This is a genomic window from Saliphagus sp. GCM10025317 (genome assembly GCF_042663665.1).
Lineage (GTDB): Archaea > Halobacteriota > Halobacteria > Halobacteriales > Natrialbaceae > Natronosalvus.
In genome coordinates, this window is the sequence record NZ_JBHTAQ010000005.1 from 390,819 (window position 1) to 505,072 (window position 114,254).

At 66.0% G+C, this 114,254-nt stretch carries 100 protein-coding genes, 1 tRNA gene and 2 pseudogenes (2 of these 103 cut by a window edge); 53 read left to right on the plus strand and 50 right to left on the minus strand.

The genetic code is table 11. The features are described 5' to 3' along the window. On the minus strand, positions 1-3,209 hold the 5' portion of the coding sequence (gene ileS, locus ACFQS4_RS04120) for an isoleucine--tRNA ligase (RefSeq protein ID WP_497902423.1). The gene continues 1 nt to the left of window position 1, outside the view; 3,209 of the gene's 3,210 nt are visible here — the first part of the coding sequence; its start codon is at positions 3,207-3,209; its stop codon straddles the left edge of the window (only 2 of its three bases are visible, at positions 1-2). Positions 3,210-3,277: 68 nt separating this feature from the next. On the opposite strand from ileS, the gene ACFQS4_RS04125 reads away from it, so the two are divergent. Then, positions 3,278-3,811, plus strand: a complete 534-nt coding sequence (locus ACFQS4_RS04125) for a hypothetical protein (protein ID WP_497902424.1) — start codon at positions 3,278-3,280, stop codon at positions 3,809-3,811. Between the two features lie 105 nt (positions 3,812-3,916). Here ACFQS4_RS04125 and ACFQS4_RS04130 read toward each other — a convergent pair whose 3' ends face one another. After that, positions 3,917-4,711, minus strand: coding sequence for a YqcI/YcgG family protein (locus tag ACFQS4_RS04130; RefSeq protein WP_497902425.1), 795 nt, complete (start codon positions 4,709-4,711; stop codon positions 3,917-3,919). Positions 4,712-4,907: 196 nt separating this feature from the next. On the opposite strand from ACFQS4_RS04130, the gene ACFQS4_RS04135 reads away from it, so the two are divergent. Next, on the plus strand, positions 4,908-5,060 hold the full coding sequence (locus tag ACFQS4_RS04135; RefSeq protein WP_497902426.1) for a hypothetical protein: 153 nt from the start codon (positions 4,908-4,910) through the stop codon (positions 5,058-5,060). A 102-nt stretch (positions 5,061-5,162) separates the two neighbouring features. On the opposite strand, the gene ACFQS4_RS04140 is transcribed toward ACFQS4_RS04135, so the two are convergent. Beyond that, positions 5,163-5,309 carry a hypothetical protein gene (locus ACFQS4_RS04140; RefSeq protein WP_253432202.1) on the minus strand — a complete coding sequence of 49 codons (147 nt, stop codon included), beginning with the start codon at positions 5,307-5,309 and terminating at the stop codon, positions 5,163-5,165. Positions 5,310-5,553: 244 nt separating this feature from the next. Between ACFQS4_RS04140 and ACFQS4_RS04145 the strand changes: the two genes are divergently transcribed. Continuing rightward, positions 5,554-6,249, plus strand: coding sequence for a DUF1405 domain-containing protein (locus ACFQS4_RS04145; RefSeq protein WP_497902427.1), 696 nt, complete (start codon positions 5,554-5,556; stop codon positions 6,247-6,249). Positions 6,250-6,268: 19 nt separating this feature from the next. Here ACFQS4_RS04145 and ACFQS4_RS04150 read toward each other — a convergent pair whose 3' ends face one another. From ACFQS4_RS04150 to ACFQS4_RS04160, 3 genes are all read right to left on the minus strand, one after another. Next, positions 6,269-6,565 (minus strand): DUF7344 domain-containing protein, encoded by a 297-nt coding sequence (locus ACFQS4_RS04150; RefSeq protein ID WP_497903146.1) that lies wholly within the window; start codon positions 6,563-6,565, stop codon positions 6,269-6,271. 70 nt (positions 6,566-6,635) lie between these two features. Continuing rightward, positions 6,636-9,437, minus strand: coding sequence for a valine--tRNA ligase (locus ACFQS4_RS04155; RefSeq protein WP_497902428.1), 2,802 nt, complete (start codon positions 9,435-9,437; stop codon positions 6,636-6,638). Between the two features lie 176 nt (positions 9,438-9,613). Continuing rightward, entirely contained in the window at positions 9,614-9,892 is a 279-nt protein-coding gene (locus ACFQS4_RS04160) for a DUF8102 family protein (protein ID WP_497902429.1), read from the minus strand. Between the two features lie 27 nt (positions 9,893-9,919). On the opposite strand from ACFQS4_RS04160, the pseudogene ACFQS4_RS04165 reads away from it, so the two are divergent. The 3 genes and pseudogenes from ACFQS4_RS04165 to ACFQS4_RS04175 all read left to right on the plus strand — a co-directional run. Then, positions 9,920-10,297, plus strand: a pseudogene (locus ACFQS4_RS04165) (MMPL family transporter); the annotation flags it as partial. Between the two features lie 26 nt (positions 10,298-10,323). Beyond that, positions 10,324-11,013, plus strand: coding sequence for a hypothetical protein (locus ACFQS4_RS04170; RefSeq protein WP_497902430.1), 690 nt, complete (start codon positions 10,324-10,326; stop codon positions 11,011-11,013). Positions 11,014-11,099: 86 nt separating this feature from the next. Beyond that, the gene (locus tag ACFQS4_RS04175; RefSeq protein WP_497902431.1) at positions 11,100-11,822 is read left to right on the plus strand and encodes a Yip1 family protein; all 723 of its coding nucleotides are present in this window, start codon (positions 11,100-11,102) and stop codon (positions 11,820-11,822) included. A 16-nt stretch (positions 11,823-11,838) separates the two neighbouring features. Here ACFQS4_RS04175 and ACFQS4_RS04180 read toward each other — a convergent pair whose 3' ends face one another. Both ACFQS4_RS04180 and ACFQS4_RS04185 read right to left on the minus strand, forming a co-directional pair. Beyond that, a complete protein-coding gene (locus ACFQS4_RS04180) occupies positions 11,839-12,771 on the minus strand; it encodes an HFX_2341 family transcriptional regulator (protein ID WP_497902432.1) in 933 nt (310 codons plus the stop codon). A 142-nt stretch (positions 12,772-12,913) separates the two neighbouring features. After that, positions 12,914-13,084, minus strand: a complete 171-nt coding sequence (locus tag ACFQS4_RS04185; protein WP_497902433.1) for a hypothetical protein — start codon at positions 13,082-13,084, stop codon at positions 12,914-12,916. Between the two features lie 119 nt (positions 13,085-13,203). Here ACFQS4_RS04185 and ACFQS4_RS04190 point away from each other — a divergent pair, with 119 nt between their 5' ends. Next, positions 13,204-14,004 carry an Ig-like domain-containing protein gene (locus tag ACFQS4_RS04190; protein WP_497902434.1) on the plus strand — a complete coding sequence of 267 codons (801 nt, stop codon included), beginning with the start codon at positions 13,204-13,206 and terminating at the stop codon, positions 14,002-14,004. 263 nt (positions 14,005-14,267) lie between these two features. Here the strand turns inward: ACFQS4_RS04190 and ACFQS4_RS04195 are convergent, their stop codons facing one another. Next, on the minus strand, positions 14,268-14,747 hold the full coding sequence (locus ACFQS4_RS04195) for a DUF5812 family protein (RefSeq protein WP_497902435.1): 480 nt from the start codon (positions 14,745-14,747) through the stop codon (positions 14,268-14,270). A gap of 92 nt (positions 14,748-14,839) precedes the next feature. Continuing rightward, positions 14,840-15,391: a DUF8056 family protein gene (locus ACFQS4_RS04200; protein ID WP_497902436.1), complete on the minus strand. Its 552-nt coding sequence runs from the start codon at positions 15,389-15,391 to the stop codon at positions 14,840-14,842. 124 nt (positions 15,392-15,515) lie between these two features. Here ACFQS4_RS04200 and ACFQS4_RS04205 point away from each other — a divergent pair, with 124 nt between their 5' ends. Both ACFQS4_RS04205 and ACFQS4_RS04210 read left to right on the plus strand, forming a co-directional pair. Next, positions 15,516-16,820, plus strand: coding sequence for a phosphoglucose isomerase-related protein (locus ACFQS4_RS04205; RefSeq protein WP_497902437.1), 1,305 nt, complete (start codon positions 15,516-15,518; stop codon positions 16,818-16,820). Between the two features lie 196 nt (positions 16,821-17,016). Further along, the gene (locus ACFQS4_RS04210) at positions 17,017-18,129 is read left to right on the plus strand and encodes a CPBP family intramembrane glutamic endopeptidase (RefSeq protein WP_497902438.1); all 1,113 of its coding nucleotides are present in this window, start codon (positions 17,017-17,019) and stop codon (positions 18,127-18,129) included. Positions 18,130-18,178: 49 nt separating this feature from the next. On the opposite strand, the gene ACFQS4_RS04215 is transcribed toward ACFQS4_RS04210, so the two are convergent. Beyond that, a complete protein-coding gene (locus ACFQS4_RS04215; RefSeq protein ID WP_497902439.1) occupies positions 18,179-19,228 on the minus strand; it encodes an ArsR/SmtB family transcription factor in 1,050 nt (349 codons plus the stop codon). Positions 19,229-19,402: 174 nt separating this feature from the next. On the opposite strand from ACFQS4_RS04215, the gene ACFQS4_RS04220 reads away from it, so the two are divergent. From ACFQS4_RS04220 to ACFQS4_RS04240, 5 genes are all read left to right on the plus strand, one after another. Then, a complete protein-coding gene (locus ACFQS4_RS04220; protein ID WP_497902440.1) occupies positions 19,403-19,663 on the plus strand; it encodes a DUF3311 domain-containing protein in 261 nt (86 codons plus the stop codon). Continuing rightward, complete coding sequence (locus ACFQS4_RS04225; protein ID WP_497902441.1) at positions 19,660-21,144, plus strand: sodium:solute symporter family protein; 1,485 nt, start codon at positions 19,660-19,662, stop codon at positions 21,142-21,144. Before ACFQS4_RS04220 ends, ACFQS4_RS04225 begins: the two co-directional genes overlap by 4 nt. Before the next feature lie 47 nt (positions 21,145-21,191). Further along, positions 21,192-21,848, plus strand: a complete 657-nt coding sequence (locus tag ACFQS4_RS04230) for a DUF6517 family protein (protein WP_497902442.1) — start codon at positions 21,192-21,194, stop codon at positions 21,846-21,848. Positions 21,849-21,926: 78 nt separating this feature from the next. Continuing rightward, complete coding sequence (pdxS, locus tag ACFQS4_RS04235; protein WP_497902443.1) at positions 21,927-22,835, plus strand: pyridoxal 5'-phosphate synthase lyase subunit PdxS; 909 nt, start codon at positions 21,927-21,929, stop codon at positions 22,833-22,835. 114 nt (positions 22,836-22,949) lie between these two features. Then, positions 22,950-23,750 carry a hypothetical protein gene (locus ACFQS4_RS04240; protein ID WP_497902444.1) on the plus strand — a complete coding sequence of 267 codons (801 nt, stop codon included), beginning with the start codon at positions 22,950-22,952 and terminating at the stop codon, positions 23,748-23,750. A 27-nt stretch (positions 23,751-23,777) separates the two neighbouring features. Here the strand turns inward: ACFQS4_RS04240 and ACFQS4_RS04245 are convergent, their stop codons facing one another. The 9 genes from ACFQS4_RS04245 to ahaH form a co-directional block, all read right to left on the minus strand. Further along, positions 23,778-23,978 (minus strand): hypothetical protein, encoded by a 201-nt coding sequence (locus ACFQS4_RS04245; RefSeq protein ID WP_497902445.1) that lies wholly within the window; start codon positions 23,976-23,978, stop codon positions 23,778-23,780. A gap of 170 nt (positions 23,979-24,148) precedes the next feature. Then, complete coding sequence (locus ACFQS4_RS04250; protein WP_254159239.1) at positions 24,149-25,564, minus strand: ATP synthase subunit B; 1,416 nt, start codon at positions 25,562-25,564, stop codon at positions 24,149-24,151. Between the two features lie 6 nt (positions 25,565-25,570). Continuing rightward, on the minus strand, positions 25,571-27,328 hold the full coding sequence (locus ACFQS4_RS04255) for an ATP synthase subunit A (RefSeq protein ID WP_497902446.1): 1,758 nt from the start codon (positions 27,326-27,328) through the stop codon (positions 25,571-25,573). A 3-nt stretch (positions 27,329-27,331) separates the two neighbouring features. Further along, positions 27,332-27,676: a V-type ATP synthase subunit F gene (locus ACFQS4_RS04260; RefSeq protein WP_497902447.1), complete on the minus strand. Its 345-nt coding sequence runs from the start codon at positions 27,674-27,676 to the stop codon at positions 27,332-27,334. Beyond that, positions 27,673-28,749, minus strand: a complete 1,077-nt coding sequence (locus ACFQS4_RS04265; RefSeq protein WP_497902448.1) for a V-type ATP synthase subunit C — start codon at positions 28,747-28,749, stop codon at positions 27,673-27,675. The genes ACFQS4_RS04260 and ACFQS4_RS04265 overlap by 4 nt, the downstream gene beginning before the upstream one ends. A 70-nt stretch (positions 28,750-28,819) precedes the next feature. Continuing rightward, positions 28,820-29,401 (minus strand): V-type ATP synthase subunit E, encoded by a 582-nt coding sequence (locus tag ACFQS4_RS04270; protein WP_497902449.1) that lies wholly within the window; start codon positions 29,399-29,401, stop codon positions 28,820-28,822. Between the two features lie 22 nt (positions 29,402-29,423). Next, positions 29,424-29,663, minus strand: coding sequence for an ATP synthase subunit C-like protein (locus tag ACFQS4_RS04275; protein WP_253432253.1), 240 nt, complete (start codon positions 29,661-29,663; stop codon positions 29,424-29,426). Positions 29,664-29,669: 6 nt separating this feature from the next. After that, on the minus strand, positions 29,670-31,937 hold the full coding sequence (locus ACFQS4_RS04280) for a V-type ATP synthase subunit I (RefSeq protein WP_497902450.1): 2,268 nt from the start codon (positions 31,935-31,937) through the stop codon (positions 29,670-29,672). After that, positions 31,924-32,256, minus strand: a complete 333-nt coding sequence (ahaH, locus tag ACFQS4_RS04285; protein WP_497902451.1) for an ATP synthase archaeal subunit H — start codon at positions 32,254-32,256, stop codon at positions 31,924-31,926. The genes ACFQS4_RS04280 and ahaH overlap by 14 nt, the downstream gene beginning before the upstream one ends. A gap of 217 nt (positions 32,257-32,473) precedes the next feature. On the opposite strand from ahaH, the gene ACFQS4_RS04290 reads away from it, so the two are divergent. Continuing rightward, positions 32,474-33,100, plus strand: a complete 627-nt coding sequence (locus ACFQS4_RS04290) for a methyltransferase domain-containing protein (protein WP_497902452.1) — start codon at positions 32,474-32,476, stop codon at positions 33,098-33,100. 51 nt (positions 33,101-33,151) lie between these two features. Here ACFQS4_RS04290 and ACFQS4_RS04295 read toward each other — a convergent pair whose 3' ends face one another. Beyond that, positions 33,152-35,017 (minus strand): S9 family peptidase, encoded by a 1,866-nt coding sequence (locus ACFQS4_RS04295; protein WP_497902453.1) that lies wholly within the window; start codon positions 35,015-35,017, stop codon positions 33,152-33,154. Positions 35,018-35,138: 121 nt separating this feature from the next. Between ACFQS4_RS04295 and ACFQS4_RS04300 the strand changes: the two genes are divergently transcribed. After that, complete coding sequence (locus ACFQS4_RS04300; RefSeq protein ID WP_497902454.1) at positions 35,139-35,738, plus strand: alpha/beta hydrolase; 600 nt, start codon at positions 35,139-35,141, stop codon at positions 35,736-35,738. 106 nt (positions 35,739-35,844) lie between these two features. On the opposite strand, the gene upp is transcribed toward ACFQS4_RS04300, so the two are convergent. From upp to pyrH, 6 genes are all read right to left on the minus strand, one after another. Further along, entirely contained in the window at positions 35,845-36,522 is a 678-nt protein-coding gene (gene upp / locus ACFQS4_RS04305; RefSeq protein WP_497902455.1) for a uracil phosphoribosyltransferase, read from the minus strand. A 304-nt stretch (positions 36,523-36,826) separates the two neighbouring features. After that, the gene (locus ACFQS4_RS04310; protein WP_497902456.1) at positions 36,827-38,497 is read right to left on the minus strand and encodes a Coenzyme F420 hydrogenase/dehydrogenase, beta subunit C-terminal domain; all 1,671 of its coding nucleotides are present in this window, start codon (positions 38,495-38,497) and stop codon (positions 36,827-36,829) included. Then, positions 38,490-40,232 carry a nitrite/sulfite reductase gene (locus tag ACFQS4_RS04315; protein ID WP_497902457.1) on the minus strand — a complete coding sequence of 581 codons (1,743 nt, stop codon included), beginning with the start codon at positions 40,230-40,232 and terminating at the stop codon, positions 38,490-38,492. The genes ACFQS4_RS04310 and ACFQS4_RS04315 overlap by 8 nt, the downstream gene beginning before the upstream one ends. A 452-nt stretch (positions 40,233-40,684) precedes the next feature. Next, complete coding sequence (locus tag ACFQS4_RS04320; protein ID WP_497902458.1) at positions 40,685-42,514, minus strand: site-2 protease family protein; 1,830 nt, start codon at positions 42,512-42,514, stop codon at positions 40,685-40,687. A gap of 139 nt (positions 42,515-42,653) precedes the next feature. After that, complete coding sequence (gene lysS, locus ACFQS4_RS04325) at positions 42,654-44,399, minus strand: lysine--tRNA ligase (protein ID WP_497902459.1); 1,746 nt, start codon at positions 44,397-44,399, stop codon at positions 42,654-42,656. Next, positions 44,389-45,120 (minus strand): UMP kinase, encoded by a 732-nt coding sequence (gene pyrH / locus ACFQS4_RS04330; RefSeq protein WP_497902460.1) that lies wholly within the window; start codon positions 45,118-45,120, stop codon positions 44,389-44,391. Before pyrH ends, lysS begins: the two co-directional genes overlap by 11 nt. A 107-nt stretch (positions 45,121-45,227) precedes the next feature. Here pyrH and ACFQS4_RS04335 point away from each other — a divergent pair, with 107 nt between their 5' ends. From ACFQS4_RS04335 to ACFQS4_RS04345, 3 genes are all read left to right on the plus strand, one after another. Next, positions 45,228-46,061, plus strand: a complete 834-nt coding sequence (locus ACFQS4_RS04335) for a molybdopterin synthase (RefSeq protein ID WP_497902461.1) — start codon at positions 45,228-45,230, stop codon at positions 46,059-46,061. Positions 46,062-46,297: 236 nt separating this feature from the next. Beyond that, on the plus strand, positions 46,298-46,537 hold the full coding sequence (locus ACFQS4_RS04340; RefSeq protein ID WP_253432306.1) for a DUF7123 family protein: 240 nt from the start codon (positions 46,298-46,300) through the stop codon (positions 46,535-46,537). A gap of 406 nt (positions 46,538-46,943) precedes the next feature. Then, positions 46,944-48,068, plus strand: a complete 1,125-nt coding sequence (locus ACFQS4_RS04345) for a site-2 protease family protein (protein ID WP_497902462.1) — start codon at positions 46,944-46,946, stop codon at positions 48,066-48,068. 94 nt (positions 48,069-48,162) lie between these two features. Here ACFQS4_RS04345 and thiL read toward each other — a convergent pair whose 3' ends face one another. Next, on the minus strand, positions 48,163-49,140 hold the full coding sequence (gene thiL / locus ACFQS4_RS04350) for a thiamine-phosphate kinase (protein ID WP_497902463.1): 978 nt from the start codon (positions 49,138-49,140) through the stop codon (positions 48,163-48,165). A gap of 150 nt (positions 49,141-49,290) precedes the next feature. Between thiL and ACFQS4_RS04355 the strand changes: the two genes are divergently transcribed. The 3 genes from ACFQS4_RS04355 (at position 49,291) to ACFQS4_RS04365 (ending at position 50,914) form a co-directional block, all read left to right on the plus strand. Then, positions 49,291-49,746: a 30S ribosomal protein S19e gene (locus ACFQS4_RS04355; RefSeq protein WP_312911332.1), complete on the plus strand. Its 456-nt coding sequence runs from the start codon at positions 49,291-49,293 to the stop codon at positions 49,744-49,746. 168 nt (positions 49,747-49,914) lie between these two features. Beyond that, positions 49,915-50,286: a DNA-binding protein gene (locus tag ACFQS4_RS04360; RefSeq protein WP_497902464.1), complete on the plus strand. Its 372-nt coding sequence runs from the start codon at positions 49,915-49,917 to the stop codon at positions 50,284-50,286. Between the two features lies 1 nt (position 50,287). Further along, the gene (locus ACFQS4_RS04365) at positions 50,288-50,914 is read left to right on the plus strand and encodes a DUF7411 family protein (RefSeq protein WP_497902465.1); all 627 of its coding nucleotides are present in this window, start codon (positions 50,288-50,290) and stop codon (positions 50,912-50,914) included. Between the two features lie 66 nt (positions 50,915-50,980). Here the strand turns inward: ACFQS4_RS04365 and ACFQS4_RS04370 are convergent, their stop codons facing one another. Genes ACFQS4_RS04370 through ACFQS4_RS04385 form a run of 4 tightly spaced genes read right to left on the minus strand, consistent with a single transcriptional unit; the run spans position 50,981 to position 53,778 of the window. Further along, entirely contained in the window at positions 50,981-51,796 is an 816-nt protein-coding gene (locus tag ACFQS4_RS04370) for a CPBP family intramembrane glutamic endopeptidase (protein ID WP_497902466.1), read from the minus strand. Positions 51,797-51,841: 45 nt separating this feature from the next. After that, complete coding sequence (locus ACFQS4_RS04375) at positions 51,842-52,729, minus strand: OapC/ArvC family zinc-ribbon domain-containing protein (protein ID WP_497902467.1); 888 nt, start codon at positions 52,727-52,729, stop codon at positions 51,842-51,844. 9 nt (positions 52,730-52,738) lie between these two features. Beyond that, complete coding sequence (locus ACFQS4_RS04380; protein ID WP_312911337.1) at positions 52,739-53,137, minus strand: DUF2073 domain-containing protein; 399 nt, start codon at positions 53,135-53,137, stop codon at positions 52,739-52,741. A gap of 2 nt (positions 53,138-53,139) precedes the next feature. Continuing rightward, positions 53,140-53,778 carry an Era-like GTP-binding protein gene (locus tag ACFQS4_RS04385; RefSeq protein ID WP_253432329.1) on the minus strand — a complete coding sequence of 213 codons (639 nt, stop codon included), beginning with the start codon at positions 53,776-53,778 and terminating at the stop codon, positions 53,140-53,142. Between the two features lie 312 nt (positions 53,779-54,090). Here ACFQS4_RS04385 and ACFQS4_RS04390 point away from each other — a divergent pair, with 312 nt between their 5' ends. Both ACFQS4_RS04390 and ACFQS4_RS04395 read left to right on the plus strand, forming a co-directional pair. Further along, positions 54,091-54,825: an AzlC family ABC transporter permease gene (locus tag ACFQS4_RS04390; RefSeq protein ID WP_497902468.1), complete on the plus strand. Its 735-nt coding sequence runs from the start codon at positions 54,091-54,093 to the stop codon at positions 54,823-54,825. After that, positions 54,818-55,135: an AzlD family protein gene (locus ACFQS4_RS04395; RefSeq protein ID WP_497902469.1), complete on the plus strand. Its 318-nt coding sequence runs from the start codon at positions 54,818-54,820 to the stop codon at positions 55,133-55,135. Before ACFQS4_RS04390 ends, ACFQS4_RS04395 begins: the two co-directional genes overlap by 8 nt. 111 nt (positions 55,136-55,246) lie before the next feature. Here ACFQS4_RS04395 and ACFQS4_RS04400 read toward each other — a convergent pair whose 3' ends face one another. The 4 genes from ACFQS4_RS04400 to hisG form a co-directional block, all read right to left on the minus strand. Then, positions 55,247-56,443 carry a sensor histidine kinase gene (locus ACFQS4_RS04400; protein WP_497902470.1) on the minus strand — a complete coding sequence of 399 codons (1,197 nt, stop codon included), beginning with the start codon at positions 56,441-56,443 and terminating at the stop codon, positions 55,247-55,249. A gap of 286 nt (positions 56,444-56,729) precedes the next feature. Further along, positions 56,730-56,802 (minus strand) — tRNA-Arg (locus ACFQS4_RS04405). Between the two features lie 45 nt (positions 56,803-56,847). Continuing rightward, entirely contained in the window at positions 56,848-58,503 is a 1,656-nt protein-coding gene (locus tag ACFQS4_RS04410; RefSeq protein WP_497902471.1) for an MATE family efflux transporter, read from the minus strand. A 108-nt stretch (positions 58,504-58,611) separates the two neighbouring features. Beyond that, the gene (gene hisG, locus ACFQS4_RS04415) at positions 58,612-59,466 is read right to left on the minus strand and encodes an ATP phosphoribosyltransferase (protein ID WP_497902472.1); all 855 of its coding nucleotides are present in this window, start codon (positions 59,464-59,466) and stop codon (positions 58,612-58,614) included. Positions 59,467-59,936: 470 nt separating this feature from the next. Between hisG and ACFQS4_RS04420 the strand changes: the two genes are divergently transcribed. The 9 genes from ACFQS4_RS04420 (at position 59,937) to ACFQS4_RS04460 (ending at position 72,100) form a co-directional block, all read left to right on the plus strand. Continuing rightward, positions 59,937-61,370 (plus strand): DUF8593 domain-containing protein, encoded by a 1,434-nt coding sequence (locus tag ACFQS4_RS04420; RefSeq protein ID WP_497902473.1) that lies wholly within the window; start codon positions 59,937-59,939, stop codon positions 61,368-61,370. A 188-nt stretch (positions 61,371-61,558) separates the two neighbouring features. Continuing rightward, positions 61,559-64,213 (plus strand): heavy metal translocating P-type ATPase, encoded by a 2,655-nt coding sequence (locus tag ACFQS4_RS04425; RefSeq protein WP_497902474.1) that lies wholly within the window; start codon positions 61,559-61,561, stop codon positions 64,211-64,213. A gap of 140 nt (positions 64,214-64,353) precedes the next feature. Then, positions 64,354-65,835 (plus strand): aldehyde dehydrogenase family protein, encoded by a 1,482-nt coding sequence (locus tag ACFQS4_RS04430; RefSeq protein ID WP_497902475.1) that lies wholly within the window; start codon positions 64,354-64,356, stop codon positions 65,833-65,835. Between the two features lie 188 nt (positions 65,836-66,023). Beyond that, entirely contained in the window at positions 66,024-67,598 is a 1,575-nt protein-coding gene (locus ACFQS4_RS04435; RefSeq protein ID WP_497902476.1) for an ABC transporter substrate-binding protein, read from the plus strand. Positions 67,599-67,736: 138 nt separating this feature from the next. Then, positions 67,737-68,486 (plus strand): SDR family NAD(P)-dependent oxidoreductase, encoded by a 750-nt coding sequence (locus ACFQS4_RS04440; RefSeq protein ID WP_497902477.1) that lies wholly within the window; start codon positions 67,737-67,739, stop codon positions 68,484-68,486. Between the two features lie 2 nt (positions 68,487-68,488). Beyond that, positions 68,489-69,754 (plus strand): ArgE/DapE family deacylase, encoded by a 1,266-nt coding sequence (locus ACFQS4_RS04445; RefSeq protein WP_497902478.1) that lies wholly within the window; start codon positions 68,489-68,491, stop codon positions 69,752-69,754. Next, entirely contained in the window at positions 69,747-70,718 is a 972-nt protein-coding gene (locus tag ACFQS4_RS04450; RefSeq protein ID WP_497902479.1) for a hypothetical protein, read from the plus strand. Before ACFQS4_RS04445 ends, ACFQS4_RS04450 begins: the two co-directional genes overlap by 8 nt. Beyond that, positions 70,715-71,500 (plus strand): hypothetical protein, encoded by a 786-nt coding sequence (locus tag ACFQS4_RS04455; protein WP_497902480.1) that lies wholly within the window; start codon positions 70,715-70,717, stop codon positions 71,498-71,500. Before ACFQS4_RS04450 ends, ACFQS4_RS04455 begins: the two co-directional genes overlap by 4 nt. Positions 71,501-71,578: 78 nt before the next feature. Beyond that, positions 71,579-72,100: an Lrp/AsnC family transcriptional regulator gene (locus ACFQS4_RS04460; protein ID WP_497902481.1), complete on the plus strand. Its 522-nt coding sequence runs from the start codon at positions 71,579-71,581 to the stop codon at positions 72,098-72,100. Positions 72,101-72,186: 86 nt separating this feature from the next. On the opposite strand, the gene ACFQS4_RS04465 is transcribed toward ACFQS4_RS04460, so the two are convergent. Next, positions 72,187-73,656: a CoA-acylating methylmalonate-semialdehyde dehydrogenase gene (locus tag ACFQS4_RS04465; RefSeq protein ID WP_497902482.1), complete on the minus strand. Its 1,470-nt coding sequence runs from the start codon at positions 73,654-73,656 to the stop codon at positions 72,187-72,189. Between the two features lie 176 nt (positions 73,657-73,832). Here ACFQS4_RS04465 and ACFQS4_RS04470 point away from each other — a divergent pair, with 176 nt between their 5' ends. The 4 genes from ACFQS4_RS04470 to ACFQS4_RS04485 all read left to right on the plus strand — a co-directional run bounded on the left by ACFQS4_RS04470 (position 73,833) and on the right by ACFQS4_RS04485 (position 79,435). Further along, entirely contained in the window at positions 73,833-75,167 is a 1,335-nt protein-coding gene (locus ACFQS4_RS04470; protein ID WP_497902483.1) for an aminotransferase family protein, read from the plus strand. Between the two features lie 211 nt (positions 75,168-75,378). After that, positions 75,379-76,329: an ABC transporter permease gene (locus ACFQS4_RS04475; RefSeq protein ID WP_497902484.1), complete on the plus strand. Its 951-nt coding sequence runs from the start codon at positions 75,379-75,381 to the stop codon at positions 76,327-76,329. Next, on the plus strand, positions 76,326-77,231 hold the full coding sequence (locus ACFQS4_RS04480; protein WP_497902485.1) for an ABC transporter permease: 906 nt from the start codon (positions 76,326-76,328) through the stop codon (positions 77,229-77,231). The genes ACFQS4_RS04475 and ACFQS4_RS04480 overlap by 4 nt, the downstream gene beginning before the upstream one ends. A gap of 2 nt (positions 77,232-77,233) precedes the next feature. Then, positions 77,234-79,435: a dipeptide ABC transporter ATP-binding protein gene (locus tag ACFQS4_RS04485; protein WP_497902486.1), complete on the plus strand. Its 2,202-nt coding sequence runs from the start codon at positions 77,234-77,236 to the stop codon at positions 79,433-79,435. A 233-nt stretch (positions 79,436-79,668) separates the two neighbouring features. On the opposite strand, the gene glmS is transcribed toward ACFQS4_RS04485, so the two are convergent. The 3 genes from glmS to ACFQS4_RS04500 form a co-directional block, all read right to left on the minus strand. Next, a complete protein-coding gene (glmS, locus tag ACFQS4_RS04490; RefSeq protein WP_497902487.1) occupies positions 79,669-81,474 on the minus strand; it encodes a glutamine--fructose-6-phosphate transaminase (isomerizing) in 1,806 nt (601 codons plus the stop codon). After that, complete coding sequence (locus ACFQS4_RS04495; RefSeq protein ID WP_497902488.1) at positions 81,474-82,658, minus strand: sugar phosphate nucleotidyltransferase; 1,185 nt, start codon at positions 82,656-82,658, stop codon at positions 81,474-81,476. Before ACFQS4_RS04495 ends, glmS begins: the two co-directional genes overlap by 1 nt. 240 nt (positions 82,659-82,898) lie before the next feature. Beyond that, complete coding sequence (locus tag ACFQS4_RS04500) at positions 82,899-83,153, minus strand: DUF5789 family protein (protein WP_254159307.1); 255 nt, start codon at positions 83,151-83,153, stop codon at positions 82,899-82,901. Positions 83,154-83,405: 252 nt separating this feature from the next. Here ACFQS4_RS04500 and ACFQS4_RS04505 point away from each other — a divergent pair, with 252 nt between their 5' ends. The 3 genes from ACFQS4_RS04505 (at position 83,406) to ACFQS4_RS04515 (ending at position 88,534) form a co-directional block, all read left to right on the plus strand. Then, a complete protein-coding gene (locus tag ACFQS4_RS04505; protein ID WP_497902489.1) occupies positions 83,406-84,401 on the plus strand; it encodes a radical SAM protein in 996 nt (331 codons plus the stop codon). A 384-nt stretch (positions 84,402-84,785) separates the two neighbouring features. Further along, positions 84,786-86,042 carry an ABC transporter substrate-binding protein gene (locus tag ACFQS4_RS04510; protein ID WP_497902490.1) on the plus strand — a complete coding sequence of 419 codons (1,257 nt, stop codon included), beginning with the start codon at positions 84,786-84,788 and terminating at the stop codon, positions 86,040-86,042. Next, the gene (locus ACFQS4_RS04515) at positions 86,039-88,534 is read left to right on the plus strand and encodes a methyl-accepting chemotaxis protein (RefSeq protein WP_497902491.1); all 2,496 of its coding nucleotides are present in this window, start codon (positions 86,039-86,041) and stop codon (positions 88,532-88,534) included. Before ACFQS4_RS04510 ends, ACFQS4_RS04515 begins: the two co-directional genes overlap by 4 nt. A gap of 50 nt (positions 88,535-88,584) precedes the next feature. Here ACFQS4_RS04515 and ilvA read toward each other — a convergent pair whose 3' ends face one another. After that, positions 88,585-89,796: a threonine ammonia-lyase gene (gene ilvA / locus ACFQS4_RS04520; RefSeq protein ID WP_497902492.1), complete on the minus strand. Its 1,212-nt coding sequence runs from the start codon at positions 89,794-89,796 to the stop codon at positions 88,585-88,587. 394 nt (positions 89,797-90,190) lie between these two features. Here ilvA and ACFQS4_RS04525 point away from each other — a divergent pair, with 394 nt between their 5' ends. Next, entirely contained in the window at positions 90,191-91,591 is a 1,401-nt protein-coding gene (locus ACFQS4_RS04525) for an MATE family efflux transporter (protein WP_497902493.1), read from the plus strand. 67 nt (positions 91,592-91,658) lie between these two features. Here ACFQS4_RS04525 and ACFQS4_RS04530 read toward each other — a convergent pair whose 3' ends face one another. From ACFQS4_RS04530 to ACFQS4_RS04540, 3 genes are all read right to left on the minus strand, one after another. Beyond that, positions 91,659-92,603: a formyltetrahydrofolate deformylase gene (locus ACFQS4_RS04530; RefSeq protein ID WP_497902494.1), complete on the minus strand. Its 945-nt coding sequence runs from the start codon at positions 92,601-92,603 to the stop codon at positions 91,659-91,661. Between the two features lie 205 nt (positions 92,604-92,808). Next, entirely contained in the window at positions 92,809-93,771 is a 963-nt protein-coding gene (locus ACFQS4_RS04535) for an electron transfer flavoprotein subunit alpha/FixB family protein (RefSeq protein ID WP_497902495.1), read from the minus strand. Beyond that, positions 93,768-94,559 (minus strand): electron transfer flavoprotein subunit beta/FixA family protein, encoded by a 792-nt coding sequence (locus ACFQS4_RS04540; protein WP_497902496.1) that lies wholly within the window; start codon positions 94,557-94,559, stop codon positions 93,768-93,770. The genes ACFQS4_RS04535 and ACFQS4_RS04540 overlap by 4 nt, the downstream gene beginning before the upstream one ends. Before the next feature lie 214 nt (positions 94,560-94,773). Between ACFQS4_RS04540 and ACFQS4_RS04545 the strand changes: the two genes are divergently transcribed. The 5 genes from ACFQS4_RS04545 (at position 94,774) to ACFQS4_RS04565 (ending at position 100,928) form a co-directional block, all read left to right on the plus strand. Next, positions 94,774-95,253 carry a TRAM domain-containing protein gene (locus tag ACFQS4_RS04545; RefSeq protein ID WP_497902497.1) on the plus strand — a complete coding sequence of 160 codons (480 nt, stop codon included), beginning with the start codon at positions 94,774-94,776 and terminating at the stop codon, positions 95,251-95,253. Positions 95,254-95,372: 119 nt separating this feature from the next. Beyond that, positions 95,373-97,181, plus strand: a complete 1,809-nt coding sequence (locus tag ACFQS4_RS04550; RefSeq protein ID WP_497902498.1) for a DUF4129 domain-containing protein — start codon at positions 95,373-95,375, stop codon at positions 97,179-97,181. Next, positions 97,178-97,873 carry a DUF7269 family protein gene (locus ACFQS4_RS04555; RefSeq protein ID WP_497902499.1) on the plus strand — a complete coding sequence of 232 codons (696 nt, stop codon included), beginning with the start codon at positions 97,178-97,180 and terminating at the stop codon, positions 97,871-97,873. Before ACFQS4_RS04550 ends, ACFQS4_RS04555 begins: the two co-directional genes overlap by 4 nt. Continuing rightward, positions 97,870-99,144, plus strand: a complete 1,275-nt coding sequence (locus ACFQS4_RS04560; protein ID WP_497902500.1) for a DUF58 domain-containing protein — start codon at positions 97,870-97,872, stop codon at positions 99,142-99,144. Before ACFQS4_RS04555 ends, ACFQS4_RS04560 begins: the two co-directional genes overlap by 4 nt. Further along, entirely contained in the window at positions 99,141-100,928 is a 1,788-nt protein-coding gene (locus ACFQS4_RS04565; protein WP_497902501.1) for a DUF7519 family protein, read from the plus strand. The genes ACFQS4_RS04560 and ACFQS4_RS04565 overlap by 4 nt, the downstream gene beginning before the upstream one ends. Here the strand turns inward: ACFQS4_RS04565 and ACFQS4_RS04570 are convergent. Beyond that, positions 100,929-101,560, minus strand: a pseudogene (locus ACFQS4_RS04570) (maltose acetyltransferase domain-containing protein). A 94-nt stretch (positions 101,561-101,654) separates the two neighbouring features. Next, positions 101,655-102,734 (minus strand): glutamine-hydrolyzing carbamoyl-phosphate synthase small subunit, encoded by a 1,080-nt coding sequence (gene carA / locus ACFQS4_RS04575; RefSeq protein WP_497902502.1) that lies wholly within the window; start codon positions 102,732-102,734, stop codon positions 101,655-101,657. Between the two features lie 102 nt (positions 102,735-102,836). On the opposite strand from carA, the gene ACFQS4_RS04580 reads away from it, so the two are divergent. Further along, positions 102,837-103,250 carry an Lrp/AsnC family transcriptional regulator gene (locus ACFQS4_RS04580; RefSeq protein WP_254159320.1) on the plus strand — a complete coding sequence of 138 codons (414 nt, stop codon included), beginning with the start codon at positions 102,837-102,839 and terminating at the stop codon, positions 103,248-103,250. Positions 103,251-103,289: 39 nt separating this feature from the next. Here the strand turns inward: ACFQS4_RS04580 and ACFQS4_RS04585 are convergent, their stop codons facing one another. Continuing rightward, positions 103,290-103,991, minus strand: a complete 702-nt coding sequence (locus ACFQS4_RS04585; RefSeq protein ID WP_497902503.1) for a PHP domain-containing protein — start codon at positions 103,989-103,991, stop codon at positions 103,290-103,292. Positions 103,992-104,044: 53 nt separating this feature from the next. Here ACFQS4_RS04585 and ACFQS4_RS04590 point away from each other — a divergent pair, with 53 nt between their 5' ends. The 5 genes from ACFQS4_RS04590 to purQ all read left to right on the plus strand — a co-directional run bounded on the left by ACFQS4_RS04590 (position 104,045) and on the right by purQ (position 107,389). After that, a complete protein-coding gene (locus tag ACFQS4_RS04590; RefSeq protein WP_497902504.1) occupies positions 104,045-105,028 on the plus strand; it encodes a diacylglycerol/lipid kinase family protein in 984 nt (327 codons plus the stop codon). A 134-nt stretch (positions 105,029-105,162) separates the two neighbouring features. Next, positions 105,163-105,729: an NUDIX hydrolase gene (locus tag ACFQS4_RS04595; protein WP_497902505.1), complete on the plus strand. Its 567-nt coding sequence runs from the start codon at positions 105,163-105,165 to the stop codon at positions 105,727-105,729. 91 nt (positions 105,730-105,820) lie between these two features. Continuing rightward, positions 105,821-106,117, plus strand: coding sequence for a DUF7853 family protein (locus ACFQS4_RS04600; RefSeq protein WP_497902506.1), 297 nt, complete (start codon positions 105,821-105,823; stop codon positions 106,115-106,117). Positions 106,118-106,370: 253 nt separating this feature from the next. After that, positions 106,371-106,622: a phosphoribosylformylglycinamidine synthase subunit PurS gene (purS, locus tag ACFQS4_RS04605; protein ID WP_253432447.1), complete on the plus strand. Its 252-nt coding sequence runs from the start codon at positions 106,371-106,373 to the stop codon at positions 106,620-106,622. A 77-nt stretch (positions 106,623-106,699) separates the two neighbouring features. After that, complete coding sequence (gene purQ / locus ACFQS4_RS04610; protein ID WP_497902507.1) at positions 106,700-107,389, plus strand: phosphoribosylformylglycinamidine synthase I; 690 nt, start codon at positions 106,700-106,702, stop codon at positions 107,387-107,389. A 108-nt stretch (positions 107,390-107,497) separates the two neighbouring features. Here purQ and ACFQS4_RS04615 read toward each other — a convergent pair whose 3' ends face one another. Further along, the gene (locus ACFQS4_RS04615) at positions 107,498-108,622 is read right to left on the minus strand and encodes an MBL fold metallo-hydrolase (protein ID WP_497902508.1); all 1,125 of its coding nucleotides are present in this window, start codon (positions 108,620-108,622) and stop codon (positions 107,498-107,500) included. Positions 108,623-108,852: 230 nt separating this feature from the next. Between ACFQS4_RS04615 and ACFQS4_RS04620 the strand changes: the two genes are divergently transcribed. Beyond that, complete coding sequence (locus tag ACFQS4_RS04620) at positions 108,853-112,185, plus strand: PAS domain S-box protein (RefSeq protein WP_497902509.1); 3,333 nt, start codon at positions 108,853-108,855, stop codon at positions 112,183-112,185. Between the two features lie 252 nt (positions 112,186-112,437). On the opposite strand, the gene ACFQS4_RS04625 is transcribed toward ACFQS4_RS04620, so the two are convergent. Together ACFQS4_RS04625 and ACFQS4_RS04630 are read right to left on the minus strand one after the other, a co-directional pair. Further along, positions 112,438-113,631 carry an archaeosine biosynthesis radical SAM protein RaSEA gene (locus ACFQS4_RS04625; protein ID WP_497902510.1) on the minus strand — a complete coding sequence of 398 codons (1,194 nt, stop codon included), beginning with the start codon at positions 113,629-113,631 and terminating at the stop codon, positions 112,438-112,440. 120 nt (positions 113,632-113,751) lie between these two features. Further along, positions 113,752-114,254, minus strand: partial view of a hypothetical protein gene (locus ACFQS4_RS04630; RefSeq protein ID WP_497902511.1) — the 3' portion only. Its footprint extends 130 nt past the window's final position; only the last 503 of its 633 coding nucleotides appear in the window; its start codon lies beyond the right edge, outside the window; the stop codon is at positions 113,752-113,754.

A 114,254-nucleotide genomic window follows, 5' to 3' on the forward strand; every position in this document is an offset into this window, starting at 1 on the left:
CAGTCCGACGCTTCCGCCGCCGCAATCGGCTCGAGCGCCAACTCCATCGTCACACCCTCGACGTCCCACGTCTTCCGGTAGGCGTCGGAGCTGTCCGCGTCGACGGCTCGAAGCGCCTCGGCGCGGACCTCCTCGCGGATCAGGTCCTCGCGCTGGCGGACGAGGTCGGACACGCGGTCGTCCTCAATCTGGATCTCGAGCGCGATGCGTTCCTCGACATCCAGGTCGAGTTCCTTGCGCATCTCCTGGACGCGGCGGATGACCTCACGGGCGTAGCCCTCGCTCTCGATGTCGTCGGTGAGCGAGGCGTCGACGTAGACGACGCCCCTGTCGTCGCCGTCGAGCCCGAACGCGGTGCCGGCGACGTCGTCGGGCGTCTGGGTGACGAACGAAACCATCTCGTCGGTGAGTTCCTCACCCTCCAGCGCGTCGGAGACGGCCGCCTCGAGCGCCTCGAGGCTCGGTTCCTCGATCCGGGCCGCGTTGAGGGCGTTCATGACCTCGCCGGCGCGGCCGCCGAAGGCGGGACCGAGTTCGCTCATGTCCGCCTCGGCGCTGTAGGCGAGTTCGCCCCACTGCTGGCCGGGGCCGACGAGTTCGACTGCGCGGGCGTTGAGTCGATCGGCCACGAGGGACTCGTGGCGCTCGACGGCCTCGACGGCGCGTTCGTCGTCTGCGGCGACGACCACGCGCGGGACGGGCCAGCGGAGCTTTCGTCCGGCCTGCTGGCGGGCGTTCGCCCCCGCCTCCTCGATGGCGCGGACGTAGGCCACGTCAGTCTCGAGTTCGGGATCGGCCCAGTACTCCTCGACTGCGGGCCAGTCCTCCATGTGGACCGTCGGGTGGCCGTCGTCGCCGGTGAGGGTCCCGTAGATCTCCTCGGAGACGAACGGCGCGTAGGGTGCGAGAAGTACCACGACCTCGCGGAGGACGCGGTAGATCGTCGCGTACGCGGCCACCTTCGAGGGGCTGTCCGATTCGTCCCACATGCGCTCGCGGACCGCCTGGACGTAGAACCGGGAGACGTCCTCGACGAGGAACTCGAGCAGCGTCTCGAGTGCCCGGTCCTGGCGGAACTGCTCAAGGTGCTCGGTCATCTCGGCCTTCGTGGACTGGAGGCGGGCGAGGACCCACTCGTCGACCAGCTCGAGGTCCGAATCGACCTCGTCCAGCCCCGTCTCGCTCGGATCGAACCCGTCCAGTCGCATGTACGGCAGCGGGAACCGGAACACGTTCCAGAGCGTCCGGAGGTGGTTTTCCATCGTCCGCATGCCGTCCCACGAGAAGCGCATGTCCTCGCCCTGCGGGTTCGCCGAGAGCAGGAACATCCGCATGGCGTCGGATCCGTGGCGCTCGATCGCCTCGTGAGGCTCCACGACGTTGCCGACCGACTTGGACATCTTCCGGCCGTCCTCGTCCAGCGCGTGGCCGTGCATCAGCACCTTGTCGTAGGGTACTTCGCCCATCGCGGCGGTTCCCATCCCCAGCTGGGACCAGAACCAGCCGCGGGTCTGGTCGTGGGCCTCGAGGATGAAGTCGGCGGGCCAGAGTTCGTCGAATTGCTCCTGCTCGCCGGGGAAGTTGAGGGTTCCCCACGACGCCACCGAGGAGTCGAGCCAAACGTCGAAGACGTCGGGCACGCGGGTGTAGGTCGTCCCGTCCTCGGTAATCGTGAGGTCATCGACGACGTCCTTGTGGAGGTCTACCGTTTCGGAATCGACGTCCTGGTCGACGCGCTCGGCGAGTTCCTCGCGGGTGCTGACGACGATCATGTCTTCGCCGTCGTCCCGTCCCTCGGGCGTCCAGATCGGGATCGGGATGCCCCAGTAGCGCTGGCGGGAGACGTTCCAGTCGGGGGCGTCCTCGACGAAGTCACGGAACCGGTTGTCGCGGGCCCAGTCCGGGAACCACTCGCTGTCCTCGATGTTCTCGAGGAGTTCGTCCTTGACGTCCGTGATCGTGATGAACCACTGGTCAGTGACGATCTGGATGATGCCGGTGTCACAGCGCCAGCAGTGGCCGTAGCTGTGGGTGACCGTCTCCGAGGCGAGGAGAGCGCCGTTTGCCTCGAGGTCGGCGGTAATCTCCTCGTCGGCCTCTTTGACGAACTGCCCTTCGTACTTCCCGCCTTCTTCGGTGTAGACGCCGTCGCTGCCGACGGGACAGAAGATCGGGAACCCGAGTTCCCGTCCTCGGGTAAAGTCCTCCTCACCGTGGCCGGGCGCGGAGTGGACGAGGCCCGTGCGGTCGGCCTCGACGTAGTCCGCGGCGTACACCTGGTGGGCGCCCTCGTGGCTCGCGTGGTCGGGCACCTCCTCCGCGAGGGGGTGCTCGTACTCCCAGCCGATCATCTCCTCGCCGGTGAGTTCCTCGAGGACCTCGTAGTCCTCGTAGCGTCCCTTCTTCAGGACGCCCTCGAGGCAGGCCTCGGCGACGTAGAGCACTTCTTCTTTCCCATCCTTTTCGGCGCGAACGCCCACGTACTCGAGGTCCGGATCGACCGCCGTGAAGGCGTTCGCGGGGATGGTCCACGGGGTGGTCGTCCAGATGACGATCGATCCCTCGCGATCGACGAGGTCGAATTTCACGTAGATCGAGGGATCCTCGACGTCCTCGTACTCGACCTCGTTGTTCGCGAGGCCGGTTTCACATCGGGGACACTGGCTGATGCTCCGCTGCCCCTGCTCGACCAGCCCACGCTCGGCGGCCTTCGAGAAGCCCCACCAGGCGGCCTCCATGTACTCCGGGTTCACCGTCTTGTACGGGTCGTCCCAGTCCATCCAGACGCCGAAGGACTTGAAGTCCGACTGCAGGCCCTCGAGTTGCTCGTCGGCGTACTCCTTGCACGCCTGGATGAAGTTCTCCTCGCCGAACTCTTCGATGTCCTTTTTGTTCTCGAACCCGAGTTCCTCCTCGACTTTCGTCTCGATGGGCAGGCCGTGCATGTCGTAGCCCGGCCGGTCGGTGACGTCGTACCCCTGCATCCGCTTGAAGCGAATGTAGAGGTCCTTGAGACTCTTGTTCCAGGTCGTGCCCATGTGGGCCGCCCCGGAGGTGTACGGCGGGCCGTCGACGAAGAAGAACGACTCGCCGTCGGCGCGATGCTGCTTCGTTCGCTCGTAGGCGTCGACCTCCTCCCAGTAGTCGAACACGCGCTCCTCGAGTGCGTGGGGATCGTACTGGTCGTCCACCTCCTCGAACCGGCTCATACCCGTGGTGAATCACTCCGGGAGTAAAGAGGAATCGGTTGGGCAGACGGATCTGCCGGATCGGAACCGTGAGGGACGCTCGGGCGAGCAGCGGACAGTACACCTTTGCTGTCGGAGAACGTACACGTAACCGATGCACGCACGCCAACGTACGTTCGTTCGCGACGGTCGTCTTCGGCGGTCTGTACGCCCTCGCCCTCTCGACGTCGTTTCAGCCCCTGCAGATCCCAGGCTACCTCGTCTTGGTGGGGTTCGGCGTCCTCGAGGAGATAGTCGCCGTCGAGTTCGCGGACACCACTCCCTCGATCCTGTTCGCCGCCTACGTTCTCGTGCTCGGACTCGCGGGGGCGGCGGTCGCGTCTCTCGCTCGCGGGCGGGTTCCCGATTCCGGCCTCGCGTGGGTGCGCCCCGGCGTCGCCGGCACTCTCGGCGTCGTGGGCGCACTCTCTACGCTCCTCGCCGTTTCGATTCTCCTGACGACGTCACAACGCGAACCCGTCGTCGTCACCGCCCTCGCCGGCCTGCTTCTACTGGGGCTGGCGGGCCTGATCGCCGGCGTCTTCGAGGTTTCCCTGTTCTCGAATCGAACGGCCGATCGCTGACCACGGACGGTCGAGTATCCGCTTGCTCGTCGGAGGCACCGTCGGGCTGAGTGTGCCAGTTCCGCGTTTCCCTGCCGCCTCGAACGCCGCTGTCTCGAGTCCCAGTCAATCGCCGATGACGACCGATCCCTTCGGGTGCTCGCGGCTCACCTGCATGGGGCAAGCGTCGGGGAACTGCGACTCGTCAGAGGAGAGCATGTACTGCACCCACTCGCGGTCGCCCTCGACGCCCCAGTCTCCGAGATCGGCGTGGGGGCAGACGCCGTCGTAGTCCTCGAGGCGGCCCTGGATGACCTCCCGGGCGCGCTGGCCGGCAGCCGTGTCGGCGGTGATCCCCTCGAACAGCGCGCGGGGCTGGAAGGTAATCTCGAGGCCGACCGGACAGTAGCGACTCTGCCGGACGTCGTAGAACGGCGCGCGGCAGGTCGGAAACATGGGCTCGCCGCCGAAGCAGAACTCCCAGGCGCTGGTGTCGGGATCGGTCGGGATGTCCTCGGGCCAGGGCTCGGGATCGTGGGCGTGGAGCACTTGCAAAATGTGCCAGAGAGCTTCGTGGTACTCCCGCTCTCGCAACTCGCATTCGGGCGGCCTGAAGAACGTCACCAGCGAGGCCAGTTCACTGTGACTTTCGTACACCTCGAGGTACTCGAGGATGGCTTCGCCCAGCGCGAAGAGGGCGTCCCTGTCGGTCATCGACTCGACGGTGGTGTACAGCGGCCATCCCTTCTGGACGGATTCGACGCCGAAGTAACAGGGGAAGGGGCTGCCGTCGTGGCTCCCGAGGAGTCCGTCGGTGAAGTTCTCGTAGTGCGCCACGACCCAGTCGGGGACTGCGCCCGATTCGACGCGCGCCTCGAGCGTCGCCTGGTCCAGGAGGGATCCCGCGCCGGGCTCGTTCATACCGGTTTCTGGGGCGCGGTGGTGCTATTCGTTTCGGATCTGATCACGACGACGGACCCGACTACCCCGGCTGGTCCGGCGATCCCAGTGGCTGCCGACCGACGGATTGAGGTCTCTGGCCCCTCGAGAGAACGACAATGGCTGTCGACAGTCTGGTGACCGATCGACTTGAGTTACCCCGTCGGGAGAGAGCCGTATGAACACCGATCGGCTGGGACCGGTCTACCTCTTCGGCATCGTGCTCAACGCGGGGGCACTCGTCTACGCGATCACGATCGGCGAGTACCTCTTCGCGAGCACGTTCGTCTTCGTAATCGTCTACCTCTCGTTCCGGTATCGAATGCTCTGATCGCTCGAGGGTTGAATCTCGAGGGCCGAATCGACAAGGAAAGCCGGTGGCAGGGCCCTCGGTTCATCGCCCTCGAGGTCGTCGTGCCGGATGCGAGTCGACTCAGAACAGCCCGGTCAGCACGTCCCGGAAGAGGATCAGGACGATGCCGGCGGCGACGACGGCGACGATCCACAGGAGCATGACGAACATGATCTCGCGGGTGAACGTTCGATCCTCGCCGGCCATTGACGATCCATCGGATTTCATTGGTTGATATTCAGACGGCGGGCACATAAAGGACTCGCACGCGCTTCCGTCGTCTCAGCCGCCCCACCGTACCATCGCTCCACCGTCTCCGTGACCGCCTCTCCGTCCTACCGTGCCGTCCGTTCGACGGAGCGATGCCCCCGTTCGACGACCTGGCGCTCGACTCGAGCGAGCAGCCGTCGGTTTTGGACACCGAAAGGACGGACCGCTATCGTTTTGCATCCCGTCTTCGTGGTCGGTAGCGATGACAGCACACACGCGAGCGGCCGACCGCCAGCCGCTCCCGCGATACCTGGCGCCAGTGCCGACGGCGCTCGAGGACCTGGGGCTCCGGTTCGCGTGGCTCGTGGTCGCGATCAACCTCGCGGGGACGATCTTCGGATTCTGGTACTACCAGGCCCAACTCCTGTCGACGTCGCCAGTGATGTGGCCGTTCGTTCCCGACAGCCCGCTGGCGACCCTGGCCATCGCGCTGGCTATCGCCGCCTGGAAACTCGGTCACGAACAGCCCTGGCTCACCGCCATCGCCTTCTTCGGAAACATCATCCTCGGACTCTGGACGCCCTACACGCTGCTCGCCTTCTGGGACGCTTACAGCTACCTCGATCCGCTGATGTTCCACTTCCTCTTCTGGAGCCACCTCGCGATGGTCGTCCAGGCGTTCGTCCTCCACCGGATCTCCGACTTTCCCGTCTGGGCCGTCGCCGTCGCGCTCGCGTACTACGGCGTCAACCTCGTCCTGGATTACTTCGTTCCCGTCGTCGGCGACCTCCACCACACGGCCATCCCGCTCGAGCGAACCGAACCGATGTACCTCGGGGCCGACGCGCTGGGCGTCATCGGCGCTGGTGAAGTAACCGTCACGCTGCTGGCGCTGTTTCTGGCGCTGGCGACGCGGGCGAAACTGTGCGAAACGGTGCAGCAGGCCGCGGCCCAGTGAACGGAAAAACGGCAGTCAGCTAGTTCTCGTCGTCGACCAACTCGAGGGACGGGTCGAGCTGTGCGGCAGCCGGCAGTCGCTCCACCCGGCCGAGTTCGTGGTCGTACGCGACGATGTCGGCGTCGGCCAGTTTCGGCAGGTGGACGTGGTGTAACGCGGTGGCGACGCGCTCGAGTCGATCCGGCGATCGATTGCCCTCGTGGACGGCGACCTCGTGGACGGCGTCGGTGAGTTCCTCGAACGGCGCAGTGTGTGCACCCGTCGCTCTCGTCGCTCTTGTCAGTGAACGTATATATACAACGTGCTCGTTTTCCAGGACCGTCCGGAAGTCCTGGGCGTCGAACGACTCGCGGGAACTCGGACGGAGCGCGAGAAATCCGACGGACTCAGTCCGCCCGCTCGTCGTCGACGATGACGACCGCCGACTCCGTCTCGATCATCTCACCGTCGCCCGAGTAGGTTCGCTCGAGCTCGACCTCGAACAGGTCGGCTTCGAGTTCCTCGCCGGCGACGGCGAGCGTCTCGTCTTCGATCTCGTACTCGCCCGCGTCGATGGCCGCGTCGATCTCGCCGACTTTCGCCCCGTACTTCGGTCCGAGGGTTGCGTAATCGAGGTCGATCGACGCCACCTCGGTGGTGATCTCCGGCGGCTCCTCGAGCGACTCGAGATTCCGGACGTGGCTTACGTCCTGGATCGCGTCCGCGAAGCCCTCGATTGGGCCGTAGACGGCCACGCTGTCGAGGCTGGCGTTCAGGGGCAGCTGGCGTTCGGACTTGTACCGGCGCAGCGCGGAGATGACCTCCATCGCGGTCTCGCCGGCCTCGAGGTCGGCCTCGTAGCCCTGTGGAACGGGCCAGGTTTCGGTGTGGACGCTGTCGAAGTCGTCCTCGTCTGTGGTCTCGGTGTTCTCAACGTACACCGCCTGCCAGATCTCCTCGGTGACGTGGGGGAGGATGGGCGCCCACAGCAGGAGGAAGGTTCGGTGAGCCGTTCGCAGCGCGTACTGCGTCGAGGCGCTGTCCTCGCGGGTCTTGGAGATCTCGAGGTAGTCGTCGCAGAACGTGTTCCAGAAGAACGTCCGGAGGTGGTTGCGGGCCTTGGCAAACTCGTAGTTTTCGAAGTGCTCGGTGAGCGTCTCGACGGTGGCGTCGAGTTCCGCCAGCAGCCAGCGGTCGATCGCCTCGAGTTCCGCGGGCTCCTCTGGATTGGCGGGCGCCAGGTTGTCGACCAGCTTCGAGGCGTTCCAGAGCTTCCGGAGGAGCTTCTCCCCGGCGACGATGTCCTGGTCTTGGTAGGGGAAGTCGTCGCCGACGGCGGCGCTGGCCGCCCAGAAGCGAATCGCGTCGACCGGGTACTCCGCGATCACCTCGGCGGGTTGAACGACGTTGCCCCGCGATTTGGACATCTTCTCGCGGTTTTCGTCGAGGACGTGGCCGTTGATCAGCGTCGCGTCGAAGGGCACCTCGCCGGTGTGCTCGTAGCACTTAACGACGGTGTGGAACAGCCAGAACGAGATGATGTCGTGGCCTTGCGGGCGCAGGTCGAAGGGGTAGAGTTCCGGGTTCGCCATCGCGAACTCCTCGGCCTCTGCGTCCCAGTCCCAGCCGGCGTTGATCAGCGGCGTCAGCGAGGAGGTCGCCCAGGTGTCGAAGACGTCCTCCTCGGCCTCGAAGCCGTCGTGACCGCACTCCGGGCAGCTCTCGACCGGCGGGTCGTCGCTCAGGGGATCGACTGGTAGATCCTCCTTTTCCGCGATGATCGGGTGATCGCACTCGCCACAGTACCAGACCGGGAACGGAATCCCCGAGTCGCGCTGGCGCGAGATCAGCCAGTCCCACTCGAGGCCCTCGATCCAGTGACGGTACCTGGTAAACATCTTTTCGGGGTACCAGTCCATGGCCTCGCCGGCCTCGAGGTATTCCTCTTTGTGGTCCAGAATTTCGACGTACCACTGCTTGGAGACGCGGTACTCGACGGGGGTGTCACAGCGCTCGTGGACGCCGACGTCGTGGACGATTTCGCGGCGATCACGGAGGTATCCCTCGTCTTCGAGGTCCTCGACGATGGCTTCTCGAGCGTCCTCGGTACCCATCCCCTCGTAGTCGCCCGCGAGGTCGGTCATCGTCGCGGTCTCGTCGATGGCCACCCGTAGTGGGAGATCGTGGGCCTGGTACCACTCGATGTCGTTCTGGTCGCCGAAGGTACAGCACATGACGACGCCGCTGCCTTTCTCCATGTCGACGCGGTCGTCTTCGATGATCGGCACCTCGTGGCCGAAGATTGGGATCCTGGCCGATTCACCCACGAGATCCTGGTTCTCCTCGTCGTCGGGGTGGACGAACACCGAAACGCAGGCCGGCAGGAGTTCGGGGCGCGTCGTCGAGATGACGAACTCCTCTCGAGGCGGATTATCGCCAGCCATCTCGAACGCGATGTCGTTGAAGTGCGAGTTCCGCTCGTCGTCCTCCGTCTCGACCTGTGAGATGGCCGTCTCGCACTCGGGACACCAGATCGCGGGCGCCTTCTTGCGGTACTCTCGTCCCTTCTCGTAGAGGTCGATAAAGGAGAGCTGGGAGATCCGCTGGACGCGCGGTTCGATGGTCTTGTAGGTATGGTCCCAGTCGATCGAGGTTCCGAGCGCCTGCATCTTCTCGGTGAACTCGGCCTCGTACTCCGCACAGACCTCGCGACAGAGCTGCTGGAACTCCCGGCGCTCGTAGTCCTGGTGGCGGATGTCGAGATCCTCCTCGGTCAGGCGCTCGGAGGCGATGCCGTTGTCGTCGTAGCCGAACGGGAAGAGGACGTCCCCATCGGCCATTCGCTGGTAGCGGGCCGCAAAGTCTTGCAGCGTCGAGCCGTAGAGGTGGCCGATGTGCAAGCTCCCCGACACCGTCGGCGGCGGCGTGTCGATGGCGTAGGTGGTGTTCGGATCCTGGCCGGGTTCGCCCTCGTAGGCGTAGGTCTTCGCGTCGACCCAGGCGTCCTGCCACCGGCTCTCGATGGCTTCGGGGTCGTAGGTTCCCTCGAGGCCGCGGCCCTGTGCTTCGGTCTCCGCCTCGAGGTCGCCGTCAGCACTCATGCTCTCACCGCCCGTGTGGGGCGTCGTCGGTTCGTCAATCGGTCGCGTTCGCGGTATCTCGTCATTGGTGTTACTGGTCGTTGTTCGCTGTATTCCAGTCCGGGACAATACATCCGTCGAAACGGGGAAAGAGATGGGGCTAGAAGGCCCCTACGAACACGGCGGTTCGAGGACCGGCGTCACCGGGCGTGACGAACTCGTCCATACGTTTACTGTTCGCTACAGCGTGTTAGCCTTTTCGCGTCTTCCCGTGCTTCTCGCGAACGTGACCGTTCGCCTTCGATTCACCGGGGCCGGATCACCGCTCGCCTCTCCGTTTCGAGGTCCAGGTCGGTCTCGAGGTACGCCGCCAGGCGCTCGAGGAACTGGTCGTCGACGCCGTCGTCGTGGGGCGACTCCCCTCCTCCTCGCACGAGAACGATCTCGTCGTGATCGGTCGGATCGTGCTCGCCCTCCATCACCAGCGCGAACAGCTGTCGCGGCGTCACCGGGTCGCCGGCCTCGAGTCGCCCGGCGATTCCCTCGAGCGAGTCCTCGACGGTCGTCTCGACGTCGAAGGTCACGTCGACGGAGACGTTCTGCCCGCCTGTTTGGCCGCGATGGCGCTCCTCGAGATTCCGTTCAACAGCGAGACCGCCGTCATCACGAGCCTCGCTATCGGTCTCGGGGTCGACTACAGTATCCACCTCGGGGAGCGCTTCGTCGCCGAGCGGCGCGAGCGCCCGACTCTCGAGGCCGCCCTCTCGGCGACGGTGACGGGAACGGGTAGCGCCTTGCTCGGCAGTGCCGCGACGACCGCCGCCGGGTTCGGGGTGCTCGCGCTCGCACTCGCGCCGCCGCTCCAGCGATTCGGGTTGGTGACCGGGCTGGCGATCGCGTTCGCGTTCGTCGCCTGCCTGACGGTCCTCCCGTCGTTGCTCGTCGTTCGAGAACGGGTTCTCGATCGATTGGGCAGGTCGAACGTATAAAAGGAGACGGTGAAGCCGCCAGTTTGGTGTGCGTAACGAAGGTCGTCGCCCCCGTTTCGACGGACACGATGGCCGACGATTCGCCGGAACACGGCGGTGACCTCTCGACGCTCGGTCTCGTCGTCCCGATCGTGCTCGCCGCCGTCACCTTCGTCGGACTCGCCCTCCTGCTCGGCCCGGCCCTCGAGCCGGACGCGATCGATTCGAGCGACGACGTTCCCGACGACAGTCCCACCCCGGACCCGTTTTCGTGGACGACGTCGCCGCTGGTCGACGATGGTACCGACGCGGGACCTGATTCGAACGGTAGTTCGGACGACTCGAACGAATTTGACGACCCGGATGGCTCAGACGACCAGGGTGACTCGGACGAACCTGACGATTCAACTGGACGCGAACGTGGAACCGACGATGCCTCCCTCTCGAGCGACGACGAACGCCACGAATCCGGAACCACGGAAGACGAACGCCGTGAAATCGACCGTGGTGAGCGTCGGTCAGCCGCGAACTCGGACAGGAGCGAAGACGTTGGAGAGAACGAGGATCACGACAGCAGGAATGGCCGACGAGGCAATGGGGACCCATCCGGCAACGGCCCGCCGCCGCACGCAGGAACGCCCGACAGTGGCGGCCCGCCGGACCACGCAGGCCCAGGTGAGTCGTCCTTCGATGGCGACGACGAGGGCGACCGAGGACGTGGTGGACAGGGACGTTGATCGTCTCCCTCGAGTCCGTCTCCTCCGATAGTCGGATAGCTCGAAGGGGAATTTATTTGTTGTTTATCTAATTATTCGGGGGCGCAATGATTCCTGCCCTCCGCCCGCTCGCACAACTCCTCCTGTCGCCGGTTGCGTTCTTCGACGAACGACCGCCGAAGACGACCCTCCCAATCGCGGTTGGAATCGTGGTTCTGTACACGATTGCGCTCGTCCTCGCCGTCTCGCTCGTCGGATCGATGCTCGCCGGCGCGATCGACGCCACCGTCACGATGGACAATCCGGATCGACCGCCCGAAATGGTCTGTGAGATGTACGAGGACGATGCCGACTCGCTCGTCACCGAGGGCTGTAGTGAACCCGAGACGGTCGAGCGCGACGCGGGTGAACTTGTCCAGAAGGCGGTCCACGATTATCTCGGCTTCGCCGTCTTCGCTCCGCTCCTCCTCTGGGCGCTCGGGACGGGAACTCTCTACGCCGTCGGACGTCTCGCGGGCGGGACGCCGTCGTTCACCGGTGTACTGTCGCTCGCGGGGTGGGCCGCGCTACCGGAGTTCGTTCGACTCGTAATCGGCCTCGTTGGACTTCGAGTCGCGCTCTCGGACGTGATCATCACCGATGTCGACCGGAGCGTCGACGCGCTGGAGGCAGCGATGGCGCCGATCGATCCGTTGTTACTGGTCGCCTCCCTGGCGACGATGGGCTGGCAGTGGTACCTGCTCACCAGTGGACTCGCCAGCGAAGCCGACATTCCGAAAGGGATGGCAGCGCTCGGCGTAGGCATCCCCCTGGTCTCTTCTCGCTCGTGACGCTCTTCTGAGTCGTTCACCGTTCGGGCATCGCAGCCGAATCCGAGTGTGCCCGCACCCACAGTTCGCCGATCCGCGACAGCCGCGTTCGGTAGGACTTTCCGTGCTCCTCGCGCTCGATGTAGCCCTTGCCGCCCGGCCCCAGTCGGTCGACGTTGTAGATCACCTTCGAGCGGAAGCTGTCGGTGTACTCCTCGTTGAGTTCGCGCGAGAGGGCCTCCGCGAGTTCTGAAACGGACTCGAACTCGCCGTCCTCGCCGAGTTTATAGAGGATGAGTTCCTCGAACGGCTTGACGTTCGAGAAGGAGGCGACCGGTAATTCGACGATGTGTTCGCCGTCGATTTCCTTCGCACCGATGGTCGTCCCGCGCTCGTCGAACTCCGCGAGGAGTTGTCGGGCGCTCTCGAGACGACTGGCCACGCGTTCGGTCTCAATTTCGGTCGCTGGCTCGCCGAGTTCTCGCTCCCCCGCAAGCAGATCCTCGAGCAAGGCCGACTGTTCGCGTAGCTCCTCGGCCAGTTCCGTCTCGAGATACTTCTCCGGGGCCGTGTAGTAGGTGTGGATCTGCTCGCGGTCGTCCTGGCGCTCGACCATCAGGGAGTGGGCGGCGGTCGCGAACGCGAAACTCACCGTCCGGGGCATGGCGGCGATGTTGACCCAGACCTCGTTGCCCTCGTCGAGCTCGTCGTTGATCAGGTCGTAGGCCTGCTCGAACGCCTCGTCGTAGTCGTAAACGTCCTCGAGGACGAACCGCTCGGTGGTCGCCCCCAGCAGGTTCTGGAAGTCGGTCTCGAGTTTCTGGGAGAGGTGCCGGGAGTACTCGACGTTGGCCTCGCTCCCGACGGCCCCCTCGAGGAGGATGACGCGGTCGACGCCGTACTGATCGCGCACCAGTGGGGCGATCAACCGGTCGTAGTCGAAGCCGACCGGGACGATGTGGGTTTGCATACGCGGTAGAGGTGGCCGGATAGTATAAAAACCACCAGACTCTCGACCGCTGCGACGCCTTCGTCAGTCGCTGTCGTCCTGGCTGTCGTCAGTGCCTGCGAAACCGAATCGGCCGTACGTTCTTCCGAACGACTGGTACGCCTCAGAGCTCGCCGATCAAACGAGCCTGGGCGAGAGACAGATTCTCCTCTTCCTCGGTGAGTTCCCGACCACGTTGCTGTTCGACCCAGGCTACCAGTTCGGCCTCGTCCGTGGTGTTCTCGTCCGGTTCGTCGCTGGCGTTCTCGGTCGTCGTCTCGCTCTCTTCGTCCATGCTCCGTTATTCGCCTCCGTAGCCAAGTACCTTGCCCGGAGACGGCGTCTTCGGCTCGTAGTACTAGACCTCTCGAACGGCGAGAAGTTATTTATCGAGCGACTGTCTCTCCAAACGACGTGAATCGACGCCACTTCCTCGCGGCAACCGGAATCGGGGGTACACTTCCGATTTCGCCGACGGGCCGTCTCGGGAACGGGCCGAGTTCGGCGACGTTCGATCCGCACCCACCCGCGCCGACCGAGCCGCCCGCACTCCCGCCAGGTCCGGAAGAACCACCCGAACGACCTGCCGAGGTGACGGCCGAGCACGTCTCTGCGTACGTCTCTGGATACGAACACGCGTTCACGTACAACACGCTCGAGTGCCGCAATCTGCAGGAGATTGACGTCGCATCCGATGCCGTCCTTGAGGCCGAAACCGATCACGGCGTCTACGCGTTCGCTGTGGCGACCGGCTACTCGCGGTGTGGGGCGGATTCGGAACCCGAACACCGCGACTACGGACCGCCACCCATCGAATGGGCCGTTGGCGAGGGGTACGCCGTTCGGATCCGTGACGACGCCACCAGGTACCGGAATGCCGACCGAACGTTCGGGACCGACCACATGGACGAACCCGCGTCGAGATTTGCCGTCACCAACTTCGACCACCTCGCTCACGACGTCACCGTCACCGTGACCCACGAGGGCGACACAGCGTACGAAGAAACCGTCGCCCTCGAGCCGCGAACGGCCATCCACGTTCGAAACGTGAGCGCCGCTCCCGGCGACCAGAAGGTGTCGGTCGAGACGGACGAAGGGGCGACGGCCTCCGACACGTGGACTGCCGACCCGAACCGGAACGCGAGCTGGGTGTTCCGCGTCCTCGCCACCGGCGAGGTGTCGATCGAACGGCGCGACCCGTACGGCGAGTTCTGAGCACAACTAGACCCGGCTCGTGACGAACGTCAAAGGCGCCGGACGTGGGGGATTGGACTCGAGATCCGGGCGCTGTGGCCTCGACGTCGCCCCGGGGGTTCTGTCCTCGTGACGATGCCTTCACCGGCAGCACCCTCGCCAACAGCGTTTTGCCCTATGGACAGCCCTTTTTCCTCTCGACAGCGCCCTCAATGCCAGCATTCGCTTTCGACCCGAACACTCACACTCACCATTACTTCAAAATCTGTAGTTTTACACTCGAGTCAGTCCGGCAGGTACCTGACGCTCAACACGCCGTCCTCACCGTCCACCGCTCGACGAACCTCGACGCGGACGGCCTCGAGGCGGGCCGCCCGTGCGATGGTCTCCTCGTCCTCGAGGACGTCGCGGGCTGCCTCCTCGACGCGCGCGGCGGGAACCCGAAAGACGTGAATCTCGCCCGTTCCGGCCCGTTCGTGCTGTTCGAGGTTGCCGACGTCGGCCTCGGCGGCCAACTCCTTCGAGTGGGTCGTCGGCTCGAGGTCGCTGTCGACGAGTTCGACCCAGCGCCGATCCTCGACGTCGATCAGTGTCCAGGCGACCTCGAGGGGCGGTTCGGGGGCGATCGTCGCCTCGAGTACGTCGTGTGTCTCGAGGCCGTCGTTCGCGGCGAGCGTGTGCACCTGCGCGGAGTCGACGTCCCGGAGGACGACCGACTCGTCCTCGGCGTGGGTGACGACGAAGGTGCCCGTCTTCTCGGTCATAGTGGATGAGAGGAGCGCGACGGCTTTCGGGGTTTCGACTCGTCGCGGGTATGCGCTCGCGAGCCGACTCGAGTGCGCTGCTCTGCTCTTGGCTACCGGGAGAGCCGGTGGACCACGTAGATCCCAGCCCCGGCGAGTGCGGGGATCGCGAGTCCGACGGCGGGCGGGAGGCCGTACAGAAAGGCCACCACTGGACCGCCCTCGGTCTGAAACTCCGCGGGGACCGTCGGAATCAGGCCGACGTACAGCGCGGCGAGAAAGAGGTAGCCGCTGGCGGCGAGTCGCCGGTCGTACCGAACGTCGTCGCCCACCTGTCGACGGTGGCGACGGGCGACGAGCAACACGGGCGCGAGGATCGGCGCGACGACGGCCATGCCGACGACGATGACGAACGATCGGGAGAACGACAGCGTCGCCGTCGTGCCGACCGTTTCCCCGATCACGCGAACCAGGGAGAGGGCGAACGCGAACACGAGAATTGCCGCAATGGCCCCGCCGACGAGGACGTAGCTCCTGAACAGCCGCGAGTTGCTCTGGCGAATCGCGTACGGGAACGCCCCGAGCACTCCGCCGTACGTCCTCGAGTCGGTCGTCTCGTCGCCGGGTGTGGCTCCGGAGTCGACCGACTCGTCAGACGCGCTCATTGACCGCGATTGGCAGTCGAGGCGAATAAGGGATACGATGCTCGAGCGCCCAGTCCCCGCTCGGAGCCAACGCCGCTTCGAGGCGTGACGGAACGCCTTTATCGGTCGCTATCGCCTCTCCGATATGGACGTCGACATCGGCAACGCGCTCGCGTCGGTCGCTTCTCCCGGCATCTCGCGGGAGGGCCTCGAGCGCCTGGACGAACGCGTCGCGACGGCGCACGAGCGAATCGAGGCGGGACGGGCGAACGACGAACACGGCTACGCCGCCCTGAATCTCCCCGAGCGGACGGATCCAGACGCGATTCGCGCAGCGGTCGAGCCCGTGGCCGACGCGGACGCGCTCGTCACCATCGGCATCGGCGGGAGCGCGCTCGGCGCGGCGACGATCACAGACGCGCTCGTGGACGCGGGGGACGGCACCGAGGCAGTATATCTCGACAACGTCGACCCCGCCTGGATCACCCGCCGCCTCGAGACTCTGCCCCTCGAGTCGACCGCGATTAACGTCGTCTCCCGCTCGGGGACGACCGCCGAGACGCTCGCGAACTTCCTGGTCGTCCGCGAGGCTTTCGAGGACGCCGGCGTCGACTGGACCGAGCGCACGGTCGTGACAACCGGCGGGTCCGGCCCGCTTCGCTCGCTCGCGGATCGCCACGACCTCGCCGCGGTCTCCGTGCCCGACGGCGTCCCCGGTCGCTTCTCGGCGCTCTCGGCGGTCGGCCTGGTCGCCGCGGCCGTCTGTGGGCACGGCCTGGAGGCCATCCTCGAGGGGGCGGCGGCCGAAGCCGACTCGCTGACTGGATCGCTGTTCGAATGTCCCGCCTACGCCTACGGTGCGACGGCCTACGCGCTCGACGCCCGGGGCGCCTCGATGAACGCGATGGTCCCCTACGCGGAGTCGCTCGAGACCTACGCCGAGTGGTTCGCCCAGCTGTGGGCCGAGAGCCTCGGGAAGGACGACCTGGGCCAGACGCCCGTCCGCGCGCTGGGGGTGACCGACCAGCACTCACAGCTTCAGCTCTATCGGGCCGGCCCCCGCGACAAGCTGGTGACGTTCGTCACACCGCGTGAGACCGCCGACCGCGAGATTCCCGGGACCGACGTCGACGAACTCGCCTATCTCGGCGACGCCACCCTCGGCGAGTTGCTCGAGGCGGAGTTCGAGGCCACCGAGGCGAGTCTGGCGGCGGCCGGCCGCCCTAACGTTCGGGTCGAACTCGAGTCGGTCGACGCCTTCGAATTCGGTGGCCTCCTCTACGGTATGGAGGCTGCCTGCGTCCTCGCGGGCGAACTCTACGAGGTGAGCACGTTCACCCAGCCGGCCGTCGAGTGGGCCAAAAACGCCACCCGGGGGCTGCTCGGCGGTGGGGAGTTCGAAGAGGCCGAGGCAGTCGCCGAGAAGACGACGTTGCGCGTCGAGCGGTAATTCGAGACCGAACGGTATTCCGGGAACGAGCGGTACTCCAGGAACGAGCGGTACTCCGAGAAGGGTTCGCCGTCGAGGTGACTGTGACCAGGCGACGACCTCATCGACCATTGATCCGAACCCTCGAGCGCCCTCGATGAACGCGACCAGGTCCCGATTGCAGAGCGCCTATTATCGTTCGGGCGAACGGAGAGATATGAACGAGACCGCGCGGGAGGACCGCGCTCGATCGAGCGACGAAACCGGGGCAGTCGCCGGCATTGGCTTCGTCGTTGCGGCGTTCGCGACGACCGGACTCGCCGTCCCCGTTCGCGACGGTACCGACCACCTCGCCGTCCTGTTCGGACTCTTATTCGCCGTCGGAACCCTCGCCGTCTTCGCCGGCCGCCGGTACGACCTCCTCGAGCGTCGCTACAGCCTGGCTGGAGCGCTGGGTAGCCTGCTCGTCGTCTTGCTGGCCGGCTACGCCCTCACGCAGGGCATCTCCGGCGGGACAGATATCCCGGGCCTCGGCGTGCGGATCCCGACCGTCTTCGTGTCGTTTCTCGCGGCCGGAACGGCTATCGGCATCGCACTCGCCGAGTACGGATCGGTTCCCACCGTCGGCCTGCTTCAGCGAACCGTCGTAACCGCCCGCCTCGCGGCGCTCGCACTGGTCGCCTGGATCGTGAGTCCGTTGATCGGCATCCTCCTCGAGATTCCCGTCGTGCTCGTCGTCGGCGGGTTGTCTGAAATCCAGCGACAGGCAGTCATGCAGATTGGCGTCGCCATCGGCACGGCAGCGATCGCCGTCGCCTACGTCTACAACACGGGACGCGACCGCTCGTATTTCGACCTCGAGAAGCCGAGTCTTCGGGCCGTCGCCTGGATCGCCGGGGGCGTGGCGCTCATCTTTCTCGTCAATATCGCCATCTCGGTACTGTTCTCCTCGGGCGGGATCGAAGGGGCCGAGCACTCGGCGACGCAGGCTGCACAACGAAACCCCGAACTGCTCTACGTAATGGTCCCCGCCTCGATTCTCATCACTGGCCCGTTCGAGGAACTGATGTACCGGAACGTTATCCAGAAGTCGATGTACGACGTGTTCTCCCCGGTCGGGGCCCTCCTGGTCTCGAGCGTCCTCTTCACGGCGATACACACCGCTGCGTACGCAACGGCAGGCCCGGAGGCGCTCATCGCCAGCCTGGCCATCGTCTTCGGCCTCTCGCTCGTGCTCGGAACGGTGTATCTCGTGACGAACAACCTCGTCGTCCCGGCGCTCATCCACGGCATCTACAACGCCGTCATCTTCGCGTCGATTGCCCTGTAACGAAGCACCCCGCCATGTCTCCCTCGAGTCCAGCCGGGGACACACCGGCTCAGTAGGAGGTCGCCCAGTACCAGTACACGGTGACGGCGATCAGCACGACCAGACCGCCGAGGAAGAAGAGCGCCCCTGGGGGAATCGTCGCGAAGATGGCGTCGGCAGCCTCTGCAGCGCCGTCCGTGACGCCGTCGACGGTACCGTTGTCGTCGCCCGACGGGACGACCGATTCGTTGCCGCCGTCGGTGGCGACGTCGCCGTCGGTGCCGTCGGTGCTGTTGTCGCTGTAGTTGGCGCCATCCGCGCCGGCGTCGTCGTCTCCCGCGGCCGAGTCGTTACCGCCGCCGTCGCTCGAGGCGTCGTCGTCGGCTTCCGGGGCATCGTCGGTTTCGTCCACGTCGGTGGTACCCATGTCGCCGCCGTCGCCGCCATCGGTTCCACTGTCTCCGCTATCGGCTCCGTCGGCCCCATCGCCGTCGGCCGTATCCTCTTCGGCCGTCTCGCTATCTTCGGTTTCGGAACTGTCTGTGCTATCGTCGGTAGCCGCTCCGTTTCCGTTGCCAGCCTCGTCGCTGGCCCCGTTCCCGTTTCCATTCCCGTTCCCAGCAGCCCCACCATCAGTCGTTCCGCCCGTTCCCGCTGTCCCTTCCGTTCCCGCCTGCGGACCCACGTACCTCGAGAGCCCGTACTGGACGAGCAAACTTCCACCGGCGAGGGCCGCGACGCCCCCGATGAATCGCGAGAGCGCCGTCTTCAACCGCTCGGCCGTTGACCGGTCGCTCGTCACGATCAGCGGCCCGTCCGCCGTCGCGTAGACGCTCATCTCGTTGCCCCGCGAGGAGTACCAGGTGTCGACGACCTCGACCAGTCCCGCGTCCTCGAGTTTCTCGAGGTGGTAGCGGACGTTCTGGATCGAGGAGTCGATTGCATCGGCGACGTCGCTCGGCGTCCCGGGTTCGTCGTTTAAGTGACTGTAGATCCGGCGGGCCGTCGTCGACGACAGCGCACCGAACACCGCGTCGGCGTCCTCGTCCTCGAGGTCGACGACTCGAGGCTGGCCCTCCTGGGCGGGCGTCTCGGAGCGAAGGGGAAACAGCCGGGCCATCGGTCTCTATTCTGGTATTCTCACCGACATACATACCCCTTTCCCTACGTAAAAGAGGCGTTTTACCTTCTGGAGACCCGCTCGAAACTGCCCGAAACGCCATTGATGAACGATCGTCTTCAAAGACCGGGGTCGAATAGAAACAATTACCCAGGGCGAGTGACGACGGGACGTATGAATCGACTCGAACGGATCGGCTGGCTCCTCGCGGCGGTGCTCGTCTGCCTCCTCGGGGTCCCGTGGTTCCTCTGGGGGGACGCGACGACAACGTTCGGCCTGCCGCTGTGGCTCTGGTGGCACGTCGGCTGGTTGGCGCTGTGTTCCGCGCTCTTCTGGACGTTCGCCCAGCGCGCCTGGGGCGTCGGTATCGAACCGGACCGACCGCAGTCACGGTCGCCGCGGTCGGGCGGTCGAGCGGAGGGTGATCGCCGGTGACCCTCGCGCTCCAGCTCGGCATCATCGTCGGCTACCTCCTGCTCGCGCTCGCCGTCGGCCTCGTCGCCTACCGGCTCACCGAGCGGACGGCCGAGGACTTCTACCTCGCCAGCCGAACGCTCGGAACCGTCGTCCTGCTGTTTACCACCTTCGCGACCCTGCTCTCGGCGTTCACCTTCTTCGCCGGGCCGAACCTGGCCTTCCTCCACGGCCCCGAGTGGATCCTCGTCATGGGCGTGATGGACGGCCTCATCTTCGCCGTTCTCTGGTACGTCATCGGCTATAAACAGTGGTTGCTCGGCCAGCAACGCGGCTACGTCACCCTCGGAGAGATGCTCGGCGACCGCTTCGGCTCGAGACGCCTCCGCGGCCTCGTCGCCGGGGTGAGCCTCATGTGGCTCTTCCCGTACGTCATGCTCCAGCAAGTCGGCGCGGGGACCGCCCTCGAGGCGCTGACCGACGGTGCGATTCCCTACGCCGGCGGCGCGGGTCTCATCACCCTCTTCATGATCCTCTACGTCGTCCTCGCGGGCTTCCGAGGCATCGCCTGGACCGACACGCTCCAGGGAGCGTTCATGCTCGTCACCACGTGGGTCGCCCTGCTCTGGGTGCTCGCCGCCGTCGGTGGGCCGACTGCGGCGACGGCTGAACTCGAGGCCGCCGCCAGCGGTCACCTCGCGCTGGGCGGGGCCTACTACACCCCGCAGTTCGTACTCTCGACGGCGATCACGATCGGCTTCGGCGTCGCCATGTTTCCGCAGGTCAACCAGCGCTTCTTCGCCGCAGGGTCGAAAGCGGTGCTCAAGCGGTCGTTCGCCCTCTGGCCCGTCCTCTGTCTGCTCCTCTTCGTCCCCGCGTTCCTGCTCGGCGCCTGGGCGCGCGGGCTCGAGACCGGCATCGCGGTCGCCGAAATCGAGGGCGGCGGGAACGTCCTCCCGCTGATTCTCGCCGAGTTCACTCCGACGTGGTTCGCCGCGCTCGTCATCGCGGGCGCGATGGCGGCGATGATGTCTTCCTCAGATTCCATGTTGCTGTCGGGGTCGTCGTACTTCACGCGTGATCTCTACCGCCCGTTCGTCGACGCGACGCTCTCGGACCGCGGTGAGGACACGATCGCTCGCCTCGGCGTCGTCGTCTTCGCCGTCTCGACGTTCCTCGCGAGCCTCTACAACGCGGCTACGCTGTTCGAACTCGGTAACGCCGCATTCAGCGGATTCGCCCAGCTCGCCTTGCCCGTGATGGTCGCGCTCTACTGGCGCGGGACGACTCGAGCCGGCATTATCGCAGGAATCCTGGGGAGCCAGGCCTTCTACCTCGCGAGCGTCTTTCTCCCGTTCGTCCCCGGTAGCTACGGCGGCTGGTCGGCTGGCCTCGTCGGAATGGGCCTCGGACTCGCGCTCACCGTGGGCGTCTCGTGGCTCACCGCCCCCGCGGCTGCCGAACAGCGGGCGATCTACTTCGAGGCGCTCGAGGCCGACTGAGTCGGGAGACCGCTACGGCAAAAAGGGCGGCCGTCGAAGCGGGGGGTATGCCCGCCGAGTTGCCGTCATCGTTTCGCGAGAACTGGGAGTCCGTCGGCTCGAGAACCGAGGACGTTTCGATCTCGCTGCTGTCGATCACGGCCGAAACGACGGTCTACGAGCACCCCGGGACGCCGACGATCGGCGACTGTGATATTCAGCCCCGGTCGCTGCTCGGGATCGACGTCGACCTCTCGCCGTCGCTGTCGGCGCTCGGAAAATCCGTCGAGGACGTGATGTCGCTGGCCGCGGACCCGGCCAAAGAACGGTTCGTCTCGCTGCTCGGCGAGGAGGGGATCACCGTTCAGGACGAGCGTTCGGTCACCGAGTTTGACCGCGGCGACGGTACCGCCGGCCGGTGGTACGTCTTCGAGACGACCCATCCTGCCGGCGACGCCCGGATCGACACCGAAACGCACCTCGCGGTCTGGCCTGCGGGCGATCAGTTCGCGATGGCGGGCGGCACGATTCCGCTCGAGGCGCCGCTCGAGGACGCCCTCGAGGTCGGGGTCGACGACGAGGTAGAGATCGAGATCCATCCGGGGACCGACCGCGAGACGATCGCCGCGTTCGTCCGCGCTCGCGTTCGCGAGACGGTCGACTCGATCGAAGGTCTGGAGGGGATAGACGCGGGGACGGAACCGAACGAGTCCGCCCTCGACTGACGGTTCGATCCGCGAGACACACTCGAGCCGCGAGGCCTAACAGACACGCGTAAGTGCCGGGGTTCCGAACGCTCGCTCATGCCCGAGCCAACCGATCTCGAGGAGCTCCGACGCGGCACCGATCTCGTCAAGCGCGGCTTCGCCCGTATGCAGAAAGGCGGCGTCATCATGGATGTCGTGAACCCCGAACAGGCGCGGATTGCGGAGGACGCCGGCGCCGTCGCCGTGATGGCGCTCGAGGCCGTCCCCGCCGACATCAGAAAGCGCGGCGGCGTCGCCAGGATGGCTGACCCCGCCGACGTCGAGGAAATCGTCGAGTCCGTCTCGATCCCCGTCATGGGAAAGGCCCGTATCGGCCACCGCACCGAAGCACAGATCCTCGAGGCCGTTGGCGTCGACATGATCGACGAGAGCGAGGTGCTCACGCCCGCGGACAACGACTACCACATCGACAAGCGCGCGTTCACCGCACCGTTCGTCTGCGGCGCGCGCAACCTCGGGGAGGCCCTGCGCCGAATCGACGAGGGCGCGGCCATGATCCGCACCAAGGGCGAGGCCGGCACCGGCGACGTCAACCAGGCGGTCTACCACCAGCGCACGATCAAGGGCGAGATTCGCAAACTCGAGGGGATGAGCCACGAGGAACGAGAGGCCTACGCCCGCGAGATCGAGGCGAACGCCGAGCTGGTCCACGAGGCTGCGGAAATGGGGCGGCTCCCGGTCGTGAACTTCGCCGCGGGCGGCATCGCCACCCCGGCAGACGCCGCGCTCATGATGACCCACGACTGCGACGGCATCTTCGTCGGCAGCGGCATCTTCGGCGCGGAGAACCCGCCGGAGATGGCCGAGGCCATCGTCGAAGCGGTCAATCACTGGGACGATCCCGAATCGCTCGCCGAAATCTCGAAGAACCTGGGCAAGAGCATGAAGGGCGACGCGAACGTCGACCTGCCCGAGGAGGAGCGGATGCAGGGCCGAGGCGTCTGAACGAGGACTCGAACCCGTCTTCGTCACCGAATCGGCGGCCCGAACGCGATTCCTGCCTCGCGACCTTTCCCTGGTAAGGCGCCCCGTTTTCTCCGTTCGGCGCCTCTGTACGGTATGAACAGTACGTCGAGCGAGACGAACGGACTCGAGCAGCTCTCCGAACGCGTCCTTGGGGGAACGACCGGATTGTTTCAGGCGATCGAACGGGACGCGTCCGACGAGCGGGTGTCGAGCCTGGCGAAGGAGCTGTGGGAGATCACCGACGCGGCCGAAGGACTGCTCGAGACGGTGGACCTCGAACGGCTGCCCGACGCCGTCGACGCCGACGACCTCCCCGACCTGATCGACGTCGAGAACCTCCCAAACACGATCCGGGATCGCGACGCGAGCGAGGGGCTCGATCTCAGCGAGCTCCGCCACGCGATCAAGTTGCGGGAACTCTGGAATACGGTCGACCTCGTGGACTTCCGGCAGGCGAGCCACCGACTCAGGGCAGAGATCGAGGACGTGGTCGGTCCCGATCGGTTGTCCGCGGCTTCGAACGGCGACTCGAGAGTCGCAGTCGACCTCGAGGCGTTCGGCGACGAGATCCGGGCCGAGGCGCCCAACGTGGCGCTCCAGCAGCAGGCCAAGAAACGGATGAAGCAGGCCCGACGTGGCGTGCTCGAGGGACACGCGGCCCTCGAGGAGGTGTACACCGGGAATCGGTCGAACCCCTCCAAGAGACGGCGAGAAGGGCCTCGAAACCCGACGGCCGTCTCGTTGCTCCCGGGCGGTCCGCTGCCGGACAGTGCCTCCGTGCGGTATTCGTCGGTTCCGCCCGCCGTCCGGGGTGCGGCGATCGACCCGCTTCCGCGGATCTACGGTCGCCGCTGGCAGAAGCGACGCAATTTGGCTCGAAACCGGCATTCGTAGCCGGAAATGTCCACCGGGATCCAGGGGTTACCGTAGACGCACCAGACGGGTGAGTGTCTGCTGAGACACGCTGTCGACGACGAGCATCGCGAGCAGGTAGATCGGCAGTACGATTAACAGGAGTAGCGACGGCAGGATGATGAACCACTCCGTTCCTCCGGCCGTCGTCAGCACGATCGCCGCCAGCTCCCACGCGATCACGACGAGGAACATTTCGGTTCTGTCCATACGACGTGAAATAACCCTGGTGTATTAAATGTTGTATCACTGTCTTGAGTACGACTCTCTCGAGCCGACTGTCCACCACAACTCGAATCGACAACACCAGCCATTACAACTCGAGCCAGGGAGCTACCGCTCGAGCACACGAAATCGAAGAAATCGTCGAATCGAACCGATCAGTCGGCCTGAACGGCTTCCGCGGACTCCTCGGACTCGCGGTAGTGCTCCGCGATGAGGTCCTCGTCGATCCGGTTGAGTTCCTCTTTGGGCAGCGTCGAGAGCAGGTCCCAGCCAATCTCGAGGGTGTCCTCGATCGACCGGTCGGTGTCGTACCCCTGCTGGACGAACTCGTTTTCGAACCGGTCGGCGAAGTCGAGGAATTTGTTGTCCCGTTCGGTCAGCGCCTCGCGACCGACGATGTTCACGAGGTCGCGCAGGTCCTCACCCTCTGCGTACGCGGCGTAGAGCTGGTCGGAGACGTCCGCGTGGTCTCCACGGGTTAGCCCCTCGCCGATCCCGTCGTCCATCAGCCGCGACAGGCTGGGCAGGACGTTGATTGGAGGCTCGATCCCCTGACTGTTCAGGGACCGGTCGACGATGATCTGACCCTCGGTAATGTAGCCCGTCAGGTCCGGAATCGGGTGGGTGATGTCGTCGGAGGGCATCGTCAGGATCGGAATCTGGGTGACCGAGCCCTCGCGGCCCTCGATTCGACCCGCCCGCTCGTAGAGCTGGGCCAGGTCGGTGTACATGTACCCGGGGTAGCCACGTCGACCCGGCACCTCCTCGCGGGCCGCGCCGATCTCGCGCAGCGCCTCACAGTAGTTCGTGATGTCCGTGAGGATGACGAGGACGTGGTAGTCCTTCTCGAAGGCGAGGTACTCAGCGGTGGTCAGGGCCAGTCGCGGCGTGACCGTCCGCTCGACGGCGGGGTCGTCCGCCAGGTTCATGAAGACGACCGAACGCTCGAGCGCGCCGGTGCGTTCGAAGTCCTGCATGAACTCGTTTGCTTCCTCCTGGGTGATGCCCATCGCGCCGAAGATGACGGCGAACTCCGAGCCCTCGTCGCTTTCTCCTTCTTCCTCCGGCACCGTCGCCTGCCGGGCAATCTGGAGCGCCAGATCGTTGTGCGGCAGTCCGGAGCCGGAGAAAATCGGCAGTTTCTGCCCGCGAACGAGCGTGTTCATGCCGTCGATGGAGCTGACGCCCGTCTGGATGAACTCCTCGGGGTACTCCCGGGAGTAGGGGTTGATCGCCGCCCCGACGATGTCGAGTCGCTCGTCGGGAACGATCTCGGGACCGCCGTCGATGGGGTTCCCGGACCCGTCGAGGACGCGACCGAGCAGGTCCTCCGTGACGGGCATCTTCATGGTCTCGCCCAGGAAGCGAACGGAGGCGTTGCGGTCGATGCCGCCCGTCCCCTCGAACACCTGGATCGAGACGAGTCCTTCGCTCGATTCGAGTACCTGTCCGCGCAGGGTCTTGCCGTCCTCCGTTTCGATCTCGACGATCTCGTCGTAGCCAACGGGTTCGTCGACCTCGGCAAACACCAGCGGACCGCTGATTTCCGTGATCGTTTGATATTCTTTCATGATTGGCTAGTATAGGGCCCTAATCTGGGACTCGAGATCCGACTCGAGTTCGTCGATAAATTCGTGCCAGTCCTCGGCGGTGCCCATCCGGTTGAGTCGGGGCGCGGCGTCGACGTCCTGGATCTCGTCGACCGGGACGCCGGCGTCGAGCGCCTCGAAGGCCTCGTCGTTGAACGTTCGAATCGCCTGGAGCATCCGGTAGGTCTTCTCGGGCTCGCAGTAGGTGTCCACGTCGTGGAACGCGTTCTGCTGGAGCCACGCCTCCCGGAGGTAGCGTGCGACCTCGAGAGTCATCTGCTGGTCTTCCGGCAGGGCGTCCTTGCCGACGAGCTGGACGATCTCCTGTAGTTCGTCTTCCTCGTCGAGCACGTCGACGGCCCACTGGCGGATCTCGGGGTAGTCTTCTGCGACGTTCTCTCGGTACCAGGGGTCGAGTTGCTGTCGGTACAGCGAGTACGACTCGTTCCAGTTGATCGAGGGGAAGTGCCGACGCTCGGCGAGGTCGGCGTCCAGCGCCCAGAACGTCTTGACGATACGCAGGGTGTTCTGGGTGACGGGCTCGGAGAAGTCGCCGCCCGGGGGCGAGACTGCACCGATGACCGACACCGATCCCTGGGTGCCGTTGACGTTCTGGAACAGGCCGGCGCGCTCGTAGAACTCGGAGAGCGACGCGGCGAGGTAGGCGGGGTAGCCCTCCTCGCCGGGCATCTCCTCGAGTCGGCTCGAAATCTCTCGCATGGCCTCTGCCCACCGCGAGGTGGAGTCGGCCATCAGCGCGACGTCGTAGCCCATGTCGCGGAAGTATTCCGCGATGGTGATGCCCGTGTAAATGCAGGATTCGCGGGCTGCGACGGGCATGTTCGAGGTGTTCGCGATGAGGCAGGTCCGGCTCATCAGCGGCTTCCCGGTCTTGGGGTCTTCCAGTTCCGGGAAGTCCTCGATGACCTCGGTCATCTCGTTGCCACGCTCGCCACAGCCGACGTAGACGACGATGTCCGCGTCGGCCCACTTCGCGAGCTGGTGCTGGGTGACCGTCTTTCCGGAGCCGAAGGGGCCCGGAATCGCCGCGGTGCCGCCCTTGGCGATCGGGAAGAGGCCGTCCAGGATGCGCTGGCCGCTGATGAGCGGAATCGTTGGCGTCTGCTTCTCATCGGCAGGGCGGGCCGATCGAACCGGCCACTCCTGGTGCATCGTGATCTCCTCGTCGGAATCGAGTTCGGCGACGACCTCGTCGACCGTGAACGTGCCGCTCTCGATCGAGGTGATCTCGCCGCCCTCGTAGTCCGGCGGGACCATCACCTTGTGGGTGATGCTCTCGGTTTCGGGGACCTCACCGATGACGTCCCCGGGTTCGACCGCGTCACCCTCCTCGACGGTGGGGGTAAACTCCCACGTTCGCTCGAGGTCGATGCCCGGCGCGTCGACCCCGCGGTCGAGGAACGCCGAGTTCATCTTCTCCTCGAGTTCGTCGAGGGGGCGCTGGACGCCGTCGTAGATGGTGTCCAGCAGGCCGGGTCCAAGGTCGACGCTCAGGGGCTCGCCCGTGTTCTCGACGGGTTCGCCGGGGCTAACGCCGGAGGTCTCCTCGTAGACCTGAATCGTGGTCAGGTTCCCTTCGATTTCGATGACCTCGCCCATCAGCCCTTCGTCGCCGACGTAGACGACGTCGTTCATTCGGGCGTCGAGGTCCGCGGCGGTCACGACGGGACCGCTCACGCTTTCTATCACACCGTCTTCGTCGACGGATTCTAGTGCCTGGCTCATAGGTTACTCACTGTCTTGGTCTTCGTCCTCGTCCATCAGGTCGATCCCGATGGCGCGTTTGATCTGCTCGCGAAGGCCGCCGCCACCGCTGCCACTGCCGCCGATGGTGATGACGACCGGTTCGACGCTCGTTTCGACGTCCGAGCGGACGTTTCGCGAGAGATACTCGAGGTCGCCCTCGTGCATGATGACGATGCCAACGTCGCCGTCCTCGAGGACGGTCGTAGCGGCGTCGTCGAGGGTGTCGGCCTTTTCGTCGTCGGGGACGTTCTCGAACCGTCTGACGCCGGCGAGCCGAAAGCCCGTGGTGAACTCCGGACTGCCGACGACCGCGATTTCCTGGCTCATAGGATCACCAGCTCCTCTTCGATTTCGTTCTCCGAGAGACCGACCTCCCGACCGCGGGCGATGGCGCGGATGTTCTCAATCTCGCGCTCTTTCGCGAGGATGTACGACAGCACGGCCGACACCGACACCGGGTAGATGCTCGAGAGCGTGTCCGCGTACTCGAGCAACGCGGCGTCGACGGCGTGCTCGAACTGGATCAGGCTGTCGGCGTCGCGCAGTCGGTCGAGCGCGCTCGAGAGCCGGTCACCGTAGCGTCGGTTGGCGGCGATGTGATCGACCAGGTCGTCGTAGCGGTTGACCAGCTGGCGGAGTTCGCTCTCGGTGAAGAGCACGCCGCCGTCGATGTAGTACGCCGCGGGGTCGAGGTCGGCGCCGCTGCGAGCGAGTCGCAGGGCGTTCCGTGCGTTCCGGAAGTCGATCTCGGCCTGGAGGAACTCGACGTAGAGCGCTCGTGGGCCCTCCTGTGGACCGGCCGACCCGGGCGTGTCGAGGCCCCGAATGTCGGCCAGCAGCCGTTCGTAGAACGCCCGATCGAGCGCGTTCTCGAGGGGGACCAGCGCGTGGCTCTCCTCGTACTCCTCGTAGGCGACCTCGAGGGGGTCGTGGTAGATCGTCCGGTCGAGCACTTCGATTGCGTCCTCGATGGTGTCGACCTCGAGTAAGCGGTCGATGGTTCGCTCGTCGAGTTCGCCGGCACGGATCAGGTCCGTCCGAACCTCCTCGGCGTTGGAGTCGGTGTAGATGCCCCGGAGGATCGTCTTCAGGTTCCAGACGTCGAACTTCCGGAGGTAGCGGGCGATGAGGTCGTAGAGGCGACCGTCCGACCAGTCCAGCAGGTCGTGGAAGTGCCTGGCGAGGTTCTGGTTCAGCGCGTACTCGATCAGGTCGACGCCGGAAAAGCGGGTGCCGAGGGCGTTGATCTCGCGTTCGTACTCCGTCTCCTCCATGAACCGCGCGATCTCGCTCGGCCCCATCCGGACCAGCTTCCGATAGTCTTCGTCCGCGAACAGCGAGGCTCGACGCGACCGCACGCGAGCGTTCACGTATTCCGGATTCGAGGCGCCCGTGCTCACGCGAACCACCCCGTGTGGTGAGTGTGAGCAGAGAGTGGGATGCGAGCCGTGCGAGTGGGAACGACCGTGCTCATTGCTCGAAGAGTCGGTTACTGATCTCCCGGAGGTTCTCTTCCCAGACGTCCTCGAACACCGAGTCGAAGGTGTTGTTCACCCGGACGCGGGACTGCTCGCTCTCGACGACGACGCCGCCGAGGCAGTCGCGCTCGCCAGCGTACGCGTAGCCGTCGTAGTCCGCGAGGATCGACTCGATCAGTACCTGGTCGTCGGCACGACCGTAGACGCTGACGTCGTCGCCCTCGTCGAACTCCTCGCCGGCCGCGTCGATGAGCGTCCGCGTCAGGTCCTCGCGGGTCTCGCCCTCGAGGCCGACCAGTTCGGCTTCGACCTGCTCGCGAACCTCGCCGAGGACGTTCCGTCGGGCCTCCAGGCGCTCCTGTTTCGCCTCCAGTTTCGCACTGGAGAGTCGCTGTTCGCGCAACTGCTCGATCTCGCGTTCGACCTCGGTCTCGGCACGCTCGAGGGTGTCCTCGGCGTCGTCCTCGGCCGCCGACTCGATCTCCTCGGCGCGAGCCTCGCCTTCCGCGCGGATGTCCTCCGCACGCGCGTGGGCTTCTTCTCGAATGTCTTCTACGACTGTATCCAAACTCATTGTGGAAAAGCGAACGGGGTGCTCAGGCGATGAAGACGACGACCAGTGCCAGGATCACGAGCGTCTCTGGGAGGACGGTCATGATCAGGCCTGGCACGAACATGTCGTCGTCCTCGGCCATCGCGCCGACGGCAGCCGCACCGATACCTCGCTCGGCGTATCCAGAGGCGAGGGCTGCGAGACCGACTGCGATCGCGGCCGCCGCGCCGGGGTCGTTCAGGGTCTGCAGTGCAACGTTCGAGGCTTCGAGGGTTTCCATCATTATTGATTACTCCTGACTGTAGGTTCGATCGTGTCCGAACGGTTCGTAGTTGGCTCCACCGCCTTCATAAAACTTGTTAAAGAATTCGACGTACTCGAGTCGAACTCCCTGTAAGCCGGCGCTTGTCACGCCAAGGACTAACACGACGACGTGTCCGACGACTAGAATGACGAACCCGCCGACGAGTCCGGCGATGCCGCCCATGTGCATGAGGCCGTCGAAGATTACGGTGGCCCCGCTGTCGTAGTGTTCGGCGACGTAGCTGGGGTCGTGTCCGGCCGAGCCCAGGAAGTGGAACGCGCCGTCGGGGTCCTCGTAGGCCCCGAAGAACAGCAGGTTGACCACGAACGCCATGCCGGCCTTCGCGAGCAACACTGCGCCCATCCGGGTGTACGAGAAGACGTTGACGACGACGTCGAGGGCTTCGACGGCCTCGACGGGTTCGCTGCTGATCAGCATGACGAGGCCGATCAGGAAGACGAGCAGGGGTGCCGTCAACAGGAAGTCGCCGACGGCAGGGAGCGGGATGGTCACCAGTCCCCACTCCGGGAAGCCGGTGAACCCGATGGGAAACGGCCCATCGCTAGCGAACGTCGTGAACAGGAACTCCGGCTTCGACGCTTCGGCCTGTGCCGAGAAGATCCAGATCCAAATGCCGTTGAGCATCAGGATCCACGACCCGCTGTGGAAGAGCGCATCTTTTAGGCCGTGGCTCAGGTTCTCGACGAAGTCGATCAGGTAGCCGATGTTCAGGTGCACGATGCCGGCGAGCACGCTCACGACCATCCAGCCGATGGCGAAGTCGGACGCACCGGGCTCGAGACCCTTGTTCAGCGGCAACAGTTCGACGTTCAGGAGGTCGCCCCAGACGATGGAGCCGAGAACGTGTAGGCCGAATATCTCGCCGTAGATGAACCCGAAGATGATCGTGAACGCACCGGCCCAGATGGCCACGCCGCCCAGGCTCGAGATGCCGTCGCTCTCGAAGTTGGTTGCCATGTAGTAGCCGATGGCGACGTACAGGATCCCGTAGCCGACGTCACCGATCATGAAGCCGAAGAAGACCGGGAACGTCAGGAACAGGAAGACCGTCGGGTCGAGTTCGCTGTACTTCGGTTTGTTGACCGCGTTGACCAGGGCCTCGAACGGCTTCGCGACCCCGGGGTTGTCCTGAATGACCGGCGGTTCGTCGTCCATCGTGACGGCCGAGCCGCCGTCGGTGACGGCTTTCTGCTCGGCTCTCTCTTCCTCGTCCTCGCTGGCGGTCGGCCCGTCCTCGTCCTGTGCGGCGGGCGCCCCCTTCTGGACGTCTTCGGTGTGCGTGTGGGCGCCGTGACGGTCGTAGTCGGCGCGCTCGAGTTCTTCGATCTCGACGCTGTCGCCGACGGCGTCGTTCAGCGCGGCGACGAGGCGGTCGTACTCGGTCGTCGGAATCCAGCCCTCGGCGATGAACGCCCGGTCGCTCGTCGCGAACTGGAGCGGCGCCTCGGCGCGCTGGACCTCGACCGTGAGCTTTTCCTCGGCGAGCAACAGGAACGCGCCCTCCTCGGTCTTGATCGTTTGGAGGTCGGCGTCGATCTCATCGAGTTTGGCCTCGAGGTCGCGTTCCTCGCGCTCGAGATCGGACACGTAGGACTCGGGGTCCTTCTCCGTCTCGGGCACCTGGTAGCGGCTGAAGTCGACGCCGACGAGGGCGTCGTCGACGAATCCCTCGTTGGCTCCGTCGGCGGGTGCCGCGACGATTGCGACGACCCCGTCGCCGGTGAACGTCTCGTAGGCGCGGACGTCGTCGGACGCATCGAGGACAGCCTCGACCTCAGTCAGCGATCCCTCGCCGACGACGACTTCGACGGTATCGTACCCCGACAACAAGTCGAGGTCGATCCCGAGGTCCGCGAAGGGTTCGATCCGGTCGAGTCGCTCCCTGACGCGGCGCAACTGGTCGCGAACCTCGGTACGTCGGTCGTCGAGGTCGTTGACCCGCGTCCGGATGGACTCGAGGCGGGGCTCCCAGTCCTTGCCGAGCCTTCCGGACTGGACGTCGACGTCGTCGTCCTCGAGGTCGAGCGTGCTCTCGAGGGCCCGGACCGTGACGAGCTTCTCGGAGGCCTCGTCGGCGCCCGCGATGGGGTTGCCGTTGTCGAAGCCCGCCCAGGAGCCGTCGTAGTCCGAGAGGTGTACCAGGTTCAGGTCGTAAACTGCCTCGATGACCGTGGGCATAACGCCCTTCGAGCCGGTCACCGAGACCTTGCTCATCTGTTCAGGTCTGAGCATTGACGTCCTCCTGGAACAGGTCGACGACGTGGGATGCCACCTCGTCGACCCGTGTCGTGGCGCGTTTCTCGAGCGCCTCGCGATCCTCGGTTCCCTCCCGGAGCACGCGCTCACACTCGGCGTCGATCTCCTCGCGAGCGTCCTCGAGCCGGCGCTCCTTGAGGTCTCGAGCCTCCGCTTCCGCTTCCGAGCGTATCTCCTCGGCGCGTTTCCGGGCCTCGGCGATGCGCTCGTCGCGGTCGTTCTCCGCCTGTGCGACGATTTCGTCGGCCTTCTCTTCTGCCGACTTGATCTCTTGTAGAACCTGTGGCCTCGGCATACTCTAAGCACCCGACGTTTGCTTGAGCGCGTATAAGGTAGTTGCGAAAGTGGCTGGCGTGCGGCCTCGCGTTTCGCTCCGGTCGCGAACGAACTGCCGAAGAGGGTCTCTCTCGAATTGCCCTAGCGGTGTCGACAGCCGCCCTGCCGACGAACGGGGGCGCTCGAGTCCCGCTGGATGGACAGACCTATCACGGCAGAAGACCAATCGGCGCCAAATGGGAATCCTCGAGAACAAGGCGCGGGCGCGGCTGTTCTACAAGTACCTCTCGACGATTTACGACCGGATCAACCCCTTCATCTGGAACGAGGAGATGCGAACCGAGGCGCTCTCGCTGCTCGACTTCGAGGACGCCGAAATGGTGCTCGACGTGGGCTGCGGAACCGGCTTCGCGACCGAGGGTCTGCTCGAGCACGTCGACACCGTCTACGCACTCGACCAGAGCGAACACCAGCTCGAGAAGGCCTACGCCAAGTTCGGGAAGACCGGCGGCCCGGTCGACTTTCACCGGGGCGACGCGGAGCGACTCCCGTTTAAGACCGACACGTTCGATATCATCTGGTCGTCGGGATCGATCGAGTACTGGCCCGAACCCGTCCTCGCCCTCCGGGAGTTCAACCGCGTGCTGAAACCGGGCGGTCAGGTGCTCGTCGTGGGGCCGAACTACCCGGACAACCGGATCGCCCAGGTGCTGGCCGACGCGATGATGCTCTTCTACGACGAGTACGAGGCCGACCGCATGTTCAAGGAGGCGGGCTTCGAGGAGGTCAAGCACCTGTTCCAGGGGCCGAGCTACGAACCCGAGGTGGCGATCACGACGGTCGCTCGAGCGCCCGAGAAGTAACCTCGGGACGCGGTTTGACGCCGATTCATTGGCTGGCCCATATCGAGTCCGTCACTCCACCCGTCGCTCGAGGAAGTCCGCCAGCAGTTCGAACATCCGCAGTTTCTGTGCCTGGTCGGAGGAGGCGTGGCCCTCCTCGCCGAGTTCCTCGTACTCGAAGTCCTCGCTCTCCTCGTAGCCGTTCTCGAGCAGGGCGTCCCGGAAGATCCGAGCCTGCGAGACCGGTACCCGGCGGTCGTTGACGCCGTGGACGAGAAAGATCGGGTCCTCGACGTTCTCGACGTGGGTCACGGGGCTGCGTTCCCGGTAGAGGTCGTGGTTCTCCTCGGGCGTCCCGAGGTAGGTCTCCATCAACTCGGTACGGAAGTGGGGCATCGTGTTCTCGAACATGTCCTCGAGGTCGGTGAGGCCGATCCAGGCGACCCCCGCCGCGTAGAGGTCGGGGTACTGGACCATCTGCCAGTAGGCGGAGTAGCCACCGTAGGAGCCGCCGAAGACGACGACACGATCCGAATCGAGGAAGTCGTAGGTCTCGAGGACGTGCTCGGCCGCGACGGCGACGTCGCCCTGTTCGGCGCCCGCCCAGTCGTCGTAGAGTTCGCGGACGAACTCCCGGCCTCGTCCGGTGGACCCGCGGTAGTTGACCTGCAGCACCGAGAAGCCCTGGGAGACCAGCACCTGGGTGTAGAGGTTGAACGACTTGGTGTCTCGAGCGCGGGGGCCACCGTGGGGGTTGACGATCAGCGGCGACGGTCGCTCGCCCGAATCGTAGAAGAGCGCGCCGATCTCGAGTTCGTCGTAGGGCTCGTGTTCGACGGCTCGCTGGGGCGTCTCCGGGATGCCGTCGGAGTCCACGCGGAGGTACTCCGCGTCCGCGAAGTCCTCGGGATCGAACGGCCCGTACTCGGCCTCGAGCAGCGTCTCGTAGCTGTCCTCGGACAGGTCGTAGACCAGCAGTTCGGGGCGTCGGGTGGGCGTCGTGTGCTGGACGAGCACCCGGTCGTCGTCGATGACGACGCTGCCGGGACCGTAGCCGCCCAGGGCGGCGACGCCCTCGGGGACGTCGAACTCGCGGCTCTCGCCAGTCTCGAGGTCGTAGACGACGGGGACGGCGACGGCGTCGCGACTCCGCATCGCGAGTACCCGCTCGCCGCCGGGGAGGAAGGTGGTGCCGTGTTCCTCGTACTCGCCGTCGTCGTACCACTCGACCGAGTCCGACTCGAGGTCGTAGACGCCGATTCGCCCCAGGTCCGCGGAGTTGTCGCTGACGAGCAAGCGTTCACCCTCGGGGCTCCAGTCGTTGGGCATCGACTCCGCGCCGTCCTCGCCCAGTTCGAGGTTCCGGGGGTTCGAGCCGTCAACGTCCATCACGTAGACGTCCTTGTTGTTGTGGTCGTCCGATTCGTTCGTCGAGAACGCCACCCGCTGACCGTCCGGCGAGAGTTTCGCTCCGCCAGCGGCTCGTTCGTAGTCGGTAACCTTGGTCGTCTCGCCACTCGAGCGGTCGTGGTGATAGAGGTTCATCTGCCCGTCTCGCGTCGAGCCAACGATCAGCGTCTCGCCGTCGTCGCTCACGTCCTGAATCGTGGCCTGGCCGTCCATCTCGAGGACGGACTCGACCTCGCCGTCGCGGGTGAGCGCGTAGATGTCGTTCTGCTCGTTGCCGTCGTCGTCGAGGTGGAAGAACACCCGGTCGCCGTCGCCCCAGGTGACGTACCAGCGGGCGTTTCGGGGGACTTCGCCGTCGGACCACTGCTCGAGATCGCCGCTCTCGACGTCGAGGATGTGGAGCTCGTTTCGCCCCGTCACGTCGTAGTAGAGCGCCACCTCGTCGCCGTCCGGGCTCACCGTCGGGTGGGCCATCGTCGGCAGACTCGCCAGTTCCTCGAGAACGTCGGCGTCGGTAGATTGTGCCATACGACACCGTGACTCGGGGGGCTCTTCAATACTTGGAAATGCGTCACGTCTCTCCGCCTTCCATGCCATCGACAGCGGGCGATATGGTGGCTTCAAGCCTCTCGAGCCCGAACCGCCGGCCGTGTCACAGCCGATCGTCGTCCCCGGGGCGCGAGACGTCCGGGCCACGCTCGAGGAACCGTCGACGGAACCGACCGCCATCGTCGTCGCCTGTCCGCCCCACCCCCAGCACGGCGGCAACCGGGGGGACCGCCGCCTGGTCGCCGTCAGCGACGCCCTCCTCGAGCGAGGGATCGCCTGCCTGCGGATCGACTACGGGGAGTGGGACGAGGGCCATGGCGAGCGTGAAGACGTCCGGAACGCGATCCGCTGGGCGAGCCCACGATACGACCGCGTCGGCGTCTTCGGCTTCAGTTTCGGCTCCGGACTGGCCCTGCTCGCGAGCGCTGACGACCCCGCCGTCGACGCGGTCTCGGCGCTGGCGCCGCCCTCGAGCCTCGGTCCGGATCTCGAGGTGGTGCCGGCGCTCGCGTCGCTCGAGATTCCGGTCCAGATCGGATACGGGACCCGGGATTCGACCGTCGACTGGGAACCGGTCGTCGAGGCGGCGACGGAACGGGGCGACCGCGTGCTCGAGTTCTCGGCGGACCACTTCTTCGTCGGCCAGCACGAGTCGGTCGCGACTGAGATTGCCGAGTTCTTCGCCGAGACGCTCGAGTGAGGTGTCGCTCTCTCTCTCTCTTGAGTCGCCGGTTCGGTCACTGACTCTCGCCCGAGCGACACCCTTTCGTGGAAATACGCCCAGAGAAAGACGGCCCGTCGACCGCTCAGGTCGTCCGGAACGCCCGATCGCCCGCATCGCCCAGGCCGGGGACGATGAACCCGTTCTCGTCGAGGTGGTCGTCGATAGCCACCGTCAGGAGGTCGGCCTCGGGGACGGCCTCGCTCACACGGAGGAGCCCCTCTGGCGCCGAAACTGCCGAGAGGACGATCAGGTGTTCCGGATCGGTCGAGTTCGCGATCACGTGCTCGAGGACGGCGTTCATGGTGCTGCCCGTCGCGAGCATCGGATCCGCGACGATGACGGTGTCGTCTTCGGTGATCTCGGGGAGTTTGACGTAGTCGATGGTGATCGGGAAGGTGCCGTTCTCGTCGCGCCCGGCCTCCTCGTCGCGACTGGCACTGATGACGCCCTGGCGGGCGCGCGGGAAGGCCTTGAGCAATCCCTCGACGAACGGCGTCGCGGCCCGGAGGACATTGATGATGACCACGTCGTCGAGCCCCTTGACCCGCTCGCCCATCGTGGGCTCGAGGGGCGTCTCGATCTCGACGTACTCGGTCTCCATGCGCCCGTCGATGATCTCGTAGCCACAGATCCGTCCGAGTTTCACGAGTCCCTTCCGGAAGCTCACCTGCTCGGTTTTGACGTCTCGCAAGCGCGAGAGCGTGTCCTTCGCCAGCGCGTGGGTGACGAGGTAGGCGTCACCGCGGTCTTCGATCGGCATACCGGCACTCCGCGGGCGGTGACATTTATTGTACCGATTGCTCGAGACGACCCTCCCTCCGAGCGCCCGCTCTCGTCACCACTCGAGCCTCGAACGGTTCGCGTGCGGCAGTGCCTCGAGCCGGTCGGTGGGGTGCTTCAGCGGCCGGTGCAGGTGCAGATACAGAGGCAGATTCCGCCCGACTGCTCGCTGGTCTTCCGCCGTTGGTCCGGTTCCGACCAAGTTCGTTCGGCATCCGGCGTCAGTCCGGTTTTGGGCAAGTTCGTTCGGCGTCTGCCCGGTGTCCGGTTTTGGATCAGTCCATTCAGTGCCCAGCGTCGTGCGGGTTCAGCGCAGTGCCGTAGTTTTCGGCGTGGTCGGCGTAGTCGATGAACCGCGGCGCGTCGGGGTCAAACGGTCGCTCGAGGCTCTCGAAGGCCTTCTTCTTGTCCCAGCTCTGGAGGCCGCCGATGGCCGACCGGTCCTCGAGGTCGTGGTACTCGAGAACGGGTTCGGTGAGTTCCCACGCCTGCAGTCCCTGCTCGGTGCGGATGATGACGCTCGAGTACTCGTCGGCGGAGCCGACGGAGCCGACGGTGACGTCGGCGGCGTAGCCGGTGAAGTCGGCGCACTCGTCACAGCCCTTGAGCGCGGCGTCGTGGAAGTTCTCGATGTCCTCCTCCAGCATCATCCGACCGTCGTGGTCGTAGACCATCAACTTCCCGTGGAGGACGTCCATCTTGCCGATCTCATCGGGCGAGATGCCCCGTTGTTCCTCGAGGTGTTCGCCCATGAGGCTGTAGTAGTTGAAGTTCTTGGTGCACATCAGCGCGATGGTGTAGTCCACCGCGCGGATGCCCTCCTCCTGGGCGCCGTACTCCCAGCCGAAGTCCTGCAGGGCGCGGATGCCCTCGATCTCGCAGGGAGTGCCCACGAGCGCCAGCGAGATGTCCTCCCAGGGCTCGTCGGGAAGCTTGTGCTCCCACTGACCGAGATCGAGGTTGCCGAGCGCGAGCGTCTGGTTGTAGATGGTGCCCGCGTTCTCGATCAGGTCCTCGCGGCTGGTGGCGAGGTAGCTCTCGGCCTTCCAGGGCTCCTCCTCGCTCTCGGTGGCGATGAGCGCGCCGTCGATCTCGCCGGCCTCGAGCAGAGTGGCGAGGATGCCGGTGACGACGCCACCGTCCTGGGCCCCGCCGGTCCAGTCGTCGTCGACCTTCGCGGAGAACTCCGTGATCGGGTCGCCTGCGCCCGAGACGTTGTCGTCGCCGCCGGTGATCTTCCACTGGCGCTCGTAGCGCAGGCCGCCGCGGGGACAGAAGTCCCAGCAGAGCGAACAGCCGGTGCACATCTTGACCAGTTTCGGCAGGTCGTCGTCACCGACGCCGATGGAGTCCGACGGACAGGCCGAAACGCAGGTTCCACACTGGATACAGCGGCCGTCGTCGATGACGGCCTCGTCCAGTTCCATGAACCAGGTCTTCTCGTCGGGCGTCTCGATGTCGTTCATCTCCGAGCGGATCTCGTAGCCCGGCGTCTCGAGGTCGACGCCCTCGGGAACGCCGACGCGCTCGTCGGGCGCGCCGCTGTCGACGTCCTGGCTGACCCCCTTGGCGGGTTCGGTGAACTCCACGTCGCCGAGGGTTCCGTCGGCGTCGACGTTGGCCGGTCGAGCGCCACCGTCAGGGCGAAGCCCTGACCTGCCCCTGTTCGTTTCACTCACGGGAACGCCGTCGGAACGGATCTCCGACGAGCCCTCGTTGGCGATTTCCGCCGTAGCCGCCGTGGCCGACTCGGGTTCCTCGCCGCCGGGACCGGCGCCGTCGGCGGGAATCGTGCCGTGTTCGCTGTCGGGACGGTGGATCCGCGCGCCGGAGGCAATCGGGACCGACTCCTCGTCATCGTCGGCGTCCGTCTCGGGGACTGCCGGGAACGCGGGGGTATCGTCGACGTCGCTGTCCCGTTCCTCGGTCGTCCGTTCGTCGTGTTCCTCAGTCATCGACGGCCACCCCCTCGGTGACGGGCGCGTCGGCCCGCTTCATGATCGAGCGCAGTCGCCCGTTGTCGACCCGGCGACACCACTCGTAGAACCGCTCGCCGTCGGCCCGGCCCTCGGCGTAGGCCTCGAACAGCCGCTCGAGGGCGGGGATGACCGCCTCGGCGGGGACCGCGTTCTCGACCCAGTCGAGGAACTCGTTGTCGGACCCGAGCGAGCCGCCGAGGCCGAAGTCCATGCCCTCGACGATGTCGTCAGCGTCTCGCGGGTTTTGCCCGCTCGAATCGTCCGCGGAGCCTCGCTCCGCGCTCTCGTCGTCCGTTTCGACCTGGACGGTCTCGCCACGGAAACCGATGTCCGCGATTTGGGGCTGGGCGCACGACGCGGAACAGCCCGACATGTGCATCCGGACGACCTCGAGGTCGTCCGGCGTGTCGATGCGCTCGTCGAGTTCGCGGGCCCATCGCCTGACGCGCTTTTTCGTCTCGATGATGCCGTAGTTGCAGAACTCCGAACCGGTGCAGCCGACGGCGCCGCGCGAGAACGGCCCCGGATCGGGCTGGTGGTTCCGGGCGAACGGCTCTGCGAGCAGGTCCTCGACGTTCTCCGCCGGAACGTGGGTGATGAGGAAGTTCTGGTCGGTCGCCAGCCGGATCGAGGCGTCCTCGGTGCCGTACGTTCTGGCCGCGCGGGCCGCCTCGGCGAACTCGTCGCCGCCCATCCGCCCGGCGATCACGTTGAAGCCGACGTAGGTCAGGCCCTCCTGTTTCTGGTCGTGAACGCCGACGTGGTCGCCGGCGTACCCCTCGGTGAGGTCGACGCCCCTGGTGGGCAGGTCGACGGTGCAGCGGTCGCGGATCGCCTCCTCGAACGTCTCGGGGCCGAGTTGCTCGACGAGGTAGCGCATCCGGCAGACGCCGCGGTTGTTGCGGTCGCCGAGTTCCTTGAACGTCTGGGCGACTGCCCGGCAGAACTCGACAGCGTCCTCCGGCGGGACGAACACGTCGAGGTTCGAGGCCATCCGCGGGCCGTCCGAGAGGCCGCCGCCGACGCGGACGTGGAAGCCGTAGTACGCCTCACCGTCGAGTTCCTTGCGTGCGGGAACCAGTCCGAGGTCGTTGATCTGGGACTGGGCGCAGTCGTGTTTGCACCCCGTGATCGTCATCTTGAACTTCCGGGGGAGGTTCGCGTACTCGCGATTGCCGGTGAAGTAGTCGGAGACGGCGTCGACGACCGGCTGGGCGTCGAAGCACTCGTGATCGTCGAGCCCCGCGGCGGGACAGCCGAGCACGTTCCGCGCGCCGTCACCGCACCCCTGGATCGTCGTCAGGCCGACCTCGTCGTAGCGCTCCCAGACGTCGGGGACGTCCTCGACCTCGATCCAGTGTTTCTGGACGTCCTGACGCGTGGTGATGTCGAGGTAGGCGTCGCCCCAGCATTCGTTCTGGTTCTCGCCGCCGTACGCCTCGGGTGCCCTGGCGTACTCCTCGACGACCTCGCCGATCACCTCGGCCTGATCGGGCGTGAGGTAGCCGCCGGGAACCTTCGTCCGCATCATGAAGTAGCCGTCTTGGACGCCGTGGCTGTACATCCCGGCCCACTTGAGCCGTTCCCACTCGCCGCCGCCGGCGCGTTCCTCAATCTCGTCGAAGGACAGTCCTTCTTCGGCGTACTCTTTGACGTCCTCGATCACGTCCAGCGGGTGTTTCTCCTGTTTCCACTCCTCGACCGCGTTCATCGTGTCCTCCGGTTCTGGTGCGGGGGATCGTCTGTACCGTTCATGGTGATTCACTGCCGCGAGTAGCGTGCGAATGTCTTACAGAGTCCCGTTCAATGCCTCTTGGTATCACGGTCAACACTGCTCCCGCTGCGCGAAACGTTCACATTCTTGCCGGTACCCGTGACGCGTCCACCACCGAGATCAGTAGCGAAAGGTCGATCCTACCCGAGCGTCCACCCCGCCGGGGCCGAGCCCGCCCGACGGTCCCTTCGCTCGCGAGCGGTCTGGACCGGCGCACTCTCGGTCCCGATCGGCGCCAGGTACTCGTCGTTCGTCACGAAGTTGTGAAAATTGCCGGTTTCGGTCAGCGGTGGCGACGACTGGGCCGACCGCATTCGGGTCGAAAAGCAACGTCGGTAAGCGCTCGACGCCGTCCTCTCGCGGCTCCCGCTCGAGTCGAGCCTCGTCGGTCAGCCTGCCAACAGCTGCGGTCCGAACAGCATGAACAGGAAACTCACGAGCATCGTGACGCCGACCAGCGTCGTCACGACCCGGACCATCCCCCGGGTCGCCTCGAGCGGGAGCCGCGACAGGACCGACTCCGTGCTCGTCCGGAGGATGTGCCCGCCGTCGAGCGGGAACGCCGGAATGCAGTTGAAGAAGCCGAGCTGGACGTTGATCCAGCCGGTCCAGAACAGCGCGTTGGCGATGGCGAACACGGTCCAGTCGCCCAGGCCGGCGAGCAGCCCCTGGGCCTGATAGAAGTTCTCGATGCCGCCGGCGAAGCCGGCGAAGTTGTACGGCAGGAGGCCGACGACGGAGACGATCGGCAAGAAGAGCACGAACGCGACCTTCCCGAGGAAGCTGTCGGTGATGTGGCCGTAACTGCCCTGAGCGTCGCCGTCGCCACCGAGGACCGCCAGGTACTCCTCGACCGGGTACAGCTCCAGGCCGGCGTCGCTCACCTGGACGCCCGAGATGCCGCCGACGCTGAAGAAGCCGACGGTTCCGCCCTCGGTGAGCTGACTGCGTTCGCCGAGGGTGACGTCGTAGCTGACGCGCTCGCCGCCGAGGTAGCCCGCGACGGTCACCTCGTCGCCGGGATCGGTGTCGCCGAGCAGGGACTCGAGGTCGGCGTACGACTGCGTGCGCTCGCCGTCGAACTCGGTGATGACGAATCGCTCACCGGCGGGTGCTCCTGCCTCGGTGAGCGGGCCGTCGTCGGCTACCTGGACGACGCTCCCGATGGGGACGGCCTCGAGCGTTCGCTCCTCGCCGTCGCGCTGGATCGTCAGGTCGACCGTTTCGCTGTCGCCGACGGCCTCGAGGAAGCCGGCCTCGGTGACGACCGGGTCGCCGTCGACGGCCAGGATGAGGTCGCCGGGCTCGATGTCGATCGGCGAGTCTTCGAGCGCGGCGGTCACCGGCAGGGACTGGTCCATCTCCTCGGTCCGGTCGCCGTTGAGTTCGACGGTGACGGTGCCGCTCCCCGCGGCCTCGAGCGTCTTCGAGAGGTCGTCGTTCGACTCGACTGACTGCCCCTCGATGGCGGTGATGCGATCGTTGGGCTGGATACCCGCGGCTTCGGCGGGCGAACCGGGGGCGACCCCGCCGACGGCGGCGCCTGGGGCGACGCCGATCGAACCGACGACCGGGCCGAAGAGCAGGGCGAACGCGAGGATCGTCACCGCGAAGTTGAACGTGACGCCCGCAGCGAACATCCGCGTTTGCGCCCCGCGGGAGGCTGCTCGACTGCTCTCCTGGTCGGGTTCGACGAACGCGCCGATGGGCAATACGGCGAGCATGGCGACGCCCATCGAGTCGATGTCGATGTCCTCGACGCGACAGAGCAGGCCGTGGCCGCCCTCGTGGACGACCAGGCCGACCAGGAGGCCGATGACGATGCCCGGCGTGGCCGACAGCGGCAGGAACTCGTTGACGCCCGGGATCACGAGGACGTTCGAGGGTTGCTGGACGCTCGAGGGCTGGGGGGAGTTCGCGGCGGCGAACGCGGCGGTGAGCAGGAAGACGAACATCGCGCCCATGACGACGATGGCGATGCCGACGCCGAAGTTCGCCCAGGCGCGCCAGAACCGTCTGGGCCCGGCGAGCCAGTCGAGGAAGGCGCGCCCGCGTTTCGTGTGAATCGTCAGGATCGGCCCTTGGGTCTTGACGTAGTCTGGGAGGAGGCCGCGCTGGCGGAGGGCGATGATGGCGAGCCAGTAGGCAGCGATCCCGGCGAGAATCCACGTGAGAGTGTCCGAGATGGGGAGGAACGCGACGACCGTGGAAGACTGCATTGGTATGCTCTGGGGGAGGCGTGGCCAAAGGCGTTTTGTCTGGTCACAGCGAGCGCCACGGTGGTCGAACGACTCGAAGCCGTCGGCTCGTCGGCTGGCGCCCCAATAACTATACTTTCTATAGCATTTCTCGAGCCGATTATCGCTCCCGTCGAAGCCGATCCACGACGAACGCTCGATCCACCTTCGCGAGAAACGGGCCGAGCTTCGGGCCCTGCTCCTCGTCGAAGAAGAGGCGGTAGCCAGCCGAGAAGAAGTCGCCGACGCCGACGTCGTGGCGCTTCGCAGTCTCGTAGATCTCACCCTGGATCTCGTCGGGGTCGTGGCCTTCCTCGATGAAGTCGGCCAGTTCCTCGAGCGCCGCCTCCGTCGCCGCGTCGAAGTCGTGGTCCGGGATCGCCTCGCGCTTGAGTTCGTAGTCGAACTCGTTCTCGGTGCGCCGGGCCCAGTTGCGGGCGCGCTCGACCCGGGCGAGGGCGTCCTGGACGGCCCACTCGGGGGCGTCGTCCGAAATGTGGCCCTCGCGACGGGCAATCTCCTCGCGCAGTTCGGGGTCCTCGGTCATGCCGAGGACGGCGGCAAAGGTGTAGGGGAGGCGAATTCGATCTTCTCGGGCCTCGAGTTCGTCGACACCGCCGACCACCAGCGGATACACCCGTTCGGCGAACGCCTGCTCGTCCTCGCTGGCCTCCACGTCGCCGAAGTAGATCGCCTCGAATCGGTCGAACTCGTCGACCAGGAGGTCGAGGCGCTCGACGCTGAAGTCCCGGGCTTTCGCCGGGTCCTTCGCGAAGAAGTACCGCAGCACTTCGGGCTCGAGCACTTCGAGGACGTCCGAGACCAGAATCACGTTGCCCTGCGAGGACGAGAAGGGCTCGCCGTCGAGGGTGAACCACTCGTAGACCATCGGGACGGGCGGTTCGATCTCGAAGACGTTCCGAGCGATGTCCTCCCCGCTGGGCCAGGAGCCCTCGGCGTGGTCCTTCCCGAAGGGCTCGAAGTCGACGCCCAGGACCTGCCACTGGCCGGGCCACTCGAAGCGCCAGGGCATCTTGCCCTCGCTAAATTCGGCGGTTCCCTCGTGGCCACAGCCCGAAATCGTCTGGTCGCCGGCCTCCATGTCGGTACACTCGTAGTCAACGGTGCCGGCTTCGAGGTCGACGCCGGTGACGGTTTCGGTCACCTTGCCGCACTCCTCGCAGATCGGATTGAACGGGACGTAGTCGCCATCGCTGTCGACCTTGTCCTGGTAGGTCGAGAGCACCTCGGCCGCGCGTTCGCGGTTCTCGAGGACGTACTCGACGATGTCGTCGAACTCACCGTCGAGGTAGAGGTCGGTCGTCGAGACGAGGTCGATGGGCACCTCGAGGGCGTCCGCGCTGTTCTGGATGATGGTCGAGAAGTGGTCGCCGTAGGAGTCACAGCAGCCGAACGGATCCGGGATGTCGGTGTAGGGGGCGCCCAGGTTCCGACCGAGCGCGCCCGCGTCGATGTCCCCGAGGTCAACGAGGTTCCCCTCGAGGTCACAGAGCGTGCGGGGAAGCTTTCTGAGGGGGTCGCGGTCGTCGCTGGTGAACACCTGGTGGACGTCGTGGCCGCGCTCGCGGAGGACCTCGGCGACGTAGTAGCCGCGCATGATCTCGTTCATGTTGCCGAGGTGAGGGACGCCGGAGGGGGAGATGCCGCCCTTGACGACGATCGGCTCCTCGGGGTCTCGAGCCTCGATCCGATCGGCGATCTCGTCGGCCCAGAAGACGTGGTACTCGTCGTCGCTCCCCTCGTCGCGCTCGCGCTGGAGCGTGTAGGGGTGTTCCGTTTCGCCCGTTACCGCCTCGCCGCCTTCACCGCGTTCGCCGCCACTCGAGTCCGTCTCGTCAGTGCTCATCGGTCTCGCCCGCCCAATAGGTTGGTTCCTCGCCCGCTCCCTCCGGAATGACGTCCGTACCGTCGTGGTCGCCGTAGCGAACGGCCCGGGCGATCCGATCTGGGTCCGTCCCGTCCAGGACGATGGTTCGCATGCCCGAGCGCTGGATGATCTTGGCGGCCAGCAAGTCGACGGGCGCCGAGGAGCCGGCGTTCATCTCGAGGCCGGCGATGACGTCCACTAGCTCCGTGGCCGACAGTTCACCGTATTTCGTCGCCCCATCGTTCTCGTTCGGGTCGTCGGAGTAGACGCCGGGGACGCTCGTAGCGTAGACGAGCAGGTCGGCGTCGACGTACTCCGCCAGCGCCGCTCCCACGGCGTCGGTCGTCTGGGCTGGAGCGACGCCACCCATCACGCAGACCTCCCCGCGACGGAGGGCGTCGCCGGCGGTCTCGTAGTCTCGAGCTGGCGCCGTCACGGCATCTTCGCCGAGGGCGGCGATGAGCAGGCGCGCGTTGAGCCGGGTGACGTCGATACCCAGCTGGTCGAGTTCAATCTCGTTGGCGCCCAGGTCCCGGGCAGCGCTTATGTACTCGCGAGCGACGCCGCCGCCCCCGACGACGGCCCCGACTCGACACCCGTCTTCGACGAGGTCTTCGACGACGTCGGCGTGTGCCTGCACCCGATCCGCGCCGGGCTCGGGCACGAGCACGCTCCCGCCGATTGAGACGACCACTTTCATACTACCGCGGTCTAACCGGGTTGCCATCTTAAGGGTTGTCAACCCCGTTCGGCGGCCGCTCCGCGCGCGGACGACAGCTACAAAACGCTCCACGCCGAGTATCGAGTATGCACGTCCTCGGCATCATCGGCGACGAGCCCGCCGACGTCCTCGAGCGAACGGCCGACCTGGCCGTGGACAGGCTCTCGCAGGCGGGCCGAGTCGGCGTCGTCCGCTACGACGCGACGATCGCGGACGGACTGGCGGACGCCCACGGTTCGGGACTCACCCCCGGCGGCGACGTCACCTACGCCCTCGGCGCCGACGGCGACTGGACGGCCACGGGAACTGGCCTCTCGGTGACCGACGCCCTCGACACCCTCGCGACCGACTGCGCGTTCGCGGTCGTCGTCGGCCTCGAGATCCCCGGCCACCCGTCGGTCGTGGTCGGCAGCGACGCCGCGATCGCTCGCTCGCCGGTTCTCGCGAGCGTCGACGCGCCCGGCGACCTCGATCTCGAGTCCCTCGTTGCAGAACTCGAGGCCCACGAGCCCTACGAGACGCTCGAGTCCCTCGTGGATCGCCTCAGGGATCGGCCGGCAGCGGATCAGGCGGGAGCGATCGCGACGTTTACCGGGCGCGTCCGCGCGAAAGACGCACCGGACGACGAGCGAACGGAGTACCTCGAGTTCGAGACCTACGAAGGAGTCGCCGAGCAGCGCATGGCGACGATCCAGGCGGAACTCGAGGCGCGCGAGGGGGTCTTCGGCGTCGAGTTACACCACCGGACGGGCGTCGTTCGCGACGGCGAGGACATCGTGTACGTCGTCGTCCTCGCAGGCCACCGCGAGGAGGCGTTTCGGACGGTCGAGGACGGGATCAATCGCCTCAAAGATGAAGTGCCGCTGTTCAAGAAGGAAGTGACGGTCGAGGACGAATTCTGGGTTCACGAACGCTCGTGAGACTCTCAAAGTGACATTGAAACGCCATTTGGGCGACCGTTCGCGGGTCTCGATGAGGCTTGGCCAATAATACGTTAGCGGCTGTTTTAAAACGTCTAATCGGATCTGGTGGCGCCTTTAACGGTTCGTAAAACACGGATAAAACGACGATTACCCCTCGTTTACCTGAAGCGATTTGAAACAGTTCTAAGTAACTGTCCTTTATAACAGTATCCGGTCTGTAGAGGGAGTTGTCGATGAGCACGACAGCCCAACCCTCCACCGACCGCAAAGAACTCCGCCTGAAGCAGTACCTGCGCGACCGTGCCGCAGACGGTGAGATGTACTTTAAAGGGAAGTTCATCGCCGACGACGTCGGCCTCTCCCCCAAGGAAATCGGCGCGCTGATGGTCAAGCTCTCCGACTCGGCGACCGACCTCGAGATCGAGAAGTGGTCGTACACGAGTGCGACGACCTGGCGCGTCGCCCCCGCCTGATCGCGTCGTGCCATTGACGCCCTGAACGGCCCCGACGCGTGTGCGTTCCTCCAAGGCGCACACGGATCACCATCGGACCCGGGCGATCTGTATCGCCCACCCCCACGAACCGCCGCCCTCGCCGACCGAACGAGGGCGTGATCGAACGCACAGCGGACACCCAACACGCACACACGTTCCGGCACCGACCCTGTCGTACCCGTCGGTACCGGGCGTTTCCATTCCATTGTCCCCAGGTCTCGAGTGGCGACTGGTGTTCAATCGCCTCCACACCTGAAGTGTCGACTGGGTCAGAAACGACCGCAATAGCCTCTCCCACTCCCACTCCCACTCCCATTCACCCGATTCCCACCAGCGCTCGCCGCCGACAGTCGATTTATACGCACAGGCGATCAACGAACCAGCAATGGATCCGGCGGACCCGACCGATCACGTCGACGGCCCGCCCCTCAAGTCGATCGAACCGGCGTTTTCGGTCTACGAGATCGTTGTCGACGACGATGAGATTCGCTACTACGGCACGCCGCAAATGGCCCCCGAGCAGATGATGCGCGAACTCTGGCGGGACTTTCGAGACGCCGGCTACGACGTGCAACTCACGGTTCGCCGCGGCGAGTACGTGCTCGTCGCGGAACCGCTCTCGCTCGGCCCGGACGGCGTCCCCTGGACGAACGTCTTTCTCCTGCTCGCCACGGTCGTCTCGACACTGTTCGCCGGGACGATGTGGTACGGCATCGACCCGATCGCCAACCCGGCCGAGATGTGGCGCGCCTGGCCGTTCACCGTCGCTATCCTCGGCGTCCTCGGCGTCCACGAGATGGGGCACTACGTACTGAGTCGCTACCACCGGGTCGACGCCTCACTGCCGTACTTCCTGCCGGTGCCGACGCTCATCGGAACGATGGGCGCCGTGATCAAGATGAAAGGACAGATGCCCGACCGCAAGGCGCTGTTCGACATCGGCGTCGCGGGCCCGATCGCCGGCCTCGTCGCGACCGTCGTCGTCACCGTCGTCGGCCTCCATCTCCCGCCGGTGCCCGTTCCCGAGGGGGCGACCGACCCGAACGCGACCCAGATTCGGCTGGGGTTCCCGCCGATGCTCGAGCTGATCGCGGCCGCCGTCGATCAGCCGCTGTACGCCGACGATCCGACGCGGAACGTCAACCCGGTCGTCATCGGCGGCTGGGTCGGGATGTTCATCACGTTCCTGAACCTGATCCCGGTGGGCCAGCTCGACGGCGGCCACATTCTCCGGGCGATGGCCGGCGACCTCCAGGAGACCATCGCGGCGCTGGTGCCAGGGGTCCTGTTCGCGCTCGCGGGCTACCTCTATTACGTGGGCGACTACAGCGGAAACTCGGTGTTCATCTGGGTGTTCTGGGGGCTATTCACCGGGTTGCTCGCGGCGGTCGGACCGGCGGTCCCGATCGATGACGACCGTCTCGACCGCAAACGGTTCGCACTCGGCGTCGTCACCTTTGGGCTGGGGTTGCTGTGTTTCATGCCGGCACCGATCGCCGTGATCAACTGACGGCTCGAGACTGCCGGGCTCGAGGGCGCCGGAGACGATCGCTCACTCGCCGTACGTTTATCACTGTGTGTGCGGTCACTCGCCGTGCGTACGGCTACTCGCCGTGTGTGTACCCCCGATCGGCCAGCGCTTCGTCGTCGAGGCTGACCCCCGCGTCGGCGTCCACGACCCGTCCGACGACCGTGAGCGAACACTCGAGGTCGTCCCGGACGCGTTCGACGGCTGCCCCGGGCAGGGTGCAGACGAGTTCGAAGTCCTCGCCGGTCGTGATCGCTCGCTCGAGGGCGGTTTCGTGATCGTCGACCACAGCCTCGAGTTCGGGCGCGACGGGGATCGACTCGCGTTCGATGGCGAACCCGCAGTCGCTGGCCTCGGCCAGCTGGTGGAGCGATCGGGCGAGACCGTCGCTCGAGTCCATCATCGCGCTCGCGTGGGGGGCGAGGGCGCGCCCTTCACGGACGCGCGGCTCGAACTGGAAGAGGTCGTTGGCTCGCTCGAGAGCGCTGTTTCTCTCTGTATCGCCGTCTCCGCTATCATCGCCGCCTCCATTGCCACCAGCGCCGTCCCCAGCATTGCCGGTGACGTCCTTGCCATCGCCAGCCTCCGCGAACAACTGCAACGCGGCGGCGGTCCGTCCGAGCGTGCCGGTCACGCAGACGACGTCTCCGGGGGAGGCCCCGTCGCGAAACACCGGCTCGTCGGCTCGCCCGACGGCGGTCGTCGCCACCGTAAACTCCCGGTGGGTGTCCAGGTCCCCGCCGACGTACTTCGCGTCGACGAGGTCACAGACCGCACTCGCGCCGTCGACGAACGCCTCGAGGTCTGCGGCGTCGAACTCGGGGGCCGCGTAGGCGGCGACGGCCGCCGTCGCCTCAGCGCCCATGGCTGCGACGTCCGAGAGCGAGGCGCCGACGGCCCGCCAGCCGACGGTGTACCGGGTCGTCCCCGGCGGAAAATCGGTCGTCTCGTGGAGCATGTCCGTCGTAATGATGAGATCGTCCACGACGGCGGCGTCGTCGCCTACCGGGTCGAGCCGGTTCTCGAGCAACGCCAGCGCGGCCCGTTCGTCCATACCGGTCCTTTCGACGGCGGGGCGAAAAACCATCCGGATCCCTGGCTCGACCCGTGGGTTGCTCTCACACCCGGAACCGGCGAGGCTGGCCGGTCAACCGCCGAAGGGACAACGATGCGCTTAAATGGCGCAAGCGGGAACCAGAACCCAATGGCTACGATGTACGACGTCCCGGCGGAAGCGCTCATCGAGGCGCTCGCCGACGACCTCGAAGACGACCTCGAGCAACCGGAGTGGGCAGCGTTCGCGAAAAACGGCGTCAATCGAGACCTTCCCCCAGAGCAGGAGAACTTCTGGGCGGTCCGCGCGGCAAGCCTGCTCCGCAAGATCGCCGACAACGGTCCCATCGGCGTCGAGCGCCTGGCGACCGAGTACGGCGGCGCCAAACGCGGCTCGAACCGCTACCAGGTCGCCCCCGACAAGCGCGCCGACGGCTCGCGAAACGTGATTCGAACGATCCTCCAGCAACTCGAGGAGCTCGACCTCGTCGAGACCGCCGAGGGCGAGGGTCGCCGTATCACCGCCGAGGGACGCAGCCGCCTCGACGAAACCGCCGGGGAGGTCCTCTCGGAGCTCGACCGTCCGGAACTCGAGCGCTACGCCTAGACCAGTTTTCGACGTTCTTCGACGTTGCACCATCTCAGACGGTGAGTGACGAGGCCGTCGCTCGTGAGCGGGTCCACGGTCCACGGCCGACGGCCGACGGCCGACGAAACTCGAAATCGAGACCGTGCGTCCGTAATCATTTTCTCCGTCGGCCGACAACACGCGTCTATGAACGGCGGACAATCTGACGACGACCTCGAGGAACTGCGCCGGAAGAAACTGGAGCAGCTACAGGACCGCGCCGAGTCCCAGGGTGGGCAGGGGCAGGGACGGGCCAACGCCGAGGCCCAGGAGGCCGCCCAGCAACAGGCCGACGCCCAGCGCCAGGCCCTCCTGCGCCAGTACCTCACCGACGACGCGCGAAAGCGCCTGAACACCGTCAAGATGAGCAAACAGCAGTTCGGCGAGCAGGTCGAACGCCAGGTCGTTGCCCTCGCCCAGAGCGGGCGCATCCAGGGTAAGATCGACGACCAGAAGATGGAGCAGTTGCTCAAGGAGCTCAAACCCGACAAGAAGAGCTTCGACATCAAGCGCCGCTAGGATGGACGAGTTGACGCCCGCCTCACTCCGCCTCGGATTGCTCTACAGCGGCGGCAAGGACTCGACGCTCGCCGCCCTGCTGCTCGAGGACTTCTACGACGTGACGCTGACGACGGCCACATTCGGCGTCACCGACGACTGGACCTACGCGCGAGACACCGCCCGCTCGCTCGGCTTTACGTTCGAGAAACTCGAGCTCGATCCCGACGTCGCGACCGAGGCCGTCGAGACGATTCGCACCGACGGCTTCCCGCGAAACGGAATCCAGCGGGTCCACCAGCACGCCCTCGAGCGCCTGGCGGGGATGGACTTCGACGCCATCGCCGACGGAACGCGACGCGACGATCGAGTGCCGACGGTCTCGCGTGCCCAGGCCCAGAGCCTCGAGGATCGCTACGACGTCGACTACATCGCGCCGCTGTCGGGGTTCGGTCGCCAGGCGGTCGACCGGCTGGTCGAATCGACCCTCGACGTGACGGTCGGGCCGAGCGAGGAGATCACGCGGGCGGATTACGAGGCCGAGTTGCGAGCGCTCATCGCCGAGCGCGACGGTGAGGCGGCACTCGGGTCGATCTTCCCGGCTCACGAACAGACGCACGTCACGGGTGTCCAGGACTGGGATCGCTGAAACCCGAGCAACTCGAGCGCGTCACTCGAGCGGCGTTTCGTATCGACGGGAGAGGAGTTTCGACTGTTACAGGAGGATCGAGCCCGTCTCGAGAACGGTTACGACGATCGAGGTCGCCTCCTCGATCAGTTCTTCGTTACCGTACTTGAGCGCGAGGTAGAGGAGCCCGAACTGGAACGCGTTGTACCCGGCGTGGGCGGCGATCGGCACGAAGAGATTGTCGGTGATCGCATACAGGTAGCCGAAGATGACTGCCGCACCGGCGACGATCAGTATCGAGGCGAACGTCCCCACGAGTGGCTGTCCACTGACGAGGTAGATTGGAACGTGGACCAGGCCGAAGATGGCACTCGTCACGACGATCGCCTGTGGTTTCGTGAACGCTTCGTAGAGTCGCTTCTGTATAATTCCCCGGAAGAGGAACTCCTCGGCGGGAGCGTTGAACAGGAAGACGATGACGATCATGATGAGTACCATCGTCGGATCTTCGCCGACGAACTGGAGAATTTGATTCGACGTCGCTTCAATTCCGATAACCTGGATGACGACGCCTGCGACCATCACGAATGCGATGCTCCCGACCACGCCGACGATGCCGATGATCGATTGGCGAATGCTCGGAATCGAGAGGTCGACGAACCCCAGCCCGCGGCCAGTCCACTGTAGATACGCGCCACCAACGACGACGAATCCGATGAATTGTGGGATCAGGTAAAGCGCCCTGACCTCGTAGGAGGTCTCCAGCGGCGCTTCGGCTACCTGTGGGTCGACGAGTACCGCCGGTAGAGAAGCGAACGTTTGTGCTATAAATCCGGCAATTATCAGTCCAACGGCGACGAGTACGGATCGGGTGTACCCGCTGGTCCGATTCACGGTGTCCATAGTAACGTGTTAGCGTCCCACCTCTTTGGCGTTGCCTTCCCGGATTCACTCGCCGTCGCGCCAGGAGTCCGGCACGTCGATCACGTACCGGCCGTCTTCCTGCAGGGAGACGATGTACTCCTCGCGGTCGTAGAGTTCCATCAGGTTGAGTTCGTACTGGCCGGGCTTGAGGATCTTGATGCTCTCGAACTGCTCGTTGAGTTCCTCGCGGAGGTCCTCGAGCGAGGGGCGGTCGTCGTCGGTCGGTTCGCTGACGACGCGACCGTTATCGACGTCGGGGCCTGCCTTCTCGTCGGCCGGATCGGTCGCACTCGAGGCGGGGAGTTCGTCGCTCGAGACGACGTCGCTCCGCGCGCTCGCCTGGGCGGCGTCCTCGTCCCCCTCGCTTCCTTCGGGTTCGGTGTGGGTGTCACCGGCTTCGACGGTCGGGTCGTCTGCTCGAGGCGCGGATCGTTCGGTGTGTTTCTCCGCTCGCTCCCGGTCGTCGGGTCGTCGTGCCGACTCGGGCCACTCGGTGAACTCTGCGGGCGCGTCGTCCTGCTCGGACGAGGCGGGTTCGCTCGCAGTTTGGGGCCAGGTGCGGTTCGTCGACGTCGATTCCGACGTCGAGGTGGCCCTGGATCCAGAACTGGACTCGGCTCCGGACTCGGGCCCGGATGCCGATTCGGACACTGACCCCGGCCCCGACTGCGTAATACCGCGTCCATCGCCGTCACTCCCACTCGAGGACGCCGACTCGGACGCTCGCGTGATACCGCCGGACTGACCGCCGGTGGCTGACCCGGTGTTGGGATCGGTCCCGCTCGAGGTCGCGGTGTCGGACGACGCCGGCGCAAACTGGAACTTGTTGCCGCCACAGTTCGGACACCCCGAGAGCATCTCTTTGGATCCGTCGGGGAACGTCCGATCGCAGGTGGTACACTGGTGTGGCATTCGTCGTCGCTAGCTCCGGGAGACGAGTGCGCTGATGAGCGTCTCGTCTTTGTGCAAGGTCTCGATCTGGTTCGCCGGCCCGATGACGGTGAGTTTCTTCGGCGACTCGTCGTTGCCCATGATCCGACCGAGCAGCGAGGAGTCGCGGGTGCCGGACTTCGGATAGGTCTCGATTTCGATGCCGTTGAACTCGTCGGGGCTGATCTCGGCCATCGTCACCTCGATCAGGCGACTCTCCTCGTCCGGGGTGAGTCCCTCCTCGAGAATGACGATGTTGCCGTCGTGGACGCCGTCGAGGATCATCCGGATCTTCTCCATGCTCGCCAGACCCTCCATGCGCTCTCCGCTGATGAGGTCGATCTGGACGCCGTCGTGGCGGTTGTCGTCGGCTTTGGTTGCTTCAGGCATGGTTATCCAAAGTACTCCGCGATGTTCTCGTACACTTCGTCCATGTTCTCTCCTTCTTTCGCCGACAGCGGGACCGTCTTGTGCTGGGGGAAGGCGTCCTCGATCCGTTTGACGCTCGATTCGGGGAGGTCGATCTTGTTCGCGAAGATGAGTACGGGCAGGTCGCGCGATTCGATGATACCGATCAGCATCGTGTTGACCTGCGTAATCGGGTCCTCGGCGCTGTCGAGCACGTAGATGACGCCGTCGACGTCCTCGCGAAGCCAGTGCATGGCCTCGGCGACCCCCTCGGTAGCCTCTCGAGAGCGCCTGATCGCGTCGTCTTTCTCCATCTCGTCGGTGAACTCCTCGTAGTCGACTTTCGTCGTCACGCCGGGGGTGTCGACGATGTCGATGGTCACCGACTTGCCGTTGCGCTCGATTTCGACGTCTTCTTTCCGGCGAGCGCGCCGGGTTTCGTGAGGAATGTGGCTTTCGGTGCCGATGGCGTCACCGGTCCAATCACGGGCGATACGGTTCGCGAGGGTCGTCTTCCCGGCGTTTGGAGGGCCGTAGATGCCGATCCGCTTTGGCTCCTGCTCGGAGAAGAGCCGATCCGTCGCGCGAGAGATGCTATCTTTGAGTCCTGTAAACAATCCCATCCTGGAGATCCTCCACACTTGCGAGTGTGTCTGAACGTACTACAGAACCGAATTCACTTAAGTCTACGTCAGACAGAGGGATTGTCACACATGGGCGACGGTTTCGACCACGAGACCGTATCCTCTCCCGCGATTTTGTCCGTGGGTGACTCGAGTTCGGGTCGACTCGAGCCGCTCGAGGACGTCTGGGCGCTTCGAGAACCGCTGGCGTCGGTTCGGATTCCCGATTCACAGAAAGCGGTCAGTTGTTGGGGGAACCGAGACGGTTTTCGCGCTCAGCACCCTCTACCCGAACGTACAGTAGACTGCTCAATGGCTCCATCCCACGACCACTCCACATCGGCAGATCCCGCCCCCGATTCCACCGTCAGTTTCTCCCTCGAGGGCGTCCGAACCGGCTTTCTGACCTGTATCCCGGTCGCGCTCGGAGTCGCCGGCTACGGCGTCGCCTTCGGCGTCGTCGCGAACCAGGCCGGCCTCAGCGTCGCGGAAGCCGCGCTGATGAGCGCGACGGTCGTCGCCGGGGCTTCTCAGCTCATCGCGGTCGAACTCTGGGCTGATCCGCTTCCAGTCACCGCAATCCTCGTAACGACCGTCGCCGTCAACCTCCGGTACTCGCTCATGGGCGCCGCCCTCGAGCGCTGGTTTCGTCACCTCTCGCCTACCCAGGTCTACGGTAGCCTCTTCTTGATGGCCGACGAGAACTGGGCGCTCACCGTTCGCGACCTGAAAACGGGAAGCGGTCGTGGCGCCTTCCTCCTCGGCAGCGGCATCGCGGTCTGGACCTTCTGGGTCGCCTCGACGGTCGTCGGCGTCCTCGCCGGCGGCGTCATCGGGGATCCAGCCAGGTACGGCTTCGACTTCATCCTCGCCGCTGTCTTCCTCGCGCTCGCGGTCGACCTCTGGGACGGCCGGTCGACGTTCGTCCCCTGGCTTGTCGCCCTCGCTACGGCGCTGGTCTCCTCGTCGGTACTCCCTGGCCGCTGGTACATCCTCCTCGGCGGACTCGCCGCGGCGGCCCTCGAGGTGATCCGCTACGATGCGTGAGGGATGGCTCTCGCTCGACCCGCTCGTCGTCGCCCTCGTCCTCGCGATGGCCATCCTCACCTACCTCACGAAAGTCGGCGGGCTCTGGGTCCTGAGCCGACTCGAGGTGAGCGACCGCCTCGAGGCCGGACTGTCGGTGCTCCCGGGGGCGATCGTGATCGCGATCCTGGGCCCGGAACTGGCGTCGGGCGGGCCACCCGAGTGGGCCGCCGGAGCCGTCGTCCTGGCACTCGCGTGGCGAACGGAGAACATCCTCCTGGCGCTGTGTGGTGGCATCCTCGCGGTCGTGGCGTTTCGCGGATTGGTGTAGCGTCGAGGCGAAACACGTGTAGGCTTCTCGCTCGAGTTGCGAGCATAGTACTATCATCAGTGAGTGGGCAGTCACACCGATTCACGGCCCATCGCCCGCGAGCCAGGCCGGTCAATCCGACTGGTCGCTCACGGCCACGTTTCGAAACTCAAATTGCGCCCCACCGGCGTCGCTCTCGGTCAACTGCAGGTCCCAGTCGTAGATGCCGGCCAGTCGGTCGACGAACGCGAGTCCCAGCCCGGTCCCGTCCGTGTCGGCAGTCGTCGTGAACCCCGGCTCGAACACCAGCTTCCTGTCTTCGGGTGGGATGCCGTTCCCGTCGTCCGCCACGTAGAACCCACCCGCCACCGTTCCGACCTCGATCACCACGTCCGACCCGCCGTGTCGAATCGCGTTCTCGAACAGGTTCCTGAAGAGGTGTCGCACGTACACCTCGTCCGCTTCGATCACGAGGTCGACGTCGACCGTCAGGCTTGCCTCTCGGGTCTCCACGTCCTCCCAGACGTCTCGGGCCATCTCGGCGAGTGACACGGGTGCACGCTCCCCGACGGCGTCCCCACGGCGCGTCAACACGAGCATCACGTCGATCATGTTCTCGATCCGGTCGAACGACTCCACGACGTTTTCGACCGCCTTCGGCGCGGCCTCCTCCGGCAGGTGCTGGGCGTAAATCTGGCCGATCGTCACCGGGTTCCGGAGCTCGTGGGCGAGCATGCTGGCGAACTTCTCGAGGCGCGTGTTCAACTCCTGGAGTTCCGCGACCGTCTCCTCGAGTTCGTCCTGGTAGGTGTGGCGCTCGATCGCCGCGGCGAGGAGGTTGGCGACGCTCTGGACGAAGTCGACGTCGTGGTCGGTGAACGCAATCTTGTCCGTCGTATGGACGCCCAGGATCCCCCACGGATCGTCGACAGTGCCGATGATGACGCTGATGCCGCTCACCACGTTGTGATCGGTGAGGAGGTCCGGGCCACTGAATCGCTCTTCGGTCCGCAGGTCGTCGACGACGACCGGTTCCTCCGAGAGGAGCGTGTACCCGGCTTGCGAGTTCGTATCCGTCGGGACCTCCGCCTCCCCGACGATCCCCTCCTGCCAGCCGACCCCCTGTCGCAGGAAGACGTTCCCGGAGGGGAGCAACTCGAGTACCTTGCAGTAGTCACAGCCGAGGGTCTCCGCGACCGTCGCCGCCGCGTCGTGCATGAGTCGATCGATGTCGTCCGTCTCGAGAGCCCGTCTCCCCAGCGAAGAAATAACTTTCTGCTGATGAATGCGGGTGTGAAGTTCAGTTTCCGAGTCGGACGATGAACTCATCGTGGCAGCCATTATTCTGAACCCGCATAAGTTTCTGTCCAATACACATTGGGTTCAATTTCACGGCCGGCGGTGATCCGTACTGTTACTTTTTCGCTGCTCTCGATACACTGGCAGATGATGGTGTGGATCAGGAACGCTGGCCCCGAAGCATCATTGGCTCTAACGAATCGCATGACGGAGGCGACTGGAACACGAATCGTGACGAGCTCCAGCCAAGGTGGCGGCAGTGGGTTTATATATGCCATACCGCCGGCTAGTGGATTCGAACCGTGACGAAACGTAGCGGGCGCGACGGGATTTGAACCCGCGACATCCTGGTCCGGAACCAGGGACTCTGTCCACTGAGCTACGCGCCCTCGTCGATACAGATTGACTACGGCCGTATAACGTTTCTGTCGTGGCTAGTCTTCGCCTCGAGCGGTCGGCGCCTCGAGGTCCTGTTCCTCTCCGACATCGCCCACGTCCGTGTCGTCGATGTACTTCTCCTTCCAGGTACCCCGAGTGAACCAGGCGACCCCCACGGTGGCGCCGAGGACGTTCCCCAGGGCCATGCCGGTCCAGACGCCGGTTTCGCCCCAGCCGAGGGCGGCGAGGGTGATCTCGACGCCGGGAATCGTGACCGACCAGGAGAACGCCAGCACGAGGACGCTCACGACGCGGCCGACCCAGAGGGTGAGCATCGAGATGACCATCGCGGTCTTCGTGTTTCCGGCGCCGCGGAAGGCGCCGAGGATGACCTGCGAGACGCCGATGAAGGCGAACTCGACGGAGCGGATGCGGACGTACTCGACGCCGTAGGCGATGGTCGCGGGAGCGTCGGGGACGTCGCCGAGGAAGACGCTGACGATGGGTTCGGTGAAGGCGACGGCGATCACGGCGACGACGAGCATCACCCCGGCGCCGGTCGAGGCGGCGAGCCAGACCGAGCGCTCGGCGCGGTCGCTCCGGTCGGCGCCGAGGTTCTGGCCGACCATGGTGTCGATGGCGCGACCCAGCCCCATCGCGGGCAGGAAGACGAGCGAGATCAGCCGGTTGCCCAGCCCGTAGGCGGCGACCACCGGCGGCGAGAACGTGACGATCATGGCGGTGAGCGTGATCATCGCCATCGCGCTCGTGGTCTGTTCGACCGTGCTCGGCACGCCGAGGCGGACGATGTCCTCGATGACCTCGAGGTCGAGCGGGAGGTGCTCGAGGCGCACGGCCGGCCCGCTCGCGGTGGTGAAGAGGATCCACAGGCCCATCACGGTCGCGACGCCGCGGGCGGCGATCGTCGCGAGTGCGGCACCCTGGATCCCCAGGCCAGAAAAGCCGGTCCAGGCGTAGAGGGCGGCTTCGAGGCCCTCGAGGTTGAGCCAGACGAACAGGGGGTTGTCGGCGAACCCGAAGATGAAGAACGGGTCGAGCAGGACGTTGAGGAAGACGGAGACGACCATCACGAGCATCGGGGTTCGGGTGTCGCCGTAGCCGCGCATGAGCGCCGAGAAGACGAAGAAGCCGAACATGAGGGGGATGCCCAGGAAGATGACCTCCATGTAGTCGGCGGCCAGCGGAATCACCGTCGCGGCGGTGTCCTGGTCGCTGGGCAGGAGCTCGAGGGCGGGGCGGGTGTAGAAGTAGCCGCCGATGCCGATGAACACCGAGAGGAGGCCGACGAACGAGAGGGTCTGGCCGGCGACGAGGCCCGCGGATCGATTCCCTTTCGCGCCGGTGTACTGGGCGACGAGAATCGCACCGGCGGTGGTGAAGCCGCCAGCGATGGCGATGAGCAAGAATATTAGCGGAAAGGCGAGGCTAATCGCGCCGACGGCCTCGGCAGAGAGGCGCCCGAGGTAGAGGGTGTCGACGACGTTGTAGGTGACCTGCAGCAACTGGATGACGACGATGGGCCAGGCGAGGCGAAAGAGCGGTCGGACGAGGCTCCCCTCGGTGATCGAGGCGCTGGTGTCGACGGGCGTGGAGTCGGCTGGAGGGTCGCCGTTGCCATCGACGTCGCCGTCCACACCAGCGTCGTCGTCCGGGGCTGGCCGGTCGCTCGAGGCGTCTGACTCGTCGCTCACTGGTTGAGGATGTAGGAGCGGGACAATGAACGTTCTGAACCTGTCCCGGCATCCTCCGTCGACACACGCCTCGAGCGGTGTCCCCGCTATCGGTTCGCTCGAGGAACCCTACTCGACCAGTCGCTCGATTTCGGTGACCAGGATGTCGCTCGCACCGGCGTTCTTCACTTCGGTGATGGTCTCGAACACCTCGCGCTCGTCGACGACGGCGTGGACGGCGACGGACTCGCCGCCTCCGTTGGCGATGTCCATGATCGTCGGGCCACCCATGCCGGGGATGACTTCGCGGACGGCCTCGAGCCGATCGCTGGGAACGTTCATCATCAGGTATCGTTTGCCGTCGGCGGCCAGCACCGACGAGAGCGCGGTACGAATCTCCTGAACCTTGGGGTCCTCGAGGACGTCGTCGCGGGCGAACAGGCGGACGGAACTCGAGAGGACCTCCTCGATGACGGCGAGGCGGTTCATCTTCAGGGTCGTCCCCGTGCTCGTGATGTCGACGATGGCGTCGGCCATCTCGACGTGTGGCGTCAACTCCGTCGCGCCCGTGACCTCGACGATCGAGGGCTCGAGTCCACGCTCGTCGAAGAACTGCCGGGTGACGGTCGGGAACTCCGTGGCGACGGTCTTGCCCGCCAGATCCTCGACGGCGTCGATGTCGCCATCTTCGGGCGACGCGAGCACGAGCCGACAGCGGCCGAACTCGAGGTCGAGCAGCTCGGCGACGTTGCCGACGTCGGCTTCCCGGTACTGGTCGTAGCCGGTGATTCCGAGGTCGGCCGCCCCGTCGGCGACGTACTCGGGGATGTCCGCGGCCCGGGCGAAGAGGATGATGACCTCGGGGTCGACAGTGTCGGCGTAGAGCTTCCTGGCGGCGCCGTTTTCGAGATGAAGGCCGGCCCGCTCGAGGAGGTCGATCGTCGGGTCGTGCAGGCGGCCCTTGTTGGGGACGGCGAGACGCATTTGACGGTGATTGGGTGCGCGGCGGGAACTGTCTTTCCATCGCAACCGCCCTCCGTTTGCTCGATTCTGGCGAGGTCGCTTCGTCTCGAGCCAATTAAGAAATCTCCCGTCTGATTCCGGGAATCGGCGTGCTCGGTAGCCGATTACTGTACGGTAAACGGGAACTGCGTGGGAAGCGAGTCGAAGGCGTGCAGTCGACTGTCGACGACCTAGAAACTGACCCGCGATCGAGATTTCGCTGGGCCGTCTCGGAACCACTCGAACGAGGCAGGCGACCAGTCAGGTTCGTCCGTTTCGAAGCGGACATCGGTACGAACGCTCCAGCGACGCCATCCCCCAGTTCCAGGTCGGTAAGCGTACGTTTACCCGTTCGTGGTCGATTGCGCCCGCCAGTTACCGCTTTCTAATATCGATCTGCGAGCGAAACGATCCGTCCCAATTTACGTCCGACCGTACATCTCGAAGGTGTTATGGACGAACCCACAGATCAACCCGGGGAGAGTCGATTGTCGGCAGACCGAGAGACGATCCGCCGCTGGGCGGACGAACACGCTGCGACGCCCGCTCGCCACGAGGACGAACCGGATCGTTACCGCATCCTCCCGGAGTCCGAGACGATGGGATCCCACGAGACGGTCGAGTGGGACGAGTTCTTCGGCCGACTCGACGAGGGCGATCAGGTGGTAATCTACCACGGTGCGGAGGCGTCCGAACCCTTCGAAGTGACCCGTCGCGAAGAGGCCCTCACACGAAGCAACGTCGATCGAGAGGACCTGAAAGAGCGCCTCCTCGAGGGCGAGACGGTGACGACGGAGATTACCGAGACCACCGTCGTCGAGAGCGTCGTCGTCGAGGAGACGAGCATCGAGAGCGAACTCGTCGACACCGAGGTGATCGACGAGAGCGTGGTCGACGTCGAACTCCTGCAACGGGAGTGTACGAGCTGTACGCTCGTCGACGAGGGAGGGAGTGATCGTGATCACGCGGACTGGTTCGACGAGGACCGCTACTACGACGCGGTCGACCGTACGGGGTCAGAGCCCGTGCCCGCAGACACCGGGGCAGGCTCCATCGAGTCCACCGACGTCCCGTACTCCGCCGAACTCGAGGTCGAGGAGATGTGGTCGGTTACTCGCGAGTTCACCGAACGGTTCACTGTCGAGAGCCACGTCGCGGGCACCGACGTGGTCGAAACCGACACCGTCGAGGACCGCGACATCGACGTCGAGGGACTCCAGCGCACGATCGCCGAGAGTGACCTTCTCGACGTCGACGTGTCGACCGACAACGTGCTCACGGAGTACGAGGTCGAATCCGAGGTGAGCGAAGACGACCGAATTCACACCTACTTCACCCGCGAACACGTCGTCCAGGACGAGGTAGTCGACCGGAAGCGCCTGGACGCCGACGTGACCGGGGGCGAACTCCTGGCGATGGAGACCGTTCACACCGAGGACGTCGTTACCGAGGAATCCGGAACGATGCCGACCGGCACGACCGAGGGCGGGGTCGTCGAGGGTGCCGAAGGGGAGTCGATGGGAGCTACCGAAGGGGAGTCGATGGGAGCTACCGAAGGGGAGTCGATGGGAGCTACCGAAGAGGAGCCGATGGAAGCCACGGAAGGGGCCGGGCGAGTAACGCTCTCCGACGACGAAATCGGAAAAGCAGTCGTCGACACCGCGGGCGAGGAACTCGGAATGGTTACCGACGTCGAAGAGGGCGGCGAAACGATGTACGTCGATGCCCACCCGGGGATCACCGAGAAGATCAAAGCCGCGCTCGACTGGGGCAACGTCAACGACGACGACTTCCCCGTCGATGCCACGGAGATCGAGCGCGTGACCGACGACCAGGTAGTACTCAAAGGAGCCGAGGAGCTCGGATCGGACGAGAAATCGATGTAGCCCGGTCGCGTAATTTCGCCCGCTGTGTTCTTCGAGCGGCGGGTTCTTTTTCGAGACGCTGAGCGACTCATCCACTTTCACTTCATCGACCCACCGGTCGTGACGGTTTCCAATCGAAATTTGGATGTCGAGATACCCTCATTTTGAAAGGCACAACTCGCTTGAACCCGTAGCCCGTAGTCTCCACCATGACGAAACGACGCGCCCACCTCGAGATAACCGGGATGTCCTGTGCGACGTGTTCGGGGACCGTCGAGGACGCCCTGAGCGATCTCGAAGGGGTCGAGGAGGCGAGCGCGAACTTCGCGACCGACGAGGGGGTCGTCGCCTACGACCCCGACGAGGTCAGCCTCGAGGCGGTCGTCGAGGCGGTGTCGAACGCGGGCTACGAGGTCGCGACCGAAACCACCTCGATTCCCGTGATGGGGATGTCCTGTGCGACCTGCTCGGGAACCGTCCAGGAGGCGACGGAGTCCCTCCCCGGGGTCGTCTCGGCGGACGTGAACTTCGCCTCGGACGAGGCCCGGATCCGGTACAATCCGTCGGACGTCTCGCTGGCCGAAATCAGGCGAGCGATCGAGGAGGCGGGGTACGAACCCGCAGGCGGCGATGACGAGGAAGACGAGGGCCAGCGCGAGCGTGCCGTCGAGCGCGAACTGTCCCGGCAGCGACGGCTGGTAATCGGCGGCGGCCTGCTCACCCTGCCGTTCGTCCCGATCATGCTCGCGATGCTCGGGCTGATCCCGCCTCTCCACGAGGTGCTCGGAATCGGCGAGGGAGTCGTCGACTGGGCCGAGTTCGCCATCGCGACGGTCATGATGGCGACCCTCGGCCGCGAGTTCCTCGTCGGCGCCTACCGCGCGTTCGCACACAATCGACGGGCGAACATGGACACTCTCGTCGCCGTCGGTACCCTCGCGGGCTACGTCTATTCGACGGCCGTGCTCACGATCGGGCTGACCGGCAACCTCTACTTCGAGGCCGTCGCGTTCATCCTCTGGTTCATCACGCTGGGCAACTGGCTCGAGGTCCGCTCGAAGGCGCGAGCGGGCAACGCCCTGCGGGAGCTCCTCGAGATGGAGGCCGAGGACGCCGCAGTCGTGCGAGACGGGACTGAAGTACAGGTCCCCCTCGAGGACGTCCAGGTCGGCGACGTACTCAAGGTCCGACCGGGCGAGCGGATTCCGACCGACGGCGTCGTCCTCGAGGGCCAGAGCGCCGTCGACGAGTCGATGTTGACCGGCGAATCCGTCCCGGTCGAGAAGGGCGAGGGCGACGACGTCGTGGGGAGCACGATCAACGAGAACGGCGTCCTGCTGGTCGAGGCGACCAAAGTCGGCTCCGAGACGGCCCTGCAACAGATCGTCGACCGGGTCAAGGAGGCCCAGTCCCGCCAGCCCGAGATCCAGCGGGTGGTCGACACGGTGAGCGCCTACTTCGTCCCGGCGGTGATCGTCAATGCCGTGGTCTGGGCCGTCCTCTGGGCGCTGTTCCCCGACGCCCTCTACGGCACCTCGGCCTGGCTCGGCTCGTGGATCCCCGTCCTCGAACCGGTCGGCGGCGGCCCGGTCGCGGGCGGCGTGCCCGTCCTCGAGTTCTCGGTCGTCGTGCTCGCCTCCGCGCTGTTGATCGCCTGCCCCTGTGCGCTCGGGCTGGCGACACCCGCGGCGACGATGGTCGGCTCCACGCTGAGCGCGACCAACGGCGTCCTCTTCAAGGGTGGCGACGTCCTCGAGCAGGTCCGGGGGGTCGACACCGTCGTCTTCGACAAGACCGGGACGCTGACCCACGGCGAGATGACGCTGACCGACGTGGTCGTCCTGGACAGTAGCGACGAAGCGAGCGGAGTCGCGGCCGACGGCGGGAGCGAGACGGACCCCCGCGCCGACGGCGGCGTCCTCGAGACGCACGAGGAGTCCCTCGAGTCGTTCGTCCTGGGGGCCGCGGCGGCCGCCGAATCGGGCTCGGAACACCCCATCGGGCGCGCCGTCGTCGAGGGTGCCACGGATCGCGGTATCGAGATAGGCGACCTCGAGGACTTCGAGAACGTCCCCGGTCACGGAATCCGCGCGGAGACGACCCGCGGGACGGTCGTGGTCGGCCGGCGAAAGCTGCTCGAGGACGAGGGAATCGACCCCGAGCCAGCCGAGGAGACCCTCGAGCGCCTCGAGCGCGAGGGGAAGACCGCGATTCCGGTCGCCGTCGACGGCGCGTTGCTGGGCGTCGTCGCGGTGGCCGACGAGGTTCGCGAGAGCGCGACGGAGACCGTCGCCGCTCTGCGAGAGCGGGGCATCGAGGTCGTCATGCTGACCGGCGACAACGAGCGGACGGCTCGAGCGGTCGCGGAGCGAGTGGGAATCGACCCCGAGAACGTCCGAGCGGGCGTGCTGCCGGAGGACAAGGCGGATCACGTCGAGGACCTGCAGTCGGCCGGCGGCGACAGCGACGGCACGCGAGTGATGATGGTCGGCGACGGCGTCAACGACGCCCCCGCGCTCACGACGGCCCACGTCGGCGTTGCCATCGGATCCGGGACCGACGTGGCCATCGAATCGGCCGACGTGACGCTGATGCGCGACGACCCCGCCGACGTGCTCAAGGCGATTCGCATATCGGAGGCCACCTTGCGGAAGGTCCGCCAGAACCTCTTCTGGGCGTTGATCTACAACACCACGCTGGTCCCGATCGCCTCGCTCGGGTTGCTCAACCCCGCCCTGGCCGGTCTGGCGATGGCGACCTCGAGCGTAAGCGTGATGACGAACAGCCTCTCGTTCGCCGCCTACGACCCCCACGAGGACTACCGGCCGCTGGTCACGCGGCCGCTCGAGTGGATTCGGCGATAGCGACTGGCCAGGAGTTGGATACATTTTCGAGTTCCCCAGTCTCGATGAACGTCGTTCTGTATTATCCTCCATAACAGAACGAAAATCGGGCATCGAGTACTATTCACAGACATAATATAGCTGGGGCGTCAGTGACACACATGGGCCAGTTCACACACGCCGATCTCGAGATTGCGTCGGCGTACGACGCCTACATCGACGGCGAACGGACCCCACCCGTCGAAGGAGACTACAGCGAACTGATTGACCCGGCGAGCGAGGAACCCTTCACGCGCGTCGCCAGCTGCACCGAGGCCGACGTCGACGACGCCGTGCGAGCGGCGCGGCGAGCCTTCGCGGAGTGGCGAGAGACGCCCCCGGACGAGCGGGGTCGACGGGTTTACGAAATGGGACGCATCATCCGCGAGCACGTCGACGAACTCGCCGCCCTCGAGAGCCTGGATCAGGGGAAGCCGCTATCGCAGGCGCGAAGCGACGTCGAGAGCGCGGCCCGCTACTTCGAGTACTACGCCGGGTTCACCGACAAACTCGAGGGCAAGAGCATCCCACTCGGTTCCGACACCCTCGATTTCACGATTCGCGAACCCTACGGCGTGAGCGCGCAGATCACGCCATGGAACTTCCCCGGGAATCTCTTCGCGCGCGGGACTGCCCCCGCGCTGGTCGCCGGGAACGGGGTCGTCGTCAAACCAGCGCCGAACACGCCCCTGAGCACGCTCCGGCTGGCCGAACTGTGCGCGCAGGTGGATGTTCCCGACGGTCTCGTCAACGTCGTTCCCGGCGGCGGGGAGACAGGGGCCGCGCTCACCGGTCACGAGGATGTCGACACGATCACCTTCACGGGCAGCGTCCCGACGGGCCAGGCCATCATGCGATCGGCCGCCGAGTCGATCACGCCCGTCACGCTCGAGCTCGGGGGCAAGAACCCCGCGATCGTGTTTCCCGATGCCGACCTCGAGGCTGCGACGGAGACGATCTCGACGGCTATCTTCACGAACGCCGGGCAGGTCTGTTCGGCCGCCGACCGGGCGCTCGTTCACGAGTCGATCTACGACGAATTCGTCGAACGAATCGTCGACCTGGCCGAGGAGTACGACCTCGCTCCCGGGGCCGAGGACGCCGACATGGGGCCGCTCGCCTCCAAGGAACAGTTCGAGAAGGTCACGAGCTACGTCGACCTCGGGCAACGTGAGGGCGCGACGCTCGCGGCCGGCGGCGGGACGCCGGATCGGCCCGGCTACTTCGTCGAACCGACCGTCTTCGCCGACGTCGAACCCGGGATGCGAATCGAACAGGAAGAGATTTTCGGTCCGGTCCTCTGCGTCGTTCCATTCGAAACCGAGGCCGAGGCCCTCGAAATCGCCAACGGCGTCGAGTACGGGCTGGTCTCCGGCGTCTTCACCGGGGACGTCTCGAGGACGGGTCGACTGGCGAGGCGCCTCGAGGCGGGGAACGTCTACGTCAACGACTGGTTCGTCGACACCCAGCAGACACCCTTCGGCGGGTACAAGCGGAGCGGTATCGGCCGCGAAAAGGGCCTGGAGGCCCTCGAGTCTTACGTCCAGACCAAGAACGTCGCCATCGCGCTCGAGGACGGCGGCGGCAACCTTCCGGGTGCGTGATCGTCCGGTCCTCGTACCTGGGAGAACGTTGTTCGGCGACTCCACGCCGAAGGCAGTTTTGATCGGTCGCCGGTCGAATATGGTGTAATAAATCCGGATATTTCCTCCATAAGAGAAAAATTTCCACATTTATCATGCTGGTTATGGAAACTGTTTTATCATCGAGCGATAATAGTGATACGAGCGTCATGACTGACATTTCCACACAGGGTGCGATCGACGCGTCGCGGCGACGGCTCCTCACGGCGATCGCAGCGGCTGGCGGGGTAAGTCTCGCGGGGTGTACCAGCGACGACGGGAACGGCGACGGCGGGAACGGTGGCAGCGGGAACGGTGGCAGCGGAACCAGCGTCTCGCTCGGCATCGGGCGGGGCGCGTGGGACCTGATTCCTGCGCGCGACACCGACTTCGACTCCAACAAAGTGTACTCGCTGATCTACAACAATCTCGTGGACATTACCCCCGAGGGCGAGTACGTCCCCCAGCTGGCGAGCGACTGGGAACTCGAGAGCGACACCCAGTACGTGTTCGAACTCGAGGAGGGGGTCACGTTCCACAACGGCGAGGACTTCACCGCCTCGGACGTCCAGTACACCTACGAGTGGATCGAGACCGAGGAGAACCCCCGGAAGAACTACGTCAGCGCGATCGAGGAGGTCGTCGTCGAGGACGACTACACGGTTCGTTTCGACCTCGCACACCCCCACGCGCCGTTCCTCGACAACGTCGAGAAGGTGATGTGGCCGCTCTCGGAGGCGGCCGTCACCGAATACGGCGAGGACTACAACTCGAATCCGGTCGGGACCGGTCCGTACGAACTCGTCGAGTGGAACTCGGGGCAAAACGCGATACTCCGAAAGTACGACGACTACTGGCAGGACGACCTGCCGAACATCGACGAGATCGAGTTCCGCATCCTCCCCGACGAGTCCTCGATGGTCTCCCAGCTCGAGACGGGGTCGATCCAGGCCGTCGACCAGCTGTCGCCCCAGTACGTCGACCAGGTGGAGAGCGCCGACGGCATCTCGGTTATGCGCACCGAGGACGTCAGCTCCGGTCGCGTCGATTTCAACACCGACGTCGAACCGCTCGACGACCGTCGGGTCCGCCGGGCCATCGCGTGGGCAATCGACAAGGAACAGATCGTCGAGACGGTCCTGCAGGGGTACGGCGAGGCCGGGAAGTCGATCCTCCCGAGTTCGTTCGCGGCCTACAACGGCGACCTCTCTGACTTCAATCACCCGAATGGGGACCCACAGCAGGCCCAGGACCTGCTCGCAGAGGCCGGTCACGAGGACCTCTCGCTCGAGATCATCAGTTCGACGACGACCCAGCACGAGCAGGCGGCGACGCTCATTCAGAGCATGCTCGAGGACATCGGCGTCGAGGCGAGCGTGCAGACGCTCGACGGCTCGACGTTCTGGACCCGCGAGCAGGAGGGCGACTTCGAGATTGCCGTCTCCAACTGGGAATCGTTCGCCGACCCCGACGAGTTGCTCTACCTCCACCACACCGACGGTCTCAACGTCTGGAACATTAGCAACGACGAACTCGACGCGCTGCTCGAGGACCAACGCGAGACACCGGACCAGGAAGACCGCCAGGAACTCCTCGACGAGATTCAGCAGATCGTCTACGAGGAGGCGTACTCCGTCTACACCTACTACCCCGAGCGGATCCAGGGCGTCTCGGACCGATTAGAGGGATTCGAACAGTACCCGCACGGCTCGTTCCGCTCGCTCCACGAGGCGACCTACGAGTGAGTCAGAGGGTCTGAATAAAATATCCTCCCTCGATATATAGTTGAATATTGTTCTATAATTCTTCTAAATTCGGAACAAGGTCCCGATATCGACCCCCGCCTCCCAAAACTTCATGTCCGTTCGAACTGACCCTCGAGTATGTCTGACAGTGACAGAAGCGTCCTCGTGACCGGGGCCGGGTCGGGGATGGGCGAAGCCACCGCCCGGCGGTTCGCGGCGACGGGTGCGAACGTGCTGGTCGTCGACCTCGACGAAGAGGGAGCCGCGGCGACGGTCGAGGCGGTCGAGGCCGACGGGGGGACCGCCCGGAGTCACGTCGCCGATGTATCCGATCCAGCAGCCGTCGAGGGGATGATCGACTGCGCGGTCGAGGCGTTCGGCGGCCTGGACGTGCTCCACAACAATGCCGGGATCCCGCAGGAGTCGACACCCATCGAGGACGTGACCGAGGAGACGTGGAACGCCACCGTCGACGTAAACCTCAAGAGCGCGTTTCTCGGGGCGAAGTACGCGGTGCCCGAACTCAGGGAGAGCGACGCGGGCGTAATCCTCAACACGGCCTCGACCGCCGCGATTCGTCCGCGGACCGGGCTCTCGGCGTACGTCGCCTCCAAGGCCGGGATGGTCGGCCTCACGAAGCAACTGGCGTACGAACTGGCCGAGGACGGGATTCGCGTCAACGCCATCTGTCCCGTCGCGACGGACACGCCGATGCTGCAGGACTTCGCTGCCGGCGACCTGAGCGTCGAATCGATGCACGACACCATTCCGCTCGGTCGGCTCTGTGAACCGGAAGACGTCGCCGGCGCGGCCGTCTTCCTTGCCAGCGAGGACGCCTCGATGATCACCGGCACCGCCCTCGAGGTCGACGGGGGGCGCGACATCTGACCATGGTAACCCGAACTGCTATCGCGGACGCCGTCGAGTCGCGCCGGGCGGACGGCCTCGAGTTCCTGACGGAGTTCCTCCGGATCGACACCGAGAACCCGCCGGGGCGAAACTACCGCGAGGGAGCCGAGTTCCTCCGGGAGCAACTCGAGGCGCGCGAGTACGATGTGGACGTGATCGACGTCCCCGACCAGGTCGTCGAGGAGTACTACCCGGACCGGACCGACCACGACCGGATGAACGTCCTCGCCCGACTGGACGAGGGGCGCGACGGCCCCGACATCCACTTCACGGGCCACTACGACGTAGTCCCCGCGGGCGAAGACTGGGCCACCGACCCCTACGAGCCGACCCTCGAGGACGGGAACCTCTACGCCCGCGGGGCGAGCGACATGAAGTCCGGCATCGCCGCGAGCGTGCTGGCCGTCGACGCACTCCGAGAGCTGGGCGTGCCGCTCGAGGGCTCGATCACCCAGAGCATGACCGTCGACGAGGAGACCGGCGGCTTCACCGGCCTCGGCGAACTGGTCCGGGAGGGACACATTTCCCGGGAGAACACCGACTACTGCGTCTACACCGAGTGCTTCGACTCCTCGCGGATCTGCCTGGGCCACCGCGGCGTGTTGAAGTTCCGTGTCGTCACCCACGGCGAGAAAGCTCACGGCTGCATGGCCCACGGCGGGGAGAACGCCGTGATGGCGATGAACGACTTCCTCTCGCGGATCGGCGAGTACCGCGAGACCCTCCACGAGCGGACGACGGACGAACCGGTCGTCCCCGCGGCGTCGGCCCGGGCGGACGTCTCCGCGACGATGATCGACGCGGGTTACTCCGAGAACGTGGTGCCCGACCGCTGTACGGCCGCGTTCTACCGCGTGCTCGTCCCCGAGGAGACCGTCGACGGCGCTCGCGAGGAGCTCGAGGCGCTGATGGCCGAGACCGAGGCCGCGACGGGTGCGCGGGTCGGCTACGAAGAGATCATGTTCGCCGAACCCGCGCTCGTCTCGCGGGACTGTACCGTCGCCCAGACGTTCGCGCGGGAGATCGAACCCCACCACGGGCCGCCGGAGTACGTCGTCTCGCCGGGATCGGACGACCAGCGCTTCGTCGTCAACGACGCCGGCATCGAGGAGTGCATCGTCTACGGGCCGGGTCTGCTCGAGCAGGCTCACGTCGAGGACGAATACGTGCCCGTCGAGGAGGTCGTCACGGCCGCGACGGTGATGGCCGCTGCGACGGCGGATCTGATGGGGCACCTGGATGGCTGAGTTGCCGTCGCCGGAAACGATTCGAGAGCGAGCGCTCGAGGCGGTCGAACGCTGCTCGGACGACCCTGGAGCGGACGGGGGCTGCGACGGACGAGGTGGACGGAGCGAGCCCGTCAACCTGCTCGTCGGCCCGCTCGACGGCACCGACCCGCTGGCCGACCTCGAGGTCGCGACCGACCCTGAAACCGGTGAGGCCGTTTATCGCGGACCTCAGGCGGCCCGAGCGGGGCTGCTCGCCGTCGCGGCGACGGTCGCCGGGAGCGAGGAGGCGGACGGGGAGTCGAACGCGGCCGCGGACACGACCGCCCGACTGCACTACCCCGAGGCGGATCTCACTGCAGAGGGTCCCTGGCTCGTCCTCGAGCCCCTCGGGGGCCGACTGTCGACCGTCGTGCGGGGACGAGCGAGGGTGTCGGTCGACCTCGAGCACGCGCCGGAGGCGAGCGCGAACTACCGGCGACTCGAGACCGACGAGAACCGACTGTCGGCCGTCCTCGAGGCCGCGAAGCCGTCTCATCCCCACTATCCCATCGAGGACGACCGAGACGGGGTGTTCACGACTGGAATGACCACGTTCTCGCTGGCCGGCGTCGAGACCAGCGACGAACGGCTGACGGTCGTCCTCGAGGCGGCGACGACGCCGACGACCGACTTCACCGAGATCGAGTCCCGGTTCGAACCCTGCACGAGCGTCGAGTCGGTCCGCTTCGAGCACGTTTCGGGCGTCGACCGTGCCCGACCGTCCCGAGCGACGCGGACGGCCGTCGAGGGCGCCCACCGCGCGGTGCTCGGGGACTGCGCGTACGACTGGCTGGCGCCCGGATCGCCCCTCGAGGCCGTGCCGACCCCCGACAAGGTGGCGCTCGGGACCGGCGAACCGGGTGAACCGTTCGGCGCGGACGCGTTCGCGACCGGGACGCGACTCCTCGAGGAGACGCTGGCCCGTATGGAGGGATCGGCGTGAGAACCGTCGCCGCGCCCGTCGAGGGCGAGTACGTTCGCGTCGAACCCCGGTCGGAGCCGGGCATTGAGGTCAACGGCATCCCGGCGACTCTCGAGTGCGTCCGCAAGGCTGACGTGCGCGTCGACCTCGTCGAGCCGGACGCCGCCGACACCGGCGACGACCGCGCGTTCGTGGTCGAACACGTCCTCGGCCCCCTCCGCCTCTGTGGCGTCACCGCCGCGTCCGTCACCGGAATCGCCGGCGAGTGGGACTTCTCCCGGCCGGAACACCGCTTCTGCTACGCGACGACGCTCGGCCCCGACGCGGTCGTGAGCCACCCCGCGGGACTCCCGAATCCCGCGCTCGCGAGGGCCGTACGCGAGGTCGGCACGGAACCGATCGACGGCGAGGCCCGCGCGACGCTCTCCGAGTCCGTGACCCGCGAGACCGATGTCGGCGCGATCACCGTTTCGCCCGCCGAGACGGGATCGGGCGTCTCCCTCGACCTCGAGTACGACGGCGCGCGCTTCGGCGCGGACGTCCCCCACGACGGCGCTCGAGGCGACGTGATCGAGGCGATCACCACCGCGACGACGCCGTACCTCGCGCCCGACGCCGAAGTGGCCGTCACGCACGCCGCCGCCGACGTGCTCTCGGACGTCGTGGTGATCGGCGGCCTCGAGGACGTCCACATCGAGGCGAGCCTGGGCGGGGCCTACCACGCCGAGACGATTGGGATCGCGCGTCGCGCCCGGGAGCAGGGTGCCGTTACCGCGCTCGAACGCCCGGCAGCGGACCGGTGACCTGTCAGATACCCGTGGAACCTATCAGATACTCGTGAAGACACACGTTTTTATGTGAGACGGCGCTCTACGTGAAGTATGTCGAACACGCGCTCTCGGGGCGAGACCTTCGATCAGACGGACGTTGACCTCCTCGAGTACGTCGAGAACGACTTCGACGTCAACCTCAATGTCCTCTCGGAGGAACTTGGCCTATCTAAATCCGCGATCCACTACCGACTCGAGAAACTCAAGGACCGGGGCGTCATCCGCGGGATCACGGCCGACCTCGATCCGGTGCCGTTCGGACTGGACATGGTGGCGCTGACGGAGATTTCGGTCACCCACGAGCAAGGGTACTCCGAGGACATCGGGACCGAACTCGCGGCGATCGACGGCATCGAACAGGTCTACTACACGATGGGCGACGTGGACTTCGTAACGATCGTGCGCGTCCAGGACCGCGAACAGATGAACGAGGTCATCGACGAAATCGTCGGCATCGAGGGCGTGAAGGAAACGTCCTCGAGATTCGTCATGGACGAGATCAAGAGCACTCCGCGGGTCGTCTCGGTGATGTCTGAGGAGATGAAGCGGATCGTCCAGGACGGGGATCGCTGATCGGCGTCTCGACTCGACTCGAGGCGCGTTTCCCGCCGTCGAGGGGAACGGGAGATGGGTGTGGGTAGGGGTCCGAAGACGTCGACCTATGCGTTCGGCCAGCGCTCGATGTACACCGTCTCGTCGGTGTAGAACCGAACGACGTCCTCCGCCTGGGCGTGGAGATCGCCGAAGAACGAGTCCTTCTGCCCACCGAAGTGGAAGAAGGCCATCGGCGCGGCCGTCCCCGCGTTGACCGCGAGGTTGCCCGCCTCCGCCCGATGGCGGAACTGGCGAGCCTCCGACCCGCTCTCGGTGAAGAGGCTCGCGGCGTTGCCGAAGTCGCTGCGGTTCATGACCTCGATTCCCTCTGCGACGTTCTCGACCGCCATCGCGCCGAGGACGGGGCCGAATATTTCCTCTCGGCAGATGGTCATCTCGGGGCTCACGTCCCGGAAGAGACAGGGGCCGAGGAAGTTGCCCTCGCTGTCGCGACCGACGTCCCGGCCGTCGACGACCAGTTCGGCCCCTTCCTCGAGGCCGGTTTCGATGAACTCTCGAACCCGCTCCTCGTGTTCGGGCGTGATCAGCGGACCGACGGTGGTCTCGGGGTCGAGACCGTCGCCGACGACCTGTCTCTCGGTCTCTGCGGCGAGGAGGTCGACGAACTCCTCGTAGACGGCCTCTTCGACCAGCACGACGTCGTTGGCCAGACAGCGTTCGCCCGAGCACGCCAGCGCGGAACTCACCGTCTTCTCGGCGGCGAACTCGAGGTCGGCGGTCGCGGAGACGACGACGTGGTTCTTCGCCCCACCCTGGGCCTGGACGCGCTTGCCGTGAGCGGCCGCCTTCTCGTAGACGTGTTTCGCGACGGGGGTGGAACCGACGAAGGAGATGCCGGCGACGTCGGGGTGTTCGAGGAGGGCGTCGACGGTGTCGACGCTCCCGTTGACGAGCTGGACGACGCCGTCGGGGAAGCCGGCCTCCTCGATGAGTTCGAACAGCCGCTGGGTCACGAGCGGGTCTCGTTCGCTTGGCTTCAGAATGAAACTGTTCCCGGTTGCGACCGCGTACGGGAGGAACCACAGCGGAATCATGCCGGGGAAGTTGAACGGGGTGACGGCGGCGAACACGCCGAGAGGCTCCCTGACGGCCGTCTCGTCGATGTCGGGGGCAGCGTGCTGGACGTGTCCCGCCTGCATGAGCGTCGGGATGCCGCAGGCGACTTCGACGTTCTCGATGCCTCGTCGGAGTTCCCCTCGAGCCTCGCCCATGGTCTTTCCGTGTTCGCGGACGAGGATCTCCGTGAGTTCGTCAAGGTGGTCCTCGAGGAGGCGCTTCAGCTCGAACAGCGGCTGGATGCGCGCCTCGACGGGCGTCTCTCGCCAGTCCTCGAAGGCGGCCATCCCGGCCTCGACGGCCGCGTCCACGTCCTCGTCGGTGCTGAAGCCGACGTATCCGAGGGCGTCGCCGGTCGCCGGGTTCACCACGTCCTGGCCGTCCGCGCCAGGGGCGACCCACTCCCCGTCGACGTAGTTTTTCACCGCCCCGAACTGTTCGGTGGTATCGTGTAGCATTCGTCTAGGGCTGTCCGCCAGCCACTATAAGGCTTCTGAAATTATGGATATTGTACTCCCTATACATAGAAAATATGGACTGAATGCTGTGTAACCCTGAAATGTAGAATTTTGTCCGAGAAATCTGATTAAGGGATAAATATTAATCAACAGAGTCCGATAGCCGTGGTAGGGACATGGTAACGGATAACTCGAGCGACGGGCTGAACGCCGTCGAGGCGATGGACAGGGAGTACGTCTTCGGGACGTGGGCCTACCAGAGCGAGGTCTCGCCGACCCAGATCGTCGGTGGTGATGGCGCCCGGTTCACCGACGCCGACGGGAACGAGTACGTCGACTTCTCCGGGCAACTCATGTGTTCGAACCTCGGTCACTCGGCGACGGCGGTCGAGGACGCTATCGCCGACCAGGCTCGAGCGGGGGCGTACTTCGCGCCGGGCTTCGCCACCGAAGCGCGGGCCGAACTCGGGAAGAAACTCGCCGAGGTGACGCCGGGAAACCTCTCGAAGTCGTTCTTTTCGACCAGCGGCACCGAGGCGGTCGAGGCCGCGATCAAGATCGCGAAGTTCTACACGGGCAAGGACAAGATCGTCTCCCGGTACCGCTCCTACCACGGCGCGACGGCGGGATCGATCAGCGTCACCGGCGACCCCCGCCGACTCGCCGCCGAACCCGGCATTCCGGGCGCGATCAAAGCACCCGACCCCTACGCCTACGGGTCGACGCTCGACCCCATGGAGAGCCTCGAGTACATCGACGAAATGCTGATGCTCGAGGGCGACACCGTCGCGGCGGTGCTGGTCGAACCGGTCGTCGGCTCGAACGGCATCCTGGTCCCGCCTGCAGAGTACCTCCCGCGGCTGAAGGAGATCGCCCACGACCACGGCGCGTTGCTCGTCTGCGACGAGGTGATGACCGGGTTCGGTCGGACCGGCGAGTGGTTCGGCAGCGACCTCTTCGACGTGACCCCCGACGTCATGACGATGGCGAAGGGGCTCACGGGCGCCTATCAACCGCTGGCAGCGACCGTCGTAACCGACGAAATCGCCGCCCACTTCGAGGACAACATGTTCACGCACGGCCACACCTACGCGGGCCACCCGGTCGCCTGCGCGGCGGGGCTGGCGGCCGTCGAGACCTACGAATCCGAGGGGTTGATCGAACGAGCGAACGAGGTCGGCTCGTACCTGGGCGACCGAATCGCCTCGCTCGAAGTCGACCACCCGAGCGTCGGGAACGTCCGCGGAACCGGGCTGTTCCACGGGATCGAACTCACGAAGCGGACCGACGAGCGGGCCCCCTTCGGGACGCGCAAGGACAAACTCTCGAAGGGGTCGACCGTCGTCGACGAGGTCGCCGCCCGCGCCCTCGAGCACGGGACCTACGTCGCCAACATGATCAACACGCTCATCGTTGCGCCGCCGCTGACGATCACCCGGGCGGAGATCGACGAGGCCGTTGCGGCGATCGACGCGGCCCTCGAGGTCGCCGACGCGGCGATGGAGGCGTAGCCCGGACCGTTCGAGCGGCTGCCGGTGGGAGCGTCCGCCCGGAGTCGAGCCACCAGTCGATCAACACGATCCAACTCTCCAATCGAAATAATGAACGAATTTCAGGTAACTCGGGATACCCACGAATCCGACACAACACTTAAGCGAGCACGTGAAAACGACCTACCCATGATTTTACGCTTCACGTCGCCGGAGGTGGCCTGATCGCTCGATGAACTTCCTTCGCTACGTCGCGGTGCGGACGCTCCAGACGGTTCCAGTGCTGGCCGGGGTCTCGGCGGTCGTGTTCCTGATCGTCCACGCGGCTCCCGGCGACCCGGTCGTCAACATGCTCGGCATCCAGGCGACCGAGGAGAACATCGAAGCGGTCCGGGCCGCCCACGGACTGGACCAGCCGCTGTACATCCAGTACTTCTCGTGGCTCTCGAACGTGCTCCAGGGCGACTTCGGCCGCTCGCTCGTCCAGGGTCGGGCCGTCTCGGACCTGATCGTGAGTCGTCTGCCAGCGACGCTGTTCCTCGCCGTTTCCTCGATGGTCGTCGCCATACTCATCGCAATTCCTGCCGGTATGGTGAGTGCAGTCCGCAAGGGGTCGAAGACCGATTTCGCGGTCACGCTCGGTGCGCTCTCGGGCATCTCGATCCCGAACTTCTGGCTCGGTCTGCTCCTCATCCTCTTCTTCGCGACGTCGCTCGGAATCTTCCCCGCGGGGAACTACGTCTCGCCGATGGACGATCCCGTCGGAGCGCTCGAGAGCGTCTTCCTGCCGGCGGTGACGGTCGGGACCGCCTACGCCGCCCTGTTGACGCGCCAGACCCGCTCGGCCGTCCTCGAGAACCTCCGCTCCGATAGCGTGCGGATGGCGAAGGCGAAGGGACTCTCGACGCGACGAATCATGACCGCCCACGTCCTGAAGGGAGCGCTGTTGCCCGTCATCACCGTCGCCGGGTTGCAGTTCGGCTACCTCCTCTCGGCCACCGTCGTCGTCGAGCAGGTGTTCGCCTGGCCCGGCATGGGGCGGCTAATCTGGTTCGCCGTCCTCCAGCAGGACTACCCGGCGGTACAGGGGGCCGTCCTCGTCGTCGCAACCCTGTTCGTCGCGATCAACCTGCTCGTCGACCTCACGTACGGCTACCTCGATCCTCGGGTGAGCGCCCAATGAGCGTCGTCTCGAGCGCCCGTCAGGAGCGGTTCCGCCGGTTCGTTCGGAGTTTCGCGGCGCACAAACTGGCGGTCGCCGGGCTCGCGGTCGTGTCGGTGATCGTCGTCGTCGGCGTGCTCGCGTTCGTCGACGAGCAGTTCTTCGGCGGGGCGATCATCGAAACCGTCCACCACGACCCGAACGACCCCGCCTTCACCCCGCTCGAGGGCCCGAGCGCGGACCACCCGTTCGGAACCGACGAACTGGGCCGCGACGTCCTGTCGCGAACGATCTACGGCGCGAAGGTGTCGGTGCAGGTCGCGCTCACGGCGGTCTCGGTCGCCGCCGTGATCGGCTCGCTGCTCGGCGTACTCGCCGGCTACGCGAAGGGGTACACGGAGACGGTCATCATGCGCGGGGTGGACGTGCTGCTCGGGTTCCCCGCGCTCATCCTCGCGATTGGCGTCGTCGCCGCACTCGGATTCAGCCTCCAGAACGTCATCATCGCGCTGGGGATCGTCTACATCCCGCAGTTCGCCCGCATCGCCCGCAGCAGCGCCCTCTCGGTCACCGAGGAGGAGTACGTCGAGGCCGCCGAGGCCCTCGGCTACTCGAGACGTCACATCGTCTTCCGGGAGGTGTTGCCGAACTGCCTCTCGCCGCTGCTGGTCCAGGCCTCTCTGCTGATGGCGTTCGCCATCATCGCGGAAGCCTCCCTCTCGTTCCTCGGTCTCGGCGTCCAGCCGCCCCAGGCCTCGTGGGGGCAGATGGTCGCCGACGGAAGTAGCTACATGAGCAACGCCCCCTGGATCTCGGTGTTCCCGGGGGTCGCCGTCTTCGTCACCGTGCTGGGCTTCAACCTGGTCGGCGACGGGCTGCGCGACGCGCTCGATCCGCACGAAAACGCCGAACGGAGGTTCTGAGTATGAGTACGAACACGGGCACGAATACGAACACGAGCACGAGTGACCCACTGCTATCGGTCGACGGACTGACGACGGAATTCGCGACCGACGAGGGCGGTATCCGCGCCATCGAGGACGTGAGCTTCACCCTCGAGCGCGGGGAAACCCTCGGCATCGTCGGAGAGAGCGGCTCCGGCAAGAGCGTCACCGCTCACTCGATCATGCGGCTACTCGAGGACAACGGCCGGATCGCGTCGGGCTCGGTCACGTTCGACGGCGCCGATCTGACGACGATGTCCGACTCGACGCTGCAGTCGATCCGCGGATCGGAGATCGCCATGGTCTTCCAGGACCCGATGACCTCGCTCACGCCGGTGTTGACCGTCGGCACGCAACTCCTCGAGACGCTCCACCAGCACCGGGAGCTGTCCGACGAGGAAGCGCGGGAGACGGCGCTCTCCCTGCTCGAGCAGGTGCGCCTGCCGGACCCCGTTGACGTCTTCGAGTCCTATCCGCACGAACTCTCCGGTGGTCAGCGCCAGCGGGTGCTCATCGCGATCGCCATCTGCTGCGATCCCGAGGTGCTGATCGCCGACGAACCGACGACGGCGCTAGACGTGACCATCGAGGCCCAGATCCTCGAGTTACTCGAGGACCTCCGGGACTCTCGCGACCTCAGCGTGGTCCTCATCACCCACGACCTGGGGGTCGTCGCGGAGTCGACCGACCGCGTGGGCGTCATGTACGCCGGACGGATGGTCGAGCAGGGGCTGACCGAGCGGGTGTTCACCGAACCCCGTCACCCCTACACGGCGGGCCTGCTCCGGTCGATGCCGCGGCTGACTGACCACGTTCCCGAACTGCTCGAGGGGACCGTTCCCCAGCCCGGAAACCGGCCGAGTGGCTGTAACTTCGCCCCGCGCTGTCCGTACGCGACGGCGGCCTGCGAGGCGGACGATCCGCCGCTCGAGCCAGTCGAGAGAGGCGACGGTGCCCCAGCGGGGAGTTCCGAGACCGCCGCTGAAACCCCCGCCGAAACCGCCGCTGGAACCGCATCGCCGCCGACCGACGACGGCGCTGTCCAGCGAGCAGCCTGCATTCGAACCGACGAAATCGGCGTCCTCGAGCCCGTGCCCGCCGAGGCCTCCGAGACGGCCGACTCGCGGACGACCGACGTCGGCGACCCCATCCTCGAGATCGAGAACGTTCGAAAGGAGTTCGACACCTCGACCTCGCTGCTCGATCGCCTGCTCCCGAAGGGATCGCCGCCGGTGCAGGCCGTCGACGGCGTCTCGCTCTCGCTTCGCGCGGGCGAAACCGTCGGACTCGTCGGGGAGAGCGGCTCCGGCAAGACGACCCTCGGGCGCCTCTGTATCGCGCTCGAGGAGCGGACCGAGGGCGACATCCGGCTCGACAGCGTCTCCCTCGCGGAGACCCCCGACGAGAAGCTCCGCCAGCGGGTCCAGTTCGTCTTTCAGGACCCCAGTTCGTCGCTCAACCCGCGCCAGCGAGTCGCGCGCATTCTCGGGTTCGCGGTCGAGAAACACGCGACGCTGGCACCTAACGAGACGGTCACCGACCGCGTGATCGACCTGCTCGAGGAGGTTGGTCTCGACGCTGAGACCCGTCACCGCCACCCCCACGAACTCTCCGGTGGGCAGAAACAGCGCGTCGGCGTCGCCCGGGCGCTCGCGGTCGATCCGGACGTCCTGATCGCGGACGAGCCGACCAGCGCGCTGGACGTGAGCGTCCAGGGCCAGATCCTGGCCCTCCTCGAGCGGATCAAGGCCGAACGCGACCTCTCGATGATCTTCATCAGTCACGACCTCTCGGTCATCCGCCACGTCTCCGACCGCGTCGCCGTGATGTACCTCGGCCGACTCGTGGAGACCGGGCCCGTTGACGCGCTCTTCGCCGATCCGAAACACCCCTACACGGAGGCGCTGTTGAGCGCGATTCCCGACCCCGATCCCGATTCACAGCGCTCGAGCGAGCGGATCACCCTCGAGGGCGAGATTCCGGACCCGCGATACCCGCCGACGGGGTGTAACTTCGCCAGCCGCTGTCCGGCGGTCATGCCGAAGTGTCGCGAACACGACCCGGCGCTCGTCCCGGTCGACGGCGATCAGCGTGCGGCCTGTTTCCTCCACTCGACGGCCACCAGGGGCGACGAGGAGCCGCCGGAGGACGTTCTCGAGGCGACCCACCGTGGCAGCGACTGAGCCGGATACCGCCGAACCGACGGCTACAGCCGCCCGACCGATTCCATACAGAACGGCGGTCTGTGACCTCACAGATTAACCGAACAAAGTTCAACCAATAGTAATATACGTGAATAACTGAATACTACGGCTGCGAGATTTGGAACTGTTCCACCACCACCAACGAACCACCACAAATCTCGCACTTTTCCGGCAGCGATCGTCCGATCACTCGCCGGTGACGTTCTCCGCGATCACTCGACGGTGACGCTCTTCGCCAGGTGCCGGGGTTTGTCGATCGATCGACCCAGTTCGTTGGCGATCCAGTACGACACCAGCTGGAGCTGGACGTTCGCCACGACCGAACTCGCGACGGCCTCGAGCGCCGGAATCTCGAGGACGTGATCCGCGTAGCGCTCGACGTCAGACTGGCCGTCGGTGACCGCGACGATGGGGACGCCGCGGGCCTCGACTTCCTTGACGTTGCCGATGGTCTTCTCGGCTTCCTCGCCGTCGCCGGTCACGAGCGCAAACACGGGCGTGTTTGGGCCGACAAGCGCGAGGGGGCCGTGTTTCAACTCGCCCGCCGCGAAGCCCTCGGCGTGTTCGTAGGAAATCTCCTTGAGCTTCAGCGCCCCCTCGAGCGCGACGGGGTAGTTGAGGCTGCGACCGATGAAGAAGTACGCGTCGGCGTCGCGGTAGGCGTGAGCGACCTCCCGGGCGCTCGAGGTGTCGAGCACCTGCTGGATGGCATCGGCTATCGATCGGAGCGACTGGATCAACTCGCGGGAACGGTGGTCGCTCAGCGCGGCGGCGACCATGGTGAGTGCGGCCTGCTGGCTCGCGAACGTCTTCGTGGCGGCGACGCCGATCTCCGGGCCGGCGCGGATGTAGAGGACGTGATCGGTCTCGCGGGCGGCCGAACTGCCGACGACGTTCGTCACGGCGAGCGTCGTTGCGCCCGCCCGGTTCGCCTCCCGAAGCGCGCGCATCGTGTCGGCTGTCTCGCCGCTCTGGGTGACGCCGACGACGAGCGAGTCGTCCGTGAGTGGCATCGTGTCAGCCGTAAATTCGCTCGCCAGGGTGGCCTGGGCGGGGACGCCCCAGCGGTTCAACAGCGAGACGCCGAACATCGCGGCGTGATAGGAGGTCCCGCAGGCGACGAACGTCACGGGGCCGTCGAAGGCGATGTCCGCCAGTTCCTCGAGTTCGATCCGGCCGGTGAGTTCGTTGAGTCGCCCGCGGAGACACTCCCGGATCGCAGTGGGCTGTTCGTGGATCTCCTTGAGCATGTAGTGGTCGTAGCCGCTCTTGCCGGCGTCCTCGGCGTCCCACTCGATGGTCTCGACGCTGCTCTCGACGACCTCGCCGTCCGAATCGGTGATCCGGATCGAGTCGCCGGTGAGCGTCGCGAACTCACCGTCGTCGAGGTAGATCACGCGGTCGGTGTACTCGATGAACGCCGGGACGTCGCTCGCCAGGTAGTGGCCGTCCTCGCCCAGGCCGAGTACGAGCGGCGACTCGTGGCGGGCCGCGTACACCGTCTCCGACCCCTCGAAGACGGCGGCGATGGCGTAACTGCCCTCAAGGCGCTCGATGGCCGCCCGGAACGCCGACTCGGGGTCGAGGCCGTCCTCGAGGCCGCGGGCGATCAGATGGGGGACGACCTCGGTGTCGGTGTCGCTCTGGAACGTGACCCCGGCCTCGCGCAGTTCCGTCCGGAGCGACTGGTAGTTCTCGATGATGCCGTTGTGGACGACGGCGACCCGGCCCTCCGCGTCGGTGTGCGGGTGAGCGTTCACGTCCGAGGGCGGGCCGTGGGTGCTCCAGCGGGTGTGGCCGATGCCGACGGACTCGCCGCCCGGTTCGTTCGCCTCCAGGGTCTCCTCGAGTGAGGAGACCTCGCCCTGGCGCTTGTGGACGCGAAGGTCCGTATCCCCGAGGGCGACGCCGGCGGAGTCGTACCCCCGGTACTCGAGGCCCGAGAGCCCGGTCATCAGGACGTCGAGCGCGTCGGTCTCGCCCTTGCCGTTGCCGACGAAGCCGATGATGCCACACATCAGGAACGCACCTCCACGTCGTCCTCGATCGTTCCGCGAAGCGTCGATCCCGCCTGGACGTAGGCGTCGGCGCCGACGATTACGCCGGGGGCGAACGTCGATCCGCCCTCGTCGTGGGCGTGGTCGGCGAACAGCGCGCCGAAGTCGACGTCCCGGTGGACCGCGTCGTTGATCTGGACGTCGCTCGGCCCGCCGACGACGGTCGACCCGGGGCCGATTCGCGCTCCGCGGCCGGTGACGCAGTCGCGGACCGTCGCCCCGTCTTCGACTCGCGTGTCGGCATCGACGACGGCGTGCGTGAGCGAGACGTTCGAACCGACCGTCACGTTCTCGCCGAGACAGACGTTCGGTCCCACGACCGACCCCGCCCCGATGACGCAATCGGCGGGGACGACGACGGGGTCGACGATCGTCGCGGACTCGTGGACGTAGGCGTCCGCCGACACCTGGCTGTCGACGCCGCCCCTGGCGAGGAGGTCCTCAGCGATGGTCAGCAGGTCCCACGGGTAGGTCGCGTCGACCCAGAGGCCGTCGGAGACGACGCCCCGAACGCTGGCGGTCTCGTCGTCGACCAGGCTCGAGATGCCGTCGATGAGGGACCGTTCACCCACGCGCGGGTTGACCCCGCGGATCGCCTCGAAGATCAGGTCGTCGAAGACGTAGACGCCAGCGTTGAGGGTGTACTCGCGGTCGTCGAGCGGTCGTTCGACGATCTCGGTCACCTCGCCGTCGTCCGTGAGGACGCCGCCGTACTCGCCGACGTTGTCGGTCGGGATCAGGCCGAGCGTCGCCACCGAGTCCTCGTCGTGGGACTCGAGTACGTCCGCGACGATGTCGCCGTCGACGAGCTGGTCGCCGTAGACGACGAGCGTCGGCCCCTGGTGGTCCCGGTGGGCGTCTTCTGCGGCCAGGAGCGCGTGGCCACTTCCCAGCAGCTTCTCCTGTTTGACGTACTTGATCGGGACGTTTCGGTAGGTCGGCCCGAAGTGCGACTGGACGCGGTTTCGCTGGTAGCCCACGACGGTCGTGATCTCGGTCACGCCCGCGTCGATCAGCGCGTCGAAGACGTGCTCGAGGATCGGCCTCGTCGCCGCCGGGAGCATCGGTTTCGGCCGATGCTTGGTCAGCGGTCTAAGGCGGCTTCCCTCCCCGGCCGCGAGCACGATCGCGGAACGTTCGGTCATACTATTCGAACCTCCGTCTGGCGACGTCAGTCTTTTGGATGGACTCATTTGCACGGTTTCAGTATCTCGGTCGATTCTCACGGCGGGTGTCGAGTCGTCCTCGAGCGTCCCCGATTCGGCGGGTCCAGTGGGCTCGAGTTGGTGGGGTGCGAGTGGGTGATTGGGTGAGCGGGCGAACACCGGACGTGGACGCGAGCGACGGCGGACGAGAGCGTAAACGGGGACCAGGACGAAACCGACCTATCCCTCCCCCTCGGACTGGTAGGGTTCGCCGACGGCTTCCATCGGCAGGACGTTGTACAGCGAGTCCTCGAGTTGGTCCGCGGAGTCGTACTCCTCGCTGTGCGTGTCCTCGACGAGCGACCCGAGGTTGGCTTCCCCGTCGGCGAGCAACAGCGTCACGTCGTTCAACTCGACGGCGGCGTCCGCTCGCGTGATCGGGTACGAGAGCTCCGAGAGTTCGTGTTCGACGCGGCTGAGTTTGACTTCCTCCATACGCCTCGGACACCGGCGAACGGCTTGAATTTCTGCGAGGTTTTCGGTGAGTGTCCGCTCGAGTGACGCGAATGTGGACACGGTAATTGATAAAATAGCGAAATTCACGATGTACGTCGGCCAAACCTCCCGTCGGTCCGCTCGACTCTCTTCCCGGAGACGGTCGGTAAGATCGTGGAGAACGCACGAGAACAATTCGCACGCGGCGATTCGTACCGCTTTTGGCCCTCGAGACCAAATCAGTGCTATCGAATGATCTCGAAGGGCTGTGAGCAGTGTGCGAAAGGCGGCAAGATGGTGCTGTTCGTCTACGGCTATTGCGACCAGCGCGACTGCTTTTACTGCCCGCTCGGGGAGAACCGCAAGAACGTCACGGACGTCTACGCCAACGAGCGCCTCGTCGAGTCCGACGAGGACGTGCTCACCGAGGCCCACCGGATGGACGCCCTCGGCACCTCGATCACCGGCGGCGAGCCCCAGGAGGCCCTCGAGCGCACCTGTCACTACCTTTCCTTGCTGAAAGACGAGTTCGGCGAGGACCACCACACTCACCTCTACACCGGCATTCCGGGGGGACGGGAGAACATGCGACGACTCTCGGAGGCCGGCCTGGACGAGATTCGCTTCCACCCGCCGCTCGAGCAGTGGGGCGACCTCCACGGCACCGAGTGGGAGGACATCCTCTACGTCGCCCGCGAGGAGGGGCTCACCCCCGCTTTCGAGATCCCCGGCATCCGTCCCGAGACGGAGTTCCTCGAATTCCTCGACGAGGGCGCCGCCGACTTCTGTAACGTCAACGAGTTCGAGATGTCCCACGGTAACTACCGCCGAATGCAGGCGGAAGGGTTCGAACTGAAGGAGGGACACATGAGCGCCGTCGACAACGACCGCGACGGCATCCTCGAGGTGATGGGCGACCACCCGAAGGTCTACTTCTGCACCTCGGTATTCAAGGACGCAGCCCAGCACCGGCGGCGACTCAAGCGGATGGCCCGGACAGTGCGCCGCGAGTTCGACGACGTCACCGACGACGGGACCCTGGTTTACGGGAAGACGCGAGTCGCCCCCTCGAGATTCGAGGCGCTCGGGGTCCCCGAGGAGTTCTACACCGTGAAGTCGAACCACGTCGAGGTCGCCTGGTGGCTGCTCGAAGAGATGATCGAAGCGGGTGACGTCGACGACGGCGAGATCGTCGAGCAGTATCCGACGTACGACGGCCAGGTAGTCGAGCGGACGCCGCTGGCGTAGTGTTCGGCCCGTGAGCGAACGGCGTGAGCGAGCGGTTTTTGATGTCTTCGCGAACGGAGTGAGCGAAAGGACCAGCGAGAACGTCGTTCTCGCAGGGCAGATTTTTGCCAAAGGATGTGCGGAGTATGCGACTTTTCCGTAGGGCGAAGAGACCGAGACGGTGCGAGGTCGTCGAATAGTTCTGGGTGACTCGAGTTCGTCCGGCTCTCTGCCATTTTCCAATCCGTTCCGGTGATCGTCCATTCCTTATGAATATATGTTGTACTATGTACTCACAAATACACTCGTTATCTCGTTATTGCTGTACTATTTCCAATGTTTGTATAAACAATTATTAATATGACCTCTAATACAGGCGTATGACTTCACCCCCCCAGGCGTACGGTGCTCGCTGCCGTTGGTGCCGGCAGCCTGACCGCGCTGGCCGGCTGCCTGAACGACGTTCGCGAGTTCGTTCCCTCGAGCGACGGCCAGAGTCAGGATGAAACGGATCGAACGATCAAACTCGGCGTGATGCAACCACTGACGGGCGACCTCGAGGCAGTAGGGAAGCCTATTCGGGACGCGGCGATCCTGCCTGCAGATCAGATCGCCGACGCGGTCGATATGAATGTCGACTACAGCGTCGTCGACACCGCCGCCGATCAGGTGACCGGCGTCCAGCGGGCCGTCGAACTCGTCGAGGCGGGGTACCCCATGGTGAACGGGCCGGCCGCTTCGGACGTCACGTTGCAGGCGACCCAGCAGGTCTTGATTCCGTACCGGGCAGTCTGTTGCTCGCCGGCGAGTACGACCCCGACAATTACGTCGCTGAACGACGGTGGACTGGTCTTTCGGACGGCGCTTTCGGACTCCCTGCAGGCCGTCGTCCTCGCCGAACGCGCCGCGAGCGACCTGGGCCACGACAGCGCGGCGGTCCTGTACGTCAACAACGACTACGGCTGGCAGTTGAGCCAGGCGTTCACCCAGGCGTTCGAGGCGGAACACGACGGAACAGTGACGAACCGGGTGCCGTTCGAACCCCTCGAGGACGAGGAGGACGACCGATCGTTCGAGGCGGAACTCGAGTCTGCTCGAGCCGACGACCCGGACCTGCTGGTGCTCATCGGCTATCCGTTGACCGGCGCGCGCATCCTCACGGACTTCTTCGACACCGGCGGAGAGGAGGACGTGCTGGTGACTGAAGGGATGCGAGATCCGACGCTCCACGAGGCCGTCGACCACTCCCTCGACGGCATCCGCGGGACGGCCCCGCTCTCGGCCGGTCCGTACGCCGACGAGTTCGCCGACCTCTTCACGGACGCCTACGACGCCGATCCGGGCATCTTCACCGCCCACGCCTACGACGCGTCGGCGGCGCTGTTGCTCGCAAACGCGTACGCCGGGCAGAACGACGGGACGGCCATCCGGAGCGCGATGTACGCCGTCACGAGCGAGTCCGGAACGACTGTGACGCCCGCGACCCTCACAGAGGGTCTCGAGCGAGCTGCCGCCGGCGACCCCGTCGAGTACCAGGGGGCCTCGAGTTCGGTCGTCTTCGATACGAACGGTGATACGGTGGACGCGACGTTCGAGTACTGGGAGTTCGACGAAAGTGCCGACGGTGGCATCGCCAGTCTGGACGAGGTGAGTCTCGAATGAGCCGTCTCTCGCGACTCGTTCCGGACCCGATTCGCCGGCGGTACCTGCTCAAATTCGTCATCTCGATTCTCGCCGTGACGCTCGTAATCGGCGCCGTCGGCGCGGTCAGCTACACGGAGATCGACCGAACGGTTCGCGACGACGCGACCGACCAGCTCGCCTCGACGGCCGAGTTGCAGGCGGAGGGAATCGGCGACTGGGTCGAGTCGATGCGCGTCCAGACGCGAACGAGTTCGACCGACGAGACGCTGCGTTCCGAGGACGTCCAGGAAGTGCAGGGGGCGATCGTCGAATCGCAGGCACGCCTCTCCGTCGACGTCCGGGCGATCCACGTCGTGAACGCCGAGACGGGAACGATCGAGACCAGTACGAGTTCCCAGTACCGGGACGTCTCCCTCGAGTCAGTCGAGGAGCCCTGGACTGAGGCCGATTTCGCGAGCGAACTCGGCAACGAGGAAGCGGTCTGGAACACCGAGGAGGCCTACGAGTCAGAGGCCCTGGGTGATCAGGTGATGGCCTTCGCCAGCCCGGTCGCCGGCGACGACGACCGCGTGGTGGTGCTGATCGGTGCCCTCGAGTACCGCGTCAACCAGCTCGACCAGCCCGGCGCGGCCTCGACGACGATGATCGTCGACAGCGACCGGAACGGGGTGCTGGCGCCGGGCTCGCTCGCGTTCGGCGGTGACGACCTCGACGGGGAAGCCGTCGAAGCGGCCCTCGGCGGACGGATGACGGTCGAGAACGAGGGCGACTACGTCCGCGCGTACGTCCCCGTCGCCGACACCCAGTGGGTCGCCGTCTCGAGCGTGCCCACCGACGCGGCCTACGGCGTGGCAACGGACGTGGGCCAGAACGTCCTTGCGATGCTCCTGGTGAGCCTGCTCGCGCTGGGGCTCGTCGCGGTCGTCCTCGGGCGGCAGACGGTCGCCCCGCTCGGACGCCTCCGGGACCGAGCGGCGGACATGGAACGCGGGGACCTCGAGGTCGACCTCGAGACGAACCGCGTCGACGAGATCGGACAGCTGTTCGTGGCGTTCGACAGCATGCGAACGTCGCTTCGCGAGCAGATTCGTGAGGCCGAGCGGGCTCGGACGGACGCCGAGAAAGCCCGCGCCGAATCCGAGGCGATGGCCCGTCACCTCGAGACGAAAGCCGACGAGTACCGCGTCGTGATGGAGGAGGCTGCCGACGGCGACCTCACCCGACGACTCGACCCCGAGAGCCGGAGCGAGGCGATGACCGACATCGCTCATTCGTTCAATGCAATGCTCGAGGAACTCGAGGAGACGACCGACGGCGTCAAGCGATTCGCCCACGAGGTCGCCACCGCGAGTGAGCAGGTCACGGCCTCGAGCGAGGAGGTCCGCTCGGCCAGCGAACAGGTGACCGAGTCGATCCAGGCGATTTCGGACGGTGCGGACAGACAGCACGAGGAACTGCAGGCCGTCTCCGGGGAGATGGAGGGGCTCTCGACGACAACCGAGGAGATCGCGGCCTCCTCGAACGAGGTCGCCGACATCGCGGCGCGGACGGCGGAAACCGGCCGCCGCGGGAAGCAGGCCGCTCAGGCGGCCAAAGACGGCATGGACGAGATCGAGGCGGAGTCCGAGGAGGCCGTCGAGGCGATCGACGCCCTCGAGGCGGAGATGGCCCAAATTGACCACCTGGTCGAGTTCATCTCCGACATCGCCAGGGAGACGAACATGCTGGCGCTCAACGCGAACATCGAGGCCTCCCGCGGCGGAACTGGCGGCGACGAAGACGGCGGGTTCGCGGTCGTCGCCGCGCAGGTCAAGGAACTGGCCGCCGACGCCAAGGAGACGGCCGAGGACATCGAGGAGCGCATCGAGTCGATCAGTTCTCAAACTCACGAGACGGCTGCCCAGATCGAGGGTACGGCGACGCGCATCGACGAGCACAGCGAGTCGATCGAGAACGCGGTGACGGCGCTCGACGAGATCGCCGAGTTCGCCCAGCGGACGAACGACGGCGTCCAGGAGATCTCGGCGGCGACCGAGGAACAGGCGGCCTCGACCCAGGAGGCCGTGGCGATGGTCTCGAACGCAACCGAAATCTCCCAGGCGACCTCGAACGAATCACAGCACGTCGCCGCCGCAGCCGAGGAACAGACCTCCGCGATTTCCGAAGTGACGACCTCCGCGAGTTCTCTCACCGACCAGGCGAGCCAGTTGAGCGCCGCCCTCGAGCGCTTCGAGACGGATGGTGCGGGCGTCGGAGTCGACGGTTCTGGGGCTGGGGCCCTTCCGGACTCCGATACAGCCCACGCGTCGACGGCGTCGGACGAGCCGCTCGAGTTTGACGACGCGTCGGCAACGGAATCGCCCCAGGACTCGGCTGGTGACGAACCCGTGCAGGTGGGTGGAGACGGAGACGAAGACGAAGCCCTCGAGGACGTTGAGGATGAGCGCGAAACTGCAGACGACTCGGGGCCCGACACCGAGGGAAAGTTCACGTTCGGCGACACTAAATAGGGTTCGGAACGGCTTCGACTTCCTCCTCGGACGACGCTCGATTCTCGGGACTACACCAGGACTTCGACCGCGTACCCGTGATCCTCGATGGCCTCGAGCAACTCCGCAACGTGGTCGTGGCCCCGCGTCTCGAGGTCGATCTCGACTTCGGTGTCGCTCATCTTGATGTCCCTCGACGTTCGATCGTGCTGGATCGCGTAGATGTTCGCCCGATGGCCCGAGATGATCGCCAGGAGTTCCTCGAGCGCTCCTGGCTGGTCCTTGAGCACGGTCTGGATCTTGAGGTAGCGGCCGGTTTCGATCAACCCGCGAACGATCACCGTGGTGAGCATGTTGAGGTCGATGTTCCCTCCCGAGAGGAGCGGAACGATCACCTCGCCATCGTCGTAGTCGAACGCCTCGAAGAGGATCGCCGCGAGCGGGACGGCGCCCGCACCCTCGACGACGGTCTTCGAGCGCTCGAGGAGGTGGGCGACGGCCATCGCGATCTGTTCGTCGGTGACGGTGACGACTTCGTCGACGCGCTCGCGGATGACCGAGAACGTCTTCTCGCCGACGCTCCGGGTCGCGATTCCGTCGGCGATGGTGTCGACCCCGTCGATGGTGACGACCGATCCCTTCTCGAGGGACGCTGCGACGCTCGAGGCGCCCGTCGACTGGACGCCGATCACGCGGACGTCGGGTCGCTTCGCCTTGATGGCCGTCGCGATGCCGGCGATGAGGCCGCCGCCGCCGATGGGGACGACCACGGTGTCGACGTCGGGACAGTCCTCGAGGATCTCGAGGCCGATCGTCCCCTGGCCGGCCATCACGTACTCGTCGTCGAAGGCGTGGACGTAGGTTCGGCCCTCCTCACGCTCGATCTCGTGGGCGCGCTCGGCGGCCGCGTCGTAGTCGGCCCCCGCGAGAACGACCTCTGCGCCGTAGCTCCGGGTCGCCTTGACCTTCGCGATGGGGGCCTGCTCGGGCATGACTATCTTTGAGTCGACGCCCGCCCGCGTGGCCGCGAGCGCGACGCCCTGGGCGTGGTTTCCCGCGCTGGCCGTGACGACGCCGGCGGCCTGCTCGCCGGGCGAGAGCGTCTGGATCCGGTTGGTTGCCCCGCGGATCTTGAACGCGCCGGTCCGCTGGAAGTTCTCGAGTTTCAGGTGGACCGCTGCGCCGGTCATGTCGGAGTAGGTGTGTGAGTACGTCAGCGGGGTGTGTCGCGAGGTCTCTCGAACCCGTTCGCGGGCCTCGAGGACGTCGGCAAGCTCGAGCATACCTGCGAGTATCGGGCAAGTATTGTAAAGGATTGCTGTTGGCGACGGGGCGAGCACTCACTCAGCGGGGATAGGGACAGCAGTGCTGCTGGTCTCGTGTGGAAAACGTGCTGTCAGAAGCGACAGCACGACAGGGAATACAGGGTATGCACGGCGTGTGACGTGCGACTGTATAGGAGGACCGGAGATATATAAATCTCATGCAGCCGGAGCGAAAGTGTAATCGATAGACTGGAGCGGGGTGAAACTGGCGTCTGACGGGTAGCAGACGGTTGTCGTTCGTGCCTCGGTGACACGTCAGATACTCCTTCTTGCCACTTCTACCGCGTGAACTAAACCTCGCGCAGCTTGCTCCTTTCGGAGGTATAAACGCCCCCGGGAACGGTTCGGCCGTATGGGCGCGAGTGGGTCCGGCGGTGAACCATCGGGACGCGAGCGGGTTCTTTCGGTCTGGAAACGCGTCCTCGCGCTCGCGTGGCCGATCATGGCCGAGCAGACGACGCGGACGCTGATGCGGACCGTCGACATCGTCGTGACTGGCCTCTTTTCGCCGGCCGCCATCGCTGCCATCGGCCTCGCGGACCTCTATGCGCGCTTGCCGCTCAGGATCGGTCTCGGCCTCGGCGGCGCCGCCATCGCGCTCTCGAGCCAGGACACCGGCAGCGGCGCGACCGGCACCCGCGACGAGGCGATCACCCAGGCGATCCTCCTCGGAGCCGTCGCCGGCGTCCCGTTCGTGCTCTTCGGCGTCCTCCTCAGCGAGTACGCGATCGCGGTCCTCGGCGCCGAATCGGCGGTCGTGACGTACGGGTCGGTGTACCTCGCGATCATCATGGCCACGGCGCCCGCTCGCCACGTCGGCATCATCGCTGCCAGGGCGTTGCAGGGAACCGGAGACACGATTTCGCCAATGGTCGTCAACGTCCTCGCCAACGTCCTTAACGTGACCGGGTCGGTCGTGCTGGGACTCGGCCTGCTCGGCGCTCCGCGCCTCGAGGTCGTCGGCGTCGGTATCGCGACGGCCGGCGCCAACGCCTTCACGGCCCTGGCGTTGCTGGGGATACTCGCGGGGCCGTGGCGAGAGAGTTCGCTCGTCAGGCCGACCGACTGGATCATCGCGAAGCAACTGCTCGCGGTGAGCGCGCCACGCATCGCCGAGGGCCTGATCGCGACCGCCATCGAGTTCCCGTTCAACTCGATCCTCCTCCTGATCAGCACGGAGGCCAACGCCGCCTACCAGATCGGCCGCCGGGTTTACCAGCAGATCTCGAGTCCCCTCTCCCGTGGCTACCACGTTGCCGCGAGCATCGTCGTCGGCCAGCACCTCGGGGAAGGCGATCCGGACACGGCCCGGTACGACGGCTGGGCGATCGCCGGCCTGGGGCTGGCGACGGTCGGCGTCATCGGACTGTTCCTCGCCGTCTTCGCGCCCCAGTTCGTCCGGATCTTCACCGACGATCCGGAAACGGCGAGCCACGCCGTCACCTTCGCTCGAGCCTACGGCCTCAGCGCGCCGTTCCTCGTCGTCTACGTCGCCATCGCGGGCGCACTCCAGGGCGCGAGCGAGACGATCTATCCCCTGTTGGCGCGCTCGAGCGGCCTGTTCCTGTTCTACCTCTGTTTCTCCTACGTCGCCGCCATCTCGCTCGACTGGGGCGTCCTCGGCGTCGCGACCGGCGTCTTCCTGTACTACCTCTGGGCGCTGTGTGTCGTCTCCTGGGCCTACCTCGAGCGCGACTGGGCGGCCAAAGCGGCCCGGATGATGGCCGAACGCGGCAGTCGCTCGAGTGAGTGAGGGGGCGACGAGTGAACGAACGGCGAGTGAGCGAGTGACGAAAAATCGAACGCGACTCGCCGTACTCTCAGTCGTCGAGCGCGCTCGTAATCCCGTCGACCGGGCGGTCGGGCGTCACGTCCTCGAGTTCCCTGGGCAACCCGAGCTGGTAGGCGTCGCCGTTCTCTCGCACTGTCGTCCGGCCGCGGTGGACCGAGACGTCGCCGTTCAGGTGGAGCTGGACGGCCTCGAGAAGCGCCTCGGCCTCGAGTGGCTGCCCGCGGGCTTTCATCTCCGCGAGGTCGGCGTCGTCGGGGACGTCGAAGGCCCGCTGGGTGATGATCGGCCCCTGGTCGAGGTCCGTCGTGACGTAGTGAGCGGTGACGCCGGCGACGCGGACGCCCTCCTCGATGGCCTGCCGGTAGGCCTCAGCGCCGGGGAACGACGGCAACAGGGAAGGGTGGACGTTGATGATGCGGTCCTCGTAGCGGAACACGACGTTGGGGCTCAGGATCCGCATGTACCGCGCGAGGACGATCAGGTCGGCGTCGTACTCGGCGAGTAACTCGAGGAGGTGTTCTTCGTCCTGCTGGCCGTTCTCCGTCCCGACGTCGTGGAAGGGCACGTCGTAGTGGTCGGCCAGAGGCTCGAGGGTGTCGTGATTGCCGATCACGACGCCGATGTCGGCGCCCAGGCGGTCGTTGGCCCAGGCCTCGAACAATGCCTCGAGGCAGTGGCTCTCCTTCGTGACCAGGACGGCGATCTGTTGGCTGTCGCGGTCGGTCGGGAATCGGACCTGGACGTCTAGTCCCAGGTCGTCGCCCAGGTCCTCGAGGTCGGCGCGCAGTTTGGCCTCCGTACAGACCATCCCCGACGTGTCGATGGTGAGGTTCATCCGGAAGACGCCGTCGCGAACCGCCTGATCGAGGTCCTCGATGTTGCACCCACGCTCGAACAGGAGCGTCGTGACGTTGGCGATTAGCCCGGTGTCGTCGTCTCCGACGACCGTAATCTCGGTCAGATCGGTCGTCATCGACACCACCACCGCTCGAGCACTGCAGTAGACATTACCTCTCCCCCACGTCTCGAACGGAGAAAAGCCCTGTCATCCGCGTAATATTGGTCTCGCTCGAGGTGACGTCGAGTCGCGAACTCGAGTTTACGCTATAGAATGTATAGTGTTGATACGAGCTGAAAAATTGCGCGCGATCCGAACCGCGCACCGCTCGCACGGGTGTTCAGGAGAACTGCTCGATCAGTGCGGGGACGACATCGAAGAGGTCGTCGTGAATCGCGTAATCGGCGATGTCCATGATCGGCGCGTTCGGGTCCGTGTTGATCGCCACGATCGTCTCGGAGCCTTTCATCCCGGCGACGTGCTGCACCGCCCCGGAGATGCCGATGGCGATGTAGACGTCGGGGGTGACGACCTTGCCGGACTGGCCGACCTGGCGGTTGGCGGGCAGCCAGCCCGCGTCGACGATCGGTCGCGACGACGAGAGCGTCGCGTCGAGCGCCTCCACCAGCTCGCGGATCAGGTCCAGGTTCTCCTCCTCCTCGATCCCGCGGCCGATCGAGACCAGCAGGTCTGCCTCGCTGATGTCGACGTCGCCGCCGGCGACCTCCTCGAATCCCGTCACCGTCGAGCCGATGGCGTCCTCGTCGATGTCGGCGTCGAAGGCCTCGACGGTGGCGTCACCCGCCGCCTCGGTGGGTTCCCACTCGGCGCCGCGGATGGTGACCGCGACCTGGTCTGCGTCGACCTCGGTGGTCGTCTCGACCTTCCCGCCGTACATCTCGCGCGTGCCGACGAGCGTGTCGCCCTCGGTCGCGAGACCGACGGCGTCGGTGACGAGCGGAACGTCGAGTCGCGTGGCGACCGCGGGCGCGTAGTCCAGCCCGTTGACGCTGTTGGGCATCACCAGGTAGCCGGACTCGAGTTCGCCCGCCAGCTGGGTGACCGCCTGGGTGTAGACGTCGTGGTTGAACTCCTCGCCGTAGGCGACAGTGTGGACGGTGTCGACGCCCTCGAGGTTCAGCGCGTCGGCGAAGGTCTCGACGTCGCCGCCGACGACGGCCACGTGGAGGTCGCCGCCGGTCTCGCCGGCGAGTTCGGCGCCCGCGGTGACGACCTCGCGGCTGACGTCGCGGAGGTCGCCCTGGCGGTGCTCGGCGACGGCCAGAATATCGCTCGAGGTCATTGGGCCACCCCCTTCTCCCGCAGGAGATCAGCGAGTTGCGCGGCCGTCTCGTCGGCGCCGCCCTCGAAGACGGTGGTGTCGCTCTCGCTCTCGGGTTCGTACATCGCGGTCAGGCGGAGGTCGCCTGCGACGGCGTCGGCCTCGACGCCCAGGTCGGCGAGCGTCTGGTGGTCGAGTTCCTTGCGCTGGGCCATCCGGATGCCCCGGAGACTGGCGTAGCGGGGCTCGTTGATCCCCGTCTGGATCGTCAGCACCGCGGGGACGTCGATCTCGGTCAGCTCCTCGATGCCGCCCTCGAGCTCGCGGTGGACCGACGCGGTCTCGTCTCCGGCCTCCAGATCGAGCTGGTTGACGACGGCGCCCCACTGGTAACCGACGGCTTCGGCGAGGGCGACGCCCGTCGCACCGAAGCTGTCGTCGCCCGACTGGACGCCCGTCAGGACGAGGTCGGGGTCCTCGGCTTCGACGACCGCCTCGAGGATGGCGATCTTCGCGCCGACGTCGAGGAGGTCGACGTCCTCGAGGGCGTCGTCCCAGACGCGGATGGCGCGGTCGGCACCCTTCGCGAGCGCCTGGCGGATGGTCTGTTCGGTCTCCTCGTCGCCGATGGTGACGGTGACGACCTCGTCGACGACGCCGTCTTCCTCGAGCTGGACGGCCTCCTCGATGGCGTAGTCGTCCCACTCGTTGAGATCGGCGCCGAGATACCGCTCGTCGATGGTCGTCCCGTCGATTTCGAACTCGTCTTCGACGGTGGCAACCTCCTTGACCGGTACGAGTACCTTCATCATCGTTGGTTGTGCTCCCCCGGGCGTAAACGTTTTCGAAACCGCGCGTCGCGGGCGTTCAGTTGATTCGAGTTCGCCTGGACTCGCGACGGTCTCTCACCAGCCGAGAGTATCACGCTTCCGGACGCGTCTGCGGTGGGTTTTCCCGGCATTCGTCTCGATTCCGGAAGCCGGTTCCGGAAGCGGTTTAACGATACCACAGGTACTAGGGTCCATGGCGGACTGTCCACTCGCAGACGACTGCCCCAGCTTTACCGAGCGAATCAGCGGAATGGGGTGTACGCACTACGGCGACCGCGGCGGCAAAGAGTGGTGTAACCACTACAACCAGCCGATCCAGGACCTCAAGACCCAACCAGTCAAATCTGGCGAGGAAGTGGTCGTCGACGTCGTCGACATGCACGAGAGCGGCGCCGGCGTCGGCCGAACCGAGGATGGGTTCATCGTCATGATTGACGGCGTCCTGCCGGAGGCCCGGGTCAAAGCCGAAATTACCCGCGTCCACAGCAATCACGCACGCGCTGACGTCCTCGAGCGATTGCCGCTCGAGCCCGAGGAGTCCGACGACGAAAGTGACGACGACGAAAGTGACGACGAGGCGGACGCCGACGACGAGGAAGACACGTCCGAGCGGGGCGGGCGTCGCCCACAGCGCGAGCAACTCGGCAGTCGCGAGAACTTCTGGGGCTCCTGAGCGGGCCGCCAGGGTGGACAGACCCTTCGTAGAGCCGTCGCCACGTATTCTTCGGTCGTCGCTTGCGCGCTGCAAACTGCAATAAGACGTAAGTAGACCTGCTGGTATGTCATACGTGAATGACGATCGGATCGGACGGAACGTCTCGCCTCCTCGCCGTTCTCGCTGTCGGCTGTGCCATTGGCGGAATCCTCCTGGCCGCGAGCGCGATGCCGATGCTCGCCGCGGATTCTCCGGTGACGACCGCGCTCGGCGACGGTGAGACGAGCGCAGAGCGCGACCGGGCGATCCAGGAGGCGATGCTCGAGGCGACCGCGGAGGGCGACGGTGACCTGGCCGAGCGGGCTGGCGAACTCGAAACAGCCGGTGGGGACAGCGACGGCCCCGGAATGGGTGGTTCTACTGGTGCAGGTTCAGGTGCTGGTGCAGGTTCAGGTGCTGGTGCTGGCGGCTTCGACAACCAACTCGTGCAAGCAGCAGCCCTCTCGGCAATGGAGGGTCAGCACGACCTCCTGACGAATCCCGTCGTGAGCGACGCGTTGTTCGGACTCGCGGGTATCTACGCCGCTATCGGTGGGTCACCGGGCGATTTCGCCGCCGGTGCCGCCGGTTCCGAGCCCGGTGCGTACGACCCCGGGGACCTCGAGTCGAACGCGTTCGACGATCCCCAGACCTTCGAGGGAACCACTCCCGAAGACGCCGCTGGGACAGTTGACGAGCCGACGACGTCCGGCGGACTACTCGACGTGCCGACCTCGGCAAACGGACTCGAGGGCGGCTACGGCGACCTCGTGACCGACCAGCGCGCCCGGTCGATTTCGCTCGAGGACGATGGGGTCGGCGGCGAGACGACGGTAGACGGTTCTGATGGGGGTATCGATGGCGAACGTCGCGACGGTGGAAGCCTCGATGGCGAGTCCACGTGGGGCGACGACTCGGCGACCGACGGCTCGAGTACGGGCGACGAACCAGACTCGAGCGACGGGTTCGACTCGAACGCCGAGGACGGGACGTGGGACGAGGGCGCTGCCCCCGACGACGCCGAAGGCGATGCTCCGACCGACGACCTGGACGCGAATCAGGGCAGCGGCGAGTCGGACCCCGAGACGTCGGGCGGAACCGAAGACTCGAGCGCGAGCGAGGCCACCGGCGCTACCGACGCTTCGGACGCTTCGAATGACGAGACAAATGGCGCCGAAGATGAAGAATCGGATAGCGCCAAGGAAGACACGAACAGCGTGACCGACTCGTTCGAGGACTCGCTGGGACCGGCCGGCGAGCGACCGATACTGACGCTCCTGACCGTCGCGCTGGCGGTCGTCGTCGGCTACGTCTTCCTGCGAACGGACGACCCAATCGCGACGCTTCGATCGCTCCCTGGCCGCCTCCTGGCGCTCGCGATGGGCATCGTCGTCGCCTGCTCGCGGGCGCTCGAGCGGGCCTACGAGGCGCTGTGCGGCCTTCGATCGATCGCCGAGTTACCGGGACTCCTCCTCGGAGCAGCTGCCGGGATCCTCGCCGGGGTGGGGACGAAAGCTCGCTCCGTGCGAGCGTCGCTCCCGTTCGTTGGCAGTGAGGCAACCGGGACCGACGCTGGGACCGCCACGCCAGACGCCCGAGCGACCGCTCGTGTGCGCATTCGCGAGGCGTTCGCGGACGTGGCCTCGGTCTCGACCGTGTCCCGACTGCGGGTCGCGACCCCCACGGACGTCGCCGAAGGGGCGAAGGCCCGGGGCGCGCCCGCTGAACCGGTCGAGACGATCACGGACGCCTTCCGCGACGTCGAGTACGGCGGCCGGGACCCAGAAGGGCGACTCGAGCGAACGACGGCCGCTCGAGCGACGATTCGGTCGTCGGTGGCGGCGGACGACGAATCGGTGGACGACGCGAACGAAAACCCGAACGAGAACTCGACGGGTAACCCGTGAGCCGTCGTCCGTCGACGCTCGGCCTGCTCGCCGGAACCGCCCTCGCGACCGGCCTGCTCGCACTCGGTGCGGGCCTGCTGTACCGTCCGTCGACGGTGCTCGAGCCGGTTCCCGAACTCGAGGCGGCGCTCTCGATGCTGAACCCGACTCATCTGGTGCTGGTGTTCGCACTCGTCCTCCTGATTGTCGCCCCGACGATCGCGGCCGCGGGTCGGTTCCGGGTCGACGCGCCGCGGCCACTCGATGCGGGTTCGACCGAGCCGTTCGCCAGCTCACGCTCGCTGACCGATACCTCGTCTCGACTCGCTGGTGCGGTCTACGACGACTGGATCGACCGCGCGACGGCGTACGACGACGAGCCTCGCCCGGTTCGCGACCAGGCCCGGACGGAACTCGTCGAGGCGCTTCGCTCGCTCGCCGCGGACACCTACGCGACTCACACCGGGCTAGACCGGGCGGACGCCCTGGCGGCGATCCGAGCGGGCACCTGGACCGACGACCGGCGAGCGGCCGCCTTCCTCGCCGACGAGGACGGTCCATCGACGCCGCTGTCGCTCTGGCTGATCGACCTCTGCAGTACGGCCGATCCGTTCACGCGCGGGCTCGAGCACGCGATCGAGGCGGTCGAGGCGATTCGGGAGCGCCCTGTGAGAGCGGGGATCGAAGGCAAACGACGCGAAGGATTGCGATGAGTCGCGTCCCCCGCTGGCAGGGTGCGGTCGTCGTCGCCCTCGCCATCTGCCTCCTCGCCGTGGTGCTGGGCGCGCCCGCGCTCTTCGTGGTGGCCGTCGTTCCGCTGGGATACGTCCTGGTCGGCGTCTCGAGTGGTGCGCCGTCGACCGACCTCGCCGTCGAGCGAACTCTCGACGACGATCGACCGCGACCCGGTCAGCCGGTTTCCGTCACCCTCTCGGTGACCAACGAGGGCGACCGGGTGCTCCCCGATGTCCGGGTGGTCGACGCCGTCCCCGAGGACGTGCCGGTGGTCGCTGGCTCGAGCGCGTTCGCGACCGCAATTCGGCCCGGCGAAACCGTCAGCCACGAGTACGAGGTGCTGCCGCCTCGAGGCCAGTACGCGTTCGGCACGCCCCGCGTTCGCGTCCGGAACCTGGCCGCGAGCGCGCTCGAGACGCTCGAGCCCGACGCTGGAGGCGACGGCTCGCTGACCTGTGAAACGCTCCTGGACTCGTTCGCCGTTCGCGACCGGACGATCCGCTTCGTCGGGCGGACGCCGACCGACGAGGGCGGGAGCGGGATCGAGTTCTACGCCGCCCGCGAGTACCGTCACGGCGATCCGATCAACCGGATCGACTGGCACCGCCTCGCCCGGACGGGCGACCTCGCGACGATCGAACACCGCGAGGAGCGAGCCGTTACGATGGTCTTCCTCGTCGACGACCGCGCCGGCGTCCACCGCGAGTCGCGCTCCGGCGGCCCCGACTCGCACGACCTGACGCTGTACGCCGCCTCTCGCGGCGTGCTCGCCTCCCTCGAGGACGGCAACCGAACCGGGTTCGCGACGCTCGAGGACGACGTGTGGATCGACCCCGGCGGAGGCGACGACGTTCGACAGCGTGTGGACGACGCGGTCGGCGAATCGGCCGGCGACAGCGCCCTCACCGGCCTCGCCGCCGACGGCGGGACGCTCGCGACCGATCTCGATACGCGCCTCCCCCGGAACGCACAGGTCGTCCTCTGTAGCCCGCTCACGGACGACGCGGCGATCGGCCTGGTCGAACAGCTTCGCCTCCGTGGGCGGACGGTGACCGTCGTGAGCCCGGACATGACGACCAGCGTGTCCGGCGGCGACCTGTCGCCGGGAACGGCAATTGCCGGCATCGAACGACGGAATCGCATCGATGCCCTCAGGGGACTCGGCTCGGTCGTCGTCGACTGGGACCTGGCCGATCCGCTGTCGGTCGAACTGGCTCGCGCGATCCGTGCGATGGGGGGTGCCCGATGACGGCGTCCGACCCGGAACCGGGAACGGACGGACGCGACCAGCAGTCGACGCCGTTTCGGTCGGACGGCGGAACCGAATCAGGTGCGTCGACTCGAGTCGGCAGCCCGGGTCCGCGCTCGAGTCCGACCGTTGTCTCGGGCGGCGATCACGGGACGCGAAACCACTCGCGCCTCGAGTCGGCCCGAAACGCGGCGAGCTCGGTCGGAAAACGTGGAACGAGTGCCGTACTCGCGGCCGTTCGAGGCGCCCTGTCACAGCCGACGACGAGCGACGTCGCGACCCTCGTGCTCACGCTCGCAATCTGTCTCGCGGTCGGCGGGTCCCTGATCGGCACCCGACTCGCCGCCGTCGCGACGGTCGGCGGCGTCGGCGCGGCACTGGTCGCCACCCTGCTCGGGAGCGACCGCCCGGTGCGCCGCGCCGTCGGCGGGGCACTCGCCGTCCCTGCGGCCGTCCTGGTGGCCGTTCCCGTAACCCTCGCCTGGGCGTTCGCCGTCGGCGTCGCCGGTTTCGGCCCGTTTACGGCGGTGACCGTCTGGTCGCTCGTCGTCGCCGCCCTCGCTGGGACGCTGGCGTCGTGGGACCGACTGGGCGACGGCGGGGTCCGTGCGGCCGCCAGGGCCACGACGCTCGCCGCACTCGGGGTCGTGGTCGTGGTCGTCGTTCGCGTGCTCCCCGAGGCCGGCGTCAGGGAGCGCGCGGGGCCGGCGGTCACCGAGGTGACGGGGGCCGCCAGTGGCGTCCTCCTCGAGCCAGGCCAGACTCTGGCGACCGTCTCGTTCTTCGGGCTCGTCCTGGTGACGGCCGGGGCCGTCTTCGTGACGGTCGGCTACGTCCCGGTCGAACGCCTCGTCCCGCCCGATCGGCGCGAAACCGTCTCGCGGGCCGTCGGTGCCGTTCGCCACGGCAACTCGATCGCCATCCGTGTGGCGCTGGTCGGCCTTTCCGGGGTCGTGATGCTTCCGGCGCTGCTCGAGCAGTTCTCGGACGTTCCGCTCTCGCCCCGAGAAATCGCGGCGACCGTGCCGGCACCGGCCGGCGAAGCGCTGGCCACGGTCGTCGTCGCGCGGGAGCTTCGAACCCTCTTGCTCGTCGTCTTTGCCGTCGCTGCGTTTGTGGCTGCCCTCGAGTGGACTCGACGGGCGCTACGGCGAGGGCTAGCCGCGGTGCTCGCTCGATTGGCGGCCCCGATGGTCGGCGGGGTCGTGCTGACGCTCGCGCTGGCGTCGGTGCTCGCCACGCCCGACGTCGAGGCGTCGCTCGAGGCCCTGGTTCGCCAGATCAAACCGCAGGTGGTCGCGGATCTGTTGCTCGAGTTCCCGCCGATCGCGCTCGTCGTCGCCGTCTTGCTCGTCGCGCTGGGGATGCTCTCGTCGCTGTTCGGGACGGTCTCGTTGCTTCGAGCGATTCGGCTCCTGCCGCCGCGGGCGATCGGTTCGGCGCTGGCGGCGACGGCGATCCTCGGCCTCGCTGGCTCGCCCGCGGTCATCGGCCGGCCGGAGGCGGCGATCTGGACGGCCGCCGGCGCGTTCGTCGTCTGGGACGTCGGCGAGTACGCGGACGGACTCCGCGCCGAACTCGGGCGAGACGCGGCGACGATGCGGGCCGAACTCGTCCACGCGCTCGGCGCGGTCGCGACCGGCGCCGCGGTCGCACTCGGGACCGTCGGCCTCTACCGCTGGGCGGCGAGCGACGTCCTCGTCGTCGATCGACGGCTCGCGGCGGCGGCGCTGGGGGCGGCGCTGCTGGCGGTCGTGCTGGTCGCCTGGGTCCTTCGCAAGTGATTACGTTTCTTTCGTTCCCGCACCCTCTGCCGACGGCACCTCACCGATTACTCGCGCGGGATTCCCGCCGACCACGACGCCCGCCGGCACGTCGTCGACCACGACCGCGCCGGCCGCGACGACGGCGCCGTCGCCGACCGTCACGCCGGGGGTGAGCACCGCTCGGCCGCCGATCCAGACGTCGTCGCCAATCGTGACCGGCTTTCCGTACTCGAGGCCCTCGCGTCGTGCGGCGGCCTCGAGCGGGTGCGTCGCCGTGTAGACGTGGACGCCGGGCCCGAGCAGGCAGTTCCGGCCGAACTCCACGGGACAGATGTCCAGGACGACGCAGTCATAATTCGCGAAGAAGCCCTCGTCGACGTGGACGTTGTACCCGTAATCGCAGCGAAAGGGTGGCTCAATCTGGCACTCGTCGCCGATCGATCCGAGGAGGTCCTCGAGTATCTGTCGCCGTCACTATCGTCGTCGCCGTCACTATCGTCGTCGCCGTCACTATCGTCGTCGCCGTCGCTCTCGCTCATCCGATTGTACCGCCGCGTGAGCGCTCGAGCCCGCTCGCGGTCGGCCACGAGTTCGGGATCGGCGGGGTCGTACAGCTCCCCGGCTACCATCTTCTGTTTTTCAGTTCCCATACGGGTGTGTGGACGTCGATTCGAACGCGGGTAGAAAACGGTTTTCGTGATCGGATCGGTGGAGGGCGAACCGACCTACGGCTGACGAGGTCGCTCAGTCGTCAGCCGGGATCGCACGAGGGGAGCATCGAGGGGTCGCCATCGCGAGGACGTCGTCGAAGAAGTCGAGGGTGTCCTCGGGACCGGGGTTCGCTTCGGGGTGGTACTGGCGAGTGAGCACGTCGTACTCGATCCCGTCGAGGCCCTCGGGCGTGTCGTCGTTGACGTTGAGCTGGGTGACCTCGAGGTGGTCGCCGGGTTCGGCGACGGTGTAGCCGTGGTTCTGGGTGGTCATGACGACGCGCCCGGACTCGAGGTCGAGGACGGGCTGGTTGACCCCGCGGTGACCGAAGGTCATCTTCTCGGTGGTCCCGCCCAGGGCCTCGGCGACAATCTGCTGACCGAGGCAGATGCCGGCCACGGGGGTGTCCTCGACGAATTCCTGAACGAGGTCGATCGCGGCCTCGAAGTTGACCGGGTCGCCGGGGCCGTTCGAGACGAACAGGACGTCCGGGTCGACGGCCTCGACGTCGGCGGTGCTCGCGTCGTGGGGGAGGATGTGAACCGTGGCGTCGCGCTCGAGTAGCGAGTCGACGATCGATCCCTTCGCGCCGCAGTCGACGAGCGCGACGGTCGGGCCGTCGTTGGCGGCGCCACGGATCACGGGTTCGTCGACGCTGACCTGTGCGCCGATCTCGGTGTGGTCGCTCATCGCCTCGCACTGCTCGAGTTCCGCGCGGGCGTCGTCGGGGGTGACGTCTTCGCCGACGGCGATACCACACTTCATGGCCCCGCCCTCGCGGACGTCGGTCACGACGTCGCGGGTGTCGAGGTGGTCGACGGCCGGCACGCCCTCGGACGCGAGCCAGTCGGCGACGTCGTCGGTGAGCTCGCGGGCCAGGACGGCTCGCGGGTGGATTCGATCGGACTCGAAGCGGTCCTCGTGGACGCCGTAGTTACCGATCAGCGGGTACGAGAAAGTGAGGATCTGCTCCTCGTAGGAGGGGTCGGTGAGACTCTCCTCGTAGCCGGTGTATGCTGTTGTGAAAACCAGTTCCCCGCGTGCGGTACCCGGAGCACGAGCACGTCCCTCGAGTACGTGACCGCTCTCCAGCGCAACGTAGGCCGGGTTCATTACGAGATACGTATTGTACGGCCCACCATAAGTGTTGCCTTCGAAGTATTGTTACGAAATTCGTAATCGACAAGTAGGTGCCGTCCGAACAGTCAAATCTCAATGGACGACCTCGACCGACACATCCTGAACATTCTCCGGCGAGACGCCCGCACGCCGTACACGGAGATCGCTGAAGAGGTTGGAACGAGCGAGGGGACGGTCAGAAACCGCGTCGAGCGCATGAACGCCGACGGCGTGATCGAGCGATTCACCGTGACCACGCGCACGGGGAACGTGAAGGCGATGATCGAGATCAGCGTCGCCGTCGACGTCGACACCGCGAGCATCGCCGAGCGCATGGCCGAGTGGGCGGAAGTCGACTTCGTCTGGCAGGTCTCGGGCGAACAGGACGTCGTACTCGTCGTCGACGCCGCCGACACACGCAGCGTCAACGAACTCATCACGCAGGCGCGCGAGCAGGAGGAGGTCGTGAGTACGAAGACGCGGCTGATTCTCGAGGAGAAGTTGGGCTAATCCTCGAGGAGAAATTGGACTGATTCTCGAGAAACCAGACTAACTCTGCGGTGGTTCACCGACGCCGGGCGTCGGCTTCGAGAGCAGGTCGTTCGGGTGTTTTCGGCTGTGAATCGCTCGGTACCAGCGGCGAATGAATCGGTCGACTGGCCGCCGATCGACGACCGCCTCGACCCGACCGTCCCGGATCGCCTCGACGACCGACTCGGGCGTCAGTTCGTCGGCGTCGATTCGCGTGTACGCCCGGCCGACCTCGACCGGGTAGTGGGCGTCGCTCCCGGCGACCAGGGGGACGTCGTGTTCGGCCGCAAGTCGCTCGACCAGCGGCTGCGTCCGCGGGTGTTTGCCGTTGATCTCGATGGCGTCGAACGGGAGGTCCTGGACGTCGGTCACCGTGCTGTTTCGAAACGGGTGGGCGACGATGGCCGCACAGCCCCGGTCGTGGGCCATGTCGACCACCTCCGCGGGGGTGTACTCGAGCGGGACCGTTTCCCGTGGTGGATCCGGACCGACGACGAGGACGTGCCCCCGGGTCGTCGTGACCTCGATACCGGGGACGACCGTCGCGGCCTCGCGCTCGAATGGGGTGTAGTAGTCGTGGTTGGTTGTCGCAACGCCGTCGAGCCCGCGCCAGCGGGCGGTGCGAGCGAGGAGCGAGACGCCGATTGGATCGTACCGATCCCCGAGTCCCCGATGGCCGTGAAAGAACCGGGTATGTGCGTGTAAATCGACGGCGAACATACCCTGGACAACGATGGGGGAGGGTTTTTGTTTTGGGGACAGTTGGTGTTGGCATGCACGTCCCGAGGGTCCCTCCTGGATCGGTCCGAGCAGACGGTTCCGGGGCCGCCGAACCGACCGACAGAGTTGTGATCTGCAACCCGGTGAGCGGGAGCGAGGACCACCTCGAGCAGGTTCACGGCCTCGCGGCAGACGGCGGGTGGGAATTGCGCGTAACCGAAGCCGAAGGCGACGCCCGCGAATACGCTCGCGAAGCGGCGGAAAGTGGGACGGAACTCGTCGCGGCGGCCGGGGGCGACGGGACGGTGAACGAGGTCGTCGACGGGTTCATCGACTCCGGAGTCGAGGAGTGGCCGGCGCTGCTGATCGTCCCCGCCGGGACGGGGAACAACGCCGCGTCGAACCTCGGCATCGAGAGCATCGGCGAGGCGTTCTCGCTGGCGGAATCAGGCCGACGAAGGCGCCTCGACCTCGGACGAGCCAACGACCGCGCGTTTCTCAACTCCTGTATCGGCGGGCTGACCGCGGAGGCCAGCCTCGAGACCGACTCCGAGAGCAAACGGCGGTTCGGCGTGCTCGCGTACGTGCTCAAGACGATCGAGACGGCGACGAACTACGACGGGGCGCCGTTGCGGGTCACCCTCGAGAACGCCGACGTCGCGACGTCCGTCGTCTGGGAGGGGGACGTCGCGCTCGCGTTCATCGGGAACTGTCGCCGGTTCGGCCGGCGCCAGGCGCAGGCCCACGCGGAAGACGGGTTGCTCGAGGTGACCCTCGTCGAGAACGCGTCGATGCCGTCGATGGTCGGCGCAACGGCGCTCGATCACCTCTTCGACCTGGATGCAGACGGGATCGCCCGACACCGCGTGCCGCGGGTAACGATCGAGAGCCTCCACGACGAGCCGATCACCTACAGCCTCGACGGCGAGGTACTCGCGGCCGAGGAGCTCGATCTCGAGACCCTCCCGGGAGCGATTTCGGTCGTCGTGGGGGACGACTACGCGTCGAACCCGGACGCCGAGGGTGCGGGCTTGTAGGGTCGGCCTCGAGGGCCTACTTTCGAACCTCGAGGGGCTCCTCCCCGATCTCAAGGGTCTCCTCTCCTCAAATCTCGAGGGATCCCCTCTCGAAAGCCGATACTGGTTTTACGGACGCCCCGTTCAGTTGTCGTATGAACGATTCGACGGATTCCGAAGAACTGCCACACAAGAACGCCGCCCAGAACGTGATCGCGGTCGATGCCGACGACACCGAACTCGGCCTGGTCAACCGCCTCGAGGCTCACACCGGCGAGGGGACGCGCCACCGGGCCTTTACGTCGCTCGTGTTCGACCAGGACGACAACATCCTGCTCGCCCAGCGGGCCCCCGGAAAGCGCCTCTGGGGGACCTACTGGGACGGGACGGTCGCCTCCCACCCCGTCGAAGATCAGAGCCAGGAGGACGCGACGCGCCAGCGTCTCGAGGAGGAACTCGGCATCACACCGGATCAGTACGAGGACGTCCGCCTCACCGACCGCTTCGAGTACAAGCGGTACTTCGAGAACGCGGGCGTCGAGCACGAGGTCTGTGCCGTCCTCGAGGTGACGCTCCACGACACGACGCTCGATCCGGACGAGGAGGAGGTCGCGGGGCTCATGTGGGTGCCCTACGAACGACTCTCGACCCATCCCGAGTGGTACCGACAACTTCGCCTCTGTCCCTGGTTCGAGATTGCGATGCGGCGGGACACCCGGTGAACGATTCCCGGGCATGTTAACAAGCGACAAGGCTTATTAGTGGACGGTCCTTACTGTCGGACAGTGGTCGGTAGAGCCGACCCGTGACACGATGAGTACACCTCCACAGGAAGCCGATAGCCGCACTGTCGACCTCTCGCGCGAAGAGCGCTGGGTCGTTCACCACGCCCTCGTCCAGCGTGCCGACACGTACCTCGAGGACGAGCGAACCGTCCCGGCGTGGCTCGTGCAGGTCGTCGAGAGCATCGAGGCCGACGACGACACAATTACGGTCAGACAGGGCCAGAAACTCATCTCGCTCCTCCGGGGTGACTGCGTTTCGATTCCGGATGCAGACCAGGAGGCCGTCGACGGCGCGCTCGTCGAACTCGAGGCCGCGCTGGTCTAACGTCCGTTTTCGTCCTCACGAACGCCGTCTTCTCGATTTCACGTCGGAATTCGTCGAGATCCGTCATCGAATGCGAGAGGGCCGGCCGTCACGCCGACACGGACCGAACCCCCTGGCGCTCCCTTCGGTCGCTGAACGCCTGGCCGCTGTCGGGAATTTTCGGAATCTCGAGCGGCAGTCGAGGCTATCCACGAACGTGTATGTCGAGGCGAACCCGAAAGCGTTTTTGAGCACGGATGCGGGGGTTCAGACGATGACCGCCTACACCGCCACGGTGACCGTCCGACTCAAGCGCGGCGTCCTCGACCCCGAGGCCGAGACCACCCGCCGTGCCCTCGAGCGACTGGGGTTCTCACTCGAGGCGCTTCGCTCGGCCGACCGTTTCGAGATCGACCTCGAGGCGGCGTCGGCCGACGAGGCGGCCGATCGAGCCGACGAGATGGCCGAACGACTGCTCGCGAATCCGACCATCCACGACTACGACGTGGCGGTCGACGAGCGATAGATGACGGTTGCACGTGCGTCGATGCCGGTTCCCATGCCAACGCCGACCGGGACTCGCCACACCAGGGGGTACCGACAGTGACGGTCGCCGTCGTCCGCTTCGGCGGCTCGAACTGCGACCGCGACGCCGAAGCCGCCCTCGAGCACCTGGACATCGCCGCCGAAATCGTCTGGCACGAGGACGGCCTCCCCGCGGACACGACGGGCGTCGTCCTCCCCGGCGGCTTCTCCTACGGCGACTACCTTCGCGCGGGCGCGATGGCCGCCCGATCCCCGATCCTCGAGGAGGTGCGCGAGGCCGCCGCCGAGGGCATTCCCGTCCTTGGGATCTGTAACGGCGCCCAGGTCGGCTGCGAGTCCGGCCTGACCGAGGGGGCGTTCACGACGAACGAGAGCGCCCGCTTCCAGTGTGAACACGTCTTCCTGCGCATCGAGCGAACCGACACGCCCTGGACGGCCGCCTTCGAAGAGGGCGACGTGATCGAGATCCCGATCGCCCACGGCGAGGGCCGCTTCGAGATCGAGGAGGACCGACTCACCCGCCTCGAGACCGAGGACGGCGTCCTCTTTCGGTACTGTGACGCCGAGGGAAACCTCACCGACGACGCCAATCCGAACGGCTCGAAACACAGTGTCGCGGGCGTTCTGGGCGAGAGCGAGACGGTGGCGGTACTGATGCCCCACCCCGAACGGGCGACGCTTCCTGACGTCGGCGGGACGGACGGACAGGAGATTCTGCGCGGGTTCGAACGGGCGGTCGAGCGATAATCGACGACGGGGGTCGGCCTCGAGCGGACTCTACTCGAGAAACTCTACTCGAACTGACTGCACTCGAGCATATTGTGCTCGAGCGGACTCCATTCGAACGACGACGGCTCAGTTGGCGGCGCAGTTGTTGGGTCCGAGTTCGAGGGTTTCGACGTCGCCACCTGGCTGTTCTTTGCCCCAGTTGATCTGCTTGATCTCGTTGTAATTCGCGGGTTCGTCGGAGAGACTCTCGACGATGGTTTCGACGAACGCCTCTTCGTCACCGTCTTCGACGTATCCCAGGAGTTCGTTCGTCGTCTCCGCTCGGAGGTCGCCGAGTTCGGTCGCGAGCGGGCGCACGTCCTCGTCGCTGAAGTGCCCGGGGAGGACGACGGTCTCGTCGGGGTGGTCGAGGAGTCCGTCGAGGCTGTCGAACAACTGGCCGGACGCCTCACGGATGGCGTCCTCGGACCCGTCCTCGAGGTCGGGACGGCCGACGCTCCGGAGGAACAGTGTGTCCCCGGAGAGGAGTGTGTTGCCGAAACGGAACGAGACGCTTCCGGGCGTGTGGCCGGGCGTGTGCATCGTTTCGAGGTCCCGGCCACCGACCGAAATCGTGTCGCCGTCTGCGAGGGCCGTGATCGTCTCGAGTTCGCCCGCGTCCGCCGCGTTGAGGTGGTACGGGACGTCGAGTTCGCCGGCCAGTCGACGCGCTCCGGAGACGTGGTCGGCGTGGGCGTGCGTGTCGACGACGCCGACGATTTCGAGGTCACGGTCGTCGGCGAGGCCCAGGTACCGGTCGACGTACTGGGTCGGATCGACGACGACGGCTTCCTCGCCGTCGTGGACGAGGTAGGAGACACAGCCAGTTCCGGGTCGGACGATCTGTACGACGCCTTCGGCATCGGAGATTTCGTACTCCCGGTGGACGCGACCCCAGTCGTTCATCCCGTCGGGGATCGACTTCGCGTCGAACCCGTGGTCGCGGAGGAACTCGGCGGCGCGAGCGGACGTGACGCCCGCGACGCAGACGACGGCGATCTCCTCGTCCTCGGGGAGGTCCTCGAGGTGATCTTCGAGCCCAGAGTAGTCGTACTCGAGCAGTTCGTCGTAGACCGGGACGTTCGTGCTGGTCGGAATCTGCCACTCCTCGTAGTCGTCCTCGTTGCGGACGTCGAGGATGAACAGGCTCTCGGCATCGTCGTCGGCGATGCGGCGGGCGACCTCGGACGCGTCGATATCAGTATTGCTCATCTTATACAATACTAACTGCGCAGGCGATTATAAATGTGTTGCAGGCCGTCGCGGCAATCACTCGAGGGTTCTCGTCAGGGTATCCGGGGAAACGCTTTGCGAGCCCTCACTACCATTAATTTCCCATAGGTTAAAGTGGACTCAATTCCTGAGTCGACTCGAACACTAAAGACGGGGCCGTTCCTTGTAGATTGCAACTGAACGACAGCACCCGTTCTGGAACTCGAGTCATGGACACACGAACCCGCGTCATCTACGTCGATCCCGACTGCACCGATCGCGTCGCCTCCGCCGTTCGAGCAGTCGGTCTCGACCTCGAGTGCGTCGAGAGCGACGAGGCGTGTCTCGATCGACTCGAGTCCGCCGATTGCGTCATTACGGAGTACGACCTCGGCTCCGCCGCCAGAACCGGTCTCGACCTCTACCGGGCCATTCGTCGGCGGGCGCCGGACGTTCCGGTCGTGCTCTACACCGACGCTGGTACCGAAGCCATCGCGGGCGAGGCGCTCGCCGCCGGCGTCACCGGCTACGTTCCGAAGTCACAGGGCGTCGAGACGCTCGTGACCCGTGTGCTCGAGGCGATCGTCGAGACGGAAACCGGTGCTGGCGCCGACCTCGGTCACGGCTCCGAATCCGGCCCTACCTCCGACCCAAACTCAGACTCACAACCTGACCCTGACTCCAACTCCAACTCCAACTCAGACTCCGAACTCGACCCCCACCCTGACTCCAGCGACTCGTCCTCGCTCGCAAAAACGCACGACGAGCGCAACGAACCGTTCCTCGAGTCGTCGACCGACCACGTCCAGCTCATCGTCGAACAGTCGCCGTTCGCGATCATCAAGTGGACCCCCGAATTCGAGGTCCGCCACTGGAACGACGCCGCGGCCGACCTGTTCGGCTACACCGCGGCGGAAGCGCTCGGCCGTCACGCGACCGACCTCGTCGTCCCCCAGGAGAGACGCGACGCGATCACCGACTGGTGGGCGACCTGGCTCGAGGGCGAGCCGAGTACGAACCATGGCATCTCGCGAAACGTCGCCAAAGACGGGACGTCGTTTCGGTGCGAGTGGTCCACGACGCCCCTCGTCGACGCTGACGGTACCATCAGGGGAGCCCTCTCGTTCATCCGCGACATGACGTCGGAGTTCCGGCGGTCCCTCGCGCTCGAGACCCTCCAGGAGACGACCCAGGAGCTGATGCAGACGAGTTCGAAGGCCGAAATCGGCGCGCTCGTCATCGACGCGACGGACGAGATTATCGACGACGCCCTCGCCGGTATCCGGGTCTACGACGAGGACGCGAACCGACTCGACCTGGTCGCAGTGAGCGATCGACTCGAGGAGCAAACGGTGCAGTTTACGCCGGTCGGTCCCGGCGACGACCCGCTGTGGTCGACGTACGCTTCGGGATCGCCGGTCGTCATCGAGGACGCCTCCGCGGAGATGGTCCCCTACGACCTCACCGACGAGGTCGGTAACGCCGTCATCTACCCGCTTGGCGAGCACGGCCTGCTGACCGTCGCCGCGTCCGGCCCCGCAACGATCGAGGAGACCGACCTCACTTTGATACAAATTCTCGCGGCGACGGCCGAAGCCGCCTTCGACCAGGCCGCCCGCGAACGCGAACTCGAACGAGCGAAGACGGTTGTCGAGGCTGTCGGCGATAGCCTGTACGCCGTCGACACCCGGGGAACGCTCGTCACGGTCAACGACACGATGGTCGAGATCACCGGCTACGATCGGGACACCCTCGTCGGACTCCACGCCTCCGAGGTACTCACCGAGGAGAGCTTCGAGCGCGGGGTCCGTGAGGTCGAACGGCTCGCTGCTAGCGACGGAGACGGCGACGGCGACGGAGATGAAGTCGCGACCTACGACGTTGACATCGTCACCGCGGACGGCGACCTCGTCCCCTGTGAGGTCAACACCACCCTCCTCGAGGGCGAGGGCGACCTCTCCGGCAGCGTCGGCATCCTTCGGGACGTCACCGATCGAAAACAGATGGAACGAGAGCTCGTCGATCATCGGGAGAAGATGGCGAAACTCCACGAGATCGCCTCCCGCCTCGACTCGTGTGAGACGGCCCAGGACGTCTACGACCTCACCGTCGAAACCGCCGAGGACGTCCTCGAGTTCGACGTCTGCGTCGTCGACCGCGTCGACGGCGAGTACCTCGAGACTGTCGCCGTCTCCTCGACGATCCACGAGGACGGGTTCTCGAGTCGCGCGCCGATTGATCAGGGCATCGCCGGGAAGACCTATCGAAACGACCGGACGTACCGGCTCGACGACCTCAGAGTCGACGAGGCAGCGACGCCCGAACGCGACTCCTACCGATCGGTGCTGAGCGCGCCGATCGGCGACCGCGCCATCTTCCAGGCGGTCTCGACGGACGTGGGTGCGTTCGATCGGGCTGATCAGGAACTGACCGAGTTGTTGCTCTCGCACGTCTCTGACACGCTCGATCGCCTCGCGTTCGAAACCCGACTCAAAGCGGAACGCGACCGCTTCGCCGCGCTCTTCGAGAACGTCCCTGACGCGATCGTCAGCACGAAGCGCGTCCCCGAGGGTCCGATCGTCGAGCAGGTGAACCCGGCGTTCGAGCGAATCTTCGGGTACGAGGAGTCCGAACTGCTCGAGGAACCGCTCGATTCATTCATCGTGCCTCCCGATCGCTTCGGGCACGCCCAGGAGATCAACGAGCGTGGGACGAAGGGAGAAGCTGTCGAGGCGGAGGTCAAGCGTCGGACGAGCGACGGGCTCCGCGACTTCATGATGCGGGTCGTCCCGATGGACACGAACGGTTCGAACGACCGCGCGTTCGGCCTCTACACCGACATCACGGCCCAGAAACAGCACCAAAAACGCGTCGAGATCCTGAACCGCGTCCTCCGACACGACCTGCGAAACGGCATGAACATCATCAACGGCTGTGCGGAGATGCTCGCGGAAGCCGTCGAGAACGAGGCCGACCGGGACTTTGCCGAAGCGATTCAGGAACGGGCTGGCGAACTCATCAGTCTCGCCGAGAAGACGCGAGCGGTCGAACGAACGCTGGACCGCGACGGCGCGGCGACCGGCCCCGTCGACGTCGTCGATTGCGTCGAATCCGCCCTCGTCCGAATCGACGCGGAGTACCCGGCCGTGGACGTCGGCTGTACGCTCCCCGATCGGGCACACGCTCGCGCCGACGAACTCCTCGCCGACGCGATCTATCACGTCCTCGAGAACGCCATCGAACACAGCGACCGGGCGGAACCGACGATTGAGGTCGGTCTCGAGGTGGACGACAACGACACGCTCACGCTCACGGTCGCCGACGACGGCCCCGGTATCCCCGGGGAAGAGCGTGCGCTCTTGCAGGAAGACGAAGAGATCACTCAGCTCCGTCACGCCAGCGGGCTCGGACTGTGGCTCGTCAACTGGGTGATCACCCAGTCGGGCGGGCAGTTGACCTTCCAGGAGAACGATCCACGAGGCACCGTCGTCAGGATGCAGATCCCGACGGCTGACGTGCCGACGCGCTCTGCGACGATGGACGGGACGGCGGCGAGCGACTGATTCGAGCGGGCCACGACGGCGATTCGCGGGAGTCCCTACATTCCCGAGGCTGGCTTCATCTGGCGACCGGGGCCGCTCAACGTCGAACCCCGACTCTGTGGCAAGCCGTTCCACCTGACCATGTCGGGGGTACAGTTAGAGTCGCTGGTCGCGTTCGAGAACTTAGTTCCCGTCGAGGGCGACACCGTCTACTGGGACTCGAGTCGGGGTCTGTTCTACCCGCTGATCTGACGGTGTCGCTCTGCTACCCCGCTACCGCGTGAGCGGCTGGTTGAACCCCGTCTCGAGGTCGAGGACGGCCTCCCAGGTCGCCTCACACTCACACGAAACTTGCTCGAAGACCGACGGATCCTGGCGCAGGTCGAAGTCCTTGATCGCCTTCTGGACGAGGTCGTCACACTCCCCGCAGTTGTGTGCGCCGCGGTCGGTGCCGTGGCCGACGGGGTCGGAGACGACGATGCCCGCCACGTCGGCGGTCCGCTCGAGGACGGCGGCGACCGACCAGAGCCACGGCGGGCGGTAGCCGTCCCGGAAGTAGAGGTCGTCGACCATGGTGTAGCGCTGGACGTTGCAGGGGTTCATCGAGACGGTGTGACAGCCGTCGACGGCCAGGCAGCGTTCGACGGAGGTGACCATGTCCTCGAGGGCCTCCGATTCGGTGAGGAAGGGAGGTTTCATGAGGAGGTAGGCTTTGATGCCGGCGCCGCCTGTGCTGCCGGTTTTGCCTGTGCTGTCAGCTTCGCTTCCGCTACCGATTTCGCTGCCTGCAGCGCCAGATTCGTCGTCTCCACCGGCGTCGGTTTCGGCCCCACCAGCCTCGTCCGCTGCGACCGCCTCCGCACAGGCCGCCTCGAACGCCTCGAAGTCGAAGTACTTGTTCACGCAATCGCGGCGAACCCGATCGGTCGCCGTCTCGAGGCCGATCGCCACGTCGGTCTGGAGGCCGTACTGCGTGAAGTCGCCGATCTTCTCGCGGTCGACGAAGTCGGGCAGGGACTCGAGGACGATCCGCTCGCGGTCGCCGAAGGTCTCGGCGATTGCCTTGCGGGACTCGGCGCCCACCTCGCGCTCGTCGAGGAACGACCCGGAGGTGTAGATCTTGATCAGCGGCGCGGGTTCGTCGGCATTGTCAGCCTCGTGGTCGAGGCAGACCTGGATCTGGTCCATCAGCGCCTCGTGGGGAACCGTCCCGCCGTCGACACTCTCGGCGACGTAGCCACACATCGTACAGCCGCCCGCCCGCGCCCAGCGACAGCCGCCGGTGTTGAGGATGATTGTCAGGCTCTCCCTGACGCCACCGGGCGTGTTGTCCTCGTCGAGCCAGACCCGCGTCGGTTCGTGGGGGTCGTAGCTCTTCTCTTTGCGCGAGCGAACCTCGCGCATCACCTGGTTGTGGGCGTCCATGCCCTTGCCCTGCTCGTAGACCTCGGGCGTCGGCTGGCTCATTATCGAGGAAAGCGTCTCGAGGGGTAAAGCGGCTTCGGGACGTACACAGTAGTTAAAGAGGCCGTTCGCTCACTCCGTTCGCTCGTGGGTGGAGACGTTCGTCGCTTCGTGCGGCTGTCGTCACGAATCCGGATTCGAAACTCGGAGCGCGAACCCCCACTTGAGCGAGACGGCTTCGTCCGCGTCCCATCTCGCGTCCGGTTCGTCCCAGCCCGAAACGCGCTGGTTCCAGCGGTAGGTTCCCGGGTCGAAGTAGCCCTCGACCTGGAAGTCGTGCCACACTTCGTACTCGGTGACGACCGACTCGCCGGGGTCGTACGCTCGAGGCGGACAGCCCTGAGTGGTGAACGTTCGCCCTTCGTCTGCATCGCGGTCCTCGACCCACTTGCCGTCGACACGCTCGAGGTGGTCGGTGTGCCTGTAGAGCCACAGTCCCTCGGGGTCGTCGCTTCCGCCTCGCGACCGGTTGAACAGACTACACCCGGCTTCACCCACGGAGAGCGCCTGTTCGTCGCCCTCGTTCGTCGTCCGCACCTCGAGCCGTGCCGGTCGATCTTCCGTTACTGTCTCCTCGAGCAGCGTCGCCTCCATCGAGAACCCGTACTTGTCGGGGATCGAATCCT

Excerpts from the sequence above, each read along its gene's own strand:
- pdxS (WP_497902443.1), top strand. The coding sequence starts at position 21,927 with ATGCCCGAGCCAACCGATCTCGAGGAGCTCCGACGCGGCACCGATCTC.
- ACFQS4_RS04435 (WP_497902476.1), top strand. The coding sequence starts at position 66,024 with ATGACTGACATTTCCACACAGGGTGCGATCGACGCGTCGCGGCGACGG.
- ACFQS4_RS04355 (WP_312911332.1), top strand. The coding sequence starts at position 49,291 with ATGGCTACGATGTACGACGTCCCGGCGGAAGCGCTCATCGAGGCGCTC.
- ilvA (WP_497902492.1), bottom strand. The coding sequence starts at position 89,796 with ATGCTCGAGCTTGCCGACGTCCTCGAGGCCCGCGAACGGGTTCGAGAG.
- ACFQS4_RS04545 (WP_497902497.1), top strand. The coding sequence starts at position 94,774 with ATGGCGGACTGTCCACTCGCAGACGACTGCCCCAGCTTTACCGAGCGA.
- ACFQS4_RS04145 (WP_497902427.1), top strand. The coding sequence starts at position 5,554 with ATGACAGCACACACGCGAGCGGCCGACCGCCAGCCGCTCCCGCGATAC.
- ACFQS4_RS04200 (WP_497902436.1), bottom strand. The coding sequence starts at position 15,391 with ATGAGCGCGTCTGACGAGTCGGTCGACTCCGGAGCCACACCCGGCGAC.
- ACFQS4_RS04205 (WP_497902437.1), top strand. The coding sequence starts at position 15,516 with ATGGACGTCGACATCGGCAACGCGCTCGCGTCGGTCGCTTCTCCCGGC.
- ACFQS4_RS04175 (WP_497902431.1), top strand. The coding sequence starts at position 11,100 with ATGATTCCTGCCCTCCGCCCGCTCGCACAACTCCTCCTGTCGCCGGTT.
- ACFQS4_RS04250 (WP_254159239.1), bottom strand. The coding sequence starts at position 25,564 with ATGAAAGAATATCAAACGATCACGGAAATCAGCGGTCCGCTGGTGTTT.
- ACFQS4_RS04470 (WP_497902483.1), top strand. The coding sequence starts at position 73,833 with ATGGTAACGGATAACTCGAGCGACGGGCTGAACGCCGTCGAGGCGATG.
- ACFQS4_RS04585 (WP_497902503.1), bottom strand. The coding sequence starts at position 103,991 with ATGTTCGCCGTCGATTTACACGCACATACCCGGTTCTTTCACGGCCAT.
- ACFQS4_RS04430 (WP_497902475.1), top strand. The coding sequence starts at position 64,354 with ATGGGCCAGTTCACACACGCCGATCTCGAGATTGCGTCGGCGTACGAC.
- pyrH (WP_497902460.1), bottom strand. The coding sequence starts at position 45,120 with ATGAAAGTGGTCGTCTCAATCGGCGGGAGCGTGCTCGTGCCCGAGCCC.
- ACFQS4_RS04625 (WP_497902510.1), bottom strand. The coding sequence starts at position 113,631 with ATGAGCCAGCCGACGCCCGAGGTCTACGAGCAGGGCAAGGGCATGGAC.
- ACFQS4_RS04440 (WP_497902477.1), top strand. The coding sequence starts at position 67,737 with ATGTCTGACAGTGACAGAAGCGTCCTCGTGACCGGGGCCGGGTCGGGG.
- ACFQS4_RS04525 (WP_497902493.1), top strand. The coding sequence starts at position 90,191 with ATGGGCGCGAGTGGGTCCGGCGGTGAACCATCGGGACGCGAGCGGGTT.
- ACFQS4_RS04210 (WP_497902438.1), top strand. The coding sequence starts at position 17,017 with ATGAACGAGACCGCGCGGGAGGACCGCGCTCGATCGAGCGACGAAACC.
- ACFQS4_RS04295 (WP_497902453.1), bottom strand. The coding sequence starts at position 35,017 with ATGGCACAATCTACCGACGCCGACGTTCTCGAGGAACTGGCGAGTCTG.
- ACFQS4_RS04180 (WP_497902432.1), bottom strand. The coding sequence starts at position 12,771 with ATGCAAACCCACATCGTCCCGGTCGGCTTCGACTACGACCGGTTGATC.
- ACFQS4_RS04240 (WP_497902444.1), top strand. The coding sequence starts at position 22,950 with ATGAACAGTACGTCGAGCGAGACGAACGGACTCGAGCAGCTCTCCGAA.
- hisG (WP_497902472.1), bottom strand. The coding sequence starts at position 59,466 with ATGCGTCTCGCCGTCCCCAACAAGGGCCGCCTGCACGACCCGACGATC.
- ACFQS4_RS04320 (WP_497902458.1), bottom strand. The coding sequence starts at position 42,514 with ATGCAGTCTTCCACGGTCGTCGCGTTCCTCCCCATCTCGGACACTCTC.
- ACFQS4_RS04450 (WP_497902479.1), top strand. The coding sequence starts at position 69,747 with ATGGCTGAGTTGCCGTCGCCGGAAACGATTCGAGAGCGAGCGCTCGAG.
- ACFQS4_RS04395 (WP_497902469.1), top strand. The coding sequence starts at position 54,818 with ATGCGTGAGGGATGGCTCTCGCTCGACCCGCTCGTCGTCGCCCTCGTC.
- ACFQS4_RS04505 (WP_497902489.1), top strand. The coding sequence starts at position 83,406 with ATGATCTCGAAGGGCTGTGAGCAGTGTGCGAAAGGCGGCAAGATGGTG.
- ACFQS4_RS04280 (WP_497902450.1), bottom strand. The coding sequence starts at position 31,937 with ATGCTCAGACCTGAACAGATGAGCAAGGTCTCGGTGACCGGCTCGAAG.
- ACFQS4_RS04315 (WP_497902457.1), bottom strand. The coding sequence starts at position 40,232 with ATGAACGCGGTCGAGGAGTGGAAACAGGAGAAACACCCGCTGGACGTG.
- ACFQS4_RS04345 (WP_497902462.1), top strand. The coding sequence starts at position 46,944 with ATGGATCCGGCGGACCCGACCGATCACGTCGACGGCCCGCCCCTCAAG.
- ACFQS4_RS04340 (WP_253432306.1), top strand. The coding sequence starts at position 46,298 with ATGAGCACGACAGCCCAACCCTCCACCGACCGCAAAGAACTCCGCCTG.
- thiL (WP_497902463.1), bottom strand. The coding sequence starts at position 49,140 with ATGGACGAACGGGCCGCGCTGGCGTTGCTCGAGAACCGGCTCGACCCG.
- ACFQS4_RS04370 (WP_497902466.1), bottom strand. The coding sequence starts at position 51,796 with ATGGACACCGTGAATCGGACCAGCGGGTACACCCGATCCGTACTCGTC.
- ACFQS4_RS04260 (WP_497902447.1), bottom strand. The coding sequence starts at position 27,676 with ATGAGCCAGGAAATCGCGGTCGTCGGCAGTCCGGAGTTCACCACGGGC.
- ACFQS4_RS04425 (WP_497902474.1), top strand. The coding sequence starts at position 61,559 with ATGACGAAACGACGCGCCCACCTCGAGATAACCGGGATGTCCTGTGCG.
- ACFQS4_RS04215 (WP_497902439.1), bottom strand. The coding sequence starts at position 19,228 with ATGGCCCGGCTGTTTCCCCTTCGCTCCGAGACGCCCGCCCAGGAGGGC.
- ACFQS4_RS04335 (WP_497902461.1), top strand. The coding sequence starts at position 45,228 with ATGCACGTCCTCGGCATCATCGGCGACGAGCCCGCCGACGTCCTCGAG.
- ACFQS4_RS04275 (WP_253432253.1), bottom strand. The coding sequence starts at position 29,663 with ATGATGGAAACCCTCGAAGCCTCGAACGTTGCACTGCAGACCCTGAAC.
- ACFQS4_RS04310 (WP_497902456.1), bottom strand. The coding sequence starts at position 38,497 with ATGACTGAGGAACACGACGAACGGACGACCGAGGAACGGGACAGCGAC.
- glmS (WP_497902487.1), bottom strand. The coding sequence starts at position 81,474 with ATGTGTGGCATCATCGGCTTCGTCGGCAACGGCAAGGGCGAGACCGAC.
- ACFQS4_RS04485 (WP_497902486.1), top strand. The coding sequence starts at position 77,234 with ATGAGTACGAACACGGGCACGAATACGAACACGAGCACGAGTGACCCA.
- ACFQS4_RS04400 (WP_497902470.1), bottom strand. The coding sequence starts at position 56,443 with ATGAGTTCATCGTCCGACTCGGAAACTGAACTTCACACCCGCATTCAT.
- ACFQS4_RS04475 (WP_497902484.1), top strand. The coding sequence starts at position 75,379 with ATGAACTTCCTTCGCTACGTCGCGGTGCGGACGCTCCAGACGGTTCCA.
- ACFQS4_RS04515 (WP_497902491.1), top strand. The coding sequence starts at position 86,039 with ATGAGCCGTCTCTCGCGACTCGTTCCGGACCCGATTCGCCGGCGGTAC.
- ACFQS4_RS04460 (WP_497902481.1), top strand. The coding sequence starts at position 71,579 with ATGTCGAACACGCGCTCTCGGGGCGAGACCTTCGATCAGACGGACGTT.
- ACFQS4_RS04365 (WP_497902465.1), top strand. The coding sequence starts at position 50,288 with ATGGACGAGTTGACGCCCGCCTCACTCCGCCTCGGATTGCTCTACAGC.
- ACFQS4_RS04550 (WP_497902498.1), top strand. The coding sequence starts at position 95,373 with ATGACGATCGGATCGGACGGAACGTCTCGCCTCCTCGCCGTTCTCGCT.
- ACFQS4_RS04480 (WP_497902485.1), top strand. The coding sequence starts at position 76,326 with ATGAGCGTCGTCTCGAGCGCCCGTCAGGAGCGGTTCCGCCGGTTCGTT.
- ACFQS4_RS04290 (WP_497902452.1), top strand. The coding sequence starts at position 32,474 with ATGGGAATCCTCGAGAACAAGGCGCGGGCGCGGCTGTTCTACAAGTAC.
- ACFQS4_RS04220 (WP_497902440.1), top strand. The coding sequence starts at position 19,403 with ATGAATCGACTCGAACGGATCGGCTGGCTCCTCGCGGCGGTGCTCGTC.
- ACFQS4_RS04590 (WP_497902504.1), top strand. The coding sequence starts at position 104,045 with ATGCACGTCCCGAGGGTCCCTCCTGGATCGGTCCGAGCAGACGGTTCC.
- ACFQS4_RS04420 (WP_497902473.1), top strand. The coding sequence starts at position 59,937 with ATGGACGAACCCACAGATCAACCCGGGGAGAGTCGATTGTCGGCAGAC.
- ACFQS4_RS04580 (WP_254159320.1), top strand. The coding sequence starts at position 102,837 with ATGGACGACCTCGACCGACACATCCTGAACATTCTCCGGCGAGACGCC.
- ACFQS4_RS04135 (WP_497902426.1), top strand. The coding sequence starts at position 4,908 with ATGAACACCGATCGGCTGGGACCGGTCTACCTCTTCGGCATCGTGCTC.
- ACFQS4_RS04255 (WP_497902446.1), bottom strand. The coding sequence starts at position 27,328 with ATGAGCCAGGCACTAGAATCCGTCGACGAAGACGGTGTGATAGAAAGC.
- ACFQS4_RS04530 (WP_497902494.1), bottom strand. The coding sequence starts at position 92,603 with ATGACGACCGATCTGACCGAGATTACGGTCGTCGGAGACGACGACACC.
- ACFQS4_RS04560 (WP_497902500.1), top strand. The coding sequence starts at position 97,870 with ATGAGTCGCGTCCCCCGCTGGCAGGGTGCGGTCGTCGTCGCCCTCGCC.
- ACFQS4_RS04620 (WP_497902509.1), top strand. The coding sequence starts at position 108,853 with ATGGACACACGAACCCGCGTCATCTACGTCGATCCCGACTGCACCGAT.
- ahaH (WP_497902451.1), bottom strand. The coding sequence starts at position 32,256 with ATGCCGAGGCCACAGGTTCTACAAGAGATCAAGTCGGCAGAAGAGAAG.
- ACFQS4_RS04375 (WP_497902467.1), bottom strand. The coding sequence starts at position 52,729 with ATGCCACACCAGTGTACCACCTGCGATCGGACGTTCCCCGACGGATCC.
- ACFQS4_RS04245 (WP_497902445.1), bottom strand. The coding sequence starts at position 23,978 with ATGGACAGAACCGAAATGTTCCTCGTCGTGATCGCGTGGGAGCTGGCG.
- ACFQS4_RS04565 (WP_497902501.1), top strand. The coding sequence starts at position 99,141 with ATGACGGCGTCCGACCCGGAACCGGGAACGGACGGACGCGACCAGCAG.
- carA (WP_497902502.1), bottom strand. The coding sequence starts at position 102,734 with ATGAACCCGGCCTACGTTGCGCTGGAGAGCGGTCACGTACTCGAGGGA.
- ACFQS4_RS04360 (WP_497902464.1), top strand. The coding sequence starts at position 49,915 with ATGAACGGCGGACAATCTGACGACGACCTCGAGGAACTGCGCCGGAAG.
- ACFQS4_RS04230 (WP_497902442.1), top strand. The coding sequence starts at position 21,192 with ATGCCCGCCGAGTTGCCGTCATCGTTTCGCGAGAACTGGGAGTCCGTC.
- purS (WP_253432447.1), top strand. The coding sequence starts at position 106,371 with ATGACCGCCTACACCGCCACGGTGACCGTCCGACTCAAGCGCGGCGTC.
- upp (WP_497902455.1), bottom strand. The coding sequence starts at position 36,522 with ATGCCGATCGAAGACCGCGGTGACGCCTACCTCGTCACCCACGCGCTG.
- ACFQS4_RS04445 (WP_497902478.1), top strand. The coding sequence starts at position 68,489 with ATGGTAACCCGAACTGCTATCGCGGACGCCGTCGAGTCGCGCCGGGCG.
- ACFQS4_RS04595 (WP_497902505.1), top strand. The coding sequence starts at position 105,163 with ATGAACGATTCGACGGATTCCGAAGAACTGCCACACAAGAACGCCGCC.
- ACFQS4_RS04540 (WP_497902496.1), bottom strand. The coding sequence starts at position 94,559 with ATGAAGGTACTCGTACCGGTCAAGGAGGTTGCCACCGTCGAAGACGAG.
- ACFQS4_RS04615 (WP_497902508.1), bottom strand. The coding sequence starts at position 108,622 with ATGAGCAATACTGATATCGACGCGTCCGAGGTCGCCCGCCGCATCGCC.
- lysS (WP_497902459.1), bottom strand. The coding sequence starts at position 44,399 with ATGAGCACTGACGAGACGGACTCGAGTGGCGGCGAACGCGGTGAAGGC.
- ACFQS4_RS04270 (WP_497902449.1), bottom strand. The coding sequence starts at position 29,401 with ATGAGTTTGGATACAGTCGTAGAAGACATTCGAGAAGAAGCCCACGCG.
- ACFQS4_RS04600 (WP_497902506.1), top strand. The coding sequence starts at position 105,821 with ATGAGTACACCTCCACAGGAAGCCGATAGCCGCACTGTCGACCTCTCG.
- ACFQS4_RS04195 (WP_497902435.1), bottom strand. The coding sequence starts at position 14,747 with ATGACCGAGAAGACGGGCACCTTCGTCGTCACCCACGCCGAGGACGAG.
- ACFQS4_RS04185 (WP_497902433.1), bottom strand. The coding sequence starts at position 13,084 with ATGGACGAAGAGAGCGAGACGACGACCGAGAACGCCAGCGACGAACCG.
- ACFQS4_RS04535 (WP_497902495.1), bottom strand. The coding sequence starts at position 93,771 with ATGACCTCGAGCGATATTCTGGCCGTCGCCGAGCACCGCCAGGGCGAC.
- ACFQS4_RS04385 (WP_253432329.1), bottom strand. The coding sequence starts at position 53,778 with ATGGGATTGTTTACAGGACTCAAAGATAGCATCTCTCGCGCGACGGAT.
- ACFQS4_RS04380 (WP_312911337.1), bottom strand. The coding sequence starts at position 53,137 with ATGCCTGAAGCAACCAAAGCCGACGACAACCGCCACGACGGCGTCCAG.
- ACFQS4_RS04495 (WP_497902488.1), bottom strand. The coding sequence starts at position 82,658 with ATGACCGAACGTTCCGCGATCGTGCTCGCGGCCGGGGAGGGAAGCCGC.
- ACFQS4_RS04500 (WP_254159307.1), bottom strand. The coding sequence starts at position 83,153 with ATGGAGGAAGTCAAACTCAGCCGCGTCGAACACGAACTCTCGGAGCTC.
- ACFQS4_RS04130 (WP_497902425.1), bottom strand. The coding sequence starts at position 4,711 with ATGAACGAGCCCGGCGCGGGATCCCTCCTGGACCAGGCGACGCTCGAG.
- ACFQS4_RS04390 (WP_497902468.1), top strand. The coding sequence starts at position 54,091 with ATGGCTCCATCCCACGACCACTCCACATCGGCAGATCCCGCCCCCGAT.
- ACFQS4_RS04465 (WP_497902482.1), bottom strand. The coding sequence starts at position 73,656 with ATGCTACACGATACCACCGAACAGTTCGGGGCGGTGAAAAACTACGTC.
- ACFQS4_RS04140 (WP_253432202.1), bottom strand. The coding sequence starts at position 5,309 with ATGAAATCCGATGGATCGTCAATGGCCGGCGAGGATCGAACGTTCACC.